The organism is Pseudomonas fulva, from assembly GCF_023517795.1.
In the GTDB taxonomy this organism is placed as follows: Bacteria; Pseudomonadota; Gammaproteobacteria; order Pseudomonadales; family Pseudomonadaceae; genus Aquipseudomonas; species Aquipseudomonas fulva_D.
Genome location: NZ_CP082928.1, coordinates 4,196,592 through 4,308,384 on the forward strand (window position 1 = coordinate 4,196,592; position 111,793 = coordinate 4,308,384).

106 protein-coding genes, 1 tRNA gene and 1 pseudogene (2 of these 108 only partly in view) are annotated in these 111,793 nt (G+C 65.2%); 68 read left to right on the plus strand and 40 right to left on the minus strand.

Features of this window, described 5'->3' with window-relative positions; translation table 11 throughout:
• The 3 genes from K8U54_RS19355 to dinB form a co-directional block, all read left to right on the plus strand.
• A protein-coding gene (locus K8U54_RS19355; RefSeq protein WP_027904501.1) for a LexA family protein crosses the window boundary here: on the plus strand, positions 1–215 show its end. Its footprint begins 223 nt before the window's first position; 215 of the gene's 438 nt are visible here — the last part of the coding sequence; the start codon falls outside the window, past its left edge; its stop codon occupies positions 213–215.
• On the plus strand, positions 208–1,482 hold the full coding sequence (locus K8U54_RS19360; protein WP_249907338.1) for a Y-family DNA polymerase: 1,275 nt from the start codon (positions 208–210) through the stop codon (positions 1,480–1,482). The genes K8U54_RS19355 and K8U54_RS19360 overlap by 8 nt, the downstream gene beginning before the upstream one ends.
• Before the next feature lie 171 nt (positions 1,483–1,653).
• Positions 1,654–2,730, plus strand: coding sequence for a DNA polymerase IV (dinB, locus tag K8U54_RS19365; RefSeq protein ID WP_249907339.1), 1,077 nt, complete (start codon positions 1,654–1,656; stop codon positions 2,728–2,730).
• Between the two features lie 49 nt (positions 2,731–2,779).
• Here the strand turns inward: dinB and K8U54_RS19370 are convergent, their stop codons facing one another.
• From K8U54_RS19370 to K8U54_RS19385, 4 genes are all read right to left on the minus strand, one after another.
• Positions 2,780–3,181 carry an META domain-containing protein gene (locus tag K8U54_RS19370; protein WP_249907340.1) on the minus strand — a complete coding sequence of 134 codons (402 nt, stop codon included), beginning with the start codon at positions 3,179–3,181 and terminating at the stop codon, positions 2,780–2,782.
• Positions 3,181–3,618: a hypothetical protein gene (locus tag K8U54_RS19375; RefSeq protein WP_249907341.1), complete on the minus strand. Its 438-nt coding sequence runs from the start codon at positions 3,616–3,618 to the stop codon at positions 3,181–3,183. Before K8U54_RS19375 ends, K8U54_RS19370 begins: the two co-directional genes overlap by 1 nt.
• 92 nt (positions 3,619–3,710) lie before the next feature.
• Positions 3,711–4,343, minus strand: a complete 633-nt coding sequence (locus K8U54_RS19380; protein ID WP_249907342.1) for a biliverdin-producing heme oxygenase — start codon at positions 4,341–4,343, stop codon at positions 3,711–3,713.
• On the minus strand, positions 4,330–7,083 hold the full coding sequence (locus tag K8U54_RS19385) for an ATP-binding protein (RefSeq protein ID WP_249907343.1): 2,754 nt from the start codon (positions 7,081–7,083) through the stop codon (positions 4,330–4,332). The genes K8U54_RS19380 and K8U54_RS19385 overlap by 14 nt, the downstream gene beginning before the upstream one ends.
• A 134-nt stretch (positions 7,084–7,217) precedes the next feature.
• Between K8U54_RS19385 and K8U54_RS19390 the strand changes: the two genes are divergently transcribed.
• From K8U54_RS19390 to K8U54_RS19455, 14 genes are all read left to right on the plus strand, one after another.
• On the plus strand, positions 7,218–7,925 hold the full coding sequence (locus K8U54_RS19390) for a response regulator transcription factor (RefSeq protein WP_249907344.1): 708 nt from the start codon (positions 7,218–7,220) through the stop codon (positions 7,923–7,925).
• A gap of 1 nt (position 7,926) precedes the next feature.
• Positions 7,927–9,282 carry a sensor histidine kinase gene (locus tag K8U54_RS19395; RefSeq protein ID WP_249907345.1) on the plus strand — a complete coding sequence of 452 codons (1,356 nt, stop codon included), beginning with the start codon at positions 7,927–7,929 and terminating at the stop codon, positions 9,280–9,282.
• Between the two features lie 152 nt (positions 9,283–9,434).
• Positions 9,435–11,720: a TonB-dependent siderophore receptor gene (locus K8U54_RS19400; protein ID WP_249907346.1), complete on the plus strand. Its 2,286-nt coding sequence runs from the start codon at positions 9,435–9,437 to the stop codon at positions 11,718–11,720.
• 67 nt (positions 11,721–11,787) lie between these two features.
• The gene (locus K8U54_RS19405; protein ID WP_249907347.1) at positions 11,788–13,293 is read left to right on the plus strand and encodes a class I SAM-dependent methyltransferase; all 1,506 of its coding nucleotides are present in this window, start codon (positions 11,788–11,790) and stop codon (positions 13,291–13,293) included.
• Positions 13,290–14,243, plus strand: coding sequence for an alpha/beta hydrolase (locus K8U54_RS19410; protein WP_249907348.1), 954 nt, complete (start codon positions 13,290–13,292; stop codon positions 14,241–14,243). Before K8U54_RS19405 ends, K8U54_RS19410 begins: the two co-directional genes overlap by 4 nt.
• 121 nt (positions 14,244–14,364) lie before the next feature.
• Positions 14,365–15,288: an ABC transporter substrate-binding protein gene (locus K8U54_RS19415; protein WP_249907349.1), complete on the plus strand. Its 924-nt coding sequence runs from the start codon at positions 14,365–14,367 to the stop codon at positions 15,286–15,288.
• Entirely contained in the window at positions 15,285–16,298 is a 1,014-nt protein-coding gene (locus K8U54_RS19420; RefSeq protein WP_249907350.1) for a FecCD family ABC transporter permease, read from the plus strand. The genes K8U54_RS19415 and K8U54_RS19420 overlap by 4 nt, the downstream gene beginning before the upstream one ends.
• Positions 16,295–17,353 (plus strand): FecCD family ABC transporter permease, encoded by a 1,059-nt coding sequence (locus tag K8U54_RS19425; RefSeq protein WP_249907351.1) that lies wholly within the window; start codon positions 16,295–16,297, stop codon positions 17,351–17,353. The genes K8U54_RS19420 and K8U54_RS19425 overlap by 4 nt, the downstream gene beginning before the upstream one ends.
• Before the next feature lie 40 nt (positions 17,354–17,393).
• Positions 17,394–18,212: an ABC transporter ATP-binding protein gene (locus K8U54_RS19430; RefSeq protein ID WP_249907352.1), complete on the plus strand. Its 819-nt coding sequence runs from the start codon at positions 17,394–17,396 to the stop codon at positions 18,210–18,212.
• Between the two features lie 195 nt (positions 18,213–18,407).
• Positions 18,408–19,313, plus strand: a complete 906-nt coding sequence (gene cysM, locus K8U54_RS19435) for a cysteine synthase CysM (protein ID WP_249910478.1) — start codon at positions 18,408–18,410, stop codon at positions 19,311–19,313.
• Positions 19,313–20,662 (plus strand): 23S rRNA (uracil(1939)-C(5))-methyltransferase RlmD, encoded by a 1,350-nt coding sequence (gene rlmD / locus K8U54_RS19440; protein ID WP_249907353.1) that lies wholly within the window; start codon positions 19,313–19,315, stop codon positions 20,660–20,662. The genes cysM and rlmD overlap by 1 nt, the downstream gene beginning before the upstream one ends.
• A gap of 113 nt (positions 20,663–20,775) precedes the next feature.
• Positions 20,776–23,022 carry a GTP diphosphokinase gene (gene relA / locus K8U54_RS19445; protein WP_249907354.1) on the plus strand — a complete coding sequence of 749 codons (2,247 nt, stop codon included), beginning with the start codon at positions 20,776–20,778 and terminating at the stop codon, positions 23,020–23,022.
• 55 nt (positions 23,023–23,077) lie between these two features.
• The gene (mazG, locus tag K8U54_RS19450; RefSeq protein WP_249907355.1) at positions 23,078–23,905 is read left to right on the plus strand and encodes a nucleoside triphosphate pyrophosphohydrolase; all 828 of its coding nucleotides are present in this window, start codon (positions 23,078–23,080) and stop codon (positions 23,903–23,905) included.
• A 64-nt stretch (positions 23,906–23,969) separates the two neighbouring features.
• Positions 23,970–24,509 (plus strand): DUF2058 domain-containing protein, encoded by a 540-nt coding sequence (locus K8U54_RS19455; RefSeq protein WP_249907356.1) that lies wholly within the window; start codon positions 23,970–23,972, stop codon positions 24,507–24,509.
• Between the two features lie 54 nt (positions 24,510–24,563).
• On the opposite strand, the gene K8U54_RS19460 is transcribed toward K8U54_RS19455, so the two are convergent.
• The 4 genes from K8U54_RS19460 to purM all read right to left on the minus strand — a co-directional run bounded on the left by K8U54_RS19460 (position 24,564) and on the right by purM (position 27,407).
• A complete protein-coding gene (locus tag K8U54_RS19460) occupies positions 24,564–24,752 on the minus strand; it encodes a hypothetical protein (RefSeq protein WP_249907357.1) in 189 nt (62 codons plus the stop codon).
• Positions 24,753–24,962: 210 nt separating this feature from the next.
• A complete protein-coding gene (locus tag K8U54_RS19465; protein ID WP_249907358.1) occupies positions 24,963–25,679 on the minus strand; it encodes a DUF3108 domain-containing protein in 717 nt (238 codons plus the stop codon).
• Positions 25,664–26,338: a phosphoribosylglycinamide formyltransferase gene (gene purN / locus K8U54_RS19470; protein ID WP_249907359.1), complete on the minus strand. Its 675-nt coding sequence runs from the start codon at positions 26,336–26,338 to the stop codon at positions 25,664–25,666. Before purN ends, K8U54_RS19465 begins: the two co-directional genes overlap by 16 nt.
• Positions 26,339–26,348: 10 nt before the next feature.
• A complete protein-coding gene (purM, locus tag K8U54_RS19475) occupies positions 26,349–27,407 on the minus strand; it encodes a phosphoribosylformylglycinamidine cyclo-ligase (RefSeq protein WP_013790611.1) in 1,059 nt (352 codons plus the stop codon).
• Between the two features lie 289 nt (positions 27,408–27,696).
• Between purM and K8U54_RS19480 the strand changes: the two genes are divergently transcribed.
• The 3 genes from K8U54_RS19480 (at position 27,697) to hda (ending at position 30,804) form a co-directional block, all read left to right on the plus strand.
• Positions 27,697–28,779 (plus strand): DUF2066 domain-containing protein, encoded by a 1,083-nt coding sequence (locus tag K8U54_RS19480; RefSeq protein WP_249907360.1) that lies wholly within the window; start codon positions 27,697–27,699, stop codon positions 28,777–28,779.
• Positions 28,780–28,881: 102 nt separating this feature from the next.
• On the plus strand, positions 28,882–29,976 hold the full coding sequence (locus K8U54_RS19485) for an AI-2E family transporter (protein WP_249907361.1): 1,095 nt from the start codon (positions 28,882–28,884) through the stop codon (positions 29,974–29,976).
• Positions 29,977–30,099: 123 nt separating this feature from the next.
• Entirely contained in the window at positions 30,100–30,804 is a 705-nt protein-coding gene (hda, locus tag K8U54_RS19490; RefSeq protein WP_070885457.1) for a DnaA regulatory inactivator Hda, read from the plus strand.
• 23 nt (positions 30,805–30,827) lie between these two features.
• On the opposite strand, the gene K8U54_RS19495 is transcribed toward hda, so the two are convergent.
• Genes K8U54_RS19495 through arsC form a run of 3 tightly spaced genes read right to left on the minus strand, consistent with a single transcriptional unit; the run spans position 30,828 to position 32,198 of the window.
• Complete coding sequence (locus tag K8U54_RS19495; protein ID WP_249907362.1) at positions 30,828–31,250, minus strand: DUF2069 domain-containing protein; 423 nt, start codon at positions 31,248–31,250, stop codon at positions 30,828–30,830.
• Positions 31,243–31,848, minus strand: coding sequence for an NAD(P)H:quinone oxidoreductase (gene wrbA / locus K8U54_RS19500; protein ID WP_249907363.1), 606 nt, complete (start codon positions 31,846–31,848; stop codon positions 31,243–31,245). The genes K8U54_RS19495 and wrbA overlap by 8 nt, the downstream gene beginning before the upstream one ends.
• Complete coding sequence (gene arsC, locus K8U54_RS19505) at positions 31,845–32,198, minus strand: arsenate reductase (glutaredoxin) (RefSeq protein WP_249907364.1); 354 nt, start codon at positions 32,196–32,198, stop codon at positions 31,845–31,847. Before arsC ends, wrbA begins: the two co-directional genes overlap by 4 nt.
• Positions 32,199–32,426: 228 nt before the next feature.
• Here arsC and K8U54_RS19510 point away from each other — a divergent pair, with 228 nt between their 5' ends.
• A complete protein-coding gene (locus K8U54_RS19510) occupies positions 32,427–33,656 on the plus strand; it encodes a YihY family inner membrane protein (protein ID WP_249907365.1) in 1,230 nt (409 codons plus the stop codon).
• 326 nt (positions 33,657–33,982) lie between these two features.
• Here K8U54_RS19510 and K8U54_RS19520 read toward each other — a convergent pair whose 3' ends face one another.
• Entirely contained in the window at positions 33,983–34,384 is a 402-nt protein-coding gene (locus tag K8U54_RS19520; RefSeq protein WP_249907366.1) for a hypothetical protein, read from the minus strand.
• Positions 34,385–34,487: 103 nt separating this feature from the next.
• Positions 34,488–35,885, minus strand: a complete 1,398-nt coding sequence (locus K8U54_RS19525; RefSeq protein WP_249907367.1) for a PilZ domain-containing protein — start codon at positions 35,883–35,885, stop codon at positions 34,488–34,490.
• Between the two features lie 30 nt (positions 35,886–35,915).
• On the opposite strand from K8U54_RS19525, the gene K8U54_RS19530 reads away from it, so the two are divergent.
• Both K8U54_RS19530 and K8U54_RS19535 read left to right on the plus strand, forming a co-directional pair.
• Positions 35,916–36,395 (plus strand): TlpA disulfide reductase family protein, encoded by a 480-nt coding sequence (locus tag K8U54_RS19530; protein ID WP_249907368.1) that lies wholly within the window; start codon positions 35,916–35,918, stop codon positions 36,393–36,395.
• Between the two features lie 4 nt (positions 36,396–36,399).
• Positions 36,400–36,675 (plus strand): acylphosphatase, encoded by a 276-nt coding sequence (locus tag K8U54_RS19535; RefSeq protein ID WP_249907369.1) that lies wholly within the window; start codon positions 36,400–36,402, stop codon positions 36,673–36,675.
• 4 nt (positions 36,676–36,679) lie between these two features.
• Here the strand turns inward: K8U54_RS19535 and K8U54_RS19540 are convergent, their stop codons facing one another.
• The 3 genes from K8U54_RS19540 to K8U54_RS19550 all read right to left on the minus strand — a co-directional run bounded on the left by K8U54_RS19540 (position 36,680) and on the right by K8U54_RS19550 (position 40,896).
• Positions 36,680–37,633 carry a hypothetical protein gene (locus K8U54_RS19540; RefSeq protein WP_249907370.1) on the minus strand — a complete coding sequence of 318 codons (954 nt, stop codon included), beginning with the start codon at positions 37,631–37,633 and terminating at the stop codon, positions 36,680–36,682.
• Positions 37,634–37,650: 17 nt separating this feature from the next.
• On the minus strand, positions 37,651–39,366 hold the full coding sequence (locus K8U54_RS19545) for a proline--tRNA ligase (protein ID WP_249907371.1): 1,716 nt from the start codon (positions 39,364–39,366) through the stop codon (positions 37,651–37,653).
• A gap of 261 nt (positions 39,367–39,627) precedes the next feature.
• Positions 39,628–40,896, minus strand: coding sequence for an OprD family porin (locus K8U54_RS19550; protein ID WP_249907372.1), 1,269 nt, complete (start codon positions 40,894–40,896; stop codon positions 39,628–39,630).
• A 657-nt stretch (positions 40,897–41,553) separates the two neighbouring features.
• Here K8U54_RS19550 and K8U54_RS19555 point away from each other — a divergent pair.
• Together K8U54_RS19555 and K8U54_RS19560 are read left to right on the plus strand one after the other, a co-directional pair.
• Positions 41,554–41,979 carry an HIT family protein gene (locus tag K8U54_RS19555; RefSeq protein WP_249907373.1) on the plus strand — a complete coding sequence of 142 codons (426 nt, stop codon included), beginning with the start codon at positions 41,554–41,556 and terminating at the stop codon, positions 41,977–41,979.
• Positions 41,980–42,186, plus strand: a complete 207-nt coding sequence (locus K8U54_RS19560; protein WP_070885443.1) for a SlyX family protein — start codon at positions 41,980–41,982, stop codon at positions 42,184–42,186.
• Positions 42,187–42,245: 59 nt separating this feature from the next.
• Here K8U54_RS19560 and K8U54_RS19565 read toward each other — a convergent pair whose 3' ends face one another.
• The 3 genes and pseudogenes from K8U54_RS19565 to K8U54_RS19570 form a co-directional block, all read right to left on the minus strand.
• The gene (locus K8U54_RS19565) at positions 42,246–42,470 is read right to left on the minus strand and encodes a cold-shock protein (protein ID WP_167359775.1); all 225 of its coding nucleotides are present in this window, start codon (positions 42,468–42,470) and stop codon (positions 42,246–42,248) included.
• Between the two features lie 105 nt (positions 42,471–42,575).
• Positions 42,576–42,845: pseudogene (locus K8U54_RS25215) on the minus strand (cold shock domain-containing protein membrane protein); the annotation flags it as partial.
• Positions 42,846–43,086: 241 nt separating this feature from the next.
• Positions 43,087–43,557 carry a Dps family protein gene (locus K8U54_RS19570; RefSeq protein WP_070885442.1) on the minus strand — a complete coding sequence of 157 codons (471 nt, stop codon included), beginning with the start codon at positions 43,555–43,557 and terminating at the stop codon, positions 43,087–43,089.
• A 284-nt stretch (positions 43,558–43,841) separates the two neighbouring features.
• Between K8U54_RS19570 and aspS the strand changes: the two genes are divergently transcribed.
• The 15 genes from aspS to K8U54_RS19645 all read left to right on the plus strand — a co-directional run bounded on the left by aspS (position 43,842) and on the right by K8U54_RS19645 (position 56,027).
• The gene (gene aspS / locus K8U54_RS19575; RefSeq protein ID WP_249907374.1) at positions 43,842–45,617 is read left to right on the plus strand and encodes an aspartate--tRNA ligase; all 1,776 of its coding nucleotides are present in this window, start codon (positions 43,842–43,844) and stop codon (positions 45,615–45,617) included.
• Positions 45,618–45,786: 169 nt separating this feature from the next.
• On the plus strand, positions 45,787–46,533 hold the full coding sequence (locus K8U54_RS19580; RefSeq protein ID WP_119693537.1) for a YebC/PmpR family DNA-binding transcriptional regulator: 747 nt from the start codon (positions 45,787–45,789) through the stop codon (positions 46,531–46,533).
• A gap of 198 nt (positions 46,534–46,731) precedes the next feature.
• Positions 46,732–47,256 carry a crossover junction endodeoxyribonuclease RuvC gene (gene ruvC / locus K8U54_RS19585; protein WP_027904829.1) on the plus strand — a complete coding sequence of 175 codons (525 nt, stop codon included), beginning with the start codon at positions 46,732–46,734 and terminating at the stop codon, positions 47,254–47,256.
• A gap of 83 nt (positions 47,257–47,339) precedes the next feature.
• The gene (ruvA, locus tag K8U54_RS19590) at positions 47,340–47,945 is read left to right on the plus strand and encodes a Holliday junction branch migration protein RuvA (RefSeq protein WP_249907375.1); all 606 of its coding nucleotides are present in this window, start codon (positions 47,340–47,342) and stop codon (positions 47,943–47,945) included.
• Positions 47,946–49,001: a Holliday junction branch migration DNA helicase RuvB gene (gene ruvB, locus K8U54_RS19595; protein WP_249907376.1), complete on the plus strand. Its 1,056-nt coding sequence runs from the start codon at positions 47,946–47,948 to the stop codon at positions 48,999–49,001.
• Between the two features lie 50 nt (positions 49,002–49,051).
• Positions 49,052–49,507 (plus strand): tol-pal system-associated acyl-CoA thioesterase, encoded by a 456-nt coding sequence (gene ybgC / locus K8U54_RS19600; protein WP_434059960.1) that lies wholly within the window; start codon positions 49,052–49,054, stop codon positions 49,505–49,507.
• 32 nt (positions 49,508–49,539) lie between these two features.
• Entirely contained in the window at positions 49,540–50,211 is a 672-nt protein-coding gene (tolQ, locus tag K8U54_RS19605) for a protein TolQ (protein WP_249910479.1), read from the plus strand.
• A gap of 33 nt (positions 50,212–50,244) precedes the next feature.
• Entirely contained in the window at positions 50,245–50,703 is a 459-nt protein-coding gene (tolR, locus tag K8U54_RS19610) for a protein TolR (protein WP_070881690.1), read from the plus strand.
• A complete protein-coding gene (gene tolA / locus K8U54_RS19615) occupies positions 50,700–51,716 on the plus strand; it encodes a cell envelope integrity protein TolA (RefSeq protein WP_249910480.1) in 1,017 nt (338 codons plus the stop codon). Before tolR ends, tolA begins: the two co-directional genes overlap by 4 nt.
• A complete protein-coding gene (tolB, locus tag K8U54_RS19620; RefSeq protein WP_249907377.1) occupies positions 51,713–53,011 on the plus strand; it encodes a Tol-Pal system beta propeller repeat protein TolB in 1,299 nt (432 codons plus the stop codon). The genes tolA and tolB overlap by 4 nt, the downstream gene beginning before the upstream one ends.
• Before the next feature lie 57 nt (positions 53,012–53,068).
• Positions 53,069–53,566 (plus strand): peptidoglycan-associated lipoprotein Pal, encoded by a 498-nt coding sequence (pal, locus tag K8U54_RS19625; RefSeq protein ID WP_070885435.1) that lies wholly within the window; start codon positions 53,069–53,071, stop codon positions 53,564–53,566.
• A 6-nt stretch (positions 53,567–53,572) separates the two neighbouring features.
• A complete protein-coding gene (gene ybgF / locus K8U54_RS19630; RefSeq protein ID WP_249907378.1) occupies positions 53,573–54,394 on the plus strand; it encodes a tol-pal system protein YbgF in 822 nt (273 codons plus the stop codon).
• A 174-nt stretch (positions 54,395–54,568) separates the two neighbouring features.
• Positions 54,569–55,216, plus strand: coding sequence for a 7-carboxy-7-deazaguanine synthase QueE (gene queE, locus K8U54_RS19635; RefSeq protein ID WP_249907379.1), 648 nt, complete (start codon positions 54,569–54,571; stop codon positions 55,214–55,216).
• Between the two features lies 1 nt (position 55,217).
• Positions 55,218–55,892 (plus strand): 7-cyano-7-deazaguanine synthase QueC, encoded by a 675-nt coding sequence (gene queC, locus K8U54_RS19640; protein ID WP_249907380.1) that lies wholly within the window; start codon positions 55,218–55,220, stop codon positions 55,890–55,892.
• A gap of 59 nt (positions 55,893–55,951) precedes the next feature.
• A tRNA-Lys gene (locus K8U54_RS19645) sits at positions 55,952–56,027 on the plus strand.
• A 119-nt stretch (positions 56,028–56,146) separates the two neighbouring features.
• On the opposite strand, the gene K8U54_RS19650 is transcribed toward K8U54_RS19645, so the two are convergent.
• Complete coding sequence (locus tag K8U54_RS19650; protein ID WP_249907381.1) at positions 56,147–57,166, minus strand: branched-chain amino acid aminotransferase; 1,020 nt, start codon at positions 57,164–57,166, stop codon at positions 56,147–56,149.
• A gap of 382 nt (positions 57,167–57,548) precedes the next feature.
• Here K8U54_RS19650 and nadA point away from each other — a divergent pair, with 382 nt between their 5' ends.
• Positions 57,549–58,607 carry a quinolinate synthase NadA gene (nadA, locus tag K8U54_RS19655; RefSeq protein WP_249907382.1) on the plus strand — a complete coding sequence of 353 codons (1,059 nt, stop codon included), beginning with the start codon at positions 57,549–57,551 and terminating at the stop codon, positions 58,605–58,607.
• A gap of 46 nt (positions 58,608–58,653) precedes the next feature.
• Here the strand turns inward: nadA and K8U54_RS19660 are convergent, their stop codons facing one another.
• Positions 58,654–60,090 carry a M48 family metalloprotease gene (locus tag K8U54_RS19660; protein WP_249907383.1) on the minus strand — a complete coding sequence of 479 codons (1,437 nt, stop codon included), beginning with the start codon at positions 60,088–60,090 and terminating at the stop codon, positions 58,654–58,656.
• Between the two features lie 109 nt (positions 60,091–60,199).
• Between K8U54_RS19660 and K8U54_RS19665 the strand changes: the two genes are divergently transcribed.
• Complete coding sequence (locus tag K8U54_RS19665) at positions 60,200–60,451, plus strand: sulfurtransferase TusA family protein (protein WP_249907384.1); 252 nt, start codon at positions 60,200–60,202, stop codon at positions 60,449–60,451.
• 49 nt (positions 60,452–60,500) lie between these two features.
• Here K8U54_RS19665 and K8U54_RS19670 read toward each other — a convergent pair whose 3' ends face one another.
• The gene (locus K8U54_RS19670; RefSeq protein WP_249907385.1) at positions 60,501–60,971 is read right to left on the minus strand and encodes a peroxiredoxin; all 471 of its coding nucleotides are present in this window, start codon (positions 60,969–60,971) and stop codon (positions 60,501–60,503) included.
• Positions 60,972–60,984: 13 nt separating this feature from the next.
• On the minus strand, positions 60,985–61,542 hold the full coding sequence (locus K8U54_RS19675) for a glycine cleavage system protein R (protein WP_070885427.1): 558 nt from the start codon (positions 61,540–61,542) through the stop codon (positions 60,985–60,987).
• A gap of 211 nt (positions 61,543–61,753) precedes the next feature.
• On the opposite strand from K8U54_RS19675, the gene dapA reads away from it, so the two are divergent.
• The 4 genes from dapA (at position 61,754) to K8U54_RS19695 (ending at position 65,757) form a co-directional block, all read left to right on the plus strand.
• Positions 61,754–62,632, plus strand: a complete 879-nt coding sequence (dapA, locus tag K8U54_RS19680; protein ID WP_249907386.1) for a 4-hydroxy-tetrahydrodipicolinate synthase — start codon at positions 61,754–61,756, stop codon at positions 62,630–62,632.
• A gap of 17 nt (positions 62,633–62,649) precedes the next feature.
• Positions 62,650–63,768 carry an outer membrane protein assembly factor BamC gene (gene bamC / locus K8U54_RS19685; protein WP_249907387.1) on the plus strand — a complete coding sequence of 373 codons (1,119 nt, stop codon included), beginning with the start codon at positions 62,650–62,652 and terminating at the stop codon, positions 63,766–63,768.
• 152 nt (positions 63,769–63,920) lie between these two features.
• Entirely contained in the window at positions 63,921–64,787 is an 867-nt protein-coding gene (locus K8U54_RS19690; RefSeq protein ID WP_249907388.1) for a phosphoribosylaminoimidazolesuccinocarboxamide synthase, read from the plus strand.
• Between the two features lie 364 nt (positions 64,788–65,151).
• The gene (locus K8U54_RS19695; protein ID WP_249907389.1) at positions 65,152–65,757 is read left to right on the plus strand and encodes a recombinase family protein; all 606 of its coding nucleotides are present in this window, start codon (positions 65,152–65,154) and stop codon (positions 65,755–65,757) included.
• 47 nt (positions 65,758–65,804) lie between these two features.
• Here the strand turns inward: K8U54_RS19695 and K8U54_RS19700 are convergent, their stop codons facing one another.
• Positions 65,805–66,716, minus strand: coding sequence for a pyridoxal-phosphate dependent enzyme (locus K8U54_RS19700; RefSeq protein WP_249907390.1), 912 nt, complete (start codon positions 66,714–66,716; stop codon positions 65,805–65,807).
• Positions 66,717–67,135: 419 nt separating this feature from the next.
• On the opposite strand from K8U54_RS19700, the gene putA reads away from it, so the two are divergent.
• The 3 genes from putA (at position 67,136) to K8U54_RS19715 (ending at position 72,435) form a co-directional block, all read left to right on the plus strand.
• The gene (gene putA / locus K8U54_RS19705; RefSeq protein WP_249907391.1) at positions 67,136–70,312 is read left to right on the plus strand and encodes a bifunctional proline dehydrogenase/L-glutamate gamma-semialdehyde dehydrogenase PutA; all 3,177 of its coding nucleotides are present in this window, start codon (positions 67,136–67,138) and stop codon (positions 70,310–70,312) included.
• Positions 70,313–70,632: 320 nt separating this feature from the next.
• Positions 70,633–72,123: a sodium/proline symporter PutP gene (gene putP, locus K8U54_RS19710; RefSeq protein ID WP_249907392.1), complete on the plus strand. Its 1,491-nt coding sequence runs from the start codon at positions 70,633–70,635 to the stop codon at positions 72,121–72,123.
• 99 nt (positions 72,124–72,222) lie between these two features.
• Positions 72,223–72,435 carry a VF530 family DNA-binding protein gene (locus K8U54_RS19715; RefSeq protein WP_249907393.1) on the plus strand — a complete coding sequence of 71 codons (213 nt, stop codon included), beginning with the start codon at positions 72,223–72,225 and terminating at the stop codon, positions 72,433–72,435.
• A gap of 149 nt (positions 72,436–72,584) precedes the next feature.
• Here the strand turns inward: K8U54_RS19715 and K8U54_RS19720 are convergent, their stop codons facing one another.
• Positions 72,585–75,695 carry a transglycosylase domain-containing protein gene (locus tag K8U54_RS19720; RefSeq protein ID WP_249910481.1) on the minus strand — a complete coding sequence of 1,037 codons (3,111 nt, stop codon included), beginning with the start codon at positions 75,693–75,695 and terminating at the stop codon, positions 72,585–72,587.
• Positions 75,696–75,865: 170 nt separating this feature from the next.
• Here K8U54_RS19720 and K8U54_RS19725 point away from each other — a divergent pair, with 170 nt between their 5' ends.
• Complete coding sequence (locus tag K8U54_RS19725) at positions 75,866–76,687, plus strand: aldo/keto reductase (RefSeq protein ID WP_249910482.1); 822 nt, start codon at positions 75,866–75,868, stop codon at positions 76,685–76,687.
• A 198-nt stretch (positions 76,688–76,885) separates the two neighbouring features.
• Here the strand turns inward: K8U54_RS19725 and rapA are convergent, their stop codons facing one another.
• Positions 76,886–79,729, minus strand: coding sequence for an RNA polymerase-associated protein RapA (rapA, locus tag K8U54_RS19730; protein WP_249907394.1), 2,844 nt, complete (start codon positions 79,727–79,729; stop codon positions 76,886–76,888).
• Positions 79,730–79,904: 175 nt separating this feature from the next.
• On the opposite strand from rapA, the gene K8U54_RS19735 reads away from it, so the two are divergent.
• The 7 genes from K8U54_RS19735 to K8U54_RS19760 all read left to right on the plus strand — a co-directional run bounded on the left by K8U54_RS19735 (position 79,905) and on the right by K8U54_RS19760 (position 84,737).
• Positions 79,905–80,201 carry an aspartate-semialdehyde dehydrogenase gene (locus tag K8U54_RS19735; protein ID WP_070885414.1) on the plus strand — a complete coding sequence of 99 codons (297 nt, stop codon included), beginning with the start codon at positions 79,905–79,907 and terminating at the stop codon, positions 80,199–80,201.
• Positions 80,202–80,206: 5 nt separating this feature from the next.
• Positions 80,207–80,824: an alpha-ketoglutarate-dependent dioxygenase AlkB family protein gene (locus K8U54_RS19740; RefSeq protein WP_249907395.1), complete on the plus strand. Its 618-nt coding sequence runs from the start codon at positions 80,207–80,209 to the stop codon at positions 80,822–80,824.
• On the plus strand, positions 80,821–80,982 hold the full coding sequence (locus tag K8U54_RS19745) for a hypothetical protein (protein WP_249907396.1): 162 nt from the start codon (positions 80,821–80,823) through the stop codon (positions 80,980–80,982). Before K8U54_RS19740 ends, K8U54_RS19745 begins: the two co-directional genes overlap by 4 nt.
• A gap of 398 nt (positions 80,983–81,380) precedes the next feature.
• Positions 81,381–81,497 (plus strand): cytochrome c oxidase subunit CcoM, encoded by a 117-nt coding sequence (gene ccoM, locus K8U54_RS25220; RefSeq protein ID WP_283939381.1) that lies wholly within the window; start codon positions 81,381–81,383, stop codon positions 81,495–81,497.
• Between the two features lie 202 nt (positions 81,498–81,699).
• Positions 81,700–83,685 (plus strand): FUSC family protein, encoded by a 1,986-nt coding sequence (locus K8U54_RS19750; RefSeq protein WP_249907397.1) that lies wholly within the window; start codon positions 81,700–81,702, stop codon positions 83,683–83,685.
• Positions 83,672–83,875, plus strand: coding sequence for a DUF1656 domain-containing protein (locus K8U54_RS19755; protein ID WP_249907398.1), 204 nt, complete (start codon positions 83,672–83,674; stop codon positions 83,873–83,875). Before K8U54_RS19750 ends, K8U54_RS19755 begins: the two co-directional genes overlap by 14 nt.
• Positions 83,876–83,885: 10 nt before the next feature.
• Positions 83,886–84,737, plus strand: a complete 852-nt coding sequence (locus tag K8U54_RS19760; RefSeq protein ID WP_249907399.1) for an efflux RND transporter periplasmic adaptor subunit — start codon at positions 83,886–83,888, stop codon at positions 84,735–84,737.
• 128 nt (positions 84,738–84,865) lie between these two features.
• Here the strand turns inward: K8U54_RS19760 and codA are convergent, their stop codons facing one another.
• From codA to K8U54_RS19790, 6 genes are all read right to left on the minus strand, one after another.
• Positions 84,866–86,101, minus strand: a complete 1,236-nt coding sequence (codA, locus tag K8U54_RS19765; protein WP_249907400.1) for a cytosine deaminase — start codon at positions 86,099–86,101, stop codon at positions 84,866–84,868.
• Complete coding sequence (locus tag K8U54_RS19770) at positions 86,098–87,339, minus strand: PucR family transcriptional regulator (protein WP_249907401.1); 1,242 nt, start codon at positions 87,337–87,339, stop codon at positions 86,098–86,100. The genes codA and K8U54_RS19770 overlap by 4 nt, the downstream gene beginning before the upstream one ends.
• The gene (gene codB / locus K8U54_RS19775) at positions 87,336–88,607 is read right to left on the minus strand and encodes a cytosine permease (protein WP_249907402.1); all 1,272 of its coding nucleotides are present in this window, start codon (positions 88,605–88,607) and stop codon (positions 87,336–87,338) included. Before codB ends, K8U54_RS19770 begins: the two co-directional genes overlap by 4 nt.
• A 397-nt stretch (positions 88,608–89,004) precedes the next feature.
• The gene (locus K8U54_RS19780; RefSeq protein WP_249907403.1) at positions 89,005–89,511 is read right to left on the minus strand and encodes a DUF1993 domain-containing protein; all 507 of its coding nucleotides are present in this window, start codon (positions 89,509–89,511) and stop codon (positions 89,005–89,007) included.
• Positions 89,512–89,570: 59 nt separating this feature from the next.
• A complete protein-coding gene (locus K8U54_RS19785; RefSeq protein WP_249907404.1) occupies positions 89,571–90,041 on the minus strand; it encodes a MaoC family dehydratase in 471 nt (156 codons plus the stop codon).
• Complete coding sequence (locus K8U54_RS19790) at positions 90,038–91,000, minus strand: alpha/beta hydrolase (protein ID WP_249907405.1); 963 nt, start codon at positions 90,998–91,000, stop codon at positions 90,038–90,040. Before K8U54_RS19790 ends, K8U54_RS19785 begins: the two co-directional genes overlap by 4 nt.
• A 148-nt stretch (positions 91,001–91,148) precedes the next feature.
• Between K8U54_RS19790 and fadD2 the strand changes: the two genes are divergently transcribed.
• The 6 genes from fadD2 to K8U54_RS19820 all read left to right on the plus strand — a co-directional run bounded on the left by fadD2 (position 91,149) and on the right by K8U54_RS19820 (position 100,151).
• Positions 91,149–92,837 (plus strand): long-chain-fatty-acid--CoA ligase FadD2, encoded by a 1,689-nt coding sequence (gene fadD2, locus K8U54_RS19795; protein ID WP_249907406.1) that lies wholly within the window; start codon positions 91,149–91,151, stop codon positions 92,835–92,837.
• Positions 92,838–93,212: 375 nt separating this feature from the next.
• Positions 93,213–94,901, plus strand: a complete 1,689-nt coding sequence (gene fadD1 / locus K8U54_RS19800) for a long-chain-fatty-acid--CoA ligase FadD1 (RefSeq protein ID WP_249907407.1) — start codon at positions 93,213–93,215, stop codon at positions 94,899–94,901.
• Between the two features lie 138 nt (positions 94,902–95,039).
• Positions 95,040–95,948: a LysR family transcriptional regulator gene (locus K8U54_RS19805; protein WP_249907408.1), complete on the plus strand. Its 909-nt coding sequence runs from the start codon at positions 95,040–95,042 to the stop codon at positions 95,946–95,948.
• Positions 95,949–96,150: 202 nt separating this feature from the next.
• Positions 96,151–97,638, plus strand: a complete 1,488-nt coding sequence (locus tag K8U54_RS19810) for an MFS transporter (RefSeq protein WP_249907409.1) — start codon at positions 96,151–96,153, stop codon at positions 97,636–97,638.
• 16 nt (positions 97,639–97,654) lie between these two features.
• Entirely contained in the window at positions 97,655–98,713 is a 1,059-nt protein-coding gene (locus K8U54_RS19815; RefSeq protein WP_249907410.1) for an HlyD family secretion protein, read from the plus strand.
• 1 nt (position 98,714) lies between these two features.
• Positions 98,715–100,151, plus strand: coding sequence for an efflux transporter outer membrane subunit (locus K8U54_RS19820; protein WP_249907411.1), 1,437 nt, complete (start codon positions 98,715–98,717; stop codon positions 100,149–100,151).
• Between the two features lie 29 nt (positions 100,152–100,180).
• On the opposite strand, the gene K8U54_RS19825 is transcribed toward K8U54_RS19820, so the two are convergent.
• The 6 genes from K8U54_RS19825 to K8U54_RS19850 form a co-directional block, all read right to left on the minus strand.
• On the minus strand, positions 100,181–101,206 hold the full coding sequence (locus tag K8U54_RS19825; RefSeq protein WP_249907412.1) for a UV damage endonuclease UvsE: 1,026 nt from the start codon (positions 101,204–101,206) through the stop codon (positions 100,181–100,183).
• Between the two features lie 66 nt (positions 101,207–101,272).
• Positions 101,273–102,040 (minus strand): phosphonate ABC transporter, permease protein PhnE, encoded by a 768-nt coding sequence (gene phnE, locus K8U54_RS19830; protein WP_249907413.1) that lies wholly within the window; start codon positions 102,038–102,040, stop codon positions 101,273–101,275.
• Complete coding sequence (locus tag K8U54_RS19835) at positions 102,037–102,864, minus strand: PhnE/PtxC family ABC transporter permease (RefSeq protein WP_249907414.1); 828 nt, start codon at positions 102,862–102,864, stop codon at positions 102,037–102,039. The genes phnE and K8U54_RS19835 overlap by 4 nt, the downstream gene beginning before the upstream one ends.
• Positions 102,858–103,655 (minus strand): phosphonate ABC transporter ATP-binding protein, encoded by a 798-nt coding sequence (locus K8U54_RS19840; protein WP_249907415.1) that lies wholly within the window; start codon positions 103,653–103,655, stop codon positions 102,858–102,860. Before K8U54_RS19840 ends, K8U54_RS19835 begins: the two co-directional genes overlap by 7 nt.
• Entirely contained in the window at positions 103,652–104,503 is an 852-nt protein-coding gene (locus K8U54_RS19845; RefSeq protein WP_249907416.1) for a putative selenate ABC transporter substrate-binding protein, read from the minus strand. Before K8U54_RS19845 ends, K8U54_RS19840 begins: the two co-directional genes overlap by 4 nt.
• 163 nt (positions 104,504–104,666) lie before the next feature.
• Positions 104,667–105,968 carry an Nramp family divalent metal transporter gene (locus tag K8U54_RS19850; RefSeq protein ID WP_249907417.1) on the minus strand — a complete coding sequence of 434 codons (1,302 nt, stop codon included), beginning with the start codon at positions 105,966–105,968 and terminating at the stop codon, positions 104,667–104,669.
• A 198-nt stretch (positions 105,969–106,166) separates the two neighbouring features.
• Between K8U54_RS19850 and selD the strand changes: the two genes are divergently transcribed.
• Together selD and mnmH are read left to right on the plus strand one after the other, a co-directional pair.
• Positions 106,167–107,201 (plus strand): selenide, water dikinase SelD, encoded by a 1,035-nt coding sequence (gene selD, locus K8U54_RS19855; protein ID WP_249907418.1) that lies wholly within the window; start codon positions 106,167–106,169, stop codon positions 107,199–107,201.
• The gene (gene mnmH, locus K8U54_RS19860; RefSeq protein ID WP_249907419.1) at positions 107,201–108,292 is read left to right on the plus strand and encodes a tRNA 2-selenouridine(34) synthase MnmH; all 1,092 of its coding nucleotides are present in this window, start codon (positions 107,201–107,203) and stop codon (positions 108,290–108,292) included. Before selD ends, mnmH begins: the two co-directional genes overlap by 1 nt.
• Before the next feature lie 4 nt (positions 108,293–108,296).
• Here mnmH and K8U54_RS19865 read toward each other — a convergent pair whose 3' ends face one another.
• Both K8U54_RS19865 and K8U54_RS19870 read right to left on the minus strand, forming a co-directional pair.
• Positions 108,297–109,457: a cyanate transporter gene (locus tag K8U54_RS19865; protein WP_249907420.1), complete on the minus strand. Its 1,161-nt coding sequence runs from the start codon at positions 109,455–109,457 to the stop codon at positions 108,297–108,299.
• Complete coding sequence (locus K8U54_RS19870) at positions 109,454–110,356, minus strand: DMT family transporter (RefSeq protein ID WP_249907421.1); 903 nt, start codon at positions 110,354–110,356, stop codon at positions 109,454–109,456. The genes K8U54_RS19865 and K8U54_RS19870 overlap by 4 nt, the downstream gene beginning before the upstream one ends.
• A gap of 83 nt (positions 110,357–110,439) precedes the next feature.
• Between K8U54_RS19870 and K8U54_RS19875 the strand changes: the two genes are divergently transcribed.
• The 3 genes from K8U54_RS19875 to K8U54_RS19885 form a co-directional block, all read left to right on the plus strand.
• A complete protein-coding gene (locus K8U54_RS19875) occupies positions 110,440–110,937 on the plus strand; it encodes a MarR family winged helix-turn-helix transcriptional regulator (RefSeq protein WP_249907422.1) in 498 nt (165 codons plus the stop codon).
• A 12-nt stretch (positions 110,938–110,949) separates the two neighbouring features.
• The gene (locus K8U54_RS19880) at positions 110,950–111,246 is read left to right on the plus strand and encodes a hypothetical protein (protein WP_249907423.1); all 297 of its coding nucleotides are present in this window, start codon (positions 110,950–110,952) and stop codon (positions 111,244–111,246) included.
• Between the two features lie 263 nt (positions 111,247–111,509).
• Positions 111,510–111,793 (plus strand): IS5 family transposase gene (locus K8U54_RS19885; protein WP_249906677.1); it runs 570 nt beyond the window's last position. Within the gene, positions 111,510–111,793 belong to an annotated coding region that runs on past the window's edge; the region does not span the whole gene.

Below are 111,793 nucleotides of genomic sequence, written 5' to 3' on the forward strand. Positions count from 1 at the left end.
TGGTCGATAAGTCGCTGGATGCGGTGTCGGGCGACGTGGTAATCGGAGCTGTGAACAGCGAGCCGGTGCTGAAGACCTACATTCGCCGAGGCCAGCAGGTGATTCTCCAATCCGAGAATCCGAAATACCCGCCGCGGTACATCCTCGAGGGCGACGAGTTCGAGGTGTGGGGCGTGGTTACCAGCGGCCTGCGGCGGTTGCGCTGCCATGCTTGAGCAGGTTGTGGCGCTGATCGACTGCAACTCCTTCTACTGCAGCTGCGAGCGTGTATTCCGGCCTGATCTGCGGCGGGTGCCACTGGTGGTGCTAAGCAACAACGACGGCTGCGTGATCGCCAGGTCGGCCGATGCCAAGCCGTTCGTGAAAATGGGCGCGCCGTATTTCCAGATCAAGAACGAGCTTCGCCGCCACGGCATCGTGCCGTTCAGCAGCAACTATGCGCTGTACGGCGATATGAGCGAGCGGGTCATGACAGTGATTGAGGGCATGGCCCCGGCGGTCGAGGTGTACAGCATCGACGAAGCCTTCGCCGACTTGACCGGCATGCCAGGTGACCTCGAGCAGCTCGGCCGCGAGATCCGGGCCCGGGTGCTCAAGTGGACGGGTATCCCCACCGGCGTCGGAATCGCCGGCACGAAGACCCTGGCCAAGCTGGCAAATCACGCTGCGAAGAAGTGGCAGACGCGAACTGGCGGCGTGGTCGACCTGCGCGACCCTGATCGGCGCGACAAGGTATTGAGGGTGCTGCCGGTGAGTGACGTGTGGGGTGTTGGCCGGCGAATGACCGAACACCTCAACGCCCAAGGCATCAGGACGGCCTGGGATCTGGCCCAGGCTGACGCCTGGACGCTTCGCAAGCAGTTCAGCGTGGTGATCGAGAAGACAGCGCGCGAGCTGCGCGGGACGCCATGCCTGACGCTGGATGAGGCAGCACCGCCAAAGAAAGAGATCTGCTCAAGCCGGATGTTCGGCAAGCGCCTGCAGGACATCGAGTCGATTCGCCAGGCCGTGGCGACCTACACCGCCACCGCGTGCGAGAAGCTGCGGGCGCAGCAGTCTGTGTGCCGGCAGATCCGCGTCGGCGTGCGCACGGGCATGCACAATCCAGAGGAAGCGAAGTACGCCAAGGGCGTGACGCTGCAGCTGCCCTGGGCGACTGACGACACCCGCATGATCACTCATTATGCGATGCACGCCTTGGAGCAGGCCTACCGAGCCGGTTACTGGTACAGCAAGGCCGAGGTGATGCTGCTCGACCTCTGCCAGCGAACCGAGATCACCGGCGACCTATTTGCGCCTCAGCAGTCAGCCGAATCTACGCGCGTAATGGCGGTGCTGGACGAGATCAACGCCAGGTGGGGCAGGGGAACGCTACGGCCGGGACGGGTGGAGCTTCAGCCGGAGTGGGGTATGCGGCGGGAGATGATGAGCCAGAGCTTTACGACGAAGCTTGATCAGTTGTGGACGATTGGCGGTAAGTAGCCAAGCTCACGAGCTTGTACAATGCCGTCGGAGGCGGCATGGAGCTACCGTTCGTCGGAAGCTGGTGAGCGCGGTGTGGGGCTGATTTTGCGTGAATCTCAGTTGCCGCTAATGCGGGTATTGGTGCGGGTATCAAATCATTTGTTGTTTATGAAAGCCCAATAAAATCAAATGGATAAGAAGCAAAGGAAGATCGTCCACATCGATTGCGATGCCTTCTATGCGTCGGTCGAGATGCGCGACAACCCGGCGCTGGCCGACAAACCCATGGCCGTTGGCGGCTCGGCCGATCGGCGCGGGGTGATCGCCACCTGCAACTACGAGGCGCGGGCCTACGGTGTGCGCTCGGCCATGGCCTCGGGGCATGCGCTGAAGCTGTGCCCGGACCTGCTGATCGTCAAACCACGTTTCGACGTCTACCGCGCGGTGTCCCGGGAGATCCACGGAATCTTTCGCGACTACACCGACCAGATCGAGCCGTTGTCCCTGGACGAGGCCTTTCTCGACGTTTCCCATTGCGAGCACTTCGGTGGCAGCGCCACGCGTATCGCCCAGGATATCCGCCGACGGGTGTCCAGTGACCTGCATATCACCGTGTCCGCCGGGGTGGCGCCCAACAAGTTCCTGGCCAAGATCGCCAGCGACTGGCGCAAGCCCAACGGCATCTTCGTGATCACCCCGGATCAGGTCGAGGATTTCGTGGCCGAGCTGCCGGTCAACAAGCTGCACGGGGTCGGCAAGGTCACCGCGGACAAGCTCAGCCGCCTGGGCATACGTACCTGCCGTGATCTGCGCGAGTGGAACAAGCTGCGCCTGGTGCGCGAGTTCGGCAGCTTTGGCGAGCGGCTGTGGAGCCTGGCCCATGGCATCGACGAGCGGGTGGTGCAGACCGACAGCCGCCGCCAGTCGATGAGCGTGGAGAACACCTACGATCAGGATCTGCCGGACCTGCAGGCCTGCCTGGCGCAGCTGCCGGCCTTGCTGGAAGAACTGGAGCGACGCATGACGCGCCTGGATGGCAGCTATCGGGCGGGCAAGCCCTTTGTCAAGATCAAGTTCCACGACTTCACCCAGACCACCCTGGAACAGGCCGGTGCGGCGCGGGACCTGGAAAGCTATCGCCTGTTGCTGACCAGTGCCCATGCCCGGGGCAATCGGCCCGTGCGGTTACTCGGTGTTGGCGTGCGGTTGCTGGATTTGCGCGGCAAGCACGAACAGCTGGATCTGTTCACACCGTCCGAACGGTAGAACGAGGACGGCCAGGTGGGCTGGGCAGCCCGCCTGGCCGTCGGGCAGCCTACTCGTCAGGCCACAGGCGGATCGGTTTGCCGCTGGCCGGCCACAGGCGCAGTTGCTCGATGGGCGATATATCCCAGCGCTCGATGGTCGTCAGGCTCTGCAGAAAGCGGTTTTCCTGTTCCATCAGTGCCGGCGCGCACAGTTTGCGGGTGCTGCCGGCGTTACCGAAGGTCAGCTTGTCGCCGTCACGCTGATAGCTGGCGAACCAGTGGTTGCAGCCGGCATTGCCGTAGGCGCGGCCGTCTTCGCCAAGGATGATGGTCAGATGGCTGTTGTCGATCAGCGGTCGCTCGCCTATCCATTCCACGCGGTAGGTGCGCTCGTTTTCCAGCTGCACGGGTTTTGCCGCGCAGCCAGCCAGGGCTGCAGCGAGCAGACCAAGGGCGAGAAGCGGTTTCATCAGGCCTCCTTTTTAATACACGCAGGGCACAAGTGCTTGTCCTGCTGTTTGCGCCAGCCCAGCTCGGCAAGGCGGGCGTCGGCGGCTGGCGTCTGGGCTTTTTTGCCCAGTGCACTGTCGACCGCGAATTCGAAGTCCAGTTGCCTGGCGCAGCTGTCGCAGGTGACCTGCCAGTTGAAGATCGACAGCTCGGTGAACGCCGGCCCGTGGGCGACGGCGACCCATTGGCCGGGCGGGTTGATCAGGTGACGGACCTTGTCGACCTGCAGGCGCATGCTCAGGTCGCGGCTGCCCTTGAGGCTGACGACCAGGGTGTCGCTGCCCTTGATCGAACCGCCGTTGCCGGTGACCTGGTAGCGGCCGGGAGCCAGGGCGCGGCACTCGATCAGGGTGTGTTCGGGGTTGAGCAGGTTGTAGCGAAAATCGTGTTCGGCCATGGGTCCTCCGGGTAAGGACGGCATTCTAGCAGGGCCTGACAGCGGAGGGCGGACGGCGACGCCCGGGGTCAGCCCGACGTCGCAGTGAAGCATCAGGCAGCGGGAAAGATGTCCCGCAAGGCGGCGCGATAGAGATCGAATGCCGCCACGGCGCCGCCGACGGCTTCTTCACGCTGGTTTTCGCTCAGCGCCAGGCCGTCGAGCAGGGCGACGAACTGGCGCCAGTGCAGGCCGCGGCCATCCGGGTGGGCGGCCAGGTGGCGGGCACCCTTTTCAGCGCTGAGGCCGATCTGCTGGCCTTGTTTGAACAGAAAGGCGGCGCCCAGGTTGGACCCCTCGCAGCAGTACAGCCAGCCCAGAGCAGCGTGGGCGCTGGGCGGCGCCACAGCGGCGGGCGTGGGCGGGTGGGGCAGGCCCAGGTCGCTAAGATCGGCACGCACCGCTTCGAAGCGGGGCAGTTCGCGCAAGCCCGGCAGCAGGCGATTGAGCTCGATATCGTCGTACAGCCCACCGAGGGCGCCATGGAAGCGGTGCTGCAGGCGCAGGAAGCAGCCATAACGCGCGAGGCTCTCGAAGGGCCGCGACTGCATCACCAGCGTATCGACACTGTCGTGATCACGGCGGGTGCCGGCTTTCAGGCGCTTGCTCAGCGGCAGTTGCTCAGGCGCCGTCGCCAGCACGGTTGCCGCGCGCGCTAGCGATGCCTCGCCCTCAGACGGCTGCATCGTGGGCCTCCTCTTGCAGGCGCGCGATCGCCTGCTCCAGTTCGTCCAGGCCGCTGCTGCGGATCGGCTGGTCCTGCTTGAGCTGGGTTTCGCTGTACTGGCAGGCGGCGCGCAGCTGCGGCACGCCGCAGTAGCGGGTGGCGCCGTGCAGGCGGTGGATGCGTTCGATCAGGGCATTGCGATCGCCGTCGGCGCGCGCCTGGCGGATGGCCTGCAGGTCGCCCGGCAGGCCGGCCAGCAGCATGTTGAGCATATCGGCTGCCAGATCGGCCTTGCCGGCGGCCAGGCGCAGGCCCTCTTCCTGGTCGAGCACGGCGGTGGCAGGCGCAGCGGCGGCATCGGGCTGCGGCTCCTGCGGGTTGCCCGCCAGGGTCAGGCCGGTCCACTTGAGCACCACCTGGGCCAGCTGGCGCTCGCTGATCGGCTTGGTCAGGTAGTCGTCCATGCCACTCTGCAGCAGCGTGCGCTTCTCGTTGGCCAGGGCGTGGGCGGTGAGGGCGACGATGGGCATCGGCGTACGGGCGTTGTCGTGTTCCCACTGGCGGATCGCCTCGGTGGTCTGGCGACCATCCATGCCGGGCATCTGCACGTCCATGAATACCAGGTCGAAGTCCTGCTCCTGGGTGATCACCAGGGCATCGAAGCCGCTGCTGGCGATCGTGACCTTGGCGCCCATGTCGTCGAGCAGGGTCTGCACCAGGAGCAGGTTGGCGGCGTTGTCGTCCACGCAGAGAATGGCTGGCGAACGGGTCAGATTGTGGCGCGCCGCCTGGCGGGCCTGTCGTGGCGCCACCAGCTCGACCAGCGCGCGTTGCAGGCGCCGGGTACAGGCCGGCTTGGCCTGCAGCTGGCTGTGCCAGTCCGGCACGTTGTCCTGATAGAGCGTCTGTTCGGTAGTGGGGCAGAGCACCACGCTCTTGCAGCCCTGCTGCTCGAGCGCCCAGACCTGCTTGTCCAGTGCGGCCGGCGACAGGTCGTCGCTGGTCACGCCCAGCACGGCGCAGCTGAAGGCTTGTGCGCTGCCGGCGGCGGCCGTGACCGCGTCGCACAGGCTGCCGAGATCGGCGAAGGCGCTGACCTGCAGGCCGCAATCCTCCAACTGGTGCTGAAGCGCCTGGCGGGCCAGTTCATGGGCTTCGAGGATCGCCACGCGGCGGCCGGCCAGGGCACGAGGCTGCTCGTCGGCCTCGCTGCGCGCCTTGGGCAGGTTGAGGCTGACCCAGAATTCGGAGCCTTCGCCCGGGGTGCTGTCGACACCGATTTCGCCGCCCATCTGCTCGATCAGGCGCTTGGAGATCACCAGGCCCAGGCCGGTGCCGCCGGCCTGGCGTGACATCGAGTTGTCGGCCTGGCTGAAGGCCTGGAACAGCGCGCGCAGGTCTTCTTCGCCCAGGCCGATGCCGGTGTCGCGCACGCTGATGCGCAACTGCGCACGGTCGGCGGTCTCTTCCTCGACCATGGCGCGGATGACGATGCTGCCTTCACGGGTGAACTTGATGGCGTTGCTGACCAGGTTGGTCAGCACCTGCTTGAGGCGCAGCGGGTCACCCGAGAGCCACACCGGGGTGTCGCGATAGACCAGCGAGAGCAGTTCGAGCTTCTTCTCGTGGGCGGTCGGCGCGAGGATGGTCAGAGTGTCCTGCAGCAGGTCGCGCAGGTTGAAGGGGATGTTCTCCAGTACCAGCTTGCCGGCTTCGATCTTCGAGAAGTCGAGCACCTCGTTGATGATGCTCAGCAGGCTGTCGGCGGATTTCTCGATGGTGCTCAGGTAATCCTGCTGGCGCGGGCTGAGTTCGCTTTTCTGCAGCAGGTTGGTGAAGCCGAGGATGCCGTTGAGAGGCGTGCGGATCTCGTGGCTCATGTTGGCCAGGAACTCGGATTTGATGCGGCTCGCTTCCAGGGCTTCCTTGCGGGCGAAATCCAGTTCGATGTTCTGGATCTCGATGTTTTCCATGTTCTGGCGCAGATCTTCGGTGACCTGGTCGATGCTGTGCTGCATTTCCTCCTGGGCGGCCTGCAGGGACTCGGCCATGCGGTTGATCCCCGAGGCCAGCTCGTCCAGTTCGTGGCTGCCCAACGGCGGCAGACGGGTTTCCAGGTGGCCGTCCTTGAGCAGGGCGACGCCATGCTTGATGCGCAGCAGGGGGTCGTTGATGCTGCGGCTCATGCGCAGCGCCAGCAGGCCGGTGATGATCAGCCCGGTAACCACCAGCAAGAGGCTGGTGAGCAGGCTGCGGTAGCCGCTGAGCAGGGTGTTGTGGTGCGACAGTTCCAGCTCCACCCAGCCGATCGGTTCGGCCTCGGCGCTGGCACGTTCCTCGCCGCTGAGGGTCAGGTGCTGGGCCATCACCGGCAGCAGGAAGCGGGTGGCGTCCTGGCTGCTCTGTTCGGCGATGTCCACGGTGCTGCTGTCGATCACCGGGCGGCTGTTGAGCATGCTCGGGCCGGCGTGGGCCAGACGCTCGCTTTGCGTGGTCAGGAAGGTCACCGCACGCACGTCCGGCTGCTCCAGGGCTTCGGTGGCGATGCGCTGCAGCAGCGGCTGGTCGCCGTGCAGCAGGGCGGGGGCAGCCAGGGGCGCCAGTTGTTCGGCGATCATGTGGCCGCGCTGCAGCAGTTGCGCCTGCAGGCCGGAAAGCTGCATCCAGATGAAATAGCCGCCCAGTACCAATGCCAGCAGGCTGGTGGGCAGCAGGGTAAGCATCAGTACCCGACCCTTGATGCCGATATCCTTGAACACGCAATGCCCCCTTTCGACGATGCCGGCCAGTGTAGCGATTCCGGCCGGGTGACGCTTGCCCGTCGTAAGGCGGGTTACGGGGCCCCATGCAATAGGTAGAATCGCTCGCATTCGCTTTTCAGAGCCACATTGCCATGACGTCCTCAACTATCCCCGCCACCCGAATTCTCGCGGTCGAAGACGACCCGGCCCTGGCCTCCCACCTGCAGGCCCACCTGCAGGGCAGCGGCTTCGAGGTGACCCTCAGCCACGACGGCAGCGAAGGCCTGCGTCTGGCCCAGGAGCAGCACTTCGATCTGATCCTCATGGACATCCTGCTGCCTGGCAGCAATGGCCTGGACGTGCTGCAGCGCCTGCGCGAACAGCGCCATGTGCCGGTCATCCTGATGTCCGCCCTGGGCGCCGAGCAGGATCGCATCGCCGGTTTCAGCAAGGGCGCCGACGACTACCTGCCCAAGCCGTTCAGCCTGGGCGAGCTCAGCGTGCGTATCGAGGCCATCCTGCGCCGGGTCGCCTACGAGCGCCGTGGCCAGCCGCCGCTGCAGGCTGATGCGCTGACCTTTCATGAAGATCGCTGCGACGTCTGCCATGAAGGGCAGTGGGCCATGCTCACCTCTACCGAGTACCGCCTGCTGGAAACCTTTTCCCGGCACGCTGAGGAAGTGCTCAGCAAGGCCTTCCTTTATCAGCACGTGCTGCATCGCGGTTATTCCCAGCACGACCGCAGCCTGGATATGCACGTCAGCAACGTGCGCCGCAAGCTCAAGGGCATCGCCTACAACGGCAAGCGCCTGGAGTCGGTGTGGGGCAAGGGTTACGTGCTGACGGCCCGGGAAGCCTGAGGTGCCGGGGTGGCATTCGCTGTTCTGGAAGCTGATCGTCGGCCTGGCGCTGTTCTGCCTGCTGACCGTCAGCATGCACCTGGATCTGGAACGACGGGTGTACGACTCGATGTCTACGCTGTCCCCGCGCAGCCAGCAGGAGCTGAGCGTCATCGCCGGCGAGGCGGAAGCGGCCTGGCGTGAGCGCGGTCGCGATGGCCTGGACGAGTTTCTGCACGACTTCTACCAGCGTGAGCAGGTCTGGGTCGTGGTGGTGGACCAGCATCAGCGGTCGTTGTCTTCCTGCCCGCTGAGTGACGAGGAGGCGCTGCGCCTGAGCTTCGTGCGCCGGCTCGATCAGAAGGTCGGCCGTCCCGGTGGGCAGCCGGTGTTCTACATCCCGTTCAGCGACGGGCAGGCACGCCTGGTGCTGGAGTTGCCGCCGCGCCTGGATCCGCGCAACGCCCGGCCGATATGGGATTTCCTGCTGCACAGCGTCTTGCCCGCCTGCCTGGCCATCCTCCTGGGCACCCTGTTGTATCGCTGGCTTATCGCGCCTCTGGTGATCCTGCGCCGCCAGGCCAACAGCCTCAGCGCGGGGGACCTGAGTGCCCGGGTCGGCCCGCCGGTGGCGGCCCGCAAGGACGAACTGGGCGAGCTGGGCCGCGCCTTCGACCATATGGCCGAGCGCCTGCAGGGCACCGTGGTGTATCAGCGGCGCCTGCTGCGCGACCTGTCCCACGAGCTGCGCACGCCGCTGAGCCGCCTGCGCGTGGCCAGTGACGGCGAGAGCGACCCGCAGGTGCTGCGCCAGCGCCTCGACCGGGAAATCACCATCATGCAGACCCTGGTGGAGAACTCCCTGGAGCTGGCCTGGCTGGATTCCGAGCGCCCGCAGTTCGCTCGCGAGCCGATCCGGGTGCTGCAGCTCTGGGACATGCTGGTCGAGGATGCCTGTTTCGAGGCCGCCTGGCCCAGCGAGCGTCTGCTGTTCGAGGTCGATGAAGACTGCACGGTGTACGCCAACCTGACCAGCCTGGCCCAGGCCCTGGAAAACCTGCTGCGCAACGCCATTCGCCACTCACCGGCCACGGGGCAGGTGCGCCTGACGGGCGTGCGGGAAGACGATTGCTGGCACCTGTGCCTGATCGACGAGGGCCCCGGTATCGAGGCGCGCTACCTGGAAACCATTTTCGAGCCCTTCGCCCGGCTCGACAGCGCGCGCCCGGGCGACGGCGGCTTCGGCCTTGGCCTGAGCATCGCCCGCAGCGCCATCGCCCTGCAGGGTGGTCGGCTGTGGGCCCAGAGTCCGCCCGGCAGCGGGCTGCAGATGCACCTGCTGCTACCGGCGGCCGAGGTGCAGGTGCAAAGTGTATAGTCTGTAAATGACGTTTACTCTCATATGATATTAACTATCATTTGCGTCGTTATCACGGCGGAAAGGCTCTAGGGCGAGCCTTCAGGAGATCCACTGACCGCCGTTTTCGCCCGTCTGGGCCTGACAATCATGCGGTATGGGGGATGATGTCGATGAATCCGAAGTACAAACCGAGTCTGCTGGCCACGGCCATCATGATGGCGTTCAGTGTGCCGACAGTGGCGACTGCACAAACTAGCGAAATCACCCTCGATGAGGCGGCGGCCAGCGCAGACCGGCAAGCGGAACAGGGCGGCCAGGCGCTGGAAATCGGAGAGACGCGGATCATCGGTACCGCCGAGCAGGAGCTCAAGCAGGCCTCCGGTGTGTCGATCATTACGGCTGACGACATCCAGCGACATCCGCCGGCCAACGATCTGTCCGAAATCATCCGTCGCATGCCGGGCGTCAACCTGACCGGCAACAGCGCCAGTGGCCAGTTTGGCAACAGCCGGCAGATCGACCTGCGCGGCATGGGCCCGGAAAACACCCTGATTCTTATCGACGGTCGCCCCGTCGCTTCGCGCAACGCTGTGCGTATGGGCCGCTCCGGTGAGCGTAACGGTCGCGGCGACAGCAACTGGGTGCCGGCCGAGGCGGTCGAGCGCATCGAAGTGCTGCGCGGCCCGGCGGCTGCCCGTTATGGTTCGGGCGCAGCGGGCGGCGTGGTGAACATCATCACCAAGGCGCCTGGCAAGACGGTTTCCGGGTCGGTCACCGCGTACACCAGCGTGCCGGAAAACAGCGACGAGGGCTCGACCCGACGGCTGAGCTTCAACACGGCAGGGCCGCTGACCGACAACCTGTCGTTTCGCGTTTACGGCAACCTGAACAAGACCGAAGCCGACGATGCCGCGCTGAACGACGATTACGCCCTGGGCGCCAACCCCGCTCCAGCCGGGCGCGAAGGTGTTCGCAACAAGGATATCAACACCCTGCTGCGCTGGGACGTCACCCAGCAGCAGACCCTGGAGTTCGAGACCGGCTTCAGTCGCCAGGGCAACATCTACGCCGGTGAGCGCGCCCAGGATCACCCCACCACAGTGGGCAATACCAATAATTTGCTCGGCCGCGAAACCAACACCATGTACCGCCAGACCGCGGCGATCACCCATCGTGGTGACTGGGACATTGGCACCTCACAGGTTGGCATTTCCTACGAGAACACCCGCAACCGACGGATGGCCGAGGCGCTGGCTGGCGGGCCGGAAACCGGTATCAGCGGGCAGGATAAATCGACGTCTGAACTGGACAATTACCGTTTGCACGGTGAGCTCAACCTGCCATTGGCGCTGGGCTTTCATCAGACGCTGACCCTCGGCGGCGAGTACGTGCGTGAAGAGTTGGACGATCCGTATTCCAATGGCCAGGCCGCGTCGTTCGGCGGCATCACTCTGCCGGGTTTCACCGCGGGCACCCGCAGCGGCGAGTCGGACGCGGACAACTACGCGCTCTACATCGAAGACAACATCGAGCTGACCCCCGACTGGACGCTGACCCCTGGCCTGCGCTTCGACGACAACAGCATCTTTGGCAACAATTGGAGCCCGAGCCTCAACAGCGCCTACAAGCTAACCGACACCGTCACCCTCAAGGGCGGCGTCGCCAAGGCATTCAAGGCCCCCAACCTATATCAGTCCAACCCCAACTACATCTACTTCACCAAGGGCAATGGCTGCCCGGATGGTTCGGGCGGTGGCGGTGGCTGCTATATCCTGGGCAACCCTAACCTGGAGGCCGAGACCAGCATCAACAAAGAGCTGGGCATCGCCTTCGACGACGCCGGCTGGGTTGCGGGGCTGACCTACTTCCACAACGACTACAAGAACAAGGTCGTGGCCGGGATGGGCGACGGCTCCGATCCCATTCAAGTGGTTCCGGGCGCCACCAACTATGCGGAGGTCTACCAGTGGGTCAATGCGCCCAAGGCCATTGTCTCGGGTTGGGAGGGTAACCTGACAATTCCGCTGCTGGGCAATCAGGGTGAGATGCTGAGTTGGAGCAACAACTTCACCTACATGATCCAGAACAAGAACAAGAGTACCGGGGAGCCGCTGTCGGTAATTCCCAAGTACACCGTCAACTCGATGCTCGACTGGCGCGTGAGCGAAGCCCTCGATCTGTCACTGATCGTCACTCACTATGGCAAGCAGGAGCCGCGACGCCTGACCAGCCAGGGCAGCGCCGCCACGGGTGACGCGTTGCGCGAGCGAGACCCCTATACCCTGGTGGGCTTCGCCGCCAACTATGAGCTGAACGACAACTGGCGTTTCGGCGCAGGTGTCAACAATCTGTTCGACAAGCAGATTCGTCGTGAAAGCATCGCCGGTGGCGAAGGCGCCAACACCTACAACGAACCGGGCCGAGCATTCTACGTATCGGCAACCACGTCCTTCTGACAGGTGGTATCCAGGCCACCGCCTCTGATGGGGCGGTGGTTTTTTGCATTCAAACGGACTCACCTGTATGGCTGCCGACTACATCACCGACGTTGCCTATCCACATTTCTTCCAGCGCGAAACCACACCGATCTGGCTGAGCTTCGCTGCGCGTGCGCTGGGGCGACCCAGCCCCGATCTGCGCCAGCCGTTCGCCTCTTGCGAGTTAGGTTGTGGCCAAGGTTTCGCCACGGTACTGCAGGCCGTCGCCAATCCTCAGGGGCATTTCGTCGGCGTGGACTTCAATGCCGAACATATCACCCATGCCCGTGCGCTGGCACAGGCTGCCGGTGTGACCAACGTGGAATTCGTCGAGAACAGTTTCCAGGGCCTGCTCGAGCAAACCGAGACTGCCCCACGTTACGACTTCATCATCCTGCATGGCATCTACTCGTGGGTGTCGGCGGCGGATCAGCAGCGCCTGCGGCAGTTCGTCGAGCGTCAGCTCAAGCCCGGCGGAATTGTCTTCGTCGGCTACATGGCTCAACCAGGGCTAGATTTCTTCGCGGCGCCACGGCGTTTCGTCCAGCAGTACGCGCAGACCCTGTCAGGCAGCTCGGCACAACGCGTGGTCGAGTCGTTGCGCGCGTTGCAGCGCCTGGCGACGAGTGGGGCAGGGCTGTTCGCCCATGACCGACAGGTGGCGGCTTATGTCGAGCGCTGCCTGCAGGATGATCCGCACTACCTCGCCCACGAGCTGCTCAACGAGCACTGGCACACACTCCCGGTGGCCGAGGTGATGGCGGCGTTCCAGGCCTGCAGCACCGATTATCTGGGCAGCGCCAGCCTGATGGACAACATCGACGAGCTCTCGCTGCCGGCCAACGTGACCGAGCAACTGGCGGGCCTGCAGGGCACCGTGCTGAGGGAGACCTTCAAGGATCTTGCCCGCAACCAGACCCAGCGCCGGGATCTCTATCAGCGCGATACCGGGGCGCTGGACGAGTACGCCCACAAGGCCGCACTGTTCGACCAGGTGGTGGCTGCCTTGCCCGGTGCACCGACCCACGGCGGTGTGACGTTCGAGACCCGCATCGGCGCGGTCGAGGGGGCTGCGTCGCTGTTTTCGCCGATCCTGCAGGCACTGGCGCAGCGGCCGCAGAGTTTTCCCAGCCTGCTGCGATTGCCAGCACTGGCCGGGCAGGCTGGCAGCATCAGTCCGGCGCTTCAGGCGCTGGCGGCCGCGGGGCATGTGCACCCCCTGTTGCCTGGGCAGGTCGATGTGGCGGGTTGTCAGGCCTTCAACCGGGTGATCTGCGAGCGTGTGCTGGCTGGCGCTCGCTATTCCCACCTGGCAGCACCGAGCCTGGGCTCCGGGATCGCGGCGAGCTTTGTCGAGATGGCCGCCGCACGTGTGTTACTCGATCACCCCGCGCTGCGTGGTGCCCTATTGTGCCAGACCGCGGACGCCTTGCTGCGCAAGATCGGCTGGCAACCGCTGGCCAATCCAGATGACTCGTTGCAGGCTCAATTGAGCCGCTTCGAGCGCGATACACTGCCGGTCTGGCAGCAGCTCGGTGTGGTGGGCTCATGAACCGATGGTTGAGCATTCTTATCGTGCTGGCGACCTTCAGCGGGGCCGCCGTGGCCAAGCCTGATCTGTCCCAGCCGCTGGGCCCGACCCTGGCCGATCAGGGCTCGGCCCATTACCGCTTCACCCGACAGGAACTCGCCTCGGCCGACGGCCAGCGCCACTACCGCATCTGGACCGCCATTCCCGAGCAGGCCGCGCCCCCGGCGGGTTATCCGGTGCTGTACCTGCTCGATGGCAACGCCGCCCTGGGGGCCCTGCGGGAGGCGCAGCTGGCCGACCTGGCCAGGCGCGGCCCGCCGGTGCTGGTGTTCATCGGCTATGCCACCGACCTGCGCTTCGATGCGACGGCGCGTGCCTACGACTACACGCCGCCGCTGCCAGGCGGCGAGCCGGTGATTGACGATATCGCCCGGCAACGGCGCGGCGGCGGCGCGGATGAGTTTCTCGACCTGATCGAGCAGCGCATCAAACCCCTGGTGCAGGCGCAGGCGCCTATCGACCGGCAACGGCAGAGCCTCTGGGGGCATTCCTACGGCGGGCTGCTGACGCTGCATGCGCTGTTCACCCGGCCGGCGAGCTTCCACCGCTATATCGCCGCCGATCCGTCGTTGTGGTGGCAGGGCGGCTTCATTCTCCAGGAGGCCCGGGCCTTCGTCGCCCGCCCGCAGCCGTTCGACCTGACGCTGCTGACCGGTGGCGCGCAGCGCGAACGCCCGCCAGGCAAGAACGACGATCCGCAGGTGCGTGCCCGGCGTGACGCCGTCGCCGCGCTACCGGCCAATGCAGCCGAACAGCTTGCCGAGCAGTTGGCGGCGGTTGACCATGGCCCGGTTCGCTACAAGCGCTACCCCGACCTCGGCCACGGGCCCATGCTGCCGGCCTCCCTTGGTCCGGCGCTGCGCCTGAGCGCCGGGGATGACGGGGGCATTGCCCAGTGGGGGGCGCAATGAGTCGCCCGGATTTACATATGTAAATGAAAATCCTGCGCATTTGTGATGCAGTATTGCCGCTGCCGCGTTACAGCCCTACGACGCGGCGGCACGATTTTACCGTTGAAGAAAGGATATGTTGATGATCGCTCGCCTATCTCGCTGCTCCCGCCTGCTGGCGCTGTCCGGCCTGTTCGCACTGTTGCCGCTGGGAGGTGCACTGGCCGAGCCGCGCAGCCTGGATACCGCCTATGGTGAGGTCAGGCTGGAGGGCGCTCCGCAGCGCGTGGTGACCCTGAGCGAGAACGCCCTGGATGTGGCCCTGGCCGTCGGCGTCAAGCCGCTGGGCAGCGTCGCCACCCGCGGCGGCAGCGACGTATCGGGCTACCTGAAGGACAAGGCGGGCGATATCAGGATCGTCGGCACCGCGCGGGAAACCAACCTGGAGTCGGTGTTCGCCCTGCAGCCAGATCTGATCCTGGCCGGGCCGGAGCTGACCCGGGATCAGTACCAGAAACTCAGCCTGATCGCGCCGACCCTGGTACCCAAGGGCAATTCCTTCGCCGACTGGCGCAACAACGTCGCGTTCTATGGCCAGGCGCTCGGCAAGCAGCAGCAAGCCGAGGCTGCCGTCGCGGCGGTCGACGCACGTATCGAAAACCTCAAGGGCAGGATCGAGCCGGGCCAGGTCGCTTCCGTGGTGCGCTGGAGCCCGCAGGGCCCGGGCGTGATGTCGCAGCATTTGTTCGTGGGCCAGTTGCTGGGCCAACTGGGCTTCAAGGGCACGGCGATGGCCGCCGAGCTGACCCAGAAACCCCATAGCGATGCCCTGAGCCTGGAGAACCTGTCGCGCATCGACGGCGATTGGCTGTTCCTCGCCACCCTCAATGCCGGTGGCGCCAAGGCCCTGGAACAGGCGCGCCAGCAGCCGGCGTTCGCGCGCCTCAAAGCGGTCAGCAGCGGCCATGTGCAGAGCGTCGACGGGCAGATCTGGAGCAGCGGCGCCGGCCCGCTGGCGGCCAAGGTGATTCTCGATGACGTGGAGAAGGCCGTCACCTCGCAATGAGCAGCGCGGCAAAACCCGCTCGCCTGACGCTGGCCGCTGCGCTGGCCTGGGTAAGCGCGGCGCTGGCATTGCTGTGCATCGCCAGCCTGCTGATCGGCGCGGGGGAGGTGGGCATCCTGCGTAGCCTGTCGGCGCTGAGTGGCGGCGTGGATGACGAGGCACGCTTCGTGCTCCTCGAGCTGCGCCTGCCGCGTACCCTGCTGGGTGTGCTGGTCGGCGTGGCGCTGGGCGCCGCGGGCGTGGTGCTGCAAGCGGCCACCCGCAACCCCCTGGCCGAGCCCGGCCTGCTTGGCGTCAGCGCAGGAGCCTCGTTCGCCGTGGTGCTGGCGATCAGCCTGGGCGCCAGCGCGGCGACCCTGAACCTGGGCGTGGCCATCGGCGGCGCCCTGGTTGGGTGCCTGCTGGTATTGCTGGTCACCCAGGTACGCGGCGTCGGTGATGACCCGGTGCGCCTGGTGCTGGCCGGTGCCGCCTTCTCGGGCATCCTCACCGCGATCAGCACACTGATTCTGCTGCACGACCAGCGTAGTTCCGACGAGATCCGCTTCTGGATCATCGGCGCCCTGGCCGGTCGCCCCCAGGACGTGCTGACCTGGAGCGCGCCCGGCCTGCTGCTCGGCTTGCTGCTGCTGGCGCCGCTGATTCGTCCGCTGGCGGCCCTGGCGTTGGGCGAGAAGATGGCCACCGGGCTCGGCCATCACCCCGGTCTGACCCGTCTGGGCGCCTTGCTCGGCGTCGCCGTGCTGGTCGGCACCGCCACGGCAGCGGCCGGGCCCATGGCCTTCGTCGGCCTGGTGGTGCCCTTCGTGGCGCGCCGCCTGGTGGGGCCGGACATCCGTCGCACCATTGGCCTGTCACTGTTGCTCGGGCCGATCATCGTGCTGTTCGCCGATATCCTCTCGCGTCTGTTGGTCAGCCCCTACGAGCTGCCGATCGGCGTGGTCACCGCGTTGATCGGCGCGCCCGTGCTGATCGCGGTGGTACGCAGCCACAGGTTGCCGACCCTATGAAGGCAACGACCTCACCCAAGGCGCCCACGGGTTACTGGTTGCTGGTGGTCGGCTCGCTGCGCCTGCTGTTCAACCGCCGTGGCGTGTATGCCGCGCTGGGCCTTTCCCTGGCCATCGTGATCATCACCGGCGTCAGCCTGGCATCCGGTGCCGCCGGCCTGTCGCCATGGACGGCGCTGGCCGCAGCCTTCGGCGAGGGCGAGCCGATGCACGTGTTTCTGGTGCAGGAGCTGCGCCTGCAGCGCCTCGTCGCCGGCCTGTTCACCGGTGCAGCGTTCGGCATTGGCGGTTGCCTGTTGCAGACCCTGGCGCGCAATCGCCTGGCCACACCCGGAGTGATCGGCATCGACGATGGCGCCACGGCCTTTGCGGTGGCGTCCATCGTCGCCGTGCCGACCACCCTGGCGCCGTCCGCCCTGGCGCTTACTGGCGCCACCACGGCCGCGGTGCTGGCCTTCGGGCTGAGTGCCGGCGCCGGGGCGCGGGGGTATCGCTTCATCGTGGTGGGCATCGCCGTGGGCGCGGTGTTCGGCGCGCTGACCAACCTGATGCTGGCACGTGCCGACATCGACGCCGCCAACGTCGCCTATCCCTGGACGGTCGGCAGCCTCAACGCGCGCCCCACCCAGGCGGTGTGGCTGCTGGGTGTCGGCCTGCTGCTGTGCCTGCCGCTGGTCAAGTACCTGGCCCAGCGCCTGGAGCTGATGCGCTTTGCCGACAGCGTGGCGGTGGGCCTGGGCGTGCGCCTCAAGGCCATGCGCCTGCTGACCCTGGTCACCACGGTGCTGCTCACCGCCCTGGCGGTGGCCGTGGCCGGCCCGGTGGGGCTGGTGGCGCTCGCCGCGCCGGAGATGGCCCGCTACCTGAGTGGCCACCGTGGTGTGCCGGTATGCTGTGCGGCCCTTGCGGGGGCACTGCTGATGACCGTCGCCGATTGGGTCGGGCGCACCTGGCTGGCACCCATCGAGATTCCCGTGGGGGTGATCACCGCCGTGGTCGGTGGGCCCTACCTGCTGTGGATCCTGTTGCGCCAGCCGTCGCGCAAACTGACATGAAAGGCCGCCCCGGGCGGGCGGCTGCTGTGGAGCTGAACCCATGACCACCTCCAACCTGTTCGCCACCAAGCCCGCGGTCGAGGTCACCCTGCAGGCCGAGCGCCTGAGCCTGGGTTACCCCCAGGCGGCGATCATCGACGACTTGTCCCTGCGCATTCCGCCCGGGCAGGTCACGGCCATCGTCGGCCCCAACGGCTGCGGCAAGTCCACCCTGCTGGCGGGGCTGTCGCGCCTGCACAAGCCCACGGCCGGCGCGGTGCTGCTCAACGGCAAGGTTATCGGCAGCCTGCCGTCCAGACAGGTCGCCCGGCAACTGGCGCTGCTGCCCCAGGACGCCACGGCGCCGGACGGCCTGACCGTCTCCGAGCTGATCCGCTTCGGCCGCCAGCCGCACCAGAGCCTGCTGCGCCAGTGGTCCGCCGAGGACCAGGCGATCGTCGACGAAGCGCTGCGCGTCGCCGACCTGCAGGCACTCGCCGAGCGCCCCCTGGAGTCGATGTCCGGCGGGCAGCGCCAGCGTGCCTGGATCGCCATGGCGGTGGCCCAGCAGACGCCCTTGCTGCTGCTCGACGAGCCCACCTCGGCACTGGATCTCGGTCACCAGATCGAAGTCTTCGAGCTGATTCGCGACCTGGCCTCGGCCGGCAAGACCGTGGTCATGGTGGTGCATGACCTGTCCAGCGCCTGCCGCTACGCCGACCATCTGGTGGCAATGAAGGCCGGCCAGATCGTCGCCGAGGGTGCGCCGAGCGCCATCGTCACGCCTGAATTGGTCGCGCAGCTGTACGAGGTGCAGTGCACCCTGATGCACGACCCGGTCAGCGGTACGCCGATCATCGCCGGCATCACCCGGCGTTAGATGAATCGGTTATCAGCTTAGACTCGCTGGTTCGCACGCTCGCGGTCGGCACCTGGGAATGCCGGTATTCGCGGGCTCTGGCCGCTCAGGCGGTTACCGCGGGAGCCGATCGAGGCCTGCAGTGGGGAGTAGGGGTTGCAACGATTTGCCGGTATCATGGCCGCCCCCTGCAGCCGTCTGGACCTGATCGACGCCATGACCCAGCAATACCCCACGATCGCCGAATGCGTCGGCAACACCCCGCTGGTTCGCCTGCAACGCCTGCCCGGCGCCACCAGCAATACCCTGCTGGTCAAGCTCGAAGGCAACAACCCGGCCGGCTCGGTCAAGGACCGCCCGGCGCTGTCGATGATCGCCCGTGCCGAGCTGCGCGGTGATATCCAGCCCGGCGATACGCTGATCGAGGCCACCTCGGGCAATACCGGCATCGCCCTGGCCATGGCCGCGGCGATCAAGGGTTACCGGATGATCCTGATCATGCCGGACAATTCCAGCGCCGAGCGCAAGGCGGCGATGACCGCCTACGGCGCCGAGCTGATCCTGGTCAGCAAGGAAGAGGGCATGGAGGGCGCCCGTGACCTGGCGCTGGCCATGCAGGCCGAGGGCCGCGGCAAGGTGCTCGACCAGTTCGCCAACGGCGACAACCCGGTCGCCCACTACACCAGCACCGGCCCGGAAATCTGGCGCCAGACCGGCGGGCAGATCACCCATTTCATCAGCTCCATGGGCACCACCGGCACCATCATGGGCGTGTCGCGCTACCTCAAGGAGCAGAACCCGGCCGTGCAGATCGTCGGCCTGCAGCCGATGGAAGGTTCGGCGATCCCGGGCATCCGCCGCTGGCCGGAAGAGTACCTGCCGAAGATCTTCGAATCCGAGCGCGTCGACCGTATCGTCGACATGGCCCAGGCCGAGGCCGAGGACGTGATGCGCCGCATGGCGCGCGAAGAGGGCATCTTCTGTGGCGTGTCGTCCGGCGGCGCGGTGGCGGCCATGTTGCGCCTGTCCCGGGAGCTGGAGAACGCCGTGCTGGTCGCCATCATCTGCGACCGCGGCGACCGCTACCTGTCCACCGGCGTATACGACGCCGTGGCGAACTGATGGCCCGCAAGAACGGCGGCCTGCGCTTTCAGCCCAGCGGCGGCACCCGTGCCGCCCAGGTGCCGGTGGGCAAGAAGCAGCGCCTGAAGATCGAGCGCCTGGCCAACGATGGCCGTGGCATCGCCTTTATCGACGGGCGCACCTGGTTCGTCAGTGGCGCGCTGCCGGGCGAAGAGGTTGAAGCGCGGGTACTGGATGCACGCAGCAAGGTCGTCGATGCGCGTACCGAACGGGTGTTCCAGGCCAGCCCCGGGCGGCGCGTCGAACCCTGTGTGCATGCGCGCATCTGCGGCGGTTGCAGCGTTCAGCATATCCCCCACGCCGAACAGCTGGCGCTCAAGCAGCGCCTGCTCGCCGAACAGCTCGACCGTCTCGGCGGCCTGCAGCCCGAGGCCTGGGCCGAACCGCTGAGCAGCCCGGAATTCGCCTACCGCCGCCGTGCGCGTATCGCGGTGCGCTGGGATGCCCGCAACAAGCGCCTGGATGTGGGCTTTCGCGCCGCGGCCAGCCAGGACATCGTCGCCATCAGTGAGTGCCCGGTGCTGGTCGAGCCACTGCAGCCGATCCTGCGTGCATTGCCGGCGCTGCTCGGTGGTTTGCAGGCGCCGCGTGCCATTGGTCATGTGGAACTGTTCCAGGGCACGGCCAGTGCCATTCTGGTGCGCCATACCGAGCCCCTGAGCGAAGTGGACAGGGCCCGCCTGCAGGCCTTCTGCTCGGTACACGAGGCCCAGCTGTGGCTGCAGGGCGAGGGGGCGCCGCAACCGGTGGATGCCGCCCAGTCGCTGGGCTATCGCCTGGAGGCGTGGAACCTGCAACTGGCCTATCGGCCGGGCGATTTCGTGCAGGTCAATGCGGCGGTGAATGCCGCCATGGTGGCCCAGGCCTTGCAGTGGCTGGCGCCGCGAGAAGACGAGCGGGTGCTGGATCTGTTCTGCGGGCTGGGCAACTTCGCCCTGCCGCTGGCCCAGCGCGCCCGTGAGGTGATTGCCGTGGAAGGCGTGCAGGCGATGGTCGAGCGGGCGGCGGACAATGCCCGCAGCAACGGCCTGGCCAATGCGCACTTTTACCAGGCCGACCTGTCCAACCCGCTGGCCGCGGCCGGCTGGGCGGCTGGCGGCTTCGACGCCATCGTGCTCGACCCGCCGCGCGATGGCGCGCTGCAGGTGGTCCGGCAGGTCGGCAGCCTGGGTGCCAAGCGGCTGGTTTACGTGTCCTGTAACCCGACGACGCTGGCACGCGACAGTGGCGAATTGTTGCAACAGGGTTATCGCTTGAAGAAAGCCGGTATTCTGGACATGTTTCCGCAAACCGCGCATGTCGAAGCGATGGCGCTGTTCGAGCTCTAAGCTGTCAGATAATGCAGTGGCGCACAGGAATTGCGCCGATTGGTCAAACCGACCGGCTCGCAGAAGCCCGGCGACATTCAACGGGGCGTGCCCCGTGATAGGGAAGGTATTAGATGGTTCAGGTTAGAGTGCACCAGCCCATCAACGACGATGGCAGTATCAATCTCGAGGCCTGGCTGGAGCACGTCACGAGTGTCGACCCGGCCCTCGACCGTGATGCGTTGCGCGCCGCCTGTGAATTCGCCCGGGCGGCCGAGCAACAGGCCAATGCGGCGCAGAACCTGTGGACCGAAGGCACCTCCAGTTTCAGTGCCGGTCTGGAAATCGCCGAAATTCTCGCCGACCTCAAGCTCGACCAGGATTCCCTGGTCGCCGCCGTCATCTACCGCGGCGTGCGTGAGGGCAAGATTCCCCTGGCTGACGTGCGTCAGCGTTTCGGCCCGGTGGTGGCCAAGCTGATCGAGGGCGTGCTGCGCATGGCGGCCATCAGCGCCAGCCTCAACCCGCGCGGCGAATCTACGGTGCTGGGCTCCCAGGCCCAGGTCGACAACCTGCGCAAGATGCTGGTGGCCATGGTCGACGACGTACGCGTCGCGCTGATCAAGCTGGCCGAGCGCACCTGCGCGATCCGCGCCGTCAAGGACACCGACGAGGAGCGCCGCCAGCGCGTGGCCCGCGAGGTCTTCGACATCTACGCGCCGCTGGCCCACCGCCTGGGCATCGGCCATATCAAGTGGGAGCTGGAAGACCTGTCCTTCCGCTACCTGGAGCCGGAGCAGTACAAGCAGATCGCCAACCTGCTGCACGAGCGCCGCCTGGATCGCGAGCATTACATCAACGAGGTGATGGAGCAGCTGCGCGAGGAGCTCGAGGCCACCGGCATCAAGGCCGATATCAGCGGCCGGGCGAAGCATATCTATTCGATCTGGCGCAAGATGCAGCGCAAGGGCCTGCAGTTCAGCCAGATCTACGACGTGCGCGCGGTGCGCGTGCTGGTGCCGGCGGTGCGCGACTGCTACACCGCCCTGGGCATCGTGCATACCCTGTGGCGGCACATTCCCAAGGAGTTCGACGACTACATCGCCAATCCCAAGGAGAATGGCTACCGCTCCCTGCATACGGCGGTGCTCGGCCCGGAAGGCAAGGTGCTGGAGGTGCAGATCCGCACCTCCAACATGCACGAGGAAGCCGAGCTGGGCGTCTGCGCCCACTGGCGCTACAAGGGCACCGACGTCAAGTCGGGCTCGAACCACTATGAAGAGAAGATTTCCTGGCTGCGCCAGGTGCTCGAATGGCACGAGGAGCTGGGCGACATCGGCGGCCTGGCCGAGCAGTTGCGCGTCGATATCGAGCCCGACCGGGTCTACGTGTTCACCCCGGACGGCCACGCCATCGACCTGCCCAAGGGCGCCACGCCCCTGGACTTCGCCTACCGCGTGCACACCGAAATCGGCCACAACTGCCGCGGCGCCAAGATCAACGGGCGCATCGTGCCGCTCAACTACAGCCTGCAGACCGGCGAGCAGGTGGAGATCATCACCAGCAAGCAGGGCACGCCGAGCCGTGACTGGCTGAACTCCAACCTCGGCTACGTCACCACCTCGCGGGCGCGGGCGAAGATCGTCCACTGGTTCAAGCTGCAGGACCGCGACCAGAACGTCGCCGCCGGCAAGACCATGCTCGAGCGCGAACTGGCCCGCGTCGCCCTGCCGCCGGTGGACTTCGAGAAGCTCGCCGAGAAAGCCAACCTGCGCACCGCCGAGGACCTGTTCGCCTCCCTGGGCGCCGGCGATTTGCGCCTGGCACAACTGGTCAACCTGGCCCAGCAACTGGTCGAGCCGGAGCGCGGCAACGAGCAGCTCGAGCTGATCCCGCGCAAGGCCCAGGGCTTCAAGCCGGGCAAACGCGGCGATATCCAGATCCAAGGCGTGGGCAACCTGATGACCCAGATGGCCGGCTGCTGCCAGCCGCTGCCGGGCGATCCCATCGTCGGCTACATCACCCTGGGCCGTGGCGTCAGCATTCACCGCCAGGACTGCGCGGCGGTGCTGCAACTCGGCAGCCGCGAGCCGGAGCGGATCATCCAGGTCAGCTGGGGCCCGGTGCCGGTGCAGACCTACCCGGTGGACATCATCATTCGCGCCTACGACCGTTCCGGCCTGCTGCGTGACGTGACTCAGACGCTGCTCAACGAGAAGCTCAACGTGCTGGCGGTCAATACCCGCTCCAACAAGGAAGACAACACGGCGTCGATGTCGCTGACCGTGGAAATTCCGGGGCTGGATGCGCTGGGCAGGTTGCTGGGTCGCCTGTCGCAATTGCCCAATATCATCGAGGCGCGTCGTCACCGAGCGCCCTGAGTCGTAAACGGGCACGAGGCGCCAAGCCTCGTGCCCGCATTCATTGGACACCTCTATGTATCAACTCACCGACCTGCTCAGCCTGATGGCCCGCCTGCGTGATCCGCAGCACGGCTGCCCGTGGGATCTGCAGCAGTCCTACGCCAGCATCGTGCCGCATACCCTGGAGGAAGCCTACGAGGTGGCCGATGCCATCGAGCGTGAGGCCTTCGACGAGCTGCCCGGCGAACTCGGCGACCTGCTGTTCCAGGTGGTTTATTACAGCCAGCTGGCGAAGGAGGAGGGGCGCTTCGATTTCGCCGCGGTGGTCGACGGCATCACCCGCAAGCTGGTGCGCCGCCATCCCCATGTGTTTCCCGATGGCGATCTGTATGGGCCGGTGGATCAGCCGCGGCTCAGCGAAACCGAGGTCAAGCAGCGCTGGGAGGCGATCAAGGCCGAGGAGCGCGCCGAGCGTGCAACGGCGCCGCAGCAGTTGTCATTGCTCGACGACGTACCGAACGTGCTGCCGGCCCTGAGCCGCGCCAAGAAGTTGCAGGGGCGCGCTGCCCGGGTCGGCTTCGACTGGCCGGATGCCTTGCCGGTGCTCGACAAGGTGCGCGAAGAACTGGACGAAGTGCTCGAGGCGATCAGCGAGAACGACCCCGAGGCCATCGCCGAGGAGATCGGCGATCTGCTGTTCAGCGCCACCAATCTGGCCCGGCACCTGAAGGTCGACCCGGAAGGGGCGCTGCGGGTGGCCAATGGCAAGTTCGAGCGGCGCTTCCGCTTTATCGAACAGGCATTGCGCGAAGCCGGGCGCCCCATCGAGAATTGCACCCTGGATGAGCTCGACGCCCTGTGGGGCGAGGCCAAGAAAAGCGAGCGGCAGTCAGGCTGTTGAGCTGACAGCCCCAAGTCAGATGGGCGTGTCCCATCCCGTTAAATTGTCCGCGTATAGGTAGGTTATGGCGATTTCACTACGTGACCAGTTGCTCAAAGCCGGGTTGGTCAACGAGAAACAGGTCAAGCAGGCCACCAAGCAACAACACAAACAGCAGCGCATGGTGAAGAAAGGCCAGGCCGAGGAAGACAAGAGCAGTCAGCTCGCGGCCCAGCAGGCCAAGGCCGAGAAGGCCGCGCGCGATCAGGAACTCAATCGTCAGCAGCAGGAAAAGGCCGAGCAGAAGGCCCGAGCGGCGCAGATCAAGCAGTTGATCGAGGCGTCGCGCCTGCCCAAGTTGACCACCGAGGATTACTACAACTTCGTCGATGACAAGAAGGTCAAGCGTCTGCCGGTCAACGCCCTGATGCGCGACAAGCTCAGCCGGGGTTCGCTGGCCATCGTGCGTCATGGCGGCGGCTACGAGGTGATTCCGCGCGAGGCGGCGCTGCGCATCCAGGAGCGTGACCCGCAGCGCGTGCTGCTGCTCAACACGCCGACCGAGGCACCGGACGAGGACGACCCCTATGCCGCCTATCAGGTGCCCGACGACCTGATGTGGTAAGCAGTCCGCCAAGAAAAAGCCCGCACGATGCGGGCTTTTTCTTGGGATTCCGAGCTACTGTGAATGGGCAGCCTCATGGTCGTGGGCTTCCAGTTCCGCCTGATACGCCACCGCTTCCTCTTCGGAGGGGAATATGCCGACCAGCTGATCGTTCTGATACACGTCCCAGACCCGCAGGCCCTCGGCCTGGGCTTCGTGGGACATATGGTGTTCGTCACGCTCGGTCACTACGAGTACGCTCATTTTATTTCTCCAGTATTGCCGGACAAATGCTGCGCAAGGCGGCTGCGCTCGTGCTTAGCCTGCTAAGCAACGACATATTTTGTGACTGTATTAATTGGTTACAAGTTCCCAGGCGCTTCGCTTGTCAGCGGTTTTGCTGGGCGCGGTGCTGAATCGCAGGCATAAAAAAACCGGGGCAGGCCCCGGTTTCTCTGGTGTGCGGCAGGCCGTTCAGTCGCGGCGACCTTCGACATTCTTGCCATCGACCGTGCCCGACTTGAGCATGATCTGGTATTCCTTGCCGTCCTTTTCCACCTGGTGCAGGCGCACCAGCAGGTAGTCCCAGTCCTTGGCGAACCAGAGAATGGTCTTGCGACTGCTTTGCGTGGGATCGCGTACCCGCTCGACCTTGATGGCGTCGATCAGGCCGGCAGCGGTGCGTACCACTTCCTCACCGAGCACGCGGAAGTCGTAGGTTTCGATCTCGTCACCATCGACCACCTGATAGCTCATGCTTTTCTCGCCGGCGGCCACGTCGTGCTGCAGGGCCAACTGATAGGTCGACTTGTCCTGCATGCCGCGGTTGAGCGGGAAGCGCACCGGATTGCCGCGGTCGCTGCCGATCACCTGTTTCTGCGACCAGTCGAAATCGAACTCGATGTCCTTGCTCTTGCCCAGGCCGCTGCGCTCGAACTTGTAGCTCTGCGGCAGGAAGGCATCGTTCTCGACCGTGAAGGTGCTTTGTTCGGTCAGGCCAGCGACCAGCATGGAGGCCTTGAACACCAGTTGCCAGCGCCCGTCTTCGAGCTTCTGCAGGCTGCGTTCGGCGGAGCCGCTGACCGGAACCTGCTTCCAGTCGGCGGTGTAGCTGGCGGAGAAGGGCTTCGGCTCTGCGGCGAGGGCAGGCAGGCTGAACAACGCCAGGGCAAGCATTAGGGCGCGGCGCATGGAGTCTCCTTGCTGTTGATGGGGTAACCGGTGGCCGGCAGTGCAACACCGTCAAGCTGGGGGCCGGCGTCCGTGAGGTACAAACGTTGCTCGGCAAACCAGCGTACGGCCAGCGGATAGATCCGGTGCTCCTGGGCGTGAACCCGTTGCGCCAGGCTGGCGGCCGTGTCCTGCGACTGTACCGGGATTACTGCCTGTACGACCAGAGGGCCACCATCGAGTTCCTCGGTCACGAAGTGCACGCTGCAGCCGTGCTCGGTGTCACCGGCCTCCAGGGCGCGCTGGTGGGTATGCAGGCCCTTGTGGCGCGGTAGCAGCGAGGGATGGATGTTCAGCAGGCGACCGTGGTAATGGCGCACGAAGGCCGGGGTGAGAATGCGCATGAAGCCGGCGAGCACCACCAACTGCGGGTCGAAGCCGTCGATGGTCTGCATCAGCGCGCTATCGAAGGCGTCGCGGCCCTGATAGTCGCCGTGTTCGAGCACGCGGGTGGCGATGCCGGCAGCCTGGGCACGTTGCAGGCCGTAGGCATCGCTGCGGTTGGCGATCACCGCGGCGATGCGCACCGGGCTGTCGCCATCGGCGGTGCTGTCGATCAGCGCCTGAAGGTTGCTGCCGGTGCCCGACAGCAGCACCACTACATTGCAGAGTTGCGGCATTAGATGCCCATCAGTGGCTTTTCAGATTGTTCAGCACGACGCGCTCGGCGCCTTCGGCTGCGGCGGCGATCTGGCCGATGACCCAGGGCTGCTCGCCGGCGCTGCGCAGGGTGGCAAGGGCAGTGTCGACCTGATCCTGAGCAACGCAGATGACCATGCCCACACCGCAGTTCAGCACGCGGTGCATCTCGTGCTCGTCGACGTTGCCTTTGTCCTGCAGGAAGTCGAACACCGCCGGGCGCTGCCAGCTGGCCACGTCGATCACCGCCTGGGCGTTGTCCGGCAGTACGCGCGGGATGTTGTCCAGCAGGCCGCCGCCGGTGATGTGGGCCATGGCCTTGACCGCACCGGTCTTCTTGATCAGCTCCAGCAGGGGCTTGACGTAGATGCGCGTCGGCGCCATCAGCAGGTCGGCCAGGGGCTTGCCATCGAGCTGGGTGTTCTCGATATCGGTGCCGGACACTTCGAGGATCTTGCGGATCAGCGAGTAGCCGTTGGAGTGCGGGCCCGAGGAGGGCAGGGCGATCAGTGCATCGCCAGTGGCGACCTTGGAGCCGTCGATGATCTCGGCCTTCTCGACCACGCCCACGCAGAAGCCGGCCAGGTCGTAGTCTTCGCCTTCGTACATGCCCGGCATCTCGGCGGTTTCCCCACCGACCAGCGAGCAGCCGGCCAGCTCGCAACCGGCACCGATGCCGGTGACCACGGTAGCGGCCACGTCGACGTTGAGCTTGCCGGTGGCGTAGTAGTCGAGGAAGAACAGCGGCTCGGCGCCACAGACCACCAGGTCGTTGACGCACATGGCGACCAGGTCCTGGCCGATGCTGTCGTGCTTGTTGAGGTTCAGCGCCAGGCGCAGCTTGGTGCCCACGCCGTCGGTGCCGGAGACCAGTACCGGTTGCTTGTAGCCGGCCGGGATCTCGCACAGGGCGCCGAAGCCACCCAGGCCACCCATGACTTCAGGACGGGCGGTGCGCTTGGCTACGCCCTTGATGCGTTCGACCAGGGCTTCGCCCGCGTCGATGTCCACACCTGCGTCCTTGTAGCTGATGGAGGGTTGCTTGCTCATAGATCCAGGCCTTTGGAAGGGGAAAGTCGGAATAGCGTCGGCCCCTCGGGGCCGTTCTGCGAAGGCGCGCGATTTTATCAGGCTTGCCCGGCAGCGGCCAGCCACCGTGCCGAGCGTGGGACGCCATGGGCGGCCGGCGCTGAACCCTGGCCGGGCCTGGCGGGTCACAGGCAAGCCGGCAGACGCGCTAATCACCGCGTGGCTTGCGATGCCGGGGCAACAGCCCCTAAGGTATAGCGCCACGGCCTGTTACCGCGCGCCGCCTTCTTCAGCCGAGAGTTCTCCGTTCATGCGCCCGACCTTCCGCCCCCTGCTTCTTTGCCTGTCACTGCTGAGCCTGCCGACCCTGGCAGCGACCGTGAGTGACCTCTATCAGGTGCGCGAGACGGTTGCCAGTCAGCAGCCCGAGGAACGCGATGCCGCCCTGCAGCGCGCGGTCGAGACGCTGGTGCTGCGCCTGACCGGCAAGCCAGATGCAGCCAAGGGCTCGGCGCTGGCCGAATTGCGCAAGGATCCGCAGCAGATCATCAGCCAGTACGGGTACGAGGGCGATCACCTGGTGGTCGACTTCGATGCGGTGTCCACCGACCGCTCCCTGCGCCAGGCCGGCTTGCCGCTATGGGGCGTCAACCGCCCGGCGATTCTGGCCTGGTGGCTGAACGAGACGGTCGATGGGGCGAACATGGTCGGTGACGGCCAGGCCGCCGCCGAGCCGCTGCGCGAGGCGGCCCAGCACCGCGGCCTGCCACTGCGCCTGCCGCTGGCCGATCTCAGCGAGCAACTGGTGGCCACCAAGGAAGCGCTGGGGGCCAAGGATCCGGGTGAGTTGCGTTCGGCATCCGAGCGCTACGGCGCCGACGCCTTGCTGGCCGTGCGCGCCAGCGAAGCGGACGGCAAGTGGCAGGCCAGCTGGCAACTGTGGCTGGGCGAGGAACGCGAGCAGGGCAAGGCCGAGGGCGCCGATCAGGCGGCATTGGCCGATGCCGTGTTGCTGGCGGTGAGCGAGCGCCTGGCGCCGCGTTTCGTCGTCGCGCCGGGCGCCAGCTCGACGCAGACGGTGGAAATCATCGGCGCCGATCTGTCCCGTTACGCGGAGCTGCAGCGAGTGCTCGAACCCTTTGCCGCTCAGTTGCAATCGGTGGAGGCCGACCGGCTGATCTACAAGGTCAATGCCAGCGCCGAGCAGCTGCGCACCCAGTTGGGCCTGCTGCAGTTGCGCGAGGCGTCGGCAGCCGAACTGGCCGCAGAGGCGCCGGTGCCCGCCGAGCCCCAGGCACCCGTGGATGCCAGCCAGGCACCTGTGGAGCCGCCGCCGGCACCGCCGGCAGCCGATCCCCAACGCCGTGGCGATGTCCTGTACTTTCGCTGGTAGACTGCCGCTCATCTGAACCGCTTCGCTTGCGACGACCTCGGCCCTGGCCGAGGTCGTTTTGCGAGTGCGCGCTGACCTGTCATTTGCTTCCGAGGATCGAGCATGCCCGTTTCGTTTCGCTGGCTGTGGATCACTGTCGTGCTGGTACTGGGCGGCCTGCTGTACCTGCTGCATCCGATTCTTTCGCCGTTTCTGGTCGGCATTCTGATCGCCTACCTCGGTGATCCGCTGGTCGACCGCCTGGAGCGCCTGAAATTGTCGCGCACCTGGGGCGTGATCGTGGTGTTCGGCCTGTTCACCCTGTTGATGGCCCTGGCCCTGCTGGTGCTGATTCCGATGCTCGGCAAGCAGCTGGTGCGGCTCTACGAGCTGCTGCCGCAGATGCTCGACTGGGCGCAGAACCAGGCGCTGCCGTGGATCCAGGTCAAGCTCGGGCTGAACGAGGGCTTCTGGCGCTTCGATCAGCTCAAGCAGTCCCTTTCCGGGCACCTGAGCCAGACCACCGACATCGCCGGGCTGGTGCTCTCCCAGGTCACGGCGTCAAGCCTGGCGCTGATGGCCTGGGTGGCCAATCTGCTGCTGATCCCGGTGGTCAGTTTCTACCTGATGCGCGACTGGGATCTGCTGGTCGGCAAACTGCGCAGCCTGGTGCCGCGCGACAACGAAGGCGTGGTGGTGAAGCTGTTCGGCGAATGCCATGAGGTGCTCGGTGCCTTTCTGCGTGGCCAGCTGCTGGTGATGCTGGCGCTGGGCGCGATGTACGCGGTCGGCCTGATGGCCATCGGCCTGGAACTGGGCCTGTTGATCGGTGTACTGGCCGGCCTCGCGAGCATCGTGCCGTACCTGGGGGTGGTGGTGGGAATCGGCAGTGCGCTGCTCGCCGGCGTGTTCCAGTTCGGCGGCGACCCCTATCCCTTGCTGGCAATTGCCGGGGTGTTCGTGGTCGGCCAGTTGCTCGAAGGGATGCTGCTGACGCCATTGCTGGTCGGTGATCGCATTGGCCTGCACCCTGTCGCGGTGATCTTCGCGATCATGGCCGGCGGCCAGTTGTTCGGTTTCACCGGTATTCTGCTGGCGTTGCCGGTGGCCGCAGTGATCATGGTGCTGCTGCGTCACGTGCACGAACTGTACAAGCGGTCCGACGCCTATGGGGGGCAGGCCCCGGTTCGGCCAGCGCCTGGCCGCCGATCGCGCTGAGATCGGCTAAGCCCTTGTATTGCCTTGGAAAAGTGCGGCAATGACAGGCGGCCGCCAAGGGTATAAACTGCCCCACCTTTATTCAGAGCGCCAATCGGGCTCCGACGAGCCGTTCTCTCCAGCATGAAGCCGATTCAACTGCCCCTGGGTGTGCGTCTGCGCGACGACGCCACCTTCGCCAATTACTACCCGGGCGCCAATGCTGCTGCCCTCGGGTACGTGGAGCGTCTGTGCGAGGCCGAGGCGGGCTGGACGGAGAGCCTGATCTACCTGTGGGGTGGTGAGGGCGTCGGCCGCAGCCACCTGCTGCAGGCGGCCTGCCTGCGCTTCGAGCAGCTCGGCGAGCGTGCCGTCTACCTGCCACTGGGCGAAGTGGTGCAATACGGCCCGGCGATTCTGGACAACCTGGAGCAGTTCGAGCTGGTTTGCCTGGATGATCTGGAAGCCGCTGCCGGGCAGCGAGCCTGGGAAGAAGCGCTGTTTCACCTGTTCAATCGTCTGCGCGACAGCGGTCGGCGTTTGCTCCTGGCTGCCAATGCCTCGCCCCGCGAATTGTCGATCAAGCTGCCCGACCTCAAGTCGCGCCTGACCCTGGCCCTGGTGTTCCAGCTGCAGTCGCTGTCCGACGAGGACAAGCTGCGCGCCTTGCAGCTGCGTGCCTCGCGCCGCGGCCTGCACATGAGCGATGACGTGGGGCGCTTCATTCTCACCCGCGGCGAGCGCAGCATGAACGCGCTGTTCGAACTGCTCGAGCGTCTGGATCAGGCCTCGCTGCAGGAAAAGCGCAAGCTGACCATTCCCTTCCTCAAGGAAACCCTGGACTGGTAGCCCGGCTACCGTCCCGGATACCGCTATTCTTCGCGGCTTTCGCCAGCGCCGCCGATCCGCTGGTACTGCGCACACCAGCGCGTATAGAGCAGGGCGCTGGTGAACAGCGTCAGGCTGAGCAGGATTTCCAGCCAGCCGAACAGCTGCTTGGACGGATCGAACGCGGCCAGTACCCCCTGGATGAAATACAGGTTGACCACGAAGCAGGCCCACGAATGGGTACGCGGGTGGCCGCCGATGATCCCCGGCGCGAGCAGCAGTAACGGCAGTACCTGCACGGCCAGTACCGCCCACAGCAGCGACCTGGGAACGGCGGCATAGCCCAGGTTCCAGATCAGCAGCAGCGCCGCCAGCGCCACGAAGCTGGCCAGGCTCAGGTAGCGGCAGATCCGCAGGCGTGGCAGCAGCCAGTCCGCGCTGGGCAGCGCTCTGGCTGCTCTAGCCACGGCCGTCGCCCAGCTTGAGGGCGATGCTCGCCAGGCGCTGACCCAGGGCGCGACACAGGGTGATCTCATGCTCGTCCAGGGCGCGTTTGCCGTCGGCGCCTGCATGGTGGCTGGCGCCGTAGGGCGTGCCGCCACCGCGGGTCTCGACCAGGGCGGACTCACTGTAGGGCAGGCCGGCAATCAGCATGCCGTGGTGCAACAGGGGCAGCAGCATCGACAGCAGCGTGCTCTCCTGGCCGCCATGCAGGCTGGCGGTGGAGGTGAACACGCCCGCGGGCTTGCCGACCAGGCTGCCGGTCAGCCACAGGTTGCTGGTGCCGTCGAGAAAGTACTTCATGGGCGCCGCCATGTTGCCGAAGCGTGTCGGGCTGCCCAGCGCCAGGCCGGCGCAGTTCTTCAGGTCGTCGAGGCTGGCGTAGGGGGCGCCTTGTGCCGGAATGCTGTCGGCGACCGCTGCGCATTCGGCGGAAACCGCCGGTACGGTGCGCAGGCGCGCCTCGATGCCCTGCAGCTCGACCCCGCGAGCGATATGGCGGGCCATCTCGGCAGTGGCACCGTGACGGCTGTAATACAGCACCAGAATGTAAGGCGTGGTCATGGCAGCAGCTCCAGGATGTTTTCCGGCGGCCGACCGATCACGGCGCGATCCCCGGCGATCAGGATCGGGCGCTCGATCAGGCGTGGGTGGGCGACCATGGCCGCGATCAGTTCGTCGTCACCCAGCGCCTGATTGGCCAGGTCGAGTTCACGGTATTCGTCTTCACCACTGCGCAGCAACTGGCGAGGGGGCAGGTCGAGTTTGCTCAGCAGCTCACGCAATTGAGCAGCGCTGGGTGGATTGTCCAGGTAGTGCACCACGACCGGCTGCAGGCCGCGTTCCTCGAGCAGTTGCAGAGCCGCGCGGGATTTCGAGCAGCGTGGATTGTGATAAAGGGTCAGATCGGTCATGGCAGTCGTCGCTTCTGGCGGCAGATGGCAGCTATTCTAACCGCGTCGGCGCCTTGCGCTGAACGGGGTGCGGCAATCGAGGCGAACCTATGTGCCGAGCCAGCGTCTGTAATGCGCGGTCACAATGGCTTGTGGCCAGCTTTTCCCGCTCGTCTGCATTGCTCGCGCCGCCAGCGGCGCCGGACTGACGATGATGCGCAGGTTTCCGAGTGCCCTTGTGAGGTGGGTATGCAGCAGCGTTTGCACGATTGGCTCGAGTTCTGGCGATTCCTCTGGCAGCGCTTCTTCGACAATCGCGGTGCCGATAACGCCGCTGCGCTGACCTACACCACGCTGTTCGCCGTGGTGCCGATGATGACGGTCAGCTTCGCCGTGCTCTCCGCCGTGCCGGCCTTCCAGGGGACCGGTGAGCAGATCCAGGCATTCATCTTTCACAACTTCGTGCCGTCTGCGGGTGAGGCGTTGCAGGAGTATCTGCGCAATTTCACCACCCAGGCGCGGCAGCTGACCTGGATCGGCGTGGCGGTGCTGGCGATCACCGCGTTCTGGATGCTGGTGACCATCGAGCGCACCTTCAACACCATCTGGCGGGTGCGGCAACCGCGCCGTGGTATCGCCACCTTCCTGCTGTATTGGGCGATCCTCAGCCTTGGCCCGATGCTGCTGGGCGCCGGATTCGCCATCAGTACCTATGTCGCCTCGCTGTCTCTGCTCAGCGGGCCGGATGCCGTGGTCGGCGCCCAGACGCTGCTGCGCTTCACGCCGCTGTTGTTCAGCGTGGCGGCGTTCACTCTGCTGTATGCCGCCGTGCCCAATGCCCGGGTACCGCTACGTCATGCGCTGTGGGGCGGGCTGTTCACGGCGGTGCTGCTGGAAGTCGCCAAGGCGATTTTCGGTTTCTACGTGCGCTTCTTTCCGGGCTATCAACTGATCTACGGTGCCTTCGCCACGGTGCCGCTGTTTCTCCTGTGGATCTTTCTGTCCTGGCTGATCGTCCTGCTGGGGGCCGAGCTGGTCTGCAACCTGGGGGTTTCTCATCAGTGGCGCAAGCGCGCGATGCCCAGGGCACTGGTGCTGCTGGGCATCCTGCGGGTATTTCACGCGCGCCAGCGTACCGGGCTCAAGGTGCGCCATCGCGATATTCAGCGGCAGGGCTGGTTGCTGCCCGAGCATGAGTGGGAGGAAGTGCTGAGTTTTCTGGAAGGCCAGCGCCTGGTCGCCAGCACCGGCGGCGATAGCTGGATGCTCAGTCGCGACCTGTCCCATTACACCTTGCAGCAGCTGTTCGAGCGCAGCCCCTGGCCGTTGCCCCATCTGAACCAGTTGCCCGACGAACTGGACGAGCCCTGGTATCCGGCGCTGCGGGAGGCCCTGAAACGCCTGCACGAGGAGCAGACCCTGCTGTTCGGCGACAGCCTGGCGCATTGGCTGGAGGGGCAGGGCAGTGACAGGAAGTGACGTTTATCGGCACCGCGGGATGCGTATTTGATGGCTCGATGCCGGTTCGGGCTGCCGTTCCGTTGGCGCCAGTAAGATGGCATGTTTCTGGCTATGCCATCTTCAGTCGATGTCGCGTCACCAAAGGTACCTGCAATGCCAAAGTCTTCTCCCAAGGTCGTGATGCTTCACGCCCATGATAGTGACCGTGCGTTGGAGAACCTTAACCGGATCACCGGGCTGCGTTTCGGCAAGTGGCCCGAGTCGCTGGTCGCGACTGTGGGCAGCTCATCGACGTCAGATGCCAAGCCACCGCACGAGAGCTGCCAGGTGTCTGCCAGGACCGGTCAGGCGTTGGCCTGATTCGCCCGCCCCTGGGCGATCGCCGGTTCGACGGCCTGCACGAAAAGCTCTTCGATTTTCAGCTCATTCCCCACAGCTTGCGCCGAGCGCAGACGTATCTGCATCTGCTCGATTCGCTGGGCCACCGGCAGGCGCGCGATGCCGGAAAGCAGGATCCTGTCCTGTGCGCCTACCTTGGCGTGATCCAGATTGATCGAACGTATTTGCTCGCCATCGCGATAGCGAACCTGCAGGGAGACCAGGTTGCCTGCCTGGCCGGGCAGGTGCAGCCAGGCGGCCACGTTGAATTCGGCGACCCGCCCGTCGTAGTCGGTCAATTGCAGGTGCGCGCTCTGGATTAGGTGTGCCGGTACTTGGCCGATCAGTGTGTCGTGGGCGTTGGGCATGCGAGCTCCCTGGCTGGCGAAGGACGTCAGCGGGGAAGTATAAGAAGGATGCTCGCGATCAAACTGTGCGCCAGGCCGCCCTTGTGCGTGACCGGGTTCTCATTCAGGGCAGTTCCAGGGGGTGGCGGCTCACCGAGGCGCTGGCCAGGTTGCAGGCGGGCAGCTGCAGGCGGTTCTGGTTGACCGCGTTGGGCAGCTGCAACCACAGGTTTTCGCCGTCGCTGAACTGGTTGTGGGGCACCCACAGGCCGTGGTGCCAGCCCTCGCGTGGTTTTGGCGTGCTCTGCAGGATACCCAGGTGTGGCTGGCTGCTCGGGGCGCGTCTGAGCCAGGTCGGTTGTGCCAGGCCCTTCAGGTAGCGCAAGCCCAGGTGAAGCCCCTCGCCGTTGAGGTGACGCCAGCACACCAGGGCCAGCACGTCGCTGTCGGCGATCAGCAGCACCAGTTGGCCGATCGGCAGGCCGTCGGCGGCCTGTGCCGGGCACAGCAGGCGCGCGCCGCCTGGGCCGATATCGAGAATCTGCCCCGGTGTGCAGTGTGGCCGCTGCTCCAGGAGCTGGGCGTGGATGGCCGGGATGCCGATGGCCAGGCGGCAGTCGCTTTGTTGCGGGGTGCGGGAATGGCGGCGCTGGTCGGTACCCAGCCAGTGATGATGCACGCGTTCGAGCAGTTCGCGCTCGCCGGCACTGCGCAGCGGTGCGGGTTCGCCAAGCGCGACCAGCAGCGCGCCCAGCTCCAGGCGTCGTAGCGTTTCGCTGCCTGCCGGCGGGCGTTGCTGCTGTGTCAGGTACGGCTGCCTGCCGTGCAGGTCGATCAGCGGGCCTTCGGATCTGTCTTCCGCATCCCATGGCAGCAGGCGGGCGAGGGCAGCCAGCGGTGCCAGGGCGGCAAAAAGTCGCTGGCACTCATCCGGATGCAGGTGCGGGGGATTGCTCAGTGCCAGCAGCAGCGTCTGTTGGTAGAGGCCACGCAGGGTATCGGCGGGTGTGGGCGTGAATGCCGCCGCCACCGGCTCGTCGAGGCAGCCATGGCGTTCGCCCAGCCAGTACAGCAGATGGCTGTCGCGCCACAGGTCGGCATCCGGCTCACGGTACTGCTGGCAATGGCGCAGCAGGGTCTGGGCGATGAAGTGCTGGGCCATGTTCAGGCACCAGGCCAGGTGCGGCTGGGAGGGCTTGTGGCCCTGGAGTATCTGTAGCAACAGGCGCTTGTAACCGATGGCGAGTTCGGCACACAGCTGGGTTTGCTCAGCAGCTGCAGCCAGGCAACGCCGTGCACTGTAGTGGCGATACTCATCGCTGAAATTTTGCAGCGCCCGCTGTCTTTCGAGTAAGGTCATCGCGCTGCGATTCAAGCGCGCGAGCAGGGCCGCCACCTCCTGGAGGCCGGTTTCCATCGGCAGCTGGCGAGCCGCGCTCAGGTTGCTGCCCAGGGTCGCCTGGTCGATCAGGTCGGCCTGAAGCGCGTCGGGTACATCGAGCTGCAGTGCATCCAGTGTCATAGCCACCTTATCGGTACGAGGAGCATTTCCATGATCAAGCGAGTCCAGTCAGTCATTCGGCTCATGATGGTGCTCATCGCCGCTGTGGTATTGGTAGGTTGCACGGATGACGTAGGTGTCGATCAGCATGGGCAGAAGGTAGCGGTTGAGCGCCTTGAAGGCCAGTGGCTGGTTATCAATTATTGGGCGGAGTGGTGTGGCCCCTGCCGCTCCGAGATTCCCGAGCTGAACGCCCTGGCGCCTGAGCTGGAAAAGCAGTCGGTCGGCGTGTTCGGTGTCAATTTCGATGGCCTGCAGGGTGATGAACTCAGCCAGGCAGCCAAGGCGCTGGGCATCGAGTTCACGGTGCTGGCCAAGGATCCCGCGGAGCGTTACGGGCTACCGCCCAGCGATGCATTGCCGGTCACCTATATCGTCGATGATCAGGGCCAGGTGCGTGAGCGTCTGCTTGGTGAGCAGACCGCCGAAGGTCTCAGGGCGCGGCTGGCAGCGCTGCGCCAGGAGCGCTGAGGCGATGGCCGTCGTTTGTCGGCACGGGTATGCCTGCGGGCGTGTGCAGGGTGTCGGTTTTCGCCAGAGCACGGCCATGGAGGCGGGGCGTTTGCAGCTGTCCGGCTGGGTGCGCAATCTGCCCGATGGGCGCGTGGAGGTCCTGTTCGAAGGCGAGGAGGGCGCGGTGCATTCGCTGGCCCAATGGCTCGCACATGGGCCTTCAGGTGCTCGCGTGGTATCGCTAACGCTGCGTGAGCATCCGCTACAGGATGCGCCCGGGTTCGAAGTTCGGCGCTAGGGGCCTAGTCTTCGCCCGGGTCGGCAGCCAGTCGCCCGGCGTTCTGGGTGAGTGAGTGCAGGAATTCGGCCTGCAGTTCCGGGTCGTTGCGGGTCAGTTCGATCAGGCTCTGCTCCAGCTCGCTGGCTTCTTCCTCGAGGCCTAGGTCGGACAGGCGCTTGACGCGGTGCACCCATTGTTCGACGTCCGCCCCTTCGAGGTCGTCGTAGATCAGGTCATGGGCCTCACGCAGCTTGCCGCGCAAGGTGCGGCTGACCAGCAGGGTGGCCTCGGCGCGGGTGGCGTCCTGCTCGTCGGTGACGGTCAGCAGCAGGGTACCGACGCGGGCGATGTCCTGGTCGGCGAACGGGCCATCGAGCAGGTTGAGGCGCAGCACGCCGTTGCGGTCGGTGAGCAATTCGTGGGTCTGCTCACCGGCCTTGATCATCACCGGTCGTTCGGCCCAGGGCAGGCTGGAATAGTCCGTGCGGGTTTCCTGGCGCTTTTCGTCGATGCCGGCCAGGTTCTGCTGCGAACGGCCATTGGACTCGACGTTCATGAACGGGTTGACCCCCGCCACGCCGTAGCTGATCCAGTCCTTGGTGGCGGTATCCGGAATGCGGCCGAGCGCCACCACGTTGAGCACGTTGGCGCCGATACCGCCGACGATGGCCACCGCGCCCAGGGGGATTTCATAGATCTCCCGCCATGGCTGGTAAGGCGTATAGCGGTCGTAGTGGCGGGTGACCTCGAAAGGGGTCACCTCGAAGACCTTCTGTTCATGCACGCGCACCCGCCGCTGCGGCAGTTCCAGCACCTCGGGCTGCCCCACGTCGATCTGCAGGCTGTGGCTCAGCAGTTTGCGTTCGATACGTTCTTCGTGCTCGCTGCGCTGCGGCAGATGGTTGGCGCAGCCAGCGAGAAAGAAGGCGCCACAGGTGGTGGCGCCGAGAAGGCGTAGGGTGCTTCGCTTGAACATGACGGCTCTTTGGCGGGTCAGCGGCGGATACGATTCTGGATGAACGACAGGATCTCGCCGACGGCGACTGGCTGAGCCTCGGTTTCCAGGCGGCTCTTGTACTCCAGGTTGCCTTCGGCGAGGCCGCGATCGCTGACCACGATGCGATGCGGAATGCCGATCAGTTCCATGTCTGCGAATTTGATGCCCGGACTGGTCTTTTTGTCACGGTCGTCGAGCAGAACTTCGAAGCCGGCGGCAGTCAGTTCGGCATACAGCTTGTCGGTCGCTTCGCGCACCGCGTCGGTTTCATAGCGCAATGGCACCAGGGCGATCTGGAAGGGCGCCAGGGCATCGTTCCAGATGATGCCGCGCTCGTCGCTGTTCTGCTCGATGGCAGCAGCCACCACGCGGGACACACCGATGCCGTAGCAGCCCATGCTCAGCACTACCGGCTTGCCGTTCTCGCCCAGTACCTGGCAGTTCATCGCCTCGCTGTATTTGGTGCCGAGCTGGAAGATATGCCCGACTTCGATGCCGCGCTTGATCTCCAGGGTGCCCTTGCCATCCGGGCTCGGGTCGCCGGCCACCACGTTGCGCAGGTCGGCGACGGTCGGTACCGGCAGGTCGCGCTCCCAGTTGACGCCGAAATAGTGCTTGTCGTCGATGTTGGCGCCAATGGCGAAGTCGCTCATCAGCTCGACCGAGCGATCGATGATGATCGGCAGCGGCAGGTTCAGTGGGCCCAGGGAGCCGGCACCGGCGCCGATGGCGTCGCGCAGCTCGGCATCCGAGGCCATCACCAGCGGGCTGGCGACGCCGGGCTGGTTGGCGGCCTTGATCTCGTTCAGCTCGTGGTCGCCGCGAACGATCAGGGCGATCAGTTTGCCCTCTTCTTCGGCATGCACGATCAGCGTCTTGATGGTGCGCTCGATGGGCAGGTCGTAGCCGTCCACCAGTTGCTGGATGGTCTTGGCGTTCGGGGTGTCGACCAGGCGCAGCTCCTCGCTCGGTGCCGGGCGTACGGACTCGCGAGGAATGGCCTCGGCCTTCTCGATATTGGCCGCGTAATCGGAGGCGTTGCTGAACACGATATCGTCTTCACCCGACTCGGCCAGCACGTGGAATTCGTGGGAACCGGCGCCGCCGATCGAGCCGTTGTCCGCCTCCACCGGCCGGAAATTCAGGCCCAGGCGGGTGAAGATGTTGCAGTAGGCCTGGTGCATGCGGTCGTAGGTCTGCTGCAGCGAAGCCTGGTCGGCATGGAAGGAGTAGGCGTCCTTCATGATGAACTCGCGGCCACGCATCAGGCCGAAGCGCGGACGGATCTCGTCGCGGAACTTGGTCTGGATCTGGTACAGGTTCAGGGGCAGCTGTTTGTAGCTGTTCAGCTCATTACGGGCCAGGTCGGTGATCACTTCCTCGTGGGTCGGGCCCACGCAGAACTCGCGGTCGTGACGGTCCTTCACGCGCAGCAGCTCCGGGCCATACTGCACCCAGCGGCCAGACTCCTGCCACAATTCGGCAGGCTGGATGGCAGGCATCAGCACCTCCAGCGCACCAGCGGCATCCATCTCCTCGCGCACGATTCTTTCGACCTTGCGCAGGGTGCGCAGCCCCATCGGCAGCCAGGTGTACAGGCCGGATGCGAGCTTGCGGATCATGCCGGCGCGCAGCAGCAGCTGATGGCTGATCACCACCGCATCGGAGGGCGTTTCTTTGAGGGTCGAAAGCAGGAACTGACTGGTACGCATGATGGGCCGTTCTGTCGGTAGCAAAGGGGATTTTTATCGCTCGGCATTGTACGGCGCGTGGCTGGTGGCGTACAGGATGCGAAGTACTGAGGGGGATTACGATGGTAGGTTGGGGAGCAGGTGTGCGGTCGATTGCTCGGTGAGACCGCGGACAAGCAGGCTTGTCGTGGGCTCGGTGCATTTACGGGGCTGAGTGCATGACGGGCAATAAAAAACCCGGCCGAAGCCAGGTTTTTGAACTGCTATCAGGCTTGCGCGAGATTACAGAACGCTGAGCGGGTAGTTCACGTAGAAGCGAACTTCGTTGGTGTCGCTGATGTACTGATCGTTGACGTCCGAGTTGGCACGCAGCACCGAACCGCGCAGGCGGAAGGAAAGATCCTTAGCCGGGCCGTTTTGAACGGTGTATTTAACTTGGTTGAAGAACTCGTGTTCTTTACCGTTGTTGCTCTCGGCAGTCTGGATGTTGTCAGCCCAGATGTACGCGGTCTTGAAGCTCAGGCCAGGCACGCCATAAGTGGCGAAGTCAAGCTCGTAGCTGGCTTGCCAGCTGCGCTCGTCTTCCTGGTTGAAGTCGGACAGGAAGCTGTTGGCGAGGAAAATCGCGCCACCGCCATCGCCTACGCCGTAATCAAACCCACGGTCACCGGTGTTGCGCTGGTGAGCCAGAATGAAGGCGTGGGCGCCAACGCTGTACTTGGCCGCCAGGCTCCAGATGGTGTTGTCGCCACCGCCGAACTGACGGTCGTAATCGCTCTTGTAGATATTGAAGTCGAAGCCCAGGGCCTGTTCTTCGGTCAGCGGCAGGTTGTAGTTCAGGTTGGCGTATTTACGCTTGTAACGGTCTTCCAGATCGCTGTAGTAGAGCGCAGCGCTGAAATCCTTGGTAAAGGCGTAAGAACCACCTGCCACATTGATGGATTTCAGAAGGCCGACGCCGTCGTCGTCACGCAAGCTGTCGCGACCGGACTGGTTCATTGCGTTTTGTGCAGTGAAGCGGCCCACGTTCAGCTCGAGACCTTCGATCTCGCGGCTGGTGATCATGGTCCCTTCGAAGGTTTCCGGCAGCAGACGGCCGTCATCGTAGGCCAGAACCGGGAGGGCCGGCATCTGCGAGCCGTAGGTCAGCGTGGTGCTGGAAATACGTGCCTTGACTGCCGCATTGGCGATGCTCAGATCCTTGCCATCGTTCTCCGGGAACATGCCAACACCGCGACGGCCACCACCAGTGTCCAGCTGCCACAGGGCGCCGGCGTAAGCGTTAACGCCGAAACCAACGGTGCCCTGGGTAAAGCCGGATTCGAACAGTGCACGGGCACTGGCGCCCCACTCTTCGGAATAACCTTTGCCTTCGGTGCCGCGGGAAGCGCCGTTACGGGCATCGCGGTTGTAGTACATGCTGCGCGCCAGGAGCGACAGGGTGCTGTCTTCAACGAAACCCTTCGATTCGGACTGCTCCGAAGCCACTGCCATCTGAGAGGTACCCGCGGCCACAGCCAGGGCGATTACGCTCCACTTCATCACTCGCATCGTGATTTGCTCCTTTGGTTTAGAAGAGTACTACCGCTGCTCAATAAGGTTGTTATGGCGAGCAGCTCTATTTCTTTTTGTGTCGAATGGAACTTATAGCACGGCACTTTGTATTGGCGATAGTTTCGATCTATCCATTTCGTCGCCACCCTTGCGCTTGTCGTCGACCGCGAAAGGAGCGTCGCAATGAGACAAACCCTAGCTGCAGAGTCCATCCAACGATTTACAGCTCTATTACAAGGCCGGGAAGCGTTACCGCCCAGGCCCCATTCGGGAGCGTTGCGGGCTTTAAAGCAAAAGGCGTGCTCAAAATTGCCAAAGCGGCTGAATTGCTGCGGTTCATCCGCATTCTTTTGTCGGGAAGTACAGATTATCGACCTAAATATGCGTTTTTCCGCACTCTTGTTAGCGTGCTTCTTAGTAGCTTGCTATCTATGTGCTCATGTTATTGATAATGAGTTTTAGTTGATGTTTGAGTGTGCAGGCCAATGTTTACTTTGGGAAACAATATGGTGCATCCGAAAAGCCAGGTTCGCAGGTCGTGCGACTTCTTGGTGCGCCTGTTTCGGGGTTAATTTTCAGCACCTTGCCGGGTATGCTGCGGCCTTTGTCGGGTTGCACGCCGATCCGTTGGATGACTTGAAATGAGGTGAGCACATGTTCGTACTGGATCCGCGTTTGCAGCAGGACACCTTCGTACTGGGGGACCTGCCGTTGAGTCGCGTACTGCTCAGTAACGATGCCCGATACCCCTGGTTCATCCTGGTGCCGCGACGCGAAGAGGTCAGCGAGGTGTTTCAGTTGAGCGCTGAGGATCAGCAGGCGCTATGGGCCGAGACCGCCCTGCTGGGCGAGGTGCTCAAGGATGCGTTCAAGGCTGACAAGATCAATATCGCCACCCTGGGTAACGTGGTCAGTCAGCTGCACATGCACGTGATCGTGCGCTATCGCGGCGACGACGCCTGGCCTGCCCCGGTGTGGGGACGCCATCCGGCCACGCCCTATGAGCAGCAGCAGGTAGCGGCGCTGCGCGACAAATTGCGATCGGTCATGCCGGGGCACTACCGGGCAGGGGAGGTCTGAATGAGCGGGCTGGAAGAGCGTATCGTCGAGCTGGAGAGCCGCCTGGCCTTTCAGGACGACACCATCCAGGCGCTCAATGATGCCCTGGTGGAACAGCAGAAATTGATCGAGCGCCTGCAGGTGCAGATGCAGGCGCTGGCCAAGCGTCAGGAAGAAGTGAATCCGTTCAGCGCTTCGCAGGATGAAGCGCCGCCGCCTCATTATTGATGGCGGCCCGCTCGAATGAAAAAGCCCCGCATCCGCGGGGCTTTTCGTTGGCAGGTGTATCAGCGCCGCGTCGGCAGCGCCGCGATCACGTCTTCCGCCTGCAGGCCTTTGTCGCGCTGCATCACGGAAAACTCCACGCGCTGGCCTTCCACCAGAACGCGGTGGCCTTCGCCGCGGATCGCACGGAAGTGCACGAAGATGTCTTCGCCAGCGTCGCGGGAAATGAAGCCGAATCCTTTCGAGGTGTTGAACCACTTCACGGTGCCGGTTTCGCGATCACCCAGGTCTTGCTGTGGTGCTGCCTTCTTTCTGTCGAAGCGCAGGTTGGTGCCAAGGTGCAGGGCAACGGCCAGGGCGATGATCAGCAGGCTGAACAGCAGGGCAGGCTGTTCGGCGATCAGGGGCAGTGGGGCCAGCAGGATCAGCGCTTGCAGCAGCGTGCCGAGGATCAGCAGGGCACATGCCAGGTTTTGCAGATGTTGACGGGCGTTGCTGTGCCACAGTGGAAACTGCGTAGCCAGCAGCAGGTTGAGGAAGCCGAACAGCGCCAGGCACAGCGCATCGGGATGTTGCAGGAACGACTGGCCGTCATTGAGGCCGGGGGCGATGGATAACAGCAGGGCCGACAGCCCCACCAGCAGGTGGACGATTTTAAACATGTTCAACGCACTCACTCGATAAAGGAACACCAGGAACAGCTGGCTCCACGCGATTTGCCGTGACGTAAGGGCGATGAAGGTTCGGGAGGGCCAGCCTATGCACCGGCCCAGGAGTTGGGATGGCGGCACGGGGCGTATTTAACAGCAAAGAGAAGGGCTACTCAAATGGACGCGCTGCGCTGTCGGTTGCGGCGAGATGAAACGAAACAGGGCTGCCGCGGCAGCCCTGTTGGCGCAACGGTCAGGCAGCCAGCAGGCTGCGCAGCATCCACGCGGTTTTCTCGTGAACCTGCATGCGCTGGGTCAGCAGGTCGGCGGTCGGCTCGTCGCTGACCTTGTCGAGCAGCGGGAAGATGCCGCGAGCGGTGCGGACTACCGCTTCCTGGCCCTGCACCAGCAGCTTGATCATCTCATCGGCGCTCGGTACGCCTTCCTCTTCCTTGATCGAGGAGAGGCGGGCGTAAGCCGCGTAGGTGCCTGGCGCAGGGAAGCCCAGGGCGCGGATGCGTTCGGCGATGGCGTCGACGGCAAGTGCCAGTTCGGTGTACTGACCTTCGAACATCAGGTGCAGGGTGTTGAACATCGGCCCGGTAACGTTCCAGTGGAAGTTGTGGGTTTTCAGGTACAGGGTGTAGGTGTCCGCGAGCAGGCGCGACAGGCCTTCGGCGATGGCTTCGCGATCCTGTTCGGCGATACCGATATTGATTTCCATGGTTGCTCTCCTAATTGGGCCAATGGGTAAAGAGTCGATGGCAAAAAGCCTATCATGACCGTTCGTCACATGCTCCGGGTTCATCTCAATGACGATCATGCTTTGAATCAATCGCAGCGCATCGGGTTCACCTCTTTTGCCAGGGCGATGGCGCATATCACGTGCTGCGCCCTGCCGATAAAGGCTATATAATTCCGCCCTTTTCACGCGTGCGGCTCAGGCGCCTTGCCCGATGGCAGGCGATGTCGACGAATTCAGAACCGATCAGAGAAGCGAACCCGATCATGATGCGCAGCCACTATTGCGGCCAGTTGAACGAAAGCCTGGATGGCCAGGAAATCACCCTGTGTGGATGGGTTCACCGTCGTCGTGACCACGGTGGCGTGATCTTCCTCGACATCCGCGATCGCGAAGGCCTGGCCCAGGTGGTGTTCGATCCTGACCGCGCCGATACCTTCGCCAAGGCTGACCGCGTGCGCAGCGAATATGTGGTCAAGATCACCGGCAAGGTGCGCCTGCGTCCTGAAGGCGCGCGCAATGCCAACATGGCATCCGGCGCCATCGAGGTGCTGGGCTACGAGCTACAGGTGCTGAACGAGGCGGAAACCCCGCCGTTCCCGCTCAACGAATACACCGATGTGGGTGAAGAGACGCGCCTGCGCTATCGCTTCATCGACCTGCGTCGCCCGGAAATGGCCGAGAAGCTCAAGCTGCGCTCGCGCATCACCTCGAGCATCCGTCGTTACCTGGACGATAACGGCTTCCTCGATGTGGAAACCCCGATCCTGACCCGCGCCACGCCGGAAGGCGCCCGCGACTACCTGGTACCGAGCCGCACCCACGCCGGCAGCTTCTTTGCGCTGCCGCAATCGCCGCAGCTGTTCAAGCAGTTGCTGATGGTCGCCGGCTTCGACCGTTACTACCAGATCGCCAAGTGCTTCCGCGACGAAGACCTGCGTGCCGACCGCCAGCCGGAATTCACCCAGATCGACATCGAGACCAGCTTCCTCGACGAAGCCGAGATCATGCACCTCACCGAGACCATGATCCGCAACCTGTTCAAGGAAGTGCTGGGTGTCGAGTTCGGCGAACTGCCGCACATGACCCTGGCCGAGGCCATGCGCCGCTTCGGTTCCGACAAGCCGGACCTGCGTATTCCGATGGAGCTGGTCGACGTGGCCGATCAGCTCAAGGACGTCGACTTCAAGGTCTTCTCCGGCCCGGCCAACGATCCGAAAGGCCGCGTTGCCGCGCTACGCGTCCCGGGCGGGGCGAGCATGCCGCGCAAGCAGATCGACGACTACACCAAGTTCGTCGGCAACTACGGCGCCAAGGGCCTGGCCTACATCAAGGTCAACGAGCGCGCCAAGGGCGTCGAGGGCCTGCAGTCGCCGATCGTCAAGAACATCGCCGAGCCGAACCTCAACACCATTCTCGACCGCGTGGGTGCGGTCGATGGCGACATCGTGTTCTTCGGTGCCGACCGCGCCAAGGTGGTCAACGATGCCCTGGGCGCTTTGCGCATCAAGCTTGGCCATGACCTCAACCTGCTGACCGCCGAGTGGGCGCCGCTGTGGGTCGTCGACTTCCCGATGTTCGAAGAGAACGACGATGGCAGCCTGACCGCCATGCACCACCCGTTCACTTCGCCCAAGTGCTCGCCCGAAGAACTGGAGGCCAACCCGGCCGCCGCGTTGTCCCGCGCCTACGACCTGGTGCTCAACGGCACCGAGCTGGGTGGCGGTTCGATCCGTATCCACGACAAGGCCATGCAGCAGACCGTGTTCCGCGTGCTGGGCATCAGCGAAGACGAGCAGCAGGAGAAGTTCGGCTTCCTGCTCGACGCCCTCAAGTATGGTGCGCCGCCCCATGGTGGCCTGGCTTTCGGCCTCGACCGCCTGGTGATGCTGATGACCGGCGCTGCGTCGATCCGCGAAGTGATCGCCTTCCCGAAAACCCAGAGCGCGGCCTGCGTCATGACCCAGGCGCCGGGTGTGGTGGATGGCAAGTCGCTGCGTGAACTGCACATCCGTCTGCGCGAGCAACCCAAAGCCGAGTGATAACCTGCTGCGCTTGATCATGCTGCGTTGGAAAGCGGTTCGAAATGCTCATTTGCCACAGCAAACTGCGCTTTCTCGCCGCTTTTCGTCTTGCCTGATCTGCGCTCGCGACGGTTCTCGTCTCGGCTTGTGCCGGCTGCAAACTAATTTGAAGGAAATGGAGTGAGTTATGGCTGGTCATTCCAAATGGGCCAACATCAAGCACCGCAAGGGGCGTCAGGACGCCAAGCGCGGCAAGATCTTCACCAAGCTGATCCGCGAGCTGACGGTCGCTGCCAAGCACGGCGGTCCGATCCCGGCGGATAATCCGCGCCTGCGTCTGGCCGTCGACAAGGCGCTGACCAACAACATGTCGCGCGACGTGATCGACCGCGCCATCGCCCGGGGTGCCGGTAACAACGAAGCCGACAATGTGGTCGAGTTCAGCTACGAGGGTTACGCACCGAGTGGCGTGGCGATCATCGTCGAAGTGATGACCGACAACCGTAACCGCACCGCTGCCGAAGTGCGTCATGCCTTCACCAAATGCGGTGGCAACCTCGGCACCGACGGCTCGGTTGCCTATATGTTCGAGCGCAAGGGGCAGATCAGCTTCGCCTCGGTGGATGAAGATGCGCTGATGGAAGCGGCCCTGGAAGCCGGCGCCGATGACGTGGAGATGGGCGAGGAGGGCGCAGCCCTGGTGTCGACCAGCTTCACCGAGTTCCATGCCGTCAACGAAGCCCTGGCAGCGGCCGGCTTCAAGGCCGAGGAAGCGGAGATCGCCATGATCCCGTCGATCAGTGCGCCGATCACCGACCTGGAAACCGCGCAGAAAGTCTTCAAGCTGATCGACATGCTCGAAGACCTGGATGACGTGCAGAACGTCTACCACAACGCCGAAGTCTCCGACGAGATCATGGAGCAGCTGGGCTGATCCAGCGCTGCATCCAGGCCGGAAGTCTGCCATTGTGCGCTTCCGGCTTTTTTATGGGCGCCTTTCGCTGGCTGGAGCTTGCCGATCGAGGGTCGTCTAGGCCAAATCCTTTGAGTGACGGCTGGCGCTCGGCGCCCCTATACTCGCGCCTGGATAAATAGACAGTGTGGCGACCAGCGCCACGGGTGGATGACTGGCATGACGCTGATTCTGGGAATCGACCCCGGTTCCCGCATTACCGGCTATGGGGTGATACGCGATACCGGGCGCACCTGCGAGTACGTGGCTTCCGGGTGCATCCGCACCGGTGCCGGGCCCCTGGCCGAGCGCTTGCAGATCGTGTTTCGTGGCGTCAGTGAGGTGATTCGTACCTTCGGGCCGGTGACCATGGGCATCGAACAGGTGTTCATGGCGCGCAATGCCGACTCCGCACTCAAACTCGGCCAGGCGCGGGGCGCGGCCATCGTCGCCGCCGTCGAGGCGGGCCTCGAGGTCAGCGAATACACCGCCACCCAGGTCAAGCAGGCGGTGGTCGGCACCGGTGGGGCCGACAAGGAGCAGGTGCAGATGATGGTCATGCACCTGCTCAAGCTGGTGCAGAAACCGCAGATCGATGCCTCCGATGCCCTGGGTATCGCCCTGTGCCACGCCCACCACCGGCAGAGTCTGATTCCCCATGGTCTGGCCAGCGCCAAGCGGCGTGGTGGCCGGCTTCGTTTATAGGCAGTCGTTCAGGTCGGTGGCAGCTCGTCGCAGCTGCGCGTGACCTCGGGCGGTATTGAATCTTCTATGTAAGGAATGCGTCGGTGATCGGACGTTTACGCGGCACCCTGGCGGAAAAGCAGCCGCCACATTTGATTCTGGATGTGAACGGTCTGGGCTATGAGCTGGAAGTCCCCATGACCACGTTGTACCGTTTGCCCCCGGTAGGCGAGCCGCTGACGCTGCATACCCACCTGGTGGTGCGCGAGGATGCTCACCTGCTTTACGGCTTTTTCGAGAAGCGCGAGCGCGAGCTGTTCCGTGAGCTGATCCGCCTCAATGGCGTCGGCCCCAAGTTGGCCCTGGCGCTGATGTCCGGGCTGGAGATCGACGAGCTGGTGCGCTGCGTGCAGGCCCAGGATACCGCCGCGCTGGTGAAGATTCCCGGGGTCGGCAAGAAGACCGCCGAGCGCCTGCTGGTCGAACTCAAGGATCGCTTCAAGGCCTGGGAAGCGGTACCTGGCATGGCGCCACTGGTGGTTGAACCTCATGCCGGGGGCGCAGTCTCAAGCGCGGAGAATGATGCGGTGAGTGCGCTTATCTCCCTGGGCTACAAGCCTCAGGAAGCCAGTCGTGCCGTTTCGGCAGTCAAAGAAGATGGTTTGAGTAGTGAAGACATGATCCGCCGCGCGCTGAAAGGAATGCTCTAGATGCTCGACGCCGACAGGTTGGTGACGGCGGGCAGTCGCGACCGCGACGAGCAGGTCGACCGCGCCATTCGCCCGCTCAAGCTGGCCGAGTACATCGGCCAGCCGGTGGTGCGCGAGCAGATGGAGCTGTTCATCCAGGCGGCGCGCGGGCGCAAGGAGTCCCTGGATCACACCCTGATCTTCGGCCCACCCGGCCTTGGCAAGACCACCCTGGCCAACATCATTGCCCAGGAAATGCAGGTTTCCATCAAGAGCACCTCGGGCCCGGTGCTCGAGCGCCCCGGCGACCTGGCGGCGCTGCTGACCAATCTCGAGCCGGGTGATGTGCTGTTCATCGATGAAATCCATCGCCTCTCGCCCATCGTCGAAGAAGTGCTGTACCCGGCGATGGAGGACTTCCAGCTCGACATCATGATCGGTGAGGGACCGGCTGCTCGCTCGATCAAGCTGGATCTGCCGCCGTTCACCCTGGTCGGCGCCACCACGCGGGCCGGCATGCTGACCAATCCATTACGTGACCGTTTCGGTATCGTCCAGCGCCTGGAGTTCTACAACACCGAAGACCTGGCCACCATCGTCAGCCGTGCCGCCGGCATCCTCGGCCTGCCCATCGAGGCGCGCGGCGCCGTGGAGATCGCCCGTCGCGCCCGCGGCACGCCGCGAATCGCCAACCGCCTGCTGCGCCGCGTACGCGATTTCGCCGAGGTGCGTGGCCAGGGCGCGATCACCCAGCAGGTCGCCGACCTGGCGCTGAACCTGCTGGACGTCGATGAGCGCGGTTTCGATCACCAGGATCGACGCCTGCTGCTGACCATGATCGAGAAGTTCGACGGCGGCCCGGTAGGGGTCGACAGCCTGGCCGCGGCGATCAGCGAGGAGCGGCACACCATCGAGGACGTGCTCGAGCCGTACCTGATCCAGCAGGGTTACATCATGCGCACGCCGAGAGGGCGCGTGGTGACCCGTCACGCTTACCTGCACTTCGGCCTGAACGCGCCCAAACGCATGGACGAGCGGCCAACGCTCGACCTGTTCAATGATGGAGACGCGCCATGAAAAAAATACTTGCGCGCCCGATTGGCAAGACACGGGGCTGGCACTAGAGTATGCGCGCGCAAGATGCCGGTCAGCCGTTCGCCCATCGCTGTCGTGTCTATTACGAGGACACCGATGCGGGCGGAGTCGTCTATTACGTCAACTACCTCAAATTCATGGAGCGGGCCCGTACCGAGCGACTGCGTGAACTGGGTTTTTCCCAGTCGACGTTGGCCGGTGAGGGGCTGCTGTTCGTCGTGCACTCCAGCGAAGCGCGCTACCACGCGCCGGCGCGACTGGACGACGAGTTGCTGGTCAGTGCTGAAGTGTATGAGTTGAACCGCGCCAGCCTGCGCTTTCGTCAGCAGGTCAGGCGGGCGGCGGATGACGTGCTGCTTTGCGAAGGGCAGTTTCTGGTGGCCTGTGTGCGCGCCGATAATTTCAAACCCCGGGCCATGCCCCCGTCTCTGCGAACGGCGTTCGCTGAGCAGGGTGACGGTGCCGGTACATCTACTGCAGGAGAGTAAGCGTGGAAGCCAACGCAAATGCCGTTGACCACATGTCGATGTGGAGTCTGATCAGCAACGCCAGCCTGGTGGTGCAGTTGGTGATGCTGACCCTGGTGGCCGCATCGGTCATCTCATGGGTGATGATTTTCCAGCGCAGCAATTTCCTGCGCTCGGCCAAACGTTCGCTCGACAGCTTCGAGGAGCGCTTCTGGTCGGGTATCGACCTCTCCAAGCTCTATCGCCAGGCCGGCAGCAACCCGGATCCGGACTCGGGCCTGGAGCAGATCTTCCGTGCCGGTTTCAAGGAATTCTCCCGCCTGCGTCAGCAGCCTGGCATGGACCCGGATGCAGTGATGGACGGCGTGGCGCGTGCCATGCGCGTCGCCATTTCCCGTGAGGAAGAGAAGCTGGAGATCAGCTTGCCGTTCCTCGCCACCGTCGGTTCCACCAGCCCGTACATCGGTCTGTTCGGTACCGTGTGGGGGATCATGAACTCCTTCCGCGGCCTGGCGCAGGTGCAGCAGGCGACCCTGGCCACCGTTGCGCCAGGCATCGCCGAAGCGCTGATCGCCACGGCCATCGGCCTGTTCGCGGCCATCCCGGCGGTTATCGCCTACAACCGTTTCTCCGCTCGCGGTGAAATGCTGATCGGCCGCTACTACACCTTCGCCGACGAATTCCAGGCGATCCTGCACCGCAAAGTACACAGCAGCGAAGAATAAGCTTCCGGCGCACTCAACACAGGTTTCAATACCATGGCCAGAGCCAGAATTCGCAACAGACGCAAGCCCGTCGCCGAGATGAACGTGGTGCCCTACATCGACGTGATGTTGGTGCTGCTGGTCATCTTTATGGTGACGGCGCCGATGCTCAACCAGGGCGTCAAGGTCGACCTGCCGCAGGTCAGCAGCGAAGTGCTGCCCCAGGACAACGACTCCCAGGTGCTGACCATCTCCATCAAGTCCGACAAGTCGTACTACTGGAACATGGGCACCGAGGTGGACACCGATACCGTCCAGGATCGTGCACTGACCCTTGACGAGATGACCCGCGCGGTGACCGCCATCATCAACCAGACCCGCAGTCAGGGTAAGCAGGTGCAGGTGTTCGTGCGCGGCGACAAGGCCGTCGACTACGGCACCGTGATGTCCGCCATGGGCGGCCTGCAGCAGGCGGGCGTGGGTAACGTCGGCCTGATCACCGAGGCGCCCTGATGCAGCAGCGTGAACGCTCACCTTCGGAAAGCCTGTTCTGGCCGGTGGTCTGGGCCGTAGGGCTGCACGTGCTGATGTTCGGCATGCTGTTCGTCAGTTTCGCCTTCGCGCCCGAGCTGCCGCCTGCAAAACCCATCGTGCAGGCTACCCTGTACCAATTGAAGTCGCAGAGCCAGGCCACCACCCAGACCAACCAGAAGATTGCCGGCGAGGCCAAGAAGACCGCTGCGCCGCAATTCGAAACCGAACAACTCGAGCAGAAAAAGGCCGAGCAGGAAAAGCAGGCGCAGGCCGAAGCGCAGAAGCAGCAGGCCGCTAAAGCAGCGGAACAAAAGAAAGTCGAGGAAGCTCGAAAGGCGGATGCGGCGAAAAAGGCAGAGGCCGATGCCGCTGCGGCGAAAGCCGCCGAGCAGAAAAAGCTGGCCGACGTCGCCAAGGCGAAGGCCGCGCTGGAGGCCGACAAGAAGAAGGCCGCTGAAGCGGAAGCGAAGAAGAAAGCTGCCGAGGATGCCAAGAAAAAGGCAGCCGAAGAGGCGAAGAAGAAAGCGGCGGCAGATGCAGCGAAGAAGAAAGCTGCTGAAGACGCCAAGAAGAAGGCCAATGCACAGGCAGCGGAGCGCAAGGCGGTCGAGGACAAGAAGGCAGCTGCGCTGGCCGAGTTGTTGTCCGAGGATACCGAGCGCCAGCAAGCACTGGCCGAAACCCAGGGTGACCAGGTGGCCGGCAGCCTCGACGATCTGATCGTCAAGCTGGTAAGCGAGCAGTGGCGACGTCCGCCGTCCGCTCGCAACGGCATGAGTGTCGAGGTACTGATCGAAATGCTGCCGGACGGCACCATCGTCAATGCCAGCGTCAGTCGCTCCAGTGGCGACTCGCCTTTCGACAGTTCGGCGGTACAGGCAGTACGCAACGTGGGGCGTATTGCGGAAATGCAGCAACTTGATCGCGCCACGTTCGATCGGCTTTACCGGCAGCGTCGTGCCGTCTTCAAACCGGAGGATTTAGGTCTGTGAATACCCTGATGCGAATCGTTGTACTGGGTCTGGCCATGCTGGTCGGCAGCGTGCAAGCGGCTGACCCTTTGGTCATCAGTACCGGTACTGATCGAGCCACTCCCATTGCCGTGGTGCCGTTCGGCTGGCAGGGCGGCAACGTGCTGCCGGAAGACATCGCCACCATCGTCGGTAACGACCTGCGCAACTCCGGCGTGTTCGAGCCGATTCCGCGGCAGAACATGATCAGCCTGCCGACTCAGGGCAGTGAAGTCATCTATCGCGACTGGAAGGCGCTCGGCGCCCAGTACGTGCTGGTCGGCAACATCGTGCCCAATGGCGCGCGCCTGCAGGTGCAGTTCGCACTGTTCAACGTGGCGACCGAGCAGCAGGTGCTCACCGGCACCGTGGGCGGTGGTACCGATCAACTGCGCGACATGGCTCACCATATCGCCGACCAGTCGTTCGAGAAGCTCACCGGCGTGAAGGGTGCGTTTTCCACGCGCATGCTGTACGTCACCGCCGAGCGTTTCGGGGTGAATAATACCCGCTATACCCTGCAGCGTTCCGACTATGACGGCGCCCGCGCCGTGACCCTGCTGCAGTCGCGCGAGCCGATCCTGTCGCCTTCGTTCGCTTCCGACGGCAAGCGTATCGCCTACGTGTCGTTCGAGCAGAAGCGCCCGCGCATCTTCGTGCAGCACATCGACACCGGTCGTCGCGAGCAGGTCACCAACTTCGAAGGCCTCAATGGCGCACCGGCCTGGTCGCCGGATGGCACCAAGTTAGCGTTCACCCTGTCGCGTGACGGCAACCCGGAAATCTATGTAATGGACATGGGTTCGCGGAATCTGCGCCGCGTCACCAATCATTCGGCCATCGATACCGAACCGTTCTGGGGTAAGGATGGGCAAACCATCTACTTCACTTCCGACCGTTCCGGTAAACCACAAATTTATAAGACCAACATCAACTCTGGTGCGGTCGAACGAGTGACCTTCGTCGGTAATTACAATGCCAACCCTAAATTGTCTGCCGACGAAAAAACCCTGGTAATGATTCATCGCCAGGATGGTTACACCGTGTTCAAGGTAGCGGCTCAGGACCTCGAGCGTGGCAATCTGCGTATTCTTTCCGACACAAGTTTGGATGAGTCGCCTACTGTTGCGCCCAATGGCACCATGCTAATCTACGCTACCCGCCAGCAGGGGCGGGGAGTCCTGATGTTAGCGTCCACCAATGGTCGCGTTAGGCTCCCTCTACCTACCGCTCAAGGCGAAGTTCGAGAGCCATCCTGGTCCCCCTTCCTGAACTGATGCGCGGTGCTTTACCTGTTTGATGCTTAACACACTGGGGTTCATTAGGAGTTACACATGGAAATGCTGAAATTTGGCAAGTTTGCTGCACTGAGCCTGGCTCTCGCCGTGGCTGTTGGCTGTTCCTCCAAAGGCGGTGACACCGCTGGCGAAGGCGCTGTAGATCCGAACGCTGGCTACGGTGCCAACACCGGTGCCGTTGACGGTAGCCTGAGTGAAGAAGCCGCTCTGCGCGCTATCACCACTTTCTACTTTGAATACGACAGCTCCGACCTGAAGCCGGAAGCCATGCGCGCTCTGGACGTTCATGCCAAGGACCTGAAAGGCAACGGCGCTCGCGTCGTTCTGGAAGGCCACGCTGACGAGCGCGGTACCCGCGAATACAACATGGCTCTGGGCGAGCGTCGTGCCAAGGCCGTTCAACGCTACCTGGTTCTGCAGGGCGTTTCCCCGGCTCAGCTGGAAGTTGTTTCCTACGGTGAAGAGCGTCCTGTTGCCACCGGCAACGACGAGCAATCCTGGGCTCAGAACCGTCGCGTCGAACTGCGTAAGTAATTCGATATGCGAACGTGCCGACGTGTAGTAACCGTTTTGGCTCTGAGCCTGCCGCTTGCGGCCTGGGCTCAGGTTCCCGTTCAGGATGGCAGTACCGGCAACGGTAGTAGTTATCCGGCAGGCGGTGGCGGCACGTCCGGCGCCTACGCTGGAGGTGGAGTGCAAACTCCATCTACAGCGCAGGGCATGCTGTTCAGTCAGCTCCAGCAGATGCAGCAGGAAATTGCGCAACTGCGTGGCATGCTCGAAGTGCAGCAGAACGATATTCAGCGTTTGAAGCAGGAAAGCCTGGAACGTTATCAGGACCTCGACAAACGACTGAGCAGTGGGGCCGCCGCTGGCGCAGCCGCCACCCAGAATTCCACAGCCGCGGGTGCCAGCAATGGCGCCGGTGGTGCTTCCGCAGGTGCCGGTGACGCAGGGGCGCAAGCTTCCGGCGAACCGGCCGATCCGGCGAAGGAAAAGCTGTTCTACGACGCCGCTTTCGACCTGATCAAAGCCAAGGATTTCGACAAGGCCAGCCAGGCCTTCGCCGCTTTCCTGCGTCGCTATCCCAACAGCCAGTACGCCGGCAATGCCCAGTACTGGTTGGGCGAAGTGAACCTTGCCAAGGGCGACCTGCAAGGTGCTGGCCAGGCGTTCGCCAAGGTCAGCCAGGCCTACCCGCAGCATTCCAAGGTCCCGGATTCCCTCTACAAGCTGGCCGATGTGGAGATCCGCCTGGGCAACAACGACAAGGCCAAGGGCATCCTCCAGCAGGTCATCGCCCAGTACCCTGGTACCTCCGCCGCCCAGTTGGCGCAGCGCGATCTGCAGCGAATCCGCTAAGCTGAAGCCGCTTCTAGAAACCCGCGCCCGTCGCGGGTTTTTCATGCCCTTGGAAAGCGGGGCGTCGCGCGCCACCTGAAAAATGGCTTGTCGCGGTTTATTTCGTTTAGAATTGCCGCCCTTTTTCGCAACGGAGGCGGATGGCCTGTTTCGCCGTCACGCCCGGTGCCCCCTATGAAAGATACCCTGCGCATCACCGAGATCTTTTTCTCGCTGCAGGGGGAAGCGCGTACCGCTGGCTTGCCGACGGTATTCGTGCGCCTGACCGGCTGCCCCCTGCGCTGTCAATACTGCGACACCGCTTACGCGTTCAGCGGCGGCGAGCTGCTTACCCTGGATGCCATCCTCGAGCAGGTGGCGCGATATCGCCCCCGCTACGTCTGCGTGACCGGCGGTGAACCGCTGGCGCAGCCGAACTGCATCCCCCTGCTCGAGAAGCTGTGCGATGCCGGCTATGACGTGTCCCTGGAGACCAGTGGCGCGCTGGACGTTTCGGCTGTCGATTCGCGGGTCAGCAAGGTCGTCGACCTGAAAACACCCGGCTCGGCCGAGATGGGCCGCAACCGCTACGAGAACATCGTGCACCTGCAGCCGCGCGACCAGGTCAAGTTTGTGATCTGTTCTCGGGAGGACTACGACTGGTCGGTCAGCAAGGTCATTCAGTACGACCTTTCCGAGCGAGTTGGTGAAGTGTTGTTCTCACCCAGCCATGGGCAGGTCAGTGGCCGTCAACTGGCCGAATGGGTGATTGCCGACAACCTGCCGGTACGCATGCAGCTGCAGCTGCACAAGATTCTTTGGAATGACGAGCCGGGGCACTGATATGAGCGGAAAGAAAGCGGTCATCCTGCTGTCGGGCGGTCTCGATTCCGCCACCGTCGTGGCGATGGCCAGGGAGCAGGGATACAGCTGCTACAGCATGAGTTTCGACTATGGGCAGCGTCATCGCTCCGAACTGCAGGCAGCCGAACGTGTGGCGCGTCAGCTGGGCGTGATCGAGCACAAGGTCATCGGCATCAACCTCGACGGCATCGGCGGCTCGGCGCTGACCGATGCCCGCATCGAGGTGCCGCAGAGCCCGACCACGGGCATCCCGGTCACCTACGTGCCGGCGCGTAATACTGTGTTTCTGTCCCTGGCGCTGGGGTGGGCCGAGGTGCTGGAGGCCCAGGACATCTTTATCGGTGTCAATGCGGTGGACTATTCGGGCTACCCGGACTGCCGGCCGGAATTCGTCAACGCCTTCGAGCACATGGCCAACCTGGCGACCAAGATGGGTGTGGAAGGGCAGCGCATTCGTATCCAGGCGCCGTTGCAGATGCTCAGCAAGGCCGAGATCGTGCAGGCCGGCTCGCGCCTGGGCGTGGATTACGGCCTGACGGTTTCCTGCTACCTGGCGGATGCCGACGGCCGCGCCTGCGGCAAGTGTGACAGCTGTCGGTTGCGTGCGGCCGGTTTTGCAGCGGCCGCTATGCCCGACCCAACACGCTATCAGTAAAAAAGTTTCGGTGGGTGTTGAATTCCTGAATTAAATCAGTATTATACCGCTCGCACCACGGGTCGTTAGCTCAGTTGGTAGAGCAGTTGGCTTTTAACCAATTGGTCGTAGGTTCGAATCCTACACGACCCACCATCTCAAGCCTTCCAAGCGAAGGCGCACTAAAAAGCCCGAATCTCGAGAGAGGTTCGGGCTTTTTGGTTTCTGTCTCGAGGAACCGGGCTGGCAGCTCAGGGAGCTGCCAGCTGCGCGGTTTACACCTTGACGATCCAGCCTTGCGGCGCCTCGACGTCACCGGACTGCACGCCAGTGAGCTCGGCGTACAGGCGGCTGACCACCGGCCCCACTTCCTTCTCGCTGTAGAACACGTGCAGCTTGCCGTTGTACTCGATGCCACCGATCGGCGTGATCACCGCGGCGGTGCCGCAGGCGCCGGCTTCCTTGAAGTCGCTCAGCTTGTCGATGAACACGTCACCCTCGATGACCTTCAGGCCCAGGCGGCTTTGCGCCAACTCGATCAGCGACAGGCGCGTGATGCCTGGCAATACCGATGGCGACTTCGGGGTGACGAATTCATCGTTATGGGTGATGGCGAAGAAGTTGGCCGAACCGACTTCCTCGATCTTGGTGTGGGTCTGCGGGTCGAGGTAGATGCAGTCGGCGAAGTTGTTCTTCTTGGCTTGCGATCCCGGCATCAGGCTGGCGGCATAGTTGCCGCCGACCTTGGCGGCCCCGGTGCCCTGGGGCGCGGCGCGGTCGTAGCCGGAGATCACGAAGTTGTTCGGCTTCATGCCGCCCTTGAAGTATGGGCCGACCGGGATGCAGAACACCGAGAAGATGAATTCGGGTGCGGTGCGCACGCCGATGTTGTCGCCCACACCGATCACGAACGGACGCAGGTACAGCGCACCACCGGAGCCGTAGGGGGGAATGAAGCGTTCGTTGGCCTTGACCACCTGCTTGCAGGCTTCGATGAACTGCTCGGTCGACGGCGCCGGCATCAGCAGGCGTGTGCAGCTGCGCTGCATGCGCAGGGCGTTCTGGTCGGGGCGGAACAGGTTGATCGAACCGTCCTTGCAACGGTAGGCCTTGAGGCCCTCGAAGCATTGCTGACCATAGTGCAGGGCAGTGGAGCCCTCGCTGATGTGCAGCACGTTGTCCTCGGTCAGCGTGCCCTGGTCCCAGTCACCGTCGCGCCAGTGCGACAGGTAGCGCTGGTCGGTCTTGATGTAGTCGAAACCCAGCTTGTCCCATTCGATGTTTTCGTAAGCCATGACATCCTCAATCGCTGAACGGCCACTGCGGCGTGCGTATGTCCGTTGATTTTCCAGGGTGATCGCACAGGTGTGGGCTTGTGCGATCAGGTAAAAGGGGTGGGCTGCTTGGTCCATCAGGCCTTATGGAGGCTCGCCTGACGGAATAACGATGGCCGTAGGGGTGATGATGCGGCGGATTATCGCGGCGATCAACCGGTGTCGCGCCAGCAGGTGGGGCGAGATTGAAAAAACCGCGTCAATGCCCTTACCATGCGCGCCCGCGCAAGGCCTGCGTCGCCCATTGTCGGGTACCTCGGCCGTGCAGGGGGCCGACCGGCGCAGCGCGTCTGGCGGTATACTCCACGCCCCGTGCAGATAGACCTCGATAGGCCCTGACGACATGACGCAGATTGCCGAACGACTTCTTGTCCAGGCTCACCTCGATGCCAAGCAGCCAGAGACGCTGACGGCGGAGCAGGAAGCGTTCTACCGTGATGAAATTGGCAAGGAGCTCAAGCGCCAGAACGCCGTTCTGGTCGCCCATTATTACTGCGACCCGGTGCTGCAGGCGTTGGCCGAAGAGACCGGCGGCTGCGTGTCCGACTCCCTGGAGATGGCGCGTTTCGGCAACCAGCACGCGGCGCAGACCGTACTGGTGGCTGGCGTCAAGTTCATGGGCGAGACGGCGAAGATCCTCAACCCGGAAAAACGCGTGCTGATGCCGACGCTGGAGGCCACCTGTTCGCTCGATCTGGGTTGCCCGGTCGACGAGTTCGCCGCCTTCTGCGATCAGCATCCGCAGCGCACGGTGGTCGTTTATGCCAACACCTCGGCTGCCGTGAAGGCGCGCGCCGACTGGGTGGTGACCTCCAGTTGCGCGGTGGAGATCGTCGAGCACCTGATGGATAACGGCGAGAGCATCATCTGGGCACCGGACCAGCACCTGGGCCGCTACATCCAGAACAACACCGGCGCTGACATGTTGCTCTGGGACGGTGCCTGCATCGTTCACGAGGAATTCAAGGCCCGCCAGCTTCAGGAAATGAAGGCGCTGTACCCCGACGCCGCCGTGCTGGTGCACCCCGAGTCGCCAACCGCGGTGATCGAGCTGGCCGATGCGGTCGGCTCGACCAGCCAGTTGATCGCCGCCGCCCAGCGCATGCCCAACAAGACCTTTATCGTCGCCACCGACCGCGGCATCTTCTACAAGATGCAGCAGCTGTGCCCGGACAAGGCGTTCGTCGCCGCGCCGACCGCCGGCAACGGCGCGGCGTGCCGCAGTTGCGCCAACTGCCCGTGGATGGCCATGAACACCCTGCAACGCACCCTGCAGTGCCTGCGCGAGGGCAGCAACGAAGTGTTCGTGGATCCCGCACTGATTCCGCGGGCCATCAAGCCGCTCAAGCGGATGCTGGACTTCACCCAGGCCGCCCGCCTGAAGCTGGCCGGCAACGCCTGATCATCAGCGGCACGGGCGATCGCTCGTGCCGCTCATTGCAGCGCCATCAGCCGCGCAGCATTTCCTCGGTCATCCGCTTCTCTTCGATCAACTCCTTCTGCCGTGCGTCGATGCGCGAGGCCATCTGGAAGTTGTTGGCCGCACGACGCTTGGCGAAGTCGAGCTGCTCGATGGCCTGGTTGAAGTCGCCGACCAGGGCGAAGTATTCGGCGCGGGCCTGGTGCAAGCCAATGGTATTGCCGCTCAGCCCGCGTACTTCCGCCACCTGATACCAGACATCCGGATCCTTCATGCGCCGCTTGAGCAGGTCGTTGAGCGCCTGCTCGGCGGCGGGGATCTTGCGCTGCTTGAGCAGCAGGTCGATGCGCGCCTGGTTCACCGGGTAGTTGCTGGGGTACAGCTCGAGCAGGCGGGTGACGCGTTGCTCGGTAGCCGGCAGGCGATTGGCCGCCGAGTCCAGGCTGATCTGCGCCAGGTTGTAGGTGATGTCGTTGGGCGCCTTCTGCAGCAACGGCGCGAGTACCTCGCGCGCCTCGTCGAACTGGCCGCCCTTGGTCAGGGCGATGGCCAGGCCGTAGCGCGCCGTGTCCATGTTCGGGTTTTCGTCGAGCTGGGCGCGGAAGCGCTTGGCGGCGATGCCGGGGGTTTCCTCGTAGGTCAGCTGCACCCGCGCGCGCATCAGCTGGTAGCGCAGGCTGTCTTCGGTGCCACCGCCAGGGAACTGCTCGGCGCGGTTGCGGGTATCGGCGATGCGCGATTCGGAGACCGGGTGGGTGAGCAGGAACTCCGGTGGCATGCGGTCGTAGCGGTACTGACGCATCAGGCGCTCGAACATGCTCGGCATCGAGCGCGGGTCGTAGCCGGCTTTCTCCAGGTTGACCAGGCCGATACGGTCGGCCTCCTGCTCGTTCTGCCGGGAGAAGCGCCGCTGTTCCTGAATGGCCGCCGCCTGGGTCGAGGCGATGGCGGCGATGCCGGCATCGCCGGCTCCGGCTGCAGCGGCGACGATACCGGCGAGCATGGCGGCCATCACCGGCAGCTGCATACGTTGCTGGGCTTCCAGGCCGCGGGCGAAGTGACGCTGCGACAGGTGCGCCAGTTCGTGGGCCAGCACCGAGGCGTATTCGCCTTCGGTCTGCGCATAAAGGAACAGGCCGCCGTTGACGCCGATGATCCCGCCGGGCGCGGCGAAGGCGTTGATCTGCGGGCTGTTGAGCAGCACGAATTCGAGACGCCGGTCCTGCACCTGGCTGGTCTCGGCCAGGCGGTAGACGCTGCTTTCGACGAAGTCCTTGAGCTGCGGGTCCGACAGCTGGCTGACCTGGCCGCGCACGATGCTCAGCCAGGCACGGCCCAACTGGTATTCCTGTTGCGGAGAGACCAGCGCGGAGCTGGCGTCGCCGAGGGAGGGCAGGTCACTGGCCATGGCCGGTTGGGCCAGCAGGCAGGCGAGCGTCAGCAGGGTGGGGCGCAGAACATTCATGCACAAGGCTCTTGTTTGATCAGTGCCGTACTGTAGCCGGGTGGGCACTTGCCTGACCAGCGCCGACGGGCCCTGGGTTATGCTGTCGGCCTGCAAACGGGAGGGTGGTATGAGTGATGTGTCGAGTTGGCAGGGCGAGCATCAGGCTGAGCTGGATGCCTGTGGGCTGAATTGCCCGCTGCCGCTGCTCAAGGCCAAGGTGGCGCTCAATGGCCTGGCCAGTGGCGAGGTGCTCAAGGTGTCGGCCACGGATGCCGGGTCGCAGCGCGACTTTCGAGCCTTCGCACGCCTGGCCGGCCACGCGCTGCTGCGCGAGGAAAGCGAGGCTGGAGTGTTTCGCTACTGGTTGCGCAAGGCGTAACCCTGGGGGATGAAAAATGCCGCTCGAGAGCGGCATTTTTTCAACTGTATCAGGCTTTGTTCAGGGCCTGGGCGGCGGCCAGTACCGCGTCGACATGGCCGGGCACTTTCACCCCGCGCCACTCCTGGCGCAGCACGCCGTGCTTGTCGATCAGAAAGGTGCTGCGGTCGATGCCCAGGTATTCCTTGCCGTAGAGCTTCTTGAGCTTGATCACGTCGAACAGGCCACAGACGCTTTCGTCCTTGTCCGAGATCAGCTCGAAGGGAAAGCCCTGCTTGGCCTTGAAGTTCTCGTGGGTCTTCAGGCTGTCGCGGGACACCCCGACGATCACCGTATTGGCGGCAGCGAAGGCCTCATGGGCATCGCGAAAACCCTGGCCCTGGGTGGTGCAGCCCGGGGTGTTGTCCTTGGGGTAGAAGTAGATCACCAACTGCTTGCCCTTGCAGGCCGCCAGGTTGAAGTCGCCACCGGTGGCCGGGGCGCTGAAGTCGGGAACGGGGGCATCGATGGCGATGGCCATGGGGCAGGGCTCCTTATGGATTCTGGGGGCGCCAGGGTTCGATCAGGGCATCCAGGTTCAGCGCGTCGGCGAAATCCAGGAACTGGTCGCGCAGCCAACTGATCTGGGTGCCCGCCGGCAGGGTGACGGTCAGCGTGGCATTGAGCATGGTGCCGCCGGTCTGCGGCGCCTGGTAGGTATCGCAGGTCAGTGCCTCGAGCTCGACACGGTGGTCGATGAAGAACTGGCACAGCTCGTTGAGGATGTCCGGGCGGTACACCGAACTCACGTAGGCCACGTAAGGCAGCGCCTGGGGGCGCACTTCCTGGGCGGCGCTACGGATCACGTTGGCGGTGAACTCGTGCTTCTTGGCCAGTGCCGGCAGGCCGGCTTCCAGCCGCGCCAGGGCATCCCAGTTGCCAGACACCTGCAGTACCAGGGCGCTGAGCTCGCCGTGGCGGCTCAGGCGCGTGCTGATGACCGCGCAGCGGTTTTCATGGCTGGCCCGGCACAGCACATTGGTCAGCTCCATGGCATTGCTGCCGAGCGCACTGATGACGAGGAATTGTTCGCGAACTGGGGGGGTGGACATGCAGCCTTCCTAAACGTTGGACGCCCGGCGCAATAGACAGCGCCAAACAAACTCGCAGGGTAGCGAAAAGCGCCCGCCAGGGGAATGACCAGATACGCTCGACCGTGCTGGCGAACGCGCGTAATGCCGGTAACTACAGCCACCTGGTCGCTTGTGCAAGGCTGGTGGCGCCAGTACCATTACGGCTCTCTTTTTCGGCAGGAGCGGTTGCATGATTGCGGGCAGTATGGTGGCACTGGTCACGCCCATGGATGCGCAGGGTAATCTCGACTGGGAGGCCCTGAGCAAACTGGTGGACTTCCACCTGCAAGAGGGCACCCATGCCATCGTCGCGGTCGGCACTACCGGCGAGTCGGCGACGCTCGATGTCAACGAGCACATCGAAGTCATCCGCCGCGTGGTGGATCAGGTCGCCGGGCGCATCCCGGTCATCGCCGGCACCGGTGCCAACTCCACCCGCGAAGCGGTCGAGCTGACCCAGAATGCCAAGACCGCCGGCGCCGATGCCTGCCTGCTGGTCACCCCGTACTACAACCGGCCGACCCAGGAAGGCCTGTACCTGCACTTCCGCCATATCGCCGAAGCCGTGGCCATCCCGCAGATCCTCTACAACGTGCCGGGCCGTACCGCCTGCGACATGCTGCCGGAGACCGTCGAACGGCTGGCCAAGGTCGACAACATCATCGGCATCAAGGAAGCCACCGGCGACCTGCAGCGCGCCCGTGACATCCTCGACCGCGTCGGCTCGAACTTCCACCTGTATTCCGGCGATGATCCGACTGCGGTCGAGCTGATCCTGCTCGGTGGCAAGGGCAACATCTCGGTGACCGCCAACGTGGCGCCGCGCGCCATGAGCGACATGTGTTCGGCCGCCATGCGCGGCGAAGCGGCGATCGCCCGGGCCATCAACGACCGCCTGATGCCCCTGCACAAGAGCCTGTTCATCGAAGCCAACCCGATTCCGGTGAAGTGGGCCCTGAATGAAATGGGCATGATGGCCGACGGCATTCGCCTGCCGCTGACCTGGTTGAGCCCCCGTTGTCACGAACCGCTGCGTCAGGCCCTGCGCCAGTCCGGTGTATTGGTCTAATCGAGGAACTACGACGCATGAAGCGACTGGCCGGATTTTCCGCACTTGCCCTGATCATCACCAGCACCAGCGGCTGTGGCTGGATCTGGGGCGAAAATGGCTACTTCCGCGACCGCGGCAGTGACTACCTGGGCGCACGGCAGACCGCGCCGATGCAACTGCCCGCCGACGTCGAGGCCAAGCGCCTCGACCCGCTGCTGCCGGTTCCCCAGCAGATCCGCGACAGCGATGCCAAGGGCGAATACGAGGTGCCGCGCCCGCAGGCACTGGTGGTCAGCGACAACGTCAGCGAGTTCAGCCTGCAGAACAGCGGCGACTCCAGCTGGCTGGTCGCCCAGCGCGTGCCGGCCGAAGTCTGGCCAGGGGCTCGCCAGTTCTTCGAGGACGGCGGCTTCCGCATCGTCGACGAACGCCCGCAGACCGGTGAATTCAGCACCGACTGGCAGCGTTTCGACGCCCTGTCGAGCAGCATGCAGAGCCGCCTGACCGGCCGCGTGGGTGGTCTGGACAGCAATACCGAAACCCGCGTGCACGTGCGCCTCGAGCCTGGCGTGCAGCGCAACACCAGCGAAATCTTCGTCGTCACCGCGCAGCGTCCGGCCGGCAGCAGCGCCGACGTGCCGTTCACCGAGCGCAGTGTCAACAAGACCCTCGACGCCGCACTGCTCGACGAGCTGCAGGCCAGCCTGACGCGCAGCGTGGAGCAGGGCGGTTCGGTGTCGCTGCTGGCCGGTCGCGACTTCGATGCGCCGAACCGCGTAGCCCTGTCCCAGGACGGCAACGGCAACCCGATCCTCAACCTGAGCACCGACTTCGACCGCGCCTGGTCCGGCGTCGGCCGCTCGCTGCGCATGGCCGACCTGCGCGTCGACGACATCAACCGCACCCTGGGCGTCTACTACGTCAACCTGGCCGAAGGCCCGCAGCGCAACAACGAGAAGCCGGGCTTCTTCAAGCGCCTGTTCGGTGGCTCGGAAGACAAGGACGCCGTCGAGGCACGCGCCGAGCGTTACCAGGTGCGCCTGACTGCCGTGGGCGACACCGTGCAGGTGACCGTCGAGAAGGACATCAACACCGTGGCGCCGGCCGACGTGGCCCGCCGGGTGCTGGACATGATCCAGGAGAACCTCGGCTAGGGATTCCTGGCACGTGGTTGGCGATAGGCGAAACCCCTGGGTTTCGCCTTTTGTTTTCACAGGCAGGGCGTTTTCTGCCGACCCTTACAGCCGTGACGCGTCCGCTTGACGCCGTGCGGCGCGACTTTCCCGCGACGAGGCGCTAGCTCGACATGACCACACCTTCCCTGAGCCTGAAAAAAATCTATTCGGGCAAAGTCCGCGACCTCTACGAGATCGACGACAAGCGCATGCTGATGGTCGCCACCGATCGCCTGTCGGCCTTCGACGTGATCCTCGAGCAGCCGATTCCGGACAAGGGCAAGATCCTCACCGCCATCTCCAACTTCTGGTTCGACAAGCTGGCCCACGTGGTGCCCAACCACTTCACCGGTGATCGCGTCGAAGACGTGGTGCCGGCCGCCGAGCTGCCTCTGGTCGAAGGGCGTGCCGTGGTCGCCAAGCGCCTCAAGCCGGTGGCAGTTGAAGCCATCGTGCGGGGTTACATCGTCGGCTCCGGCTGGAAGGAATACCAGAAGAGCGGCACCGTGTGCGGTATCGCGCTTCCGGCCGGCCTGAAGGAAGCGGCCAAGCTGCCCGAGCCGATCTTCACCCCGTCGACCAAGGCCGCCGTGGGCGATCATGACGAGAACATCAGCTTCGCCCAGTGCGAGGCGATCATCGGCGCCGAACTGGCCGCCAAGGTGCGCGACACCTCCATCGCCCTGTACAAGGCAGCGGTGGAATACGCGGCCACTCGCGGCATCATCATCGCCGACACCAAGTTCGAATTCGGCCTCGACGAAGACGGTACCCTGACCCTGATGGACGAGGTGCTGACCCCTGACTCCAGCCGCTTCTGGCCGGCCGACAGCTACGCCGAAGGCACCAACCCGCCGAGCTTCGACAAGCAGTTCGTGCGCAACTGGCTGGAGTCCACCGGCTGGAACAAGGAGCCGCCGGCTCCTGCCGTGCCGGCCGATGTCGCGCAGAAGACCGCCGACAAGTACCGCGAAGCGCTGACCCGGCTGACCGCCTGATCACCTTTTGCAAGCAGACGCCGCCCGCAAGGTAACGGCGGCGTTTTCGTTGTGGTCGCCGACAGGGTTGAGGGGGCGGCGTCGCCCCGGAGCAAATTCCATTGGCGACCTGTATCGCCCGTGGCCCCTGCATTTGGCGAGCGCATACCCAACCTTTTCTCGCCGTAGCGCTTGGTGTAGGTTATTGCCCGGGTGCCACCGCCGTTGCGGCAAGGCAGGTTCAATCCGCACTGGCCATGCCGCCAGCGCAGAGCACACGCAGCGTGATTCCAGCCTTGTCTCGCCAATCCATCCTATTGCCTCTACTCCATACGTCTCGCGGTGCTTTGGCCTGCAGCGATGCCGCGTGGGGAACAGCCCAACAATGAGCCAGCTGCCAGAAACCGAGCAGGGCCAGGAAAGCGGCCCCCGTTACCTGGGCTACGCGCGCGCCAGTGAGACGCCCAACCTGCTCAGCCAACTGTTCGGCCTGGAACTGGCGGGCTGTACCCGGCTGGTGTCCGAGCAGACCAAGAACAACTGGCGCAATCGCCCCGAATTGACCCGCCTGCTCAACGAACTGGGCCCTGGCGACGTGCTCACCGTGACCAAGCTCGACCGCCTGGCGCGCAGTACGCGGGAGCTGCTGGAAATCGCCGAGCGCATTCATATCAGCGGCGCGGGCCTGCGCAGCCTGTCCGAACCCTGGGCGGACACCACCACCGAGAATGGCCTGGCCGTGCTGGCGGTATTCGCCGGTATCGTCGAGTTCGAGCGCTCGCTGATCCTCGAACGAACCAAGGACGGCCGCGAGGCGGCCAAGGCCCGTGGCGTGAAGTTCGGTGCCAAACCCACGCTGACCAGCGAGCAGATCGACCAGGCGAAACGGTTGATCAACCAGGACGGGCACTCGGTCGAGCAGGCCGCCAAGGTGCTCAAGGTGCACCGCTCCACGCTCTATCGGGCGCTGCGGCGGGTGGAGAAGCAGTAACTCTCCAAGAACGCTATCCACTCGCGCATGTGCCTATAAGTCGGGCATCAGCCTCGCAAGGTGAGCAGCGACTCGATGGTCGCGGTGGAGCCACCGCATACGATGACCAGTACGTTGTTCAACTCAGCCAGGGAAGTCTTGCTTCCATACAGCACTGCCAGGGCTGCGCCACAGGCTGGCTCGACCAGGGTGCGGTGATCGTTCAGGTAGGCCAGGCAAGCCTCCACAGCCTCTCGATCCGAGACCTGAACAGGTATCACGGGCCGCTCTTCTGACACTTCGAAGGCTCTTCGGCAAACCTGACGCGCTGCAAGGGAGGTCGCGACCCCGGAAACCGCCGGGATCTCCACGAGCTGGCCTGCGCTGATGGAGGCCTGCAGCGATGCGGTTCCCTGTGTCTCGACCGCATAGATCGGCACATTGACGAGGCCGTTGCGACGCAAGCCTTCATCGACGCCGGCCAGGAGGCCGCCACCGCCGACAGAGAGCACAACGGCATCCGGGCGTAGGCCATCGGCGACTACCTCATCGATCATCGACGCATGACCGGTCCACAGAAGTGGATCGTCGAAGGGGTGGATGAAGGCATCCGCTGCCGTCTGCAAGGAACGCGCAAGCTCGTTGGCCTCGAACCAGGTCTTGCCGTGCACGATCACTTCGGCGCCTTCCAGGCCCAGCAGGCTTCGCGCCCGCGCCGTGGTCGTCTCTGGAACCACCACGATGACCGGTACCCCCAGGCGACGCCCGGCATAGGCGACGGCGAGCCCGGCATTGCCGCCCGAAGAGCAAATGAAACGCTGGGCGCCCCGTGCGTGGTGCTGCTCACAGGCGAAGCCGACACCACGGATCTTGAAGGAGCCGCCTGGTTGCATGGCCTCCATCTTCATCCATACCCTGGCACCGACGCGCTGGCTCAGGGGCAGTGATTGCAGAAGAGGGGTCTTGATGCTCAGCGACATGCGTTCAACTCCGCGCAAATGGATTGATTCGGTTGATGGCCGGCAGGCGAGGCGTCCTACGGCCGGATCCTCGCGCTACGCCCAGGGCAGCACGAGCACGCCTCGCAATGAGATGCCGGAGAGAATACCTTTTCGGCTGCCCGATGAGTAAAAACGGACCGATCAGGTGCACAGGGGCATGGAGCCCGACGGGGCCCCTGTCACCTGACGTACAGTCGCGCGGCCAGGTTCGCACCGAGGGCTGATGGGTTTCGGAGTTTTCTGCAAAAACTCCAGAGCTTTCCGCAAGAAGCGCTTATCGATCTGCCTCTAAATTCCGCCATCCACTTCTGCAAGCCCGAGATCGCCAGATCCTCGTATCTGGGCTAGACCCAGAGCAGGGGTACCCCATACATAATCCCTACAAGAGGATGGGCGTGATGTTCAAAGCCAGCCAGGTCTTGCAGCCGGAGTTTCTCGCGCAGGTTTCCGCTGCCAGGGCTGCCGATTTTTTCCCCGCCATCAGTGCCAACTACAACGTCGACGAGAGCGCTTATCTCGAGGAACTGCTGCAGCTCGCCGACCCCGGCGCTGCTGGCATCGAGAGCATTCGCCAGCAGGCGCGCAGCCTGATCCAGGACGTGCGCGGCCGCGACAATGCGGTCGACACCCTCGACGCGCTGCTGCGCCAGTACAGCCTGGACACCCAGGAAGGCCTGATGCTGATGTGCCTGGCCGAGGCACTCTTGCGCGTGCCGGATGCCAGCACCGCCGATGCGCTGATTCGCGACAAGCTCAGCGCCGCCGAGTGGGAGCGGCACCTGGGCAAGAGCGACAACGTGCTGGTCAACTTCGCGGCCTGGGGCCTGGTGATGACCGGCAAGGTGGTCGACCCGCAAGATGCTGACGGGCGTCCGAAAAAAGTTCTCGGCCGGCTCATCCAGCGTTCCGGCGAGCCGGTGATCCGCGCGGCGATGAACCAGGCCATGAAGCTCATGGGCAAGCAGTTCGTGCTCGGCCGCACCATCAGCGAGGCGCTGAAGAACGGTCGCCCGGAGCGCGAGAAGGGCTACACCTATTCCTTCGACATGCTTGGCGAAGCGGCGCTGACCGCCGAAGACGCCGAGAAGTACATGGCCGACTACCGCAAGGCCATCGACACCGTCGGCGCCGAGCCCCAGGTCGGCCCCGGCCCGAAGCCATCGATCTCGATCAAGCTCTCCGCGCTGCACCCGCGTTACGAAGTGGCCCAGCGCGAGCGCGTGCTGAGCGAGCTGTTCGCCAACGTGCGCGAACTGGCCATCCGGGCCCGCAAGCTCAACGTCGGTATCTCGGTGGACGCCGAAGAGGCGGATCGCCTGGAGCTGTCCCTGGAGCTGTACGAAAAGCTGCTGCGCGATCCGGCCATCGCTGGCTGGGGCGAGTTCGGCCTGGTCATCCAGGCGTACTCCAAGCGCTGCCTGCCAGTGCTGGTGTGGCTGACCCTGCTTGGCCGCGAGTTGGGCGAGAAAATGCCGCTGCGCCTGGTCAAGGGCGCCTACTGGGACAGCGAGATCAAGCAGTGCCAGGTGTGGGGTCTCGACGGCTACCCGGTGTTCACCCGCAAGGAAGGCACCGATACCTCGTATCTGGCCTGCGCCCGCTACCTGCTCAGCGACTTCACCCGCGGGGTGATCTACCCGCAGTTCGCCAGCCACAACGCCCACACCGTCAGCTGCATCCTGGCCATGGCCGCCGAGCAGGCGTCGCCGCGCGACTTCGAGTTCCAGCGCCTGCACGGCATGGGCGATGCGCTGTACGACACGGTGCTGGAGAAGCACCGCAAGACCGTACGCATCTACGCCCCGGTCGGCGCCCACAAGGACCTGCTGCCGTACCTGGTGCGGCGCCTGCTGGAGAACGGCGCCAACTCGTCGTTCGTGCACCAGCTGGTCGACCCGGGCGTACCGGTCGAATCGCTGATCGATCACCCGGTCACCCAGCTGCGCAAGTTCGCCAGCCTCGCCAATAACAAAATCCCGCTGCCGCCTGCGCTGTACGGGGCCACACGGAAAAACTCCCAGGGCATCAACATGAACATCCAGAAATCGCTGACCGAACTCGAAAACGCCTACCGTCCGCAGCTGGATCGCCAGTGGCAGGCCGCGCCGGTGATCAACGGCCAGACCCTGAGCGGCACCGCCCAGGAGGTTCGCTGCCCGTATGATCTGAACAAGCTGGTCGGTACCGCCCAGTTCGCCAGCGCCGCCCAGGCCGCCCAGGCCCTGGATGGCCTGAGCGCTGCCTGGCCGAACTGGAACGCCACCACCATCGATGCCCGGGCCAGCGTGCTCGAGCGCCTGGCCGACCTGCTGGAGAAACACCGCGCCGAGCTGATGGCGCTGTGCACCGTGGAAGCCGGCAAGTCCATGCAGGATGGCATCGACGAAGTGCGCGAGGCGGTGGATTTCTGCCGTTACTACGCCCAGCAGGCGCGCCTGAAACTGGGCCGCGAGGAACTCAAGGGCCCGACCGGCGAGCGCAACGAGCTGTTCCATGAAGGCCGCGGCATCTTCGTCTGCGTCAGCCCGTGGAACTTCCCGCTGGCCATCTACCTTGGCCAGATCACCGCGGCCCTGGTGGCCGGCAACGTGGTGCTGGCCAAGCCGGCCGAGCAGACCAGCCTGATCGCTGCCCGTGCGCTGGAGCTGATGTTCGAAGCCGGCCTGCCGAAGGATGTGATCGCCTTCCTGCCGGGCGACGGTGCGACCCTGGGCGGCGTGTTCTGCCGCGACCCGCGTGTCGCTGGCGTGTGCTTCACCGGCTCCACCGACACGGCGCGGATCATCAACCGCCAGTTGGCCGAGAAGGACGGCATGATCGCCACCCTGATCGCCGAGACCGGCGGCCAGAACGCGATGATCGTCGACTCCACCGCACTGCCCGAGCAGGTGGTCAAGGATGCCGTCGGTTCGGCCTTCACCAGCGCCGGCCAGCGTTGCTCGGCGCTGCGCGTGCTGTACGTGCAGCGCGATATCGCCGACCGGGTGATCGACCTGCTCAAGGGCGCCATGGCCGAGCTGAAGATCGGCCCGACCCACCTGCGCGAGAACGATATCGGCCCGGTCATCGATGGCGAAGCCCGCGACGGCCTGCTGGCGCATATCAAGCAGCTCAAGGGCGAGGGCAAGCTGATTGCCGAGGCGGCGGTGGCGGGCGACCTGAACGGTCATTTCGTAGCGCCCGTGGCCTTCGAGATCGCCGGCATTCACGAACTGCAGAAAGAACAGTTCGGCCCGGTGCTGCACGTGGTGCGCTATGACGCCGCCGATCTGGAGAAGGTGGTCGCGGCCATCAACGCCACCGGCTACGGATTGACCCTTGGCATTCACAGCCGAAACGAGGAAACTGCCGCCCGCATCGAAGCCCTGGCGCGTGTCGGCAACCTGTACGTGAACCGCAACCAGATCGGTGCGGTGGTCGGCGTGCAGCCGTTCGGCGGTTGTGGCCTGTCCGGCACCGGCCCGAAAGCCGGTGGCCCGAGCTACCTGTTGCGCTTCGTCAACGAGCGCACCACCTCGGTGAACACCACGGCGGTAGGCGGCAACGCCTCACTGCTGTCGCTGGGCGACGAGTAACAGACAACGGGTGGGAATCGATGAGATTTCTGCCCGTTTTGCTATTGGGGGCTGATGCCCCGAATCGGTAACCCCGCCAGAAGAGTGGTGTACCTGGAGCGCGACCTTAGGGTCTGTCCGAAAAGTCTCCGAGCGAAGGTCAGGCGAGGCAAAAATCGGTGAGGAAGCGGAGTTTACGAGCTGTAAATGAGCATTCCGAACCGATTTTTAACGAAGCATCACCGAGCGCAGGTCCTTTTCGTACAGAGCCTAGTCGTGATGTGCCAACTGGACCGGTTAACCCCGGTTCGAATAAAAACAAACGAGAGGGGCTTTCCCCAATGACTGCAAGTACTCCCATGCTGGTCACCTTCGTGGTCTACATCCTGGCCATGGTGCTGATCGGTTTCATCGCCTACCGTGCGACCAAGAACTTCTCCGACTACATCCTCGGCGGCCGCAGCCTCGGCAGCTTCGTCACCGCGCTGTCCGCCGGTGCCTCGGACATGAGTGGCTGGCTGCTGATGGGCCTGCCGGGCGCCATCTTTATCGCCGGCATCTCGGAAAGCTGGATCGCCATCGGCCTGATCCTCGGCGCCTGGCTCAACTGGCTGTTCGTCGCCGGTCGCCTGCGGGTGCACACCGAGCACAACAACAACGCCCTGACCCTGCCTGACTTCTTCACCCACCGTTTCGAAGACAACAGCAAGCTGCTGCGCATCTTCTCGGCGCTGGTGATCCTGGTGTTCTTCACCATCTACTGCGCCTCGGGCGTGGTGGCCGGTGCGCGCCTGTTCGAATCGACCTTCGGCCTGAGCTACGACGTCGCCCTGTGGGTCGGTGCGGCGGCGACCATCGCCTACGTGTTCGTCGGTGGTTTCCTGGCGGTGAGCTGGACCGACACCGTGCAGGCCACCATGATGATCTTCGCGCTGCTGATCACCCCGGTGTTCGTGATTCTCTCCCTGGGCGATTTCGATGCGGCGATGACCACCATCGAGCAGGCCAACCCGGCCAACTTCGACATGTTCCGCGGCTTGTCCTTCGTCGCCATCGTGTCGCTGCTGGCCTGGGGCCTGGGCTACTTCGGCCAGCCGCACATCCTGGTGCGTTTCATGGCAGCCGATTCGGTCAAGTCGATTCCGGCCGCACGCCGTATCGGCATGATCTGGATGGTCCTGTGCCTGGGCGGCGCCGTGGCAGTCGGTTTCTTCGGCATCGCCTACTTCGCCAACAACCCGGCCCTGGCCGGCCCGGTCAGCGATAACAGCGAACGCGTGTTCATCGAACTGACCAAGATCCTCTTTAACCCCTGGGTTGCCGGTATCGTGCTGTCGGCCATTCTGGCCGCGGTGATGAGCACCCTGAGCTGCCAGCTGCTGGTGTGCTCCAGCGCGCTGACCGAAGACTTCTACAAGGCCTTCCTGCGCAAGGGCGCGAGCGAGAAGGAGCTGGTGTGGGTCGGTCGTCTGATGGTGCTGCTGATCGCCATCGTCGCCATCGCCATCGCCTCCAACCCGGACAGCAAGGTACTGGGCCTGGTGTCCTACGCCTGGGCGGGCTTCGGCGCGGCCTTCGGTCCGGTGGTGATCCTGTCGCTGGTCTGGAAGGGCATGACCCGCAACGGCGCCCTGGCCGGCATGGTGGTCGGTGCGGCCACCGTGGTGCTGTGGAAGAACTTCATCGGCCTGGGTCTGTACGAGATCATTCCGGGCTTCATCCTCGCCACCCTGGCCATCGTGGTGTTCAGCAAGATCGGTCGCCCGGCCTCGCCGGCGATGGTCAAGCGCTTCGACGAAGCCGAGAGGGAGTACCAGGACGCCCATCTCTGATCGCGCCTGCGTAACGCGTGATCAAAAGGCCCGGCAGTGTCCGGGCCTTTTCATTGGCGCCTGCTGATAAGCTTGTCGCCCAGCCATCAGGAACCCGCCATGTCCCCCTCCAAAGACCCGCTGCACGGCATCACCCTGCAAGCCATCCTGACCGAACTGGTCGAGCAATTCGGCTGGGACGGCCTGGCTCAGCGTATCGACATCCGCTGCTTCAAGAGCGACCCGAGCATCAAGTCGAGCCTGACCTTCCTGCGCAAGACGCCCTGGGCACGGGAGAAGGTGGAGGCGTTGTATCTGAGGCAGAAGCGTTAGGGTTCGTTGGCGGTAGGGAAGGCGCGAGTAAGGCACAAGCGGCATCGTTGCTGCCGCTTTTGTAGGAGGGGCTTCAGCCCCGAGCTTTTTATCAAGGCAAACAAAGAGCTCGGGGCTAAAGCCCCTCCTACGGAGTGTGCGGCCTTGTGCTAGCGCACCACCTGCGCCATCTGCTGCTGTGGTGGCGGAGCGCACAGCGTGCGCGCACCGGTTTGCAGGTAGGGCGCCAGGATCGGTTGCATGCCCTTGAGCACCTGCACCGGCAGCGCCGAGGTGAAGCGGAAGTTCTCTGCGGCGCGGCCCGGTACGAAGGCGGTGAGGGTGCCGAAGTGGTCCGGGCCGAGAAAGAACACGAAGGTGGCGGTGCGGTTCTGCACCCGCGAGCTGATCACCTGGCCGCCGCGACCCACGCTGGTCATGCGGTTGTCGCCGGTGCCGGTCTTGCCGCCCAGGGTCAACGGGCTGCCATCGGCCAGGCTGAAGGCGCCCTGCAGGCGCCGCGCGGTACCGCCATCCACCACCTGTGACAGGGCCTCGCGCAGCGCCGCGGCGACCTCAGGGGCCATCACCCGTTTGCCGGCTTCGAGTACGTGGCCCAGGCGCGTGTCGTAAGGCGTGCCTGCGGCGAAGTGCAGGCTGTCGATGCGCACCGTGGGCAGGCGGATGCCATCGTTCTGGATGATGCCGATCAGCTCGGCCAGGGCCGCGGGGCGGTCCCCCGAGCTGCCCAGGGCGGTGGCCAGGGACGGCACCAGGTACTCGAAGGGGTAACCCAGGTTCTGCCAGCGCTGGTGAATATCCAGGAAGGCCTCGACCTCCAGCATGATGCGGATGCGGCTGTCGCGGGCGCTCTTGTGACGGCTCTTGAACAGCCAGCCGTAGACTTCCTGACGCTGCTCGGCGCTGGCGCTCACCGCGTCGTTGAAGGAGGCCTGCGGGTGGTCGATCAGGTATTTCAGCAGCCACAGCTCCAGCGGGTGCACGCGAGCGATGTAGCCCTGGTCCGGCAGGCTGAAAGCGCCGGGGCCATAACGCCGGTAGAGCTCGTCGATGCGCTTGTCGCTGATCCGTGCGCCCGGCAGGTGAGCCTTGATGAAATTGCCAAAGGTCGCCTGGCCGACCCCCGGCATCAGGTAGCGGTGTACCGCGGCCAGGCGCGTGTCGGTCAGGCGCAGGCCGCCGATAAAGGTATCCAGGCGCTCCTGGGCGGACTGGCCCTGGTACTTGCGCCAGAAGCGCAGCATGAAGGTGGTGCCTTCGCGGTCGGCAAAGCGGCTCAGGTACTCCTGGCGCCGCGGGTCCTTGTCGTCCTTGAGCAGGGCGGCGCTGTTGCCCGGCGCCTGGTAGGTGCTGTAGCGCACCAGGTCGCGCATCAGGCGCACGAAGGGCAGGTTGATCGATTCGCGTAGCGACTCGCGCAGGGTCGGGCGCCGGCCATTGTCCTCATTGCGGAAGTTGCCGAAGGTATGCAGGCCGCCGCCGGTGAAGAAGCGTTCCGCCGGGCTGGCCGAGTAGCGACGCTCCAGTGCAGCATCGAGCATGGGGGTGAGGTCGGCACCCGGGTTGCTGAGCAGGTAGTCGACGGCCCAGCGGCTGAGCAGATCCAGATCGGCGATGTCCTGGCTGCGCAGCTGCGCCGGGCTCATGCCGGCGAGCCGGCCATGCAGTTCGGCGATCACCTCCAGGTAGGTGGCCATTACCCGCAGCTTGGCGGTAGAGCCCAGCTCCAGCTTGCTGCTTTCGTTGATGTCGAAGGGCTGATGGGTGTTGTCGGTCTGCACGCGCACCTGGTTGCCGTTGGGCGTGCGCTCGAACAGGGTGAAGCTGTAGCGCACGTCACCGGTCTTGCTGGGCGACAGCAAGCGGTCGCCGAACAGGCCGACGCCTTCGGCGAAGGCCGGGTCGGCGAGTTGTTCGAGGTACAGGCTGACCTGTTGCTGCAGGTCCGAATTCAGGCTCGAGCGCGCTTCCAGGTCGAGCCTGTCGAGTTCGTAGTAGGACAGATTGAGCAGGCCGGCCAATCGTGCCCGCGCCATGCTGATGCCCTTGTCGCTGTCGATGCGCTGCAGGTTGGGATCGGTCTGCCAGTCGCGGTAAGTCACCTGCTGGGCCAGGGCCACGTCGCGCAGTTTGCTGTCCAGCACGCCACCGTCGGCCAACAGACGCAGGTGGCTGTCGACCAGCGCGGCCAGTTCTGCACGGCCCTGGGCGAGGTAATACGAGGGCCGGCGCTGGGCGATCATCAGCGATAGCACCTGGCGCAGCGCCAGGCCCCGCTCGGCCAGGTTGGCATCGCTGGCCTGCTCGGCGTCGAGCAGACGGTTGGTGGTGACGAAATCCACGCCGAACCAGATGCGCAGGCCATCGGCCAGGCCGTGCACCTCACCATGGCCGGGGGCGGCCGAGAGCGGCACGCTGTTGAGGTAGTCGCGCACGATGTTCTGCCTGGCCACGAGTGTCTGCGGGCCGCCCTGGTAGGCGCGCACGCTGGCGGAGATCATCTGGCGCAGTTTCTCGGCCGGCGCATGGGTAATGCCGTCCGGGGAATGGCGGTACTTCTCCAGCTGGGTGGCCAGGGTGCTGCCACCAGCGGACTGATCCTGCATACCGACGTACTTGCCGACCTGGGATAGCGCCGCTTTCACGAAGCGCGGCCAGTCCACCGCCGGGTTGGCTTCGGCCGGCTCGGCAGCAAGCAACTGGCGGTCCTCGATGAACAGCAGGCTGCCGATCACCAGCGCAGGAATCGCGGCGAAGTCGCTGTAGCGCTGACGTGGGTTACGCACGGTGTAGAAGGGTGTGCCGCGGCAATCCTCGATGTTCACACCGGTTTGCGCCTTCTCGGCGAAGGGCGCGAAGAAGCCGCGCTCGGCGTAGTCGCTCAGTGCTGGCGAGAAACGCGCCTGCTGCAGCACTTCGAAGCCGCGGCCCTGCAGGCGTTCGATAAAGGTCGGCAGGCGGCTGTAGCCCTGACGTTGATCGAAGGGGCCGTTACCGGGATAGACGATGGCGTCGCTGGGGCCGTCTTCGATTTCATAGGTGAGCGTGGCGGCGTAGCGGCTCAGTTCGCTGGACTGGAAATGGGCGGTGCGCAGTTCGTAGATCAGCAATCCACTCGCTCCGATCAGCCCGAGCAACAGCGTCGAGCCGACCACCCAGCGCACAGGGTGCTTGCGGGGCTGGGGTTTGCGCGGCACCGCGGTCGCGACCTTGTGCTCGCGTACAGGCGGTGCGGAGTCGGATCGCCATAGTGCGCCCATGGTCAACTGGCCCTGGCTTGTCCTTTCCTTCACAGCGTAGCCGCTGAGCGACGCGCTGTCCGACTGATCGGTCAAAAAAATCCTGCCTTTACATAAACCTAGGCCCGCGCCGTTGGCCTGAACCTGAGCCATACCTGCCGGTCAGGATGCAATCACCAGGAGGAAGCATGATGCGCACACTCGAGTTGGCCGGCACTCAGGTACCGGTGATAGGCCAGGGCACCTGGCGCATGGCGGAAAACCGCGATCGGCGCAGAGGCGAAGTCGCTGCGCTGCGTGAAGGTATCGAGCGCGGCTTGCGGCTGATTGATACCGCCGAAATGTACGGCGAAGGCGGCGCCGAAGCGGTCGTCGGCGAGGCGATCAGCGGCAAGCGTGATCAGGTGTTTCTGGTCAGCAAGGTCTACCCGCACAACGCCAGCCGCAGTGGCGTGGTGGCGGCTTGTGAGCGCAGCTTGCAACGCCTGGGCACCGACTACCTCGACCTCTATCTGCTGCACTGGCGCGGCCAGCACCCGCTGGAGGAAACGGTCGAAGCCTTCGAGCGCCTGCGCGAGCAGGGCAAGATCGGCCGCTGGGGCGTTTCCAACTTCGACCTAGATGACCTGCAGGAACTCGGCGAACCGGCCTGCGCCACCAACCAGGTGCTCTACAACCCCGAGGAGCGCGGCGTGGAGTTCGACCTGCTGCCCTGGCAGCAGCGCCAGAACATGCCTCTGATGGCCTATTGTCCGCTGGGGCAGGGTGGTGCGCTGCTGGCGGCCGCGGCACTGCGACAGGTGGCCCAGCAGCATGGCGTGAGCACCGCCCAGGTCGCCTTGGCCTGGGCGCTGCGCCAGCCCAATGTGCTGGTGATTCCCAAGGCCAGCGACCCCAGGCACCTGGCCGAAAACGCCGCGGCCGCTGAACTGCAACTCAGCGCCGCCGATCTGCAGGCGATCGACAGCGCCTACCCGGCGCCGACGCGCAGGCAGCGGTTGCAGATGGTGTGAGGGATTTTCACGGAAGTGGGCGCTGAGCGAACTCATTGAAGAGGGAGAAACCCTGATGGGTTTCACCAGCCTCAGTGGGAGCGCGCCATGCGCGCGACAGCTTCGCGGGCATGGCCCGCTCCCACAAGTTAGATCAAGCCCCAGGGTGTGGGTGAAAGCCATCAAATGGCGATGGGCTCCACCTACCTCCGACTTGGCTTAACCCGCGACCAGCACCCGGATGGCTTCCAGGCGCAGGGCGGCCTTGTCGAGCATGGCCAGGCCTTGCTCGCGCTGCTCGCGCAGGGCCTCCAGTTCGCTGTCGCGCACGCTCGGGTTGACCGCCTGCAGGGCGGTCAGGCGGGCCAGTTCTTCGTCCAGTTCGGCAGCCAGGCGACGCTTGGCTTCGGTGACCCGCTCGACATGGCGCGGCGAGACCTTGGCCTCCCCGGCGGCGATCTTTGGCGTCAGCGCATCACGCTGGGCCTGCACGAACTTGTTGGCGCTGGCGCGCGGTACGGCTTCGAGCTGGTCGTTGAGGGTGTCGAAGGACACCTTGGAGGCCAGGTCGTTGCCGTTGCCGTCGAGCAGGCAGCGCAGGGCGGCAGGGGGCAGGTAGCGGCCCAGCTGCAGTTTGCGCGGCGCCACCACCTCGCTGACGTACAGCAGCTCGAGCAGCACGGTGCCAGGCTTGAGCGCCTTGTTCTTGATCAGCGCCACCGAGGTATTGCCCATCGAGCCGGAGCGCACCAGGTCCATGCCGCCCTGCACCATGGGGTGTTCCCAGGTCAGGAACTGCATGTCTTCGCGGGACAGGGCCAGGTCGCGGTCGTAGGTGATGGTCACGCCTTCGTCGTCGCCGAGCGGGAAGCTGGCATCGAGCATCTTCTCGCTGGGGCGCAGGATCAGGGCATTGTCGGAATGGTCTTCGCTGTCGATGCCGAAGGCGTCGAACAGCTGCTCCATGTACATCGGCAGGGCGAACTGGTCGTCCTGCTCGAGGATCGCCTCGACCAGCGCCTCGCCTTCACCGGCACCGCCGGAGTTGAGTTCCAGCAGGCGGTCGCGACCGGCGTGCAGGTCGCCTTCCAGGCGCTTGCGCTCGGCGGTGGCTTCGTCGATCAGCGCTTGCCACTGGCCATCGTCGGCGTTCTCCAGCATCGGCAGCAGGCGGCTGCCGAACTGGTGCTGCAGGGCGTTGCCGGTCGGGCAGGTGGCCAGGAAGGCGTTCAGCGCCTGGTGGTACCACTGGAACAGGCGCTCCTGGGGGCTGTTTTCCATGTACGGCACGTGCAACTGGATCTTGTGCTTCTGGCCGATGCGGTCGAGGCGGCCGATGCGCTGCTCGAGCAGGTCCGGGTGGGCCGGCAGGTCGAACAGCACCAGGTGGTGGGCGAACTGGAAGTTGCGGCCTTCGGAGCCGATTTCCGAACAGATCAGCACCTGGGCGCCGAATTCTTCGTCGGCGAAGTAGGCCGCGGCGCGGTCGCGCTCGAGGATGCTCATGCCCTCGTGGAAGACGGTGGCCGGGATGCCGGAGCGCACGCGCAGGGCGTCCTCCAGGTCCATGGCGGTCTCGGCGTGGGCGCAGATCACCAGCACCTTGAATTTCTTGAGCATCTTCAGGGTGTCGATCAGCCACTCGACGCGCGGGTCGAAGCGCCACCAGCGCTGGTCTTCCTCGACATCGGCCTGGCCCTGGTAACTGACTTCCGGGTACAGCTCGGCATGCTCGCCGAGCGGCAGCTCCATGTACTCGTCCGGGCTCGGCAACGGGTAGGGGTGCAGCTCGCGCTCCGGGAAGCCCTGTACGGCGGCGCGGGTGTTGCGGAACAGCAGGCGGCCGGTGCCATGACGGTCGAGCAGCTCGCGTACCAGGCGGGCGCGGGCGTCGCTGTCGCCACCGTCGGCGGCATCCAGCAATTGGCGGCTTTCATCGCCGAGGAAGCTGCCGATGGCATCGCGGGCCTGGGCGCTGAGCTGGCCCTGGTCGAGCAGCTCCTGCACCGCCTCGGCCACCGGTTTGTAGCTGGCGCTTTCGGCGCGGAAGGCGTCCAGGTCATGGAAACGATTCGGGTCGAGCAGGCGCAGGCGCGCGAAGTGGCTGTCCTGGCCGAGCTGCTCGGGGGTGGCGGTGAGCAGCAGCACGCCAGGGATCACTTCGGCCAGCTGTTCGACCAGGCTGTACTCGCGGCTGGCCTTTTCCGGGTGCCAGACCAGGTGGTGGGCTTCGTCGACCACCATCAGGTCCCAGCCGGCGGCGAACAGCGCGTCCTGGGCCTTTTCGTCCTCGCACAGCCACTCCAGCGCAACCAGCGCCAGTTGTGCGTCCTCGAACGGGTTGCTGGCGTCGCTCTCGATAAAGCGCTCGGCGTCGAACAGCGCCACTTCCAGGTTGAAGCGCCGGCGCATTTCCACCAGCCACTGGTGCTGCAGGTTTTCCGGCACCAGGATCAGCACGCGGCTGGCGCGCCCGGAGAGCAGCTGGCGATGGATCACCAGGCCGGCTTCGATGGTCTTGCCCAGGCCCACTTCGTCGGCCAGCAGTACGCGCGGGGCGATGCGGTCGGCCACTTCACGGGCGATGTGCAACTGGTGCGCGATGGGTTGCGCACGCACGCCGCCCAGGCCCCACAGCGAGGACTGCACCTGCTTGCTGGTGAACTCCAGGGTGCGGTAGCGCAGGGAGAACCAGGGCAGCGGGTCGATCTGCCCGGCGAACAGGCGGTCGCTGGCCAGGCGGAACTGGATGAAGTTGGACAGCTGGGTTTCCGGCAGGGTGACGGCCTGGTTCTTGGCGTCGAGGCCGTGATAGACCAAGAGGCCATCGACGTCATCGACTTCGCGTACGGTCAGCTTCCAGCCTTCGAAGTGGGTGATCTCGTCGCCCGGCGAGAAACGCACGCGGGTCAGCGGCGCATTGCGGGCCGCGTACTGGCGGGTTTCGCCGGTGGCGGGGTAGAGCACGGTGAGCATGCGGCCGTCCTGCATGAGGATGGTGCCCAAGCCCAGTTCCGCTTCGCTGTCGCTGATCCAGCGTTGCCCCGGTTGATACTCCGCCATGCTGCCTGTCTCCACCTGTGAAAAAGCCGGCTATGTTACCGCAGTGCCAGGTTTGACCAAAGGTGCATCATGGCCGATTTGGCACTTACCGACGCCCGCCCGGTCAGACAGTGTAGTAACGCAGCCGTAAAGTCGCCCGCCGTATGGCCGATAAGGTTGCAAAGAGAGGTCACCTATGTTGCCGCCGATTCCTCACAGCCTGATACCCGTCACCGCCCAGCAGGACGTGGTCAAGCCGCGCCCGGAGATCGCGCCGGTGACGCCCACCGCTGAAACGGCTCAGGAAGATTCTGTCGGCCTGGACAAACGTCACCCCGACGAAGTGGCGGAACGACTGCGTGAAGAGCAGCGCCGCCAGCAGCGGCGTGGCTACACGGCCGCCGAGCTGGCCGAGGGCGAGGTCGACGAGGCGGATGAGCCGGGGATCGATCAGTTGCCGCGCCAGGGTCTCTGGGTGGACGTCGAGGTTTGACGCACGTGGACACTCCGCAGGCTGGTCTGTTCGATCACCCAGCGTTGCAGCTGCCGGATGCCGAACTCGCCTATCAGCCCCACTGGCTCGACGCCGCCACGGCCGATTGCTGGCTGCAAACGCTGGTCGAGCAAACGCCCTGGCAACAACCCGACGTGCTGCTGTTCGGTCGTCGTCATCCAGTGCCGCGCCTGCTGGCCTGGTATGGCGACAGCGAAGCCAGTTACCGTTATTCCGGCATGACCCACCAGCCGCTGCCCTGGACGCCGCTGCTCGCCGAGATTCGCCAGCGCCTGGTCGACACCCTCGGGCAGCCACTCAATGGCGCGCTGCTCAACTACTACCGTGATGGCCAGGACTGCATGGGCTGGCACAGCGATGACGAGCGCGAACTCGGCGCCGAGCCGCTGGTGGCGTCCCTGAGCCTGGGCGGCGTGCGGCGCTTCGATCTGCGCCGCAAGGGCGCCACGCGCATCGAACACTCCCTGCAGCTGGAGCATGGCTCGCTACTGGTCATGAGCGGCCGGACGCAGCATCATTGGCAGCACCAGGTGGCCAAGACGCGCAAGCCCTGTGCCCCTCGCCTGAACCTGACGTTTCGTCTGATCCGGACGCCGCTATGAGCAATGACGTGAAGTTGATCGATTTCGCCGCCGAGCGCGACAAGCGCATCCACGACCTGCGCGACAGGAAGCTCGAGGAGATGCGCAACGCCTTCGAACAGGCGCTACCACTGCCCAAAGGCAAGAAGAAGCCCAATAGCAAACCGAAGAAACGATAAGAACCTGCTCAGCATCCTTGAGCTGGATTCCATCGGTTTTGGCTGAGTGGTGTCAGTGATTCGGCCGCGATCTCGCGGGAGGGGCCGGGCGGCGATCCGCTTTAGCCGCAAGCCCTTCGCACATCAAACGCTCGCGGCTAAAGCCCCTCCTACAAGCTCTGTTCATCGGCCAGTCTGCTTTTTGCGGACTTACAAAAGATCGTGAACAGGCGCTAACGCAGCTTTTCTGCGTATCCGTTGGCGCTGCCCCAGAGCTGTCTAAATTATTGATGCAGAACAGTCGCCGTCTGGCCGCTTGCGTTCGCTCGTGCCTGGCATTTGACCTGGATCAATGGCGGGCAGCGCGTGGCTGTTAACGTAGCCCCATACCCGAGCGACAACGGATGCAAGGAGGCAGCATGTTCTTAGATGTGGTGGTTCTGGCCGGTATCGGCACTGTCGGACTGATGATTCTGTTTGGCGTCGGGTTCACGTATTTCGTCTGGAAGGATGCGAGCAAGAAAAAGCCGCAGTGATCTCCAGGCTCACGAGCACGCAAGGCATTGGGGCGACTTCGGTCGCCCTTTTTTTCGTACCGCATTCGGCGTATCCATCACCTGGGCCACGCGACCCTCTGGACAGTATATGCTTAGCTAGCTAATAATTTGCCGCCTGCACGGAGGCGGAACCCATCGGCTACGGCTATGTTCAGAGCTGAGACCCTTTTAGGTAAGCACCGTGCGTGATCCCCTGCTGGCGTTCGTTGCGCCGAGCACCCAAGCCCTCCAGTTCGCGATCAAGACCCTGCTCGGCGGCGGTCTGGCGCTTTGGCTCGCCCTGCGCCTGGGCCTCGAACAGCCGCAGTGGGCCCTGATGACCGCCTTTATCGTCGCCCAGCCGCTGTCCGGCATGGTGGTGCAGAAGGGCCTGGCGCGCTTGCTGGGTACCCTGGTCGGCACCTTCATGGCGGTGGTGATGATGGCGCTGTTCGCGCAGATGCCGCTGCTGTTCGTGCTGGCCTTCGCCCTGTGGCTGGGCCTGTGTACGGCGGCGTCGACCATGCTGCGTAGCGCCTGGTCCTACGCCTTCGTGCTGGCCGGCTATACGGTGGCGATCATCGGTTTGCCGGCCATCGGCAAGCCCCAGGTGATCTTCGACGAAGCCATCGCCCGTTCCACGGAGATCTGCCTGGGCATCGTCTGCGCCACCCTGAGCAGCGCATTGCTGTGGCCGCAGCGGGTCGAGCGCCAGCTGGCCCAGCAGGCCCGCGATGCCTGGCAGACCGGCCTGAAGGCGGCGCGCCAGGCGCTGACCGGCGAGGAGGAGGCGCGCAAGGGCCTGCTCGAGGCCCTGTCACGTATCGTCGCCGTGGATGCCCAGCGCGAGCACGCCTGGTTCGAGGGCGAGCGCGGTCGCCAGCGGGCCATCGCCCTGCGGGTACTCAGCCGCGACCTGCTCGGCGTGCTGCGCCTGGCCCGCGGTGTGGCGCGCCAGTGGCGGCAATTGAACAGCCTCGAGGCCGAGGCCGTGGCGCCCTGGTTGCAGGAGGTCGACGAGCGCCTGCAGAACGACGCAGACGACCGGGCGCAGCTGATCGAGCGCCTGCGTCAGGCTGCCGGGGACGACGAGCTAAACGGCGGCCAGCAGCTGTGCCTGGAGCGCATGGCGGTGCTGCTGATGCGTATCGAGGACGCCAGCCGTGCGCTGCTGGCCGTCGAGCAGGGCAGGGCGCCGGCCGATGCGCCGCGGGCGCTGTCCTGGCACTACGACTGGCAGAGCGCGCTGGTCTATGGCTCGCGCAGCGCGCTGGCGTTCCTGACCCTGGCGAGCTTCTGGCTGGCCACCGGCTGGACCCACGCCACCGGCGCCATGCTGCTGGCCTGCGTGGTGTGCAGCCTGTTCGCGCGGCTGGAGGCGGCGCCGCAGATCGGCCTGATGTTCCTGCGCGGCATTTTGTACGCGCTGCCGGTGGCGTTCTTCGTCGGGCAGATCCTGATGCCGCAGATCGACGGTTTCGTGATGCTCTGCATGGTGCTCGGCGTGCCACTGTTCTTTGGCGTGCTGGGCATGGCCAAGCCGGCGGTGGCGGCTACGTCCACGGCGTTCTGCCTGCACTTCATCGTACTCTGCCTGCCGCCACCGGGTGTCGGCTACAACGTCGAATTCTTCCTCAACGAGGCGCCGGGCATGCTCATGGGCGTGGCCGTGGCGGTCATGGCGTTTCGCGTGATCGTGCTGCGCAACCCGGTGTGGCATGGCCGGCGCCTGGTGCATGCCATGCTGGTCGACCTCGGCCGGCTCACCCGTCGCGACCTGGGCCGGGCTGAAAACTGGTTCGGCGGGCGCATGGCCGACCGCCTGCTGCAGCTGGCGCGGCACTATCCGGCGCGCCCGGATCAGGCACGCAGCCGCTGGGACGAGGGTGTGGCCGGTCTTGACCTGGGTGATGAATTGCTGCACCTGCGCGCCTGCCTGGCCAGGGCCGATGCCGGTTTGGCGCGCTCGCAGCGGCGCTTTCTGGAACGTCTCGACGATGCTCTGGAGCGCGGCCCCGCACCGGGCCGCGAGGACGCGCTGAACGCACCGGTGGCCGAATTGCAGGAGGCCCTGCGCGCCTGCACGCCAAGCATCGACAAGCGCCTGGCCGAGGCGGCGCTGTTGCAGTTGCAGAACGGCTGGCGTCATTGGTGCCACTTGAGAGGAGCGGATCATGGGCTTGCATGAGTGGTCGTTGGGCGGCGTATTGCTGAGCCCCATGGCGGCCTACGCGGTTTTGGCGCTGCTGCTCACCGGCGTGATTCGCCTCGGGCTGCAGCGTGTCGGTTTGGCACAGTGGATCTGGCACGAAGCGTTGTTCGACTGCGCCCTGTTCGTTTGCGTCCTGGCGGCGGTGATTGCCGTCCTGGCGAATTAAGGAGAAAAGCATGCGTTCGACCATTCGCGTCGGCATCACCCTGGCCGTGGTGGTAGCGGCGATCCTGGCTGGCTCGTGGATCTGGCAGCACTACATGTATTCGCCCTGGACCCGGGACGCCCGGGTGCGTGCCGACGTGGTGACCATCGCCCCGGACGTGTCCGGCTGGGTGCTGGAACTCAAGGTGCGCGACAACCAGCAGGTGAAAGCCGGCGACCTGCTGATGACCATCGACCGTGACCGCTACCAGGCCGCCCTGGAAAAGGCCCAGGCCGTGGTGGATATCCGCAGGCAGCAGCTCAGCCTGCGCGAGCACGAAGCGTCCCGTCGCGCGCGCCTGGGCAGCCAGGCGATCAGCGCCGAGCTGCGCGAGAACGCGCAGATCAACGCCGAGATGGCCCGTAGCGAATACCGCGAGGCCCAGGCCGACCTGCGGATCGCCCAGCTCAACCTCGAGCGCAGCGAAGTGCGCGCGCCGCGTGACGGCCAGGTCACCAACCTCAGGCTGGCCCAGGGCAACTACGTGACGGCCGGGCAGGCGGTGATGGCCCTGGTCGATACCGCCTCGTTCTACGTGCAGGCGTATTTCGAGGAAACCAAGCTGCCGCGCATCCAGGTCGGCGCACCGGTGGAAATCTGGTTGATGGGCGGTGAGCAGGAGATTCGGGGCGAAGTGGAAGGCATCAGCCGCGGCATCACCGACCGCAACGCCAGCCCGGACGGCCAACTGCTGGCCAACGTCGAGCCGACCTTCAACTGGGTGCGCCTGGCCCAGCGCATTCCGGTGCGCATCAAGCTCGATAGCCTGCCCGAGAAGGTTCAGCTCAGTGCCGGCATGACCGCCAGCGTGCGGGTGGAGTAGGGCGCGTTTGGTCAATGTGGGAGGGGCTTTGCCCGGGCTCCCCACGGTATATCGGGGCTAAAGCCCCTCCCACGGTTTCGTAGCCCGGGTATCGCTGCGCGCAACGCCGGGCTACGGGCGGCGATTGATCAGCCGCGCTGCACGCTCGCTGGCGTGCGGCGCATCAGCACTTCCCCGTGGCGCACCGAGACCAGGGCATGGCCCTGGGTGCGGACCATCTCGTAATCGTCGGGCGCCGAGAGAATCAGCAGGTTGGCCGGGCGACCCACTTCGATGCCGTAGCGCTCACCCAGGTGCAGGGTGCGGGCGCTGTTGTCGGTGATCAGGTCCAGGCTGCGCTTGAGGTCTTCGTAGCCGAGCATATGGCAGATATGCAGGCCGGCTTCGAGGATGCGCAGGATGTTGCCGTTGCCCAGCGGGTACCAGGGGTCGACGATGGAGTCCTGGCCGAAGCAGACGTTCATGCCGGCGCGGTCGATCTCCGCCACGCGGGTCAGGCCCCGGCGTTTCGGGTAGCTGTCGAAGCGGCCCTGCAGGTGGATGCTCTCGGTGGGGCAGGAGACGAAGTTGATGCCGCTCATCTTCAGCAGGCGAAACAGCTTGGAGCAGTAGGCGTTGTCGTAGGAGCCCATGGCCACGGTGTGGCTGGCGGTGACCCGCGCGCCCATGCCGCGCACCCGGGCTTCTTCGGCCAGCACTTCGAGAAAGCGCGACTGCGGGTCGTCGGTCTCGTCGCAGTGCACGTCCACTAGGCAGCCGGTGCGCTCGGCCAGATCCATCAGGAACTTGATCGAGCTGACGCCCTGGTCACGGGTATTCTCGAAATGCGGAATGCCGCCGACCACGTCGGCGCCCAGCGCCACCGCCTGCTCCATCAGCGCACGGCCGTTGGCATAAGACTCGATGCCCTCCTGGGGAAAGGCGACGATCTGCAGGTCGATCAGGTGGCGGGTTTCCTCGCGCACTTCGAGCATCGCCTTGAGGGCAGCCAGGCTCGGGTCGGTGACGTCGACGTGGGTGCGCACGTGCTGGATGCCGTGGTCGACCAGCATGTCGATGGTCTTCTTGGCGCGGCTCTTGGTGTCTTCATGGGTGACCAGCGCCTTGCGCTCGGCCCAGCGCTCGATGCCTTCGAACAGCGTGCCGCTCATGTTCCAGGCCGGCTCGCCGGCGGTCAGGGTGGCGTCCAGATGAATATGCGGCTCGACGAAGGGCGCGACCACCAGGTTGCTGGCGGCATCGAGATCACCTGCGCCGGCGCTGACCTCCCTCGGCTGCTCGCTGATGGCGGCAATCTGCGCGCCGTCCAGGGCAATGTGGAAAAGACCTTCGCGGCCACGCAGGCGGGCGTTGACGATGTTCATGGGGTACTCCTTGGCAGGCTATGAGACGACAGGCGACGGATCAGCAGGGCGATGCTGATGTTCAGCCGGTCGTGAGGATCATCGAACGAGCAGCCGGTCAGCGCTTCGATACGTTGTACACGGTAGCTCAGGGTGTTGCGGTGTACGCCCAGGCGTTGCGCGGCCAGGGCGAGGTTGGCGTTCTCGAAGAACCAGGCTTCCAGGGTCGGCATCAGCACCGGCTCGTGGCGTGAATCATCGCCGATCAGCGGGCCCAGGGTGCGCTCGACGAAGCGCTCGAGCAGGCTGCGGTCGCGGATCGCGGCGAGCAATTCGATCGCCCCCAGTTCGTTGAAGCTGCACGAGCCCAGCCGCTCGGGAAAGGCCTGGGCGGCGACCAGGGCCTGGCGGGCCTGGCCGAGGGCGAGGGCGAAGCGCTGGGGCGGGTGGCCGCCGGTGCTGAGGCCGAGCACCGTGCGTTGCGGCTGCAGGCGCGCGTCCAGCGCGCCGAGCAGTTCGCTCAGCAGCGTGCGATTGCGTTGTTCGTCGTGATTGTTCGTGCAGGGCAGCAGGGCGATCCAATGCTCGCCCTGGCCGATCAGTGGCAGGGCGTCACCCAGTGCCTGCAGGCACTGCTCGAGGCGCTGCTGCAGGCACTGGCGGGCGTCGCGCAGCAGGCGTTCGCCGTTGGCGGCCGCCTCGCCGTCGAACAGTTGCTCGCTGTTCTGCAGGCGCAGCAGGGCGACCTGGCGCGGCACGTTCAGCGGCAGATCGAGGCTGGCAGCGCGCTGCAGCAGGATATCGATGGACTGGTAGTCGCCTTCCAGCAGTTGCTCCAGCACGTGCTGGCGCGAGCTGCCGAGCACCTGCTGGTGTACCAGTGCCGTACCGATGGCCTGGGTGACCACCACCATCTTCAACCCGTAGGGCTGTTCCAATAGCGGCAGGCCCAGGCGTTCGGCTTCGGCGATCACGCTGGCCGGAATCGCCTGGATGTACTCTGCGCCGGTGAGGATCACCAGCCCGGCGGTGGCCCGTTCGACCGCCTGGCGCACCAGAAGCAGCAGGTTGGCTTCATCACGCGGATGGTTGATGCCGGTGACGAACACCAGCTCGCCGCCCATCACCCAGTCGGCGATGTCCGCGTTCTCGGCCACGTAGGGCCAGCGCACCGGGTTGCCCCGGGCCGCCTGGCCGGCGCGCAGGCGCAGCGCCTGCAGGCCGGGCAGGGTCAGTACGTCGGCGACGCTCAGGCTCATGCGCGGGCGACCACGCCACGTGCGGCGAAGACTTTCTTCGTCTCGAACAGGGCGATGTACACCACGGCAGCGACGGCGATGCCCACCAGCGGCGCGATCCAGGGCGAGAAGTAGGCGCACAGCGCGCCGACGCCGTAGGCGCCGAGGCCGACCCAGTTGAAGGCCGGGATGCGGGCTTCGGCGAGCAGCGGGTAGCGGCTCTTATGACCGTAGAAATAGTCGGCCATGATCACTCCGCCAATCGGCGGGATGATCGAGCCGAGCAGGATCAGGAAGGGGATCAGCAGCTCGTACATGCCGCCGATGGCGAGCAGCGTGCCGATGCCGGCGCCGACCACGGTCACCGTCTTGCGCCGGCCGGTGCGCAGCAGGTTGCAGCCGGCGGCGGCGAAGTTGTAGATGGTGTTGTCCTGGGTGGTCCACAGGTTGAGGAACAGCATCACCACAGCCGCCATGGACAGGCCTTGCAGCACCAGCACTTCGACGACGTCCGGCTGCTGGTAGACGATGGCGCCATAGGCACCGGCGACGATCATCAGGCCGTTGCCCAGGAAGAAGCCGACCATGCTGGCGATCACCGCGATACGCCCGGTGCGGGCGAAGCGCGTCCAGTTGGTGGCCTGGGTGGCGCCGCTGACGAAGGTGCCGAAGACCATGGTGATGGCCACGCTCAGGGTCATGCTCTGGGTCGGCTCGATGGCCATCAGCGCGCTCAGGCCACCGATGTCGTCGGTGGCGATCCACAGCGAGCAGAGCAGCAGGGCGAGCATCGCCGGCACGGAAATCCGCGAGAGGATATCCAGGCCCTTGTAGCCGATGAACGCGGTGATGCAGAAGGCGAAGCCGAACAGCACCATCAGCGGGATGGTCAGGCCTTGCGGCAGGCCGAGAATCTTCACCAGCACGATGGCCACCGTGGCGGTGCCCCAGGCGTACCAGCCGATCTGGGTGAAACCGAGCAGCACGTCGGAGAGCTTGCTGCCGGCCTCGCCAAAGCAGAAGCGGCCCATCAGCACCGAGTTGAGGCCGCTGCGGCAGGCGATCAGGCCCAGCACGGCAGCGTAGGCGCCGAGCAGCAGGTTGCCGATGATCGCCGCCCAGATCAGCGTGGTGAAGTCGAAGGCCATGCCGATCTTGCCGCCGGCGAACATGGTGGCGGTGAAGAAGGTGAAGGAGAACAGCATGATCGAGGTGGAGAACAGCCCCTTGCGGGCGCCGGCCGGCACTTCGCTCAAGGGGTAGTCGCTGTCGGTGGTGGGGTGGGTCATGGCCTGGCTCCACAGGATGAGGGAAGCCATGGCTATAGCAGGCGACGTGCCAACTGATCGGTTTGGCAGCACGTACAGTGCGGGTTGTGCGATGTGCACAATGAAACGAGGTTTTTCGGCTTTTTATGGGGATTATGGTTGTGTGAAATGAACAGATTTGACCTGTCTTGGTGCGATGCCGACGGGCATGCACCAAGAGGTCACTGGGCGCCTCGATACGCTTTTGCCTGCTAATTGGAGGGTACAGCCGTTCGCTAGATGTAGGGTGGATGACGCTCTTTTCATCCACATTGCGATCGCAGAGCGGTGGACGGATGGGGCGTCGTCCACCCTACGACAGGCCACTTGCGCCTTGTAGCAGTGGCTTCACACGGTTCACTGAATACTGCGAGAGCCCTCAGCGGGTGCCTAGAAAGTCGCGCTTACCCAGTTCCACGCCGTTGTGGCGCAGGATGGCGTAGGTGGTGGTGATGTGGAAGTACAGGTTGGGCAGCACGTGATCGAGCAGGAAGGCCTGGCCCTGGAAGTGGGTTTCCTTGTCACGGCGCTTGAGCGTCACGGTGCGGTCTTCGCTGCCGTCGAGCTGGGCGGCGCTGATGCCCTGCACGAATTCCAGGGTCTTGGCGATACGTGCCTGCAGCTCGGCGAAGCTGGTTTCGTCATCGGCATGGCTCGGCGCCTCGACGCCGGCCAGCAGGGCTGCACCGGCCTTGACGGTGTCACAGGCGATCTGCACCTGGCGGCTGAGCGGGAACATGTCCGGCGCCAGGCGCGAGGCGAGCAGCACGCTCTGCTCGATCTTGCGGGCTTCGGCGTTGGCCGCAGCGAGGCCGAGGATGGTCGACAGGTTGGTCAGCTGGCGAGTGAACACCGGGATCGAGATGGAATGCATGGACAGTGGCATGGTGAGTTCCAGAAAGGGTCAGAGGAGGGAGGCGCAGGCCCGAGCCTGCGCGCAATGCATTAACCGATGCTGATCGGCGGCAGGGTCGCCAGCTCGACGGTAACGGCCTTGCGTGGCGCGATGATTTCAGCTTCGCCGTCGACCACCAGCTCGTCGTGCTGGTTGAACACACGGGTGGCGATGCGCACGCGGAATTTCGGCAGCTTCTCGAGGATTTCCAGGCGTACGGTCAGGGTGTCGCCGAGTTTGACCGGCTTCTGGAAGCTCATCTGCTGGCCCACGTAGATGGTGCCCGGGCCGGGCAGGGTGCAGGCCACGGCGGCGCTGATCAGCGCGCCGCTGAACATGCCGTGGGCGATGCGCTCCTTGAACATGGTGGTGGCCGCGTATTCGGCGTCCAGGTGCACCGGGTTGTGGTCGCCGGACACCGCGGCGAACAGCAGGATGTCGCGCTCTTCCACGGCCTTGCTGTAGCTGGCGGTCTGGCCGACTTCGAGGGCTTCGTAGGGGGTATTGCTGCTTTGCGTCATAGGGTGGGTTCCTGAGGAGGTGAAGGTCGCTGCTGGGGCTGCGAGAGCGTCTGTTCCAGCCAGTCGATCAGGTCGCGGGTGACCTCGTCACGGTTCGTTTCGTTGAGCAGTTCGTGGCGGGCCTGTGAATAGCGTTTCAATGAGGTACGGCTGTGGCCTGCTCGCCTCAAGGCATCGGCCAGGCGTTGCAGGCCGTGGCCCTGGCTGAGCGGATCATGGTCGCCGCCGATGATCAGGATCGGCAACTGCGGGGCGATCTGTTTCAGCGACGCGCGCGGGGTGATGCGCTGCAGGCCATCCAGCAGGTCGAGCCACAGCCCGTTGGTGCAGCGAAAACCGCACAGGGGGTCGGCAATGTAACGATCGACTTCGCCGTTGTCACGGCTGAGCCAGTCGAACGGCGTGCGCGCAGGCGCAAAGGCCTGGTTGAAAGAACCGAACGACAGCCAGTGGAGCAGCGCACTGCGCCCGGTCGCACCCTGGCGCCAGCGCTCGAAGCGGGCGACCAGCGCCGCCGCCCGATAGGTGCCCAGCTTGCCATGGTTGGAGCCGCTGAGAATGGCGCCCTGCACACTGCTGCTGTGGTGCATCAGGTAGGCGGTGGCGATGAAGCTGCCCATGCTGTGGCCGAGCAGGATGACTGGCGCCTGCGGCCGCTGGTGGCGAATGTGATGGTTGAGCGTGGAGAGGTCGCCGACCACGTGATCCCAGCCGTTCGCGTCGGCGAAATGGCCGAGCAGGCCATGCTGGGCGGTCTGCCCGTGGCCGCGGTGGTCGAGTGCGTAGAGCTCGAAGCCGGCGGCGACCAGCGCCGCGCCAAGACGTGCGTAGCGGCCACTGTGCTCGGCCATGCCGTGGGCGAGCATGACGACCGCTCTGGGCTCGCCCTGGGCGTGCCAGTGGTTGACGAACAGCGCTACGCCATCACTGCCGTCGAGCCAGAAGCTGCGGTGCTGCATGGCGAGGTCCCTTCCTGCTGGTGCAGGGCATTGTAGACCCTGCAGGTGCTGAAATTCACGGTATTGATTGTGGCTTTGCCAGGCCCTGGCCGGCTGCTAACTTCGTCCGGTGACCTCACGCACCTTCGGAAAACAAGGGATAACAACAATGCAGCCCGATTTCTGGAACGACAAACGCGCCCCCGGCGTGGCCAACGACATCGACATGGACGCCTACCAGTCGGTGGTCGAGGTGTTCGAACGCTCCTGCAAGACCTTTGCCGACCGCCCCGCGTTCAGCAATCTGGGCAAGACGCTGACCTACGGCGAACTGGACAGGCTGTCCGCCGCCTTCGCCGCCTACCTGCAGCAGCGCACCGACCTCAAGCCCGGTGACCGCATCGCCGTGCAGATGCCCAACGTGCTGCAGTACCCGATTGCCGTGTTCGGGGCGATGCGCGCCGGGCTGATCGTGGTCAACACCAACCCGCTGTATACCGCCCGCGAGATGCGCCACCAGTTCAAGGACGCCGGCGTGCGTGCCCTGGTGTACCTGAACATGTTCGGCAAGCTGGTGCAGGAGGTGCTGCCCGACAGCCAGATCGAGTACCTGATCGAAGCGCGCATGGGCGATCTGTTGCCCACCCTCAAGGGCTGGCTGGTCAATACGGTGGTCAAGAAGGTCAAGAAGATGGTGCCCGCCTACCATCTGCCCCAGGCGCTGTCGTTCAAGCAGGTGCTGGCCGATGGCGCGCGGCTCGGCCTGCGACCGGTCAGTGCGGCACAAGGCGATATCGCCGTGCTGCAGTACACCGGCGGCACCACCGGGGTGGCCAAGGGCACCATGCTCACCCACGCCAACCTGATCGCCAACATGCTGCAGGCCAATGCCTGCATGCTGCAGCACGGCCCCGACGGCACGCCGCTGATGAAGCCCGGCCAGGAGGTGATGATCGCGCCGCTGCCGCTGTACCACATCTATGCCTTCACCATGAATTGCATGTGCATGATGGTCAACGGCAACCACAACGTGCTGATCACCAACCCGAGGGATATCCCCGGTTTCGTCAAGGAACTGGGTAAATGGAAGTTCTCCGCGCTGCTGGGGCTCAACACCCTGTTCGTGGCGCTGATGGATCACCCGGATTTCGACAAGCTCGACTTCAGCCATCTAAAGGTCACCAACTCCGGTGGCACGGCGCTGGTCAAGGCTACCGCCGAGCGCTGGCAGCGCTTGACCGGCTGCGCGGTAGTGGAAGGCTATGGCCTCACCGAAACCTCGCCGATCGCCAGTGCCAACCCCAGCGGCGACCTGGCGCGCCTGGGCACCGTCGGCATTCCGGTGCCGGGCACGGGGTTCAAGATCATCGATGATGACGGCAACGAGCTGCCCCTGGGTGAGCGTGGCGAGCTGTGCATCAAGGGGCCGCAGGTGATGAAGGGCTACTGGAATCGCCCGGAGGCCACCGCCGAGGTGTTGGACGACGAGGGCTGGTTCAAGTCCGGCGATATCGCGGTGATCGACGAGGACGGCTTCGTGCGCATCGTCGACCGCAAGAAGGACATGATCATCGTCTCCGGCTTCAACGTGTACCCCAACGAGATCGAGGACGTGGTGATGGCCCACAGCAAGGTGGCCAGCTGCGCGGCCATCGGCGTGCCGGACGAGAAATCCGGCGAAGCGGTGAAGCTGTTCGTGGTCAAGCGCGACGACAGCCTGACCGCCGAAGAGCTCAAGGCCTACTGCAAGGAGAACTTCACCGGCTACAAGGTGCCGCGGCAGATCGTGTTCAGGGAGTCGCTGCCGATGACCAACGTAGGCAAGATCCTGCGCCGCGAGCTGCGCGACAACGCCTAGCCTCCCCCAACGACACCCGGGCCGGCCCCGGGTGTCGCTGCGCTCGACCCAGGCTGCGGCCTAAACACTCATCTGGCGTCCCGCTCGCCAACTGCCAATCCCGCCCTGCAGGAAAGCGCGCAGGCGTCTATCATGGGCGTTGCCTGGCGCCCGACGAGTGCTGTGCACCGGAGCGCCTCGAAAAAAAACGCGTGACCAATATTTTCAATGTGGTCATTTCCGATACCGGCCGGCCTTTTCGTGCTCTGGTCGGTATCCGGCAACTCTGCTAATCTCGGCCCGCTTTGCGCTCCTCAGGGGCGAACAGCCAGGCATACATACAACAAACAACCGCCTTGGCGGTGACGACAAGCTGTTGCTTAGGAGTGGGTGTCCATGACCGAAAACTTCTGGACGGACAAATATCCCGAGGGGGTCGCGGCCGAGATCGATCCCGACCAGTACCCCAACGTTCAGGCGGTGCTGAAGCAGTCCTGCCAGCGTTTTGCCGACAAGCCCGCGTTTACCAATCTGGGCAAGACGATCACTTACGGCCAGCTGTACGAGCTGTCCGGTCACTTCGCGGCGTACCTGCAGCAACACACCGATCTCAAGCCAGGCGACCGCATCGCCGTGCAACTGCCCAACGTTCTGCAATACCCGGTGGCGGTATTCGGCGCCATGCGCGCCGGCCTAGTGGTGGTCAACACCAACCCGCTGTACACCGCGCGGGAAATGGAACACCAGTTCAACGACTCCGGCGCCAAGGCGCTGCTGTGCCTGGCCAACATGGCGCACCTGGCCGAGCAGGTGGTGCCCAAGACCGGCGTCAAGACGGTGATCGTCACCGAGGTCGGCGACATGCTGCCGCCGCTCAAGCGCCTGCTGGTCAATGCCGTGGTCAAGTACGTGAAGAAGATGGTGCCGGCCTACAACCTGCCGGGCGCGGTCAAGTTCACCGACGCCCTGAGCCAGGGCCGTGGCAAGGCGGTCAGCGAAGCCAGCCCCGGCTCCCAGGACGTGGCCGTGCTGCAGTACACCGGCGGCACCACCGGGGTGGCCAAGGGCGCGATGCTCACCCACCGCAACCTGATCGCCAACATGCTGCAGTGCCGCGAGCTGATGGGCTCGAACCTGGGCGAGGGCAGCGAAATCATCGTGGCGCCGCTGCCGCTGTACCACATCTACGCCTTCACCTTTCACTGCATGGCGATGATGCATTGCGGTAACCACAACCTGCTGATCACCAACCCGCGCGACCTGCCGACCATGGTCAAGGACCTGTCCAGGTTCCGGTTCAGCGGCTTCGTCGGCCTCAATACCCTGTTCGTGGCGCTGAGCAACAACGAAGGGTTCCAGAAGCTCGACTTCTCCAGGCTCAAGGTCACCCTGTCCGGCGGCATGGCGCTGCAGCAGGCCGCCGCCGAGCGCTGGAAGCAGGTCACCGGCTGCCCGATCTGCGAAGGTTACGGGTTGACCGAAACCAGCCCGGTCGCCTCGGTGAACCCCATCACCAACATCCAGATGGGCACCATCGGCATTCCCGCGCCCTCGACCCGGTTCAAGGTCATCGATGACCAGGGCAACGACCTGGCCTTGGGTGAAACCGGCGAGCTGTGCATCAAGGGCCCGCAGGTGATGAAGGGCTATTGGCAACGCCAGGAAGCCACCGACGAAGTGATCGATGCCAACGGCTGGTTCAAGACCGGCGACATCGGCATCATCCAGCCTGACGGCTACATCCGCATCGTCGACCGCAAGAAGGACATGATTCTGGTGTCCGGCTTCAACGTCTACCCGAACGAGCTGGAGGACGTGCTGGTGACCCTGCCGGGCGTCCTGCAGTGCGCTGCCATCGGCGTACCGGACGAGCGCTCGGGCGAGTCGATCAAGGTGTTCGTGGTGGTCAAGCCGGGCATGACCCTGACCAAGGAACAGGTCATGCAGCACATGCACGACAACCTCACCGGCTACAAGCGGCCCAAGCAGGTCGAGTTCCGCGAGAGCCTGCCGACCACCAACGTCGGCAAGATCCTGCGCCGCGAGCTGCGTGACGAAGAGCTCAGGAAGCTCGGCAAGAAGTAAGCGTCACGCTGCACACCAAGGCCCTGCACTGCAGGGCCTTTTTCGTTCGTGGGTGATTTGCTGGAGGGCTTTTACCTGCAGCGCAATAGCCCTAGACTTGCGCCTTGTGCACTGGTCGGTGCTGGAGGCGTGCCCGCGATGCAATTGCCGGATCTGAATCTGCTGGTCGCCCTCGACGTGTTGCTGGAGGAGGGCAGCGTGGTCGGCGCCGCCCGGCGCATGCACCTCAGCCCCCCGGCCATGAGCCGCACCCTGACGCGCATCCGCGAGGCGGTGGGCGACCCGATTCTGGTGCGTGCCGGCCGTGGCCTGGTGCCGACGCCACGGGCCCTGGAGCTGCGCGAGCAGGTGCGCGATCTGGTCGAGCAGGCCAGTAGCGTGTTCCGCTCCCAGGACGTCGAGCTGGCCAGCCTCGACCGGGCGTTCAACATCCGCACCAACGACATCTTCATGGTCTGTTACGGCGGCCGGCTGGTGGAGCTGATCCGCGAGCAGGCGCCCAGGGTGATGCTGCGCTTCGTGCCGGAAATCGACGGCGACGACGACGCCATGCGCGGCGGGCGCATCGACCTGGCCATTGGCGCCTCCCTGCAGCTGCCGCCGGAGATCAAGCACCAGGGTCTGTTCATGAGCCGCTTCGTGGGCCTGGCGCGGGCCGACCACCCGATCTTCGACGAGATGATCAACGCCGAACGGTTCGCCGCCTTCGACCAGATCAGCGTGTCGCGCCGTGGCCTGGCCCGCGGGCCGATCGACCAGGTGCTCGAGCAGCAGGGCCTGGCGCGCCGGGTGGTCACGGTGTCGCCGAGCTTCTTTTCCGCCGTGCTGGCGCTGCGCGATTCGGACCTGATCCTGCCGATGCCCAACCCGGTGGTCGCCGTGTGCAACCAGCTGGGCCTGGCCTTGCGCAGCTTCGAGATCCCCTTGCCGCTGTCGCCGGTGCGGGTCCACCAGTCCTGGCACCCGCGCTTCGACAACGACCCGGCCCATCGCTGGCTGCGCGGCCTGATCAAGCGTTGCTGCGAAGAAAATGCACTCGGCGTCTGATAGCTGCGCCAGGCGCAATCATTGATTAGAAACATTGCAATTTTCGGTAATGGTCGTTTTCCCTAGACTGCCGGGCTAAACACGTTACCGGATATTTCTGCATGCTCTGCACTTGCCAGGCGGGCGGCTGCGCATCGTCATGAATGCACCTGCGCTCGCGCCTTTGCCCCTTCCCGTGCCCCCTGCGCCACACGCCGCACCGATGCAGGCGAGCCCCTTCGGGCTGCGCATCGTCGTCGGCCTGCTCGGCGTGCTGCTGGCCGTGCTGGTGTCGGGTTTCAACGAGAACGTCACCAAGATCGCCCTGGTCGACATCCGCGGCGCCATGGGCATCGGCCATGACGAAGGCAGCTGGCTGCTGGCGCTGTACATGGCCGCCTCGGTCAGTGCCATGGCCTTCGCCCCCTGGTTCGCGGTAACCCTGTCGATTCGCCGCTTCACCCTGTGCGCCATCGGCGCCTTCATGCTGCTCGGCCTGCTGTCGCCGCTGGCGCCCAACGAGCGCGTGCTGATGCTGCTGCGCGCCCTGCAGGGGCTGGCCGGCGGGGCACTGCCGCCGATGCTGATGAGCGTGGCGCTGCGCTTCCTGCCAGCCAACATCAAGCTCTACGGCCTGGCCGCCTATGCGCTGACGGCGACCTTCGGCCCCGGCATGGGCACGCCCCTGGCTGCTTTCTGGGTGGAGTACGCCGGCTGGCAGTGGGCGTTCTGGCAGATCATCCCCGGCAGCCTGCTGGCCATGGCCGCGGTGGCCTGGGGCCTGCCCCAGGACCCGTTGCGCCTGGAGCGCTTCGCCCAGTTCAACTGGCGCGGCCTGCTGCTCGGCCTGCCGGCGATCAACCTGCTGGTCATCGGCCTGCTGCAGGGCGAGCGCCTGAACTGGTTGCACTCGCCGCTGATCGTCAGCCTGCTCGGCGGTGGCAGCCTGTTGCTGGTGCTGTTCCTGCTCAACGAATGGCGCCACCCCCTGCCGTTCTTCAAGCTGCAGCTGCTCAAGGCGCGCAACCTCGCCTTCGCGCTGTTCACCCTGGCCGGGGTGTTGCTGGTGCTGTTGGCTGCAAGCCTGATTCCGTCGTCCTACCTGGCCCAGGTGCAAGGCTACCGGCCACTGCAAACCGCGCCGATGCTGCTCTGGGTAGCCGTGCCGCAGCTATTGGCACTGCCCCTGGTGGCCGCGCTGTGCAACCTGCGCCGGGTGGATTGCCGCTACGTGCTGGCCGCCGGGCTGGGGATGATGGGGCTGGCCTGCGTGCTCGGCTCGCAGCTGACCTCGGCGTGGATTCGCGATGATTTTCTGCTGATCCAGCTGCTGCAGATCTTCGGCCAGCCGATGTCGGTACTGCCACTGCTGATGCTCTCCACCGGCAGCATCCAGCCGATCCAGGGGCCGTTCGCCTCGGCCTGGTTCAACACCGTCAAGGGCCTGGCCGCCGTGGTGGCCACCGCGGTACTCGACCTGCTGACCACCGCGCGCCTGCACCTGCATTCCAACAACCTGGTCGACCGCCTCGGCAACCAGCCGCTGCTGCCCGACGGTGCCGCGAGTCACCTGGCCAGCCGCCTGCACCAGCAGGCCCTGGTGCTGACCTACGCCGACCTCTACCTGTGCGTGGCGCTGGTCGCCTTCGCCCTGATCCTGATCATTCCCTTCGTGCCCACGCGCATCTACCCGCCGCGTACCGCCCACTGAACCGATGGACATCACCATGAATACCCTGCGCAAACCCGCTCTGCTGATCGGCCTGGCCGTTGCCGGCCTGCTGGTCTGGGGCGCCTGGCAACTGCTGTTCGCCGAGCACTACCAGCAAAGCACCAACGACGCCTTCATCAGCGCCGACTTCACCCTGGTGGCGCCGAAGATCGCCGGCTTCGTCAGCGAGGTGCTGGTCGAGGACAACCAGCGCGTCAAGGCCGGCCAACTGCTGGCGCGCATCGACGACCGCGACTACCGCGCCGCGCTGGACGTGGCCAAGGCCGGCGTGGCCAGCGCCGAGGCGCAGCGGGTGAATGCCGAGGCCAGCGTGCAGCGCCAGCAGTCGGTGATCGACCAAGCTGCCGCCACGGTCAAGGCCGACCAGGCCGAAGTGCGCTTCGCCGAGCACGAACTGCAGCGCTACAAGCACCTGGCCGGGCAGGGTGCCGGCACCCTGCAGAATGCCCAGCAGGCGCAGAGCCGTTTCGATACCGCCCTGGCGCGCCAGCAGCAGAACCAGGCGGCGCTGGCCGCCACCCGGCAGCAGACGGCGATCCTCGTCGCCCAGCGCGATGCCGCCGCTGCCGCGGTCGAGCGGGCCGCGGCCGAATTGCAGCGTGCCGAGCTGGATCTGTCGTACACCGAATTGCGCGCGCCCATGGACGGCATGGTCGGCCGCCGCGCCCTGCGCGTCGGTGCCTACGTCAGCCCCGGCAACCCGCTGCTGGCGGTGGTGCCGCTGGAGCAGGCCTTCGTGGTCGCCAACTTCCAGGAAACCCAGCTCAACCGCGTGCGCCCTGGCCAGCCGGTGAGCATCCGCGTCGACAGCTACCCGGACCTGCAACTGCACGGCCACGTCGAGAGCCTGGCGCCGGCCACCGGCGTGACCTTCGCCGCCGTGGCGCCGGACAACGCCACCGGCAACTTCACCAAAGTGGTGCAGCGCATCCCGGTGAAGATCGTGCTCGATGCCGACCAGCCCGTGGTGGGTTACCTGCGCGTCGGCATGTCGGTGGAGGCCAGCATCGACACCCACCAACTCGATGACCGCCAACTGGCGCAAGCGCACTGACATGCAGCGATTTCATCGACTGACGCTGCTCGGCCTGAGCGTCGCCCTGAGTGCCTGCACCCTGGGCCCGGATTTCCGTAGCCCCGATGCCCACCTGCCGGACGCCTGGGCCCTGCAGCAAAGCCCGGTACGCAGCCAGCCCGAGGCGGCCAGCGTGCAGGCACGCTGGTGGGACAGCTTTGCCGATGCGCAGCTCACGGCCTTGCTGCAGCGCGCCGTGGCCGGCAACGTCGACCTGCAACTGGCCGCCAGCCGCGTCCAGCAAAGCCGCGCCGTGCGCCTGAGCAGCGGCGCCGCCCAGGTGCCGAGCCTGGATGGCCAGGCCGGCTACAGTCGCGCCCGCAACAGCGAAGTGGGCCTCAACGACCCGTCCGGCAATGCCGGCAAGAATGACTACAGCCTCTGGCAGGCCGGCCTGGGCGCCAGCTGGGAGCTGGACCTGTGGGGGCGCGTGCGCCGGCAAGTGGAGGCTGCCGATGCGCAGCTCGCCGGCAGCCAGGCCCTGCGTGACGGCGTGGCACTGTCGGTGCTGGCGGAAACCGCCAGCGGCTACATCCAGCTGCGCGGCGCCCAGCAACTGCGGCTGATCACCGAGCAGAACCTGCAGATCGCCCAGCGCAGCCTGACCCTCAACCAGACCCGCCTGGACGACGGCGTGGCCACCCACCTGGAAGTGGCCGAGGCGGCCTCCCGGGTGGCGTTCCTGGAGGCGCGCCTGGAGCCGCTGCGCCTGCGTGAACGGCGGCTGGGCAACGCCCTGGCGCTGTTGCTCGGCCAGCCACCCGGCAGCCTGCAGGCGGAGTTGGGCGAGCCGGCCGAGATTCCCAGGGGGCCGCTACGCGTGCCGGTGGGCCTGCCCAGCGAGCTGGCCAGCCGCCGCCCGGACATCCGCCAGGCCGAGGCCCAGCTGCATGCGGCCACCGCCAGCATCGGCGTGGCCGAGGCGGACTTCTACCCGCGCATCACCCTGTCCGGCGATCTCGGCCTGCAGGCGTTGCAGCTCAGCGACCTGGACGGCTGGTCCGCCCACCGCTTCGCCATCGGCCCGGCGATCAGCGTGCCGCTGTTCGATGGCGGGCGCCGGCGCGGCACCCTGCAGTTGCGCGAGGCGCAGCAGCAGGAAGCGGCCATCGCCTACCAGCGCACCGTGCTCGGCGCCTGGCATGAAGTGGACGACGCCATGGCCGCCTACCAGGCCCAGCAACGTCGCCATGAGCGGCTGCAGGAAGCGGTCGAGCAAAGCCGCGTGGCACTGGCCAACGCCGAGTTGCAATACCAGCAGGGCACGGTGGATTACCTCAACGTGCTGAGCGTGCAGCAGGCCCTGCTGAGCAACGAGGAAGAGCTGCTGGACAGCCGCCAGGCCACCTCCCTGGCGCTGGTCGGCCTGTACCGCGCACTGGGTGGCGGCTGGGAGCAACACGCCGGCGGCGCATGATCCCAGGCCAAGCAAGCGGCATCGGCAAGCTAGGCGCTTTTCAGGTAACGCTCGTAGAACTCCACGGTCGCCACGTTCTTGTCCTTGGACTCGAACATGATGTCGAAGCGATCGAGAAACTGCAGCACGTACTCGTTGGTCCAGTGGTTCCACATCCGCGCGCTGTGGCCGTACAGCTCGCGCTTGGGCGCGACCTTCAGCACCTCGGGCATTTCCAGCTTCTGCCCGGCACTCAGGCCCAGCTCCTGCAGGCGTTCCTGGGGTTGCGAGAGGTGCATGGTCGGGCGTACGCCGCGCCAGCTGTCGATGATCCGCGCCACGCGCTCGCTGTGCGGGTCGATGTAGTCGTCCTCGTGGATCCAGCAGTGGTGCACGTCGAGCACCACGGGGGCGAGATCGGCCAGGGCCAGGCAGGCGTCCACGCCGTAGGTCTTCTCGTCGTTCTCGAAGGTGATGCACTGGCGCGCCTCATGGGACAGCCGCGGCCACACCGCGCGAATGCCGTCGCCACCCAGCTTGCCGGCGATATGCAGGTTGCACTTGAAGTCCTGAAAGGTCCGCCCGTAGCCCATCATGCGGATCATGTCGGCGTGGTACTCGAACTCGGCGAGGCTGTTCTCCACCACGTCGGGGCGATCCGAACCCAGCACGCAGTACTGGCCCGGGTGCATGGACAGACGGATGTTGGCGGCGCGCGCCACCTCGCCAATCGCCGCGAACCCCTCGATCAGGCGCTGCTGCATCTGCGCTTGCTGGTAGAAGGCGGCGACCTTGGGGTGGCTGTAGAACGGCAGCAGATCACTGCTCAGGCGCAGCATCTGCAGCGGCTCGGGCAGGGTGACCACGTAGGCGAGCAGGCGCAACTGGGCCAGCAGGTTGTGCTCGACGATTTCCGCGAGCTTGTCGTGGGCCACGGCGGGTGCCACGCTGTCCATCCAGCGCAGGGTGGTGGTGCGCGGGTTGAAGGCCGCCTCGATGATCTTCAGCTCGCCGGCTGGCAGGCTGCGGTCAGGGTGGCGGTACTGGCAGGCGAAGCCAATGCGGGGTACGGGCATGGACGGGTCTCGGAATCAGGGCTGCAGAGGAAATCTGACCACGGGCGTGGCCGTGGCGCTCCCGGATTAATTGCGCACCCAGCGCTGCCGCGTCCAGCCACTGAAGGCATCCACCGCCAGCACCAGCAGCAACATGGCGAGGATCACCGTGGCGGCCTGGGCTTCCTGGAACAGGCTCAGGCTGACGTAGAGCATCTGCCCCAGGCCGCCGGCACCGACGAAGCCCATGATCGCCGCCATGCGGATGTTGTTCTCCCAGCGGTACAGGCTGTAGGCCAGCAACTGCGGCCATAGTGCCGGCAGGGTGCCGTAGCAGAACGCGGCCCAGGCGCCGCCGCCCTGCAGGCGAATGGCGTCCGCCGGCTGCGGCGGGGTGTTCTCCAGGGCTTCGGCGAACAGCCGGCCGAGCACGCCAGCGGTATGCAGGGCCAGCGCCAGGGTGCCGGCATTGGGGCCCAGGCCGGCAGCCAGCACCATCAGCACCGCCCACACCAGCTCGGGAATGGCGCGCAGGGCATTGAGCAGCAGCCGTGTGGCGGCCTGGGCGAGGGTACCCAGGCGACCGGCCGCCGGCAGCGCCAGCAGCAGACCGAGCACGGCGGCGAGCAAGGTACCCACGGCCGACATGGCCAGGGTTTCCAGGGCGCCACGGGCGGTGGCCTGCAGGTGGCTGGCGCTGAAGTCGGGGCTGAGAAAGCGCGCGGCATAGCTGCCCATCTGCCCGAGGCTGTCGGCGCCGAACAGGCCGGCCAGGTCCAGGCCGAGATAGACGAAGGAGCCGACCACCGCCGCGGCGATGCCCAGCACCAGCAGCAGGTTGCCCAGGCGCCTCATGTGAACCTCGCGCGCAGCAGGCGGCTGAGCTGGTCGGCCAGCAACACCAGCAGCAGAAAGGTCAGCAGCATGCTGGCCACTTCGGCACCGGCGAACATGCGCATCGACAGGTCGATCTGCTGGCCCAGGCCACCGGCGCCGACGAAGCCCATCACCACCGAGGCGCGCACCGCACATTCCCAGCGGTACACCGTATAGGAGGTCAGCTCCGCGGCGGCGGCCGGCAGCACGCCATAGGCGAAGGCGGCCAGGCGCCCGCTGCCGCTCTGCAACAGGGCGTGCACCGGGCGCTGGTCCACCGACTCGAAGATCTCCGCGTAGACCTTGCCGAGCATGCCCGCGTAAGTGATGGCGATGGCCAGCACCCCGGCGGTCGGCCCCAGGCCCACGGCGCGCACGAACAGCAGCGCCCAGACGATCTCCGGCACGCTGCGCAGCACGATCAGCACGCCGCGCACCGGCCAGCGCAGCCAGCGGCCCAGGGCACCCGGCTGGCCGCCGCGTGAGGCCGCCGAGAGCGACAGCGCGCGGCTGGCCAACAGGCTCGCCGGCACCGCCAGCAGCAGCGCCAGGGCCATGCCGGCAGTGGCGATGGCCAGGGTCTGCAGGGTGGCGTCCAGCAGCAGGCCGAGGAAGTCGCGGTCATGGGCCGGCGGCCAGAAATCCTTGAGAAAGCCGCCCATGGACCCGGCGCTGTCCGGGTGCAGCAGCACGCCCAGGTCCAGTTCGGCCAGGTGCATGCCCGGCCACAGCAGGGCGATGGCCAGCAGCGCGAACGCCAGGCGCGGCAGGGCAGCGGGGTCGCGCTGATCGCGTTTCAGCATCGCGGCGCCCAGGCCCCCGGCGCAGGCTCGGCAACGCGGGCGGTGCTCAGCTGTTCGTTGGCGTACAGCGCTTTCAGGCGCTGAGGGTCGACTTCACTGGCCGGCAGGTCGAAGGCGATGCGCCCGTCACGCACCCCGACGATGCGCGGAAAATGCCCCAGGGCCAGTTCCACCGTGTGCAGGCTGGCGACCAGGGTCACCCCGCCGGCTCCGGCATGGCCGACCAGCAGCGACAGGGTGTGATCGGCCAGGCGCGGGTCCATGGCCGCGACCGGCTCGTCGGCGAGCAGCAGTTGCGGTGCCTGGTACAGGGCGCGGGCGATACCGACGCGCTGCAGCTGGCCGCCGGAGAGCTGGCCGCAGCGGGCGAACAGCTTGTCGCCCAGGTCGAGCTTGTCCAGCTGCGCTCGGGCGCCGGGAATGTCCAGTGGGTGCAGCAGGTTGAGCAGGCTTCTGGCCAGGCCCCACTGGCCCAGGCGCCCGGCCAGCACCGCGGTGACCACCCGCTGGCGCGGGGGCAAAGGCGGCGCCTGGTGGATCAGGGCGATGCGCGTGCGCAGGCGTTGGCGCTGGCGGCTGGAGAGCTGCCACGGGCGCTCGCCGAGCACCTGCAGCTCGCCCTCGCTGGGCGCCAGGGCGGTGGCCAGCAGGTTGAGCAGGCTTGACTTGCCGGCGCCGGACGGGCCGATGATCGCCACCCGCTCACCCTGCTCGATGCTCAGGTCGATGCCTTGCAGCGCCTGCACGCCATTGCCGTGCCTGAGCCCGACGGTGGCCAGGCGCAGGCTCATTTCAGCAGGTCGGCAGCGCGGGCAGCCTCTTCGATGCCCTTGTAGTTCTCGGGCTTGGTCTCGATGAAGCGGCTGGCCGCCTGCAGGTCGAGAATCGCCTTGTGTTCCGGGTTGGCCGGGTCGAGGGCCAGGAACGCCTGCTTGATCTTCTCGGCCAGCGCCGGGTCGAGGGTGCCGCGCACCGTCCAGTTGTAGTCGAAGTAGGTCGGCGTGGTGGCGAAGACCTTGACCTTGCTGGTGTCGACCTTGCCGCTCTTGACCAGCTTGTCCCACACGCTGGAGTTCAGCACGCCCGCGTCGACCTTGCCGGCCTGCACCCAGGCAGCGGTGGCGTCGTGGGCGCCGGAGTAGGCGACGCGGCTGAAGTAGCTCTCCGGCTTGATGCCGTCCTGCAGCATGAAGTAGCGCGGCATCAGGCTGCCGGAGGTGGAGGAAATCGAGCCGAAGGCGAAGGTCTTGCCCTTCAGGTCCTTGAGTGATTTGACCTGGGGGTCGGCGCTGATGAAGGTGCTGGTGAAGGCCGCGTCCTGCTCACGCTGCACCAGGGGCAGCGCGTTACCGGTCTTCAGGTTCACCTGCACGAAGGTGAAGCCGCCCAGCCAGGCCATGTCCAGGCGATCGGTGGCCAGGGCCTCGACCACGGCCGGGTAGTCGGCCACCGGTACGAACTCGACCTTCATGCCCAGTTGCTGCTCCAGGTAGGCGCCCAACGGCTTGAACTTGCGCAGAAGCTCGGTGGGGGCTTCATCGGGAATCGCCGAGACGCGCAGGGTTTCGGCGGCATGGGCGGTGAGGGCGGCGGCGGACAGGGCAAGGCCGGCGACCAGCGACAGGGTGCGCTTGAGCATGGAGTTCTCCGGTTCAATAGCGGAAAAAACGAGAGGATGTGTGCGGCGTGCGGGCCGATGCGGTGCCGCCCAGGCGTGGCTGGGCGGCCGGTGCGCAGCGCGGGCGGCGCCAGTATAGGGGCAGTCGCCGCCCGCGGCGAGCGCCGCGGGGGGTGGGGTGGGCCTAGCCGATCAGCCGGGCCAGCTCGTTCAGGCAGAGCACCACGAAAAGCGCAGCGGCGATCCCCAGCAGACCGTTAGACAACCAGCCCGAGCGCCACTCTGCCGGCACCCGTTTCGAGTTGAGCAGCCAGATCAGCGTGAGCGCCAGGAACGGCATGAAGAACGCACCGAAGGCGCCATAGGCGATCACCAGGCCGAATGGCCGGCCCAGGGTGAGCAGCAGCATGGGTGGAAAGGTCAGCCAGAGCACGTAGAAGCGAAAGGCCGGGGTTTTTTCCAGGTCCTGCCGCGCGCCCTTGGCCTGCTCGCCGCCCTGCACCTGGCGCACGAAGTCGGCGAACAATAGCGACACGCCGTGCCAGACACCGAGGATCGAGGAAAACGTGGTCGCCGCGAAGCCGATCAGGAACAGGGTGGAGACCACGCTGCCGAAGCGCTCGCGCAGGATTTCATCGAGGTCGAGCAGGCCACGGTCGCCACCTGCCAGGGTGACCTGGGCGGTATAGAGCAGTTCGGCGCCGACGATCAGCATCGAAATCACGAAGATGCCGGTGGCGATGTAGGCCACACGGTTGTCCAGGCGCATCATGCCCATCCACGCCGGGGTGCGCCAACCCTTGGCCTGCACCCAATAGCCGTAGGAGGCCATGGTGATGGTGCCACCGACGCCGCCGATAAGGCCCAGCGTGTAGATCGCCGAGCCTTCGGGAATGGTCGGCACCAGGCCGGTGACTGCCTGGCCGAGGTTGGGCATGACCAGAATGGCGAGGCCGACCACCACCACGAACATGATGCCGATGAACAGCTTCATGACGGTCTCGAAGGCGCTGTAGCGGTTGAACAGCACGAACACCGCGCCGGCGATTCCCGACAGGGCGCCCCACATCCAGAACGGCATCACGTCGGGGAACAGCGCGGCCAGCGGTAGCGCCGTGGCGCTCATCGCCGTGCCGCCGTAAACGAAGCCCCAGATCACGATGTAGATACCGAAGTACCAGTACGTCCATTTACCCAGCGAGCGCCAGCCTTCGAGAATGGTCGAGCCGGTGGCCAGGTGATAGCGCGCCGCGCCCTCCGCGAGGGCGATCTTGACGATGCAGCCCACCACCGCGGCCCAGAGCAGGGCGTAGCCGAAGCGCGAGCCGGCGATCAGGGTCGCCACCAGGTCGCCGGCGCCGACACCGGTGACCGCGACCACGATGCCCGGGCCGATGAGCTTCCAGCGCGCCGCCGTGCCGCTGGGCGGGGCCGACTGGGAGGGTTCTTCCATCGAAGGTGCGCGCGTCTCGTTGTTGTCGTTCATGGCATCTTCCTGTGGGCGCCGCCAGGGCATTTTCATGGAGCATAGATAGGCCGCGGAACCTTGCGTGCCGGGGCGCGGATGAAAAGTGTTGCAGGTCGTACACTCGCGCGCCGCCATGCAGTTCGGCTGCTCGCCTCTGCGAGGGCGTGCACGGGCTGGTAGAATCCGCCGCCTGTTTTCCCTGATGAGAGCGTTGCCATGAGTGAGCCGATCCGCCTGACCCAGTACAGCCACGGTGCCGGCTGCGGCTGCAAGATTTCCCCCAGGGTGCTGGACGTGATCCTGGCGGGCAGCGGCGCACAGAACCTGGACCCCAAGCTGTGGGTCGGCAATGCCTCGCGCGACGACGCGGCGGTCTACGCCCTCGATGAAGACCGCGGCGTGGTGTCGACCACCGACTTCTTCATGCCCATCGTCGATGACCCCTTCGACTTCGGCCGCATCGCCGCCACCAATGCGATCAGCGACATCTACGCCATGGGCGGCGACCCGCTGATGGCCATCGCCATCCTCGGCTGGCCGGTCAACCTGCTGCCGCCAGAGGTCGCCCGCGAGGTGATCCGTGGCGGCCGTGCGGTCTGCGACGCCGCCGGCATCCCCCTGGCAGGCGGGCACTCCATCGACGCCCCGGAGCCGATCTTCGGCCTGGCGGTGACCGGCGTGGTGAGCAAGCAGCACATGAAGCGCAACGATACCGCCAGGGCCGGCGACACCCTGTACCTGACCAAGCCCCTGGGCATCGGCATCCTCACCACCGCCGAGAAGAAGGCCAAGCTGCGCGCCGAAGACGTGGGCCTGGCCCGCGACTGGATGTGCACCCTCAACAAGCCGGGCAGCCGCTTCGGCAAGCTGGCCAGCGTCAACGCCATGACCGACGTCACCGGCTTCGGCCTGCTTGGCCACCTGGTGGAAATGGCCGACGGCGCCAGCCTCACCGCCCGCCTTGACTACGCCGCCGTGCCGCGCCTGCCGGGCGTCGAGCACTACCTGGCCGAGGGCTGCGTGCCCGGCGGCACGCTGCGCAACTTCGACAGCTACGGCGAGCGCATCGCCGCCCTGAGCGACAGCCAGCGCGACCTGCTCTGCGACCCGCAGACCAGCGGCGGCCTGCTGATCGCCGTCAGCGAAGCGGGCGAGGCCGAGTTTCTTGCCGTGGCCGCCGAGCTGGGCCTGCACCTGGCGCCCATCGGCGTGCTGGTGGAACGACAGCGTCACGCCGTCGAGGTGTTCTGATGCGCGAGGATGCCCGCGACTTCCGTGCCCTGTTCCTCGATGGCGTACCGATGATGGATACCCGCGCGCCGGTGGAATTCACCAAGGGCGCGTTCCCCGGTGTGGTCAACCTGCCGCTGATGACCGACCTGGAACGCCAGAAGGTCGGCACCTGCTACAAGCAGCACGGCCAGGAGGCGGCCATCAAGCTGGGCCACCAGCTGGTCGGCGGGCAGACCAAGGCCGAGCGGGTCGAGGCCTGGGCGGCCTTCGCCCGCGCCAACCCGAACGGCTACCTGTACTGCTTTCGCGGCGGCCTGCGCTCGCAGATCGTCCAGCAGTGGTTGCGTGAGGCGGGCATCGACTACCCGCGCATCACCGGCGGCTACAAGGCGATGCGCACCTTCCTGCTCGACACCCTCGAAGAAGCCGTGGCGCAGTGCCGCTTCGTGGTGGTCGGCGGCATGACCGGCACCGGCAAGACCGACGTGCTGGCCCAGCTGCCCGATGGCCTGGACCTGGAAGGCCATGCCAACCACCGCGGCTCCAGCTTCGGCAAGCGCGCCACCGGGCAGCCGGCGCAGATCGATTTCGAGAACGCCCTGGCCGTGGACATCCTGCGCAAGCGGGCGGCGGGCATCGAGCGCTTCGTGATCGAAGACGAAGGGCGCATCGTCGGCAGCTGCAACGTGCCGCTGTCGCTGTATCAGGGCATGCAGACCTACCCGCTGGTGTGGCTGGAAGACAGCTTCGAGGGGCGGGTGGAGCGCATCCTGCGCGACTACGTGATCGACCTGTGCGCCGAGTTCATCGCCGTCAACGGCGAGGAGCGCGGTTTCGAGCTGTTCGCCGCGCGCCTGCTGCAGAGCCTGGACAACATCCACAAGCGCCTGGGCGGTGAGCGCCACCAGCGCCTGCGGGCGATCATGGTCGACGCCCTCGGCGCCCAGCAGCGCAGCGGCGCCGTGGCCTTTCACCGCGACTGGATCGCCGGGCTGCTGCGCGAATACTACGACCCCATGTACGCCTACCAGCGCGACAGCAAGGCCGAGCGTATCGTCTTCGCCGGCGACGAGGCCGCGGTGGTCGCCTACCTGCGCGAAGCGCGCTGACTTATCAGTGGGTGCGGAAGTGCCCGCTGCCCGGTTTGAAGCGCATTGCCATGATCATCAACAGCAGCGTGGCGGCGGCCATCATCAGCCAGCTCAGGCGCAGGTCATTGGTGTACTGGCGCAGCAGGCCGGCGAGCAGCGGCGAGGTGGCGGCGATCAGGTAGCCGCCGCCCTGCACGAAGGCCAGCAGGTCGCCGGTCTGGCGCGGGTCATCGAGGTGATCCTGGGCGACCACCAGCGACAGCGGAAACAGAGCGCCGATTCCGATGCCGATCAGCACGCAGATCACCACCACCAGCGCCAGCGGCGCGACCACCAGGGCAATCAGCCCGAGCAGCAGGCAGACCAGCACGAAACCCAACAGCACGCGGCGATCCGGGCAGCGCGCCAGCAGGCTCGAGGCCAGCAGGCCGGCGGTTACTTCGCAGAGGGTCAGGGCGGCCAGCAGCAGGCCGCTGGACGCGGCGCTCCAGCCCAGCGACGTGTAGTAGGGCGGCAGCCAGGCCAGCACCAGGGTATAGCCCGCGGTGCCGACGCCGAAAAAGGCCATCAGCAGCCAGGCGCGTGGCGAGCGCCAGGGGTTTAATGGCGCCTCTGCATGGGCGGCAGCGGGTTGGTCCGCCGGTGCGGCGCGGCACCATACCAGGCAGGCGACGATGGCCGGCACGGCCCAGGCCGCCAGCGCCCAGGACCAGCCCAGCCATTGCGCCAGCCAGGGCGTGAGCGCCGCACCAAAGGCCGCGCCACCCATGATCGCGCAGCTGTAGAAGCCGATCAGCCGGCCGGCATCATGGCTGAAGCGCGCCTTGATCAACCCCGGCAGCAACGCCTGCACAGAGGCGATACCGGCGCCGGCCAGCAGGGCGCTGAGCAGCAACGGCGTAGCGCTGGGCAGCAGGCCGCGGGCCAGGCAGGCGAGGGCGATCAGCAGGGTGCCGAGCCAGATGCCGCGTCGCTCGCCGAGCCGCCCGCGCAAGAACGTGGCCACCAGGGCGCCAAGGCCCATGATCACGATCGGCAGGCTGGTCAGCAGGCTGGCGCCCACGTGCCCGAGCTGGGTGTCCAGCTGGATGCGGTCGAGCAGCGGGCCCACCGCCGCGAGCACCGGGCGCAGGTTCAGGCCCAGCAGGATGATCGCCAGCAGCAACAGGGTCTGGCGTTTCATTGCGCCTTCTCCTGGGCGCCGCGCCAGGCCACCAGCAGCACGCCGCTGACGATGCACAGCCCGGCCAGCAGCATCGACAGGCTGCCCTGTTCACCCAGCAGACCGATGGCCATGGCGGCGCCGAGCACGGCGGCCACCGAGCCGATCTGGCTGAGGAATACAGCGCCGGCAAGCTTCTGCAACACGAAGAACAGCGCGTAGACGATGGCGAACAGCGCCATCTGCACCAGCAGCAGAAGCACGGCGGTGTGATTACCCAGCTGCGGCGCCAGGTCGACGCCCAGCAGGCCTATGGGCAACAGCAGCAGGGCACCGCCCAGCAGCATGCCCGGTGCCAGGGACAACGGGCTGGCGCCGCTCGGCCAGTAGCGCGAGCGGTAGATATTGCCCATGGCCAGGAACAGCGGGATCGACAGCGCGGCCAGCACCCAGAGGCGGGGCGCGTTACCGTCCTGCAGCTTGCCCAGGGCCAGCAGCACGCTGCCGACCAGGCCGATGCCGATGCCCAGCAGGCGAATGCGGCTCAGCGGCTCCATGCGCAGCCCCAGGGCCATCAGGTAGGTGAACAGCGGCGGGAAGGCCAGGCACATCGACGCGAAGCCGGCGCCCACATGGCCGATGGAGGCGAACAGCAGGCCATTGGGCAGGGCGATGCTGATCAACCCGGCGATCAGGTAGTAGCGCAGCAACGGCGGCGTTACGCCCGTGCGCTCGCCACGCAGGCGTACCAGCACCAGTAGCGCCAGGCCACCGCCGATCAGGCTCCACAGCAGGAAGGCCAGGGGCTGCCAGCCATTCAGGCCGGCCAGTTTCACCAGGTTGCTGGTCAGGCCCATCAGGGCGCCGATCACCAGCAGCAGAAGCAGCGCCAGGTAGGGTCGCTGCAGGGGCTGTCTCATGCCTGTCTCCAAAGCCGATTTACGATAAGATGCAAACATTCTTTTTGAAAAGTATCTTGATGGCAAGATAAATCGAGGGCGACATGCAGGATCGAGCACAATTGGCTGCCGAGCAGTGGCGTGAACAACGCCCGGATCTGGACGGCTTCGCCATGGCGGTGATGGGCAGGCTCGGCGAGCTGACCCAGGTGATCAGCCGCGACCATCTGGCGCCGTTCTTCGCCAGCCACGGCCTGCAGGCCGGCGAGTTCGACCTGCTCGCGACCCTGCGCCGCGCCGGCGAGCCCTACGCGCTGATGCCCACCGCCCTGTACGAAAGCGCGATGATTTCCTCCGGTGGCATGACCAGCCGCATCGACCGCCTGGAGAAGGCCGGGCTGATCGAGCGGCGCAAGCATCCCTCGGACCGTCGCGGCATCCTGGTGGCGCTGACGCCGGCGGGCTTCGAACTGATCGACAACATGCTTACCGCCCACGTTGCCAACCTGCAGCGCGTTCTGGCCGCCCTCAGTGACGCGGAAAAACAGCAGCTGCATGCGCTCACCGGCAAGCTGCTGGCCAACCTGCAACCGGGTGAATGAAAGGAATCGACCATGTCGCTTACGGCATTGATCATCGGCGTGATCGCCCAGATCGTCTTCGCGGGCCTGCAAGGCCTGATCGTGGTGTTCTCCGGTTCGGCCATCGCCAACCACAGTGAACTGACCCCGTTCCAGGACCGCCTGCTGTCGAGCCTGATGCTGCTGCTCCCCGGCATCTCCCTGGCCACCGCCGGCCTGTTGGTGGTTGGTTATCTGAGCGCGGCGCCCTGGCTGTCCAACCTCTGGCACCTGCTGCCGGTGGTGGCGCTCGGGCTGTATCTGCTGTTCGTGCTGTGCTTGAATCGGTAGCGGGCAGGGCACTGGGAACCCGTCCGGCAGGGGCTTGGTCGTGGCGCTGGATCATTAGAACGTGATCCACAGTGCGCTCTGTGGGAACGGGCCATGCCCGTGATTTCGGGCGCATGGCGCCCTCCCACGAAAGGCGCATGCCGAGTGCGTAGGGTGGATGACGCTTTATTCGTCCACCATGGGGGGCGTGGTGCTGAATCATTAGGTTTTGTACGAAAAGTCGGTACGGGTAAAATTGCCGCCATGATTGGCTGGAGGCCCGCATGGCAAAGCGTTACGAACTCACCGACGCATCGTGGGAATTGATCAAGGATCTGGTTTCTCCAGAGCAGAAGATGGGTCGCCCACGCAGTGATGATCGTCTGGTACTCCACGCAATCCTGTGGATCCTCTGCTCGGGCGCTGCCTGGCGTGATCTGCCGGAACGCTTTGGGCCTTGGTCGACGGTGTATCAGCGTTTTCGTGACTGGCGCGACGACGGTACGTTCGACCGGATACTGGAGCGCTTGCACATCCGATTAAACCGGGAGGGACTGATTGATCTGGA

Bases quoted from the DNA above. Each gene is read 5' to 3' on its own strand.
- K8U54_RS19535 (WP_249907369.1), top strand. From the start codon at position 36,400: ATGGCCGTCGTTTGTCGGCACGGGTATGCCTGCGGGCGTGTGCAGGGT.
- queE (WP_249907379.1), top strand. From the start codon at position 54,569: ATGAAAGATACCCTGCGCATCACCGAGATCTTTTTCTCGCTGCAGGGG.
- K8U54_RS19790 (WP_249907405.1), bottom strand. From the start codon at position 91,000: ATGCAGCACCGCAGCTTCTGGCTCGACGGCAGTGATGGCGTAGCGCTG.
- K8U54_RS19425 (WP_249907351.1), top strand. From the start codon at position 16,295: ATGAAGGCAACGACCTCACCCAAGGCGCCCACGGGTTACTGGTTGCTG.
- K8U54_RS19455 (WP_249907356.1), top strand. From the start codon at position 23,970: ATGGCGATTTCACTACGTGACCAGTTGCTCAAAGCCGGGTTGGTCAAC.
- K8U54_RS19420 (WP_249907350.1), top strand. From the start codon at position 15,285: ATGAGCAGCGCGGCAAAACCCGCTCGCCTGACGCTGGCCGCTGCGCTG.
- K8U54_RS19460 (WP_249907357.1), bottom strand. From the start codon at position 24,752: ATGAGCGTACTCGTAGTGACCGAGCGTGACGAACACCATATGTCCCAC.
- K8U54_RS19700 (WP_249907390.1), bottom strand. From the start codon at position 66,716: ATGTCGCTGAGCATCAAGACCCCTCTTCTGCAATCACTGCCCCTGAGC.
- K8U54_RS19670 (WP_249907385.1), bottom strand. From the start codon at position 60,971: ATGGCCATCGCCATCGATGCCCCCGTTCCCGACTTCAGCGCCCCGGCC.
- K8U54_RS19650 (WP_249907381.1), bottom strand. From the start codon at position 57,166: ATGGCTTACGAAAACATCGAATGGGACAAGCTGGGTTTCGACTACATC.
- K8U54_RS19865 (WP_249907420.1), bottom strand. From the start codon at position 109,457: ATGAAACGCCAGACCCTGTTGCTGCTGGCGATCATCCTGCTGGGCCTG.
- K8U54_RS19780 (WP_249907403.1), bottom strand. From the start codon at position 89,511: ATGCCACTGTCCATGCATTCCATCTCGATCCCGGTGTTCACTCGCCAG.
- K8U54_RS19880 (WP_249907423.1), top strand. From the start codon at position 110,950: ATGTCGCTTACGGCATTGATCATCGGCGTGATCGCCCAGATCGTCTTC.
- ybgF (WP_249907378.1), top strand. From the start codon at position 53,573: ATGCGAACGTGCCGACGTGTAGTAACCGTTTTGGCTCTGAGCCTGCCG.
- putP (WP_249907392.1), top strand. From the start codon at position 70,633: ATGACTGCAAGTACTCCCATGCTGGTCACCTTCGTGGTCTACATCCTG.
- purN (WP_249907359.1), bottom strand. From the start codon at position 26,338: ATGCCGCAACTCTGCAATGTAGTGGTGCTGCTGTCGGGCACCGGCAGC.
- K8U54_RS19785 (WP_249907404.1), bottom strand. From the start codon at position 90,041: ATGACGCAAAGCAGCAATACCCCCTACGAAGCCCTCGAAGTCGGCCAG.
- K8U54_RS19835 (WP_249907414.1), bottom strand. From the start codon at position 102,864: ATGCTGAAACGCGATCAGCGCGACCCCGCTGCCCTGCCGCGCCTGGCG.
- putA (WP_249907391.1), top strand. From the start codon at position 67,136: ATGTTCAAAGCCAGCCAGGTCTTGCAGCCGGAGTTTCTCGCGCAGGTT.
- mnmH (WP_249907419.1), top strand. From the start codon at position 107,201: ATGCGCGAGGATGCCCGCGACTTCCGTGCCCTGTTCCTCGATGGCGTA.
- K8U54_RS19415 (WP_249907349.1), top strand. From the start codon at position 14,365: ATGATCGCTCGCCTATCTCGCTGCTCCCGCCTGCTGGCGCTGTCCGGC.
- K8U54_RS19555 (WP_249907373.1), top strand. From the start codon at position 41,554: ATGTTCGTACTGGATCCGCGTTTGCAGCAGGACACCTTCGTACTGGGG.
- K8U54_RS19400 (WP_249907346.1), top strand. From the start codon at position 9,435: ATGAATCCGAAGTACAAACCGAGTCTGCTGGCCACGGCCATCATGATG.
- tolQ (WP_249910479.1), top strand. From the start codon at position 49,540: ATGTCGATGTGGAGTCTGATCAGCAACGCCAGCCTGGTGGTGCAGTTG.
- K8U54_RS19545 (WP_249907371.1), bottom strand. From the start codon at position 39,366: ATGCGTACCAGTCAGTTCCTGCTTTCGACCCTCAAAGAAACGCCCTCC.
- dinB (WP_249907339.1), top strand. From the start codon at position 1,654: ATGGATAAGAAGCAAAGGAAGATCGTCCACATCGATTGCGATGCCTTC.
- dapA (WP_249907386.1), top strand. From the start codon at position 61,754: ATGATTGCGGGCAGTATGGTGGCACTGGTCACGCCCATGGATGCGCAG.
- K8U54_RS19755 (WP_249907398.1), top strand. From the start codon at position 83,672: ATGGGCTTGCATGAGTGGTCGTTGGGCGGCGTATTGCTGAGCCCCATG.
- selD (WP_249907418.1), top strand. From the start codon at position 106,167: ATGAGTGAGCCGATCCGCCTGACCCAGTACAGCCACGGTGCCGGCTGC.
- K8U54_RS19695 (WP_249907389.1), top strand. From the start codon at position 65,152: ATGAGCCAGCTGCCAGAAACCGAGCAGGGCCAGGAAAGCGGCCCCCGT.
- cysM (WP_249910478.1), top strand. From the start codon at position 18,408: ATGACCCAGCAATACCCCACGATCGCCGAATGCGTCGGCAACACCCCG.
- K8U54_RS19525 (WP_249907367.1), bottom strand. From the start codon at position 35,885: ATGACACTGGATGCACTGCAGCTCGATGTACCCGACGCGCTTCAGGCC.
- arsC (WP_249907364.1), bottom strand. From the start codon at position 32,198: ATGACCGATCTGACCCTTTATCACAATCCACGCTGCTCGAAATCCCGC.
- K8U54_RS19375 (WP_249907341.1), bottom strand. From the start codon at position 3,618: ATGGCCGAACACGATTTTCGCTACAACCTGCTCAACCCCGAACACACC.
- K8U54_RS19430 (WP_249907352.1), top strand. From the start codon at position 17,394: ATGACCACCTCCAACCTGTTCGCCACCAAGCCCGCGGTCGAGGTCACC.
- queC (WP_249907380.1), top strand. From the start codon at position 55,218: ATGAGCGGAAAGAAAGCGGTCATCCTGCTGTCGGGCGGTCTCGATTCC.
- fadD1 (WP_249907407.1), top strand. From the start codon at position 93,213: ATGACCGAAAACTTCTGGACGGACAAATATCCCGAGGGGGTCGCGGCC.
- K8U54_RS19720 (WP_249910481.1), bottom strand. From the start codon at position 75,695: ATGGGCGCACTATGGCGATCCGACTCCGCACCGCCTGTACGCGAGCAC.
- ybgC (WP_434059960.1), top strand. From the start codon at position 49,052: ATGCGCGCGCAAGATGCCGGTCAGCCGTTCGCCCATCGCTGTCGTGTC.
- K8U54_RS19510 (WP_249907365.1), top strand. From the start codon at position 32,427: ATGCAGCAGCGTTTGCACGATTGGCTCGAGTTCTGGCGATTCCTCTGG.
- K8U54_RS19530 (WP_249907368.1), top strand. From the start codon at position 35,916: ATGATCAAGCGAGTCCAGTCAGTCATTCGGCTCATGATGGTGCTCATC.
- wrbA (WP_249907363.1), bottom strand. From the start codon at position 31,848: ATGACCACGCCTTACATTCTGGTGCTGTATTACAGCCGTCACGGTGCC.
- K8U54_RS19360 (WP_249907338.1), top strand. From the start codon at position 208: ATGCTTGAGCAGGTTGTGGCGCTGATCGACTGCAACTCCTTCTACTGC.
- K8U54_RS19390 (WP_249907344.1), top strand. From the start codon at position 7,218: ATGACGTCCTCAACTATCCCCGCCACCCGAATTCTCGCGGTCGAAGAC.
- K8U54_RS19405 (WP_249907347.1), top strand. From the start codon at position 11,788: ATGGCTGCCGACTACATCACCGACGTTGCCTATCCACATTTCTTCCAG.
- K8U54_RS19690 (WP_249907388.1), top strand. From the start codon at position 63,921: ATGACCACACCTTCCCTGAGCCTGAAAAAAATCTATTCGGGCAAAGTC.
- K8U54_RS19480 (WP_249907360.1), top strand. From the start codon at position 27,697: ATGCGCCCGACCTTCCGCCCCCTGCTTCTTTGCCTGTCACTGCTGAGC.
- K8U54_RS19845 (WP_249907416.1), bottom strand. From the start codon at position 104,503: ATGCTCAAGCGCACCCTGTCGCTGGTCGCCGGCCTTGCCCTGTCCGCC.
- pal (WP_070885435.1), top strand. From the start codon at position 53,069: ATGGAAATGCTGAAATTTGGCAAGTTTGCTGCACTGAGCCTGGCTCTC.
- K8U54_RS19570 (WP_070885442.1), bottom strand. From the start codon at position 43,557: ATGGAAATCAATATCGGTATCGCCGAACAGGATCGCGAAGCCATCGCC.
- K8U54_RS19815 (WP_249907410.1), top strand. From the start codon at position 97,655: ATGAATACCCTGCGCAAACCCGCTCTGCTGATCGGCCTGGCCGTTGCC.
- K8U54_RS19840 (WP_249907415.1), bottom strand. From the start codon at position 103,655: ATGAGCCTGCGCCTGGCCACCGTCGGGCTCAGGCACGGCAATGGCGTG.
- ccoM (WP_283939381.1), top strand. From the start codon at position 81,381: ATGTTCTTAGATGTGGTGGTTCTGGCCGGTATCGGCACTGTCGGACTG.
- rapA (WP_249907394.1), bottom strand. From the start codon at position 79,729: ATGGCGGAGTATCAACCGGGGCAACGCTGGATCAGCGACAGCGAAGCG.
- K8U54_RS19745 (WP_249907396.1), top strand. From the start codon at position 80,821: ATGAGCAATGACGTGAAGTTGATCGATTTCGCCGCCGAGCGCGACAAG.
- K8U54_RS19810 (WP_249907409.1), top strand. From the start codon at position 96,151: ATGCAGGCGAGCCCCTTCGGGCTGCGCATCGTCGTCGGCCTGCTCGGC.
- K8U54_RS19820 (WP_249907411.1), top strand. From the start codon at position 98,715: ATGCAGCGATTTCATCGACTGACGCTGCTCGGCCTGAGCGTCGCCCTG.
- K8U54_RS19550 (WP_249907372.1), bottom strand. From the start codon at position 40,896: ATGCGAGTGATGAAGTGGAGCGTAATCGCCCTGGCTGTGGCCGCGGGT.
- K8U54_RS19660 (WP_249907383.1), bottom strand. From the start codon at position 60,090: ATGAATGTTCTGCGCCCCACCCTGCTGACGCTCGCCTGCCTGCTGGCC.
- codA (WP_249907400.1), bottom strand. From the start codon at position 86,101: ATGAACATCGTCAACGCCCGCCTGCGTGGCCGCGAAGGTCTTTTCCAC.
- K8U54_RS19715 (WP_249907393.1), top strand. From the start codon at position 72,223: ATGTCCCCCTCCAAAGACCCGCTGCACGGCATCACCCTGCAAGCCATC.
- fadD2 (WP_249907406.1), top strand. From the start codon at position 91,149: ATGCAGCCCGATTTCTGGAACGACAAACGCGCCCCCGGCGTGGCCAAC.
- K8U54_RS19760 (WP_249907399.1), top strand. From the start codon at position 83,886: ATGCGTTCGACCATTCGCGTCGGCATCACCCTGGCCGTGGTGGTAGCG.
- K8U54_RS19580 (WP_119693537.1), top strand. From the start codon at position 45,787: ATGGCTGGTCATTCCAAATGGGCCAACATCAAGCACCGCAAGGGGCGT.
- K8U54_RS19665 (WP_249907384.1), top strand. From the start codon at position 60,200: ATGAGTGATGTGTCGAGTTGGCAGGGCGAGCATCAGGCTGAGCTGGAT.
- K8U54_RS19520 (WP_249907366.1), bottom strand. From the start codon at position 34,384: ATGCCCAACGCCCACGACACACTGATCGGCCAAGTACCGGCACACCTA.
- K8U54_RS19770 (WP_249907401.1), bottom strand. From the start codon at position 87,339: ATGAGCCTGAGCGTCGCCGACGTACTGACCCTGCCCGGCCTGCAGGCG.
- ruvC (WP_027904829.1), top strand. From the start codon at position 46,732: ATGACGCTGATTCTGGGAATCGACCCCGGTTCCCGCATTACCGGCTAT.
- phnE (WP_249907413.1), bottom strand. From the start codon at position 102,040: ATGAGGCGCCTGGGCAACCTGCTGCTGGTGCTGGGCATCGCCGCGGCG.
- purM (WP_013790611.1), bottom strand. From the start codon at position 27,407: ATGAGCAAGCAACCCTCCATCAGCTACAAGGACGCAGGTGTGGACATC.
- K8U54_RS19410 (WP_249907348.1), top strand. From the start codon at position 13,290: ATGAACCGATGGTTGAGCATTCTTATCGTGCTGGCGACCTTCAGCGGG.
- K8U54_RS19870 (WP_249907421.1), bottom strand. From the start codon at position 110,356: ATGAGACAGCCCCTGCAGCGACCCTACCTGGCGCTGCTTCTGCTGCTG.
- relA (WP_249907354.1), top strand. From the start codon at position 20,776: ATGGTTCAGGTTAGAGTGCACCAGCCCATCAACGACGATGGCAGTATC.
- bamC (WP_249907387.1), top strand. From the start codon at position 62,650: ATGAAGCGACTGGCCGGATTTTCCGCACTTGCCCTGATCATCACCAGC.
- K8U54_RS19370 (WP_249907340.1), bottom strand. From the start codon at position 3,181: ATGAAACCGCTTCTCGCCCTTGGTCTGCTCGCTGCAGCCCTGGCTGGC.
- nadA (WP_249907382.1), top strand. From the start codon at position 57,549: ATGACGCAGATTGCCGAACGACTTCTTGTCCAGGCTCACCTCGATGCC.
- K8U54_RS19465 (WP_249907358.1), bottom strand. From the start codon at position 25,679: ATGCGCCGCGCCCTAATGCTTGCCCTGGCGTTGTTCAGCCTGCCTGCC.
- K8U54_RS19485 (WP_249907361.1), top strand. From the start codon at position 28,882: ATGCCCGTTTCGTTTCGCTGGCTGTGGATCACTGTCGTGCTGGTACTG.
- K8U54_RS19675 (WP_070885427.1), bottom strand. From the start codon at position 61,542: ATGTCCACCCCCCCAGTTCGCGAACAATTCCTCGTCATCAGTGCGCTC.
- K8U54_RS19725 (WP_249910482.1), top strand. From the start codon at position 75,866: ATGCGCACACTCGAGTTGGCCGGCACTCAGGTACCGGTGATAGGCCAG.
- K8U54_RS19380 (WP_249907342.1), bottom strand. From the start codon at position 4,343: ATGCAGCCGTCTGAGGGCGAGGCATCGCTAGCGCGCGCGGCAACCGTG.
- K8U54_RS19805 (WP_249907408.1), top strand. From the start codon at position 95,040: ATGCAATTGCCGGATCTGAATCTGCTGGTCGCCCTCGACGTGTTGCTG.
- codB (WP_249907402.1), bottom strand. From the start codon at position 88,607: ATGACCCACCCCACCACCGACAGCGACTACCCCTTGAGCGAAGTGCCG.
- mazG (WP_249907355.1), top strand. From the start codon at position 23,078: ATGTATCAACTCACCGACCTGCTCAGCCTGATGGCCCGCCTGCGTGAT.
- K8U54_RS19560 (WP_070885443.1), top strand. From the start codon at position 41,980: ATGAGCGGGCTGGAAGAGCGTATCGTCGAGCTGGAGAGCCGCCTGGCC.
- K8U54_RS19540 (WP_249907370.1), bottom strand. From the start codon at position 37,633: ATGTTCAAGCGAAGCACCCTACGCCTTCTCGGCGCCACCACCTGTGGC.
- K8U54_RS19850 (WP_249907417.1), bottom strand. From the start codon at position 105,968: ATGAACGACAACAACGAGACGCGCGCACCTTCGATGGAAGAACCCTCC.
- ruvB (WP_249907376.1), top strand. From the start codon at position 47,946: ATGCTCGACGCCGACAGGTTGGTGACGGCGGGCAGTCGCGACCGCGAC.
- rlmD (WP_249907353.1), top strand. From the start codon at position 19,313: ATGGCCCGCAAGAACGGCGGCCTGCGCTTTCAGCCCAGCGGCGGCACC.
- K8U54_RS19735 (WP_070885414.1), top strand. From the start codon at position 79,905: ATGTTGCCGCCGATTCCTCACAGCCTGATACCCGTCACCGCCCAGCAG.
- aspS (WP_249907374.1), top strand. From the start codon at position 43,842: ATGATGCGCAGCCACTATTGCGGCCAGTTGAACGAAAGCCTGGATGGC.
- K8U54_RS19825 (WP_249907412.1), bottom strand. From the start codon at position 101,206: ATGCCCGTACCCCGCATTGGCTTCGCCTGCCAGTACCGCCACCCTGAC.
- tolR (WP_070881690.1), top strand. From the start codon at position 50,245: ATGGCCAGAGCCAGAATTCGCAACAGACGCAAGCCCGTCGCCGAGATG.
- hda (WP_070885457.1), top strand. From the start codon at position 30,100: ATGAAGCCGATTCAACTGCCCCTGGGTGTGCGTCTGCGCGACGACGCC.
- K8U54_RS19875 (WP_249907422.1), top strand. From the start codon at position 110,440: ATGCAGGATCGAGCACAATTGGCTGCCGAGCAGTGGCGTGAACAACGC.